Consider the following 105,417-nt stretch of genomic DNA (forward strand, 5'->3'; position numbering starts at 1 on the left):
CCGGTCGCGGGTGAACAGGCCGCCGCTGCGGGCTTTGTGGACGACGTGGGTGTCGGTCAGTTCGACGATCGCGCTCATGCCACGGCCTCCGTTGTCCTGGGCGCGGCTGCCGGGTGGGTGGATGTAGCGCCCATCACGCCGACCGTCTCCCCGGGGGCCACGGCGAGGTCGGTGCCGGTCAGGGCGTAGACCCGGTCGCGGGTGAACAGGCCGCCGCTGCGGGCTTTGTGGACGACGTGGGTGTCGGTCAGTTCGACGATCGCGCTCAATTGACGACCTCCGTGGTCACCAGCTCGACCGCCGGATGGTGGCAGGCGGCCGTATGGGTGGGGGTGCCCAGCAGGTCGGGCGGGGTTCTCCGGCACAGGTCCGTCGCCCGGGGGCAGCGGTCGGCGAAGCGGCAGCCCTCGGGGAAGTCCGCGGGGGACGGGACGACGCCCTTGATCTGCGTCATCCGTTCGGCGGCCCCTTCCAGCGAGAGCACGCTGCCGAGCAGCCCACGCGTGTAGTGGTGGGCCGGTGCCTCCACCAGGTCGGCGGTCACCCCGGTCTCGACGACCTGTCCGCCGTACATCACCACCACCCGGTCGGTGACGTCCGCGATCAGGGCCAGGTCGTGCGAGACCAGGATCAGCGCGAAGCCCAGCTCCTCGCGCAGCCGCAGCAGCAGCGCCATGATCTGCGCCTGCACGGTGACGTCCAGGGCGGTCGTCGGCTCGTCGGCGACGATCAGCTTCGGCTCGCGGGACAGCGCCATGGCGATCAGCACGCGCTGACGCTGGCCGCCGGAGAGCTCGTGCGGGTAGCTGCGCAGGGTGCGTTCCGGGTCGAGGCCGACCAGGGTGAGCAGTTCGCCGGGGCTACGGCGGCCTCCGCGTCGTACGACCTGCTTGAGCTGGGCGCGGATGGTCATCGCCGGGTTCAGGGAGGACAGGGCGTCCTGGTACACCATCGCCATCTCGTGCCCGAGCAGCTTCCGCCGGGCCCGCATCGGCTCGGCCAGCAGATCCCGCTGGTGGAAGCGGACCTGGCCGCTCACCCGGGCGCCCTTGGGCTGCAGGCCCATGACGGTCAGCGCGGTGAGCGACTTGCCGCAGCCCGACTCGCCGACCAGGCCCAGCACCTCGCCGGGCTGCACCTCGAAGCTGATGCCGTCGACGATGTCCACGCCCCGGTGCCGGCCCTCGAAGCCGATGGCGAGGTTCTCCACGGCCAGCACCGGCTGGGCCCCCGCGGGCAGGGGCCGGGCCCTGGAGCGCAGCCGCCGGGCGGCCTCGGCAAGTCCGGGCAGCTGGACCACCTCGCCGCTGCCGGGCTCCGGCGCCTCGATCCGGTCCGGCTCCTCGTGGACCTCCACATCCCGGGCCGCCGGTGCCGCCCACGCGTCCGACACGCCCTCGGAGAGGATGTTCAGCGAGAGCACGGTGAACAGGATCACCAGGCCCGGGAAGACCGTCGCCCACCAGCCCCCGGTCAGCACCATGTTCTTGCCGTCCGCGATGACACTGCCCCAGGACGGGTCGGGCGGCCGCACCCCCGCGCCGATGAAGGACAGCGACGCCTCGAAGACGATGGCCTCGGCCACCTGCACCGTGCAGAAGACCAGCACGGGAGCGGCGCAGTTGATGGCCACGTGCCGCCACACGATGTGCGGGGTGCGGGCGCCGATCACCCGTTCCGCGGTCACATAGTCCTCGCCGTACTGGTCGAGGACGTTGGCGCGGACCACGCGGGCCACCGGCGGAGTGAACAGGAAGGCGATGGCGCAGATCAGCACGGTGATGCCGCCGCCGAACACCGCGACCAGGACGGCCGCGAGGGCGATGCCGGGGAAGGCCATCACCACATCCAGACAGCGCATCAGCGTCTCGTCGACGGCCTTGCGGGAGGTCGCCGCGACCGCCCCGATCAACGCGCCCGCCACCAGGGCCAGCGTGGTGGCGCCGAGGCCGATGGCGAGGGACCAGCGGGCGCCGTACATCAGCCGGCTGAGGATGTCCCGGCCCAGGCTGTCCTGGCCCATCCAGTGCTCGGACGAGGGGTGTCCGGTGCCGTCGACCGGCGGCTGCTGGTCCAGCGGATCGTCCGGGGCCAGCAGCGGCGCGAACACGGCGACGAAGACCACCAGGGCCAGGAAGCAGACCGCCAGCTTCGACATCAGCGGCAGCCGCCGCCAGCCGCGCAGCCGGACGCCGGGACGGGAGAGGGCCTCGGTGAGGCTCTTGCGCGTCATGATCATGCGGCCGCGTCCCTCAGTCGCGGGTTGACCAGCAGGTAGAGGACGTCGATCACGAGGTTGACGATCACGAAGCCGAACGCCGTGGTCAGCACGACGCCCTGGACGACCGCCGGGTCGCCGTTCTTCACGGCGTCGATCATCAGCTTGCCCATGCCGGGCAGCGAGAAGATCGTCTCGATGACGACCGCGCCGCCCAGCAGATAGCCGACCCTGAGACCGAGCACGGTCAGCGGATTGACCAGGGCGTTCCTGAGCACGTTCCGGCCCACGACCACCCGCGGCGGCAGGCCGCTGCCGATCGCCGTACGGACGTAGTCCTTGTCCAGCTCCTCCACCACCGACGTCCGCACAATGCGGGTGAGCTGGGCCGCCACCGGCAGTGAGAGCGCGAGCGCGGGCAGCGTCATCGTCTTGAGCCAGCCGGTGAAGGAGTCCGCCGGGTTGATGTAGCCGCCGGTCGGGAACCAGCCCAGGTCCACCGCCAGGTACTGGATCATCAGCAGCGCCAGCCAGAAGCCGGGCGCGGCCACGCCGGTCAGCGAGACCACCCGGATGGTCTGGTCCGGCAGCCGGTCGCGGTAGATGGCCGCCGTGACCCCGCCGAACAGCGCCAGCACCATCGCGATGCCGAGCCCGAGGAAGGTGAGCTGCAGGGTGAGCGGCAGCGCGGTCATCACCTGGTCGATCACCTCGCCGCGGGTGAGCGCGCTGGTGCCCATGTCGCCCTGGAGCAGATCGCCCACGAAGGCGACGTAGCGCACGGGCAGCGGATCCAGCAGGCCGTTCTCCTCACGGAACTGGTGGAGTTGCTCAGGGGTGGGGTTCGCCCCCTGGAAGAAGGCGGACGCCGGGTCGACGTCCGAGAAGCGCATCACCAGGAACACGAACAGCACGATGCCGAGCATCAGCGGGACGAGCAGGAAGACGCGACGGAGCAGGATCCGTACGACCGCGGTCATGCCGCTAGGCCCACTTCGCCTGGAGCAGGTTGATCCCGGGATACGGCTGTGCCCTTATCCCGGAGAGCAGGCGCGCGTCCCAGGCCGTGATCAGCTCGTTGTGGACGACCGGGTAGAGCACGGCCTGCTCGGCGACGACATCGATGTAGTCCTGGATCATCGTCTTCTTCCGGTCCGGATCCGGTTCCCGGGTCGCCCGGTCCATGTCCTTGAAGAGCCGCCTCGCGACCGGGTCGGTGGCCCAACGGGTGTATCCCATCCACAGGTTGGTGGGGCCGTAGTTGTAATGCATGATCAGATCGGCGTCGAGGCCGAACTGGTTGGGGTTCGAGGCGGCGGCGACGACCTGGTAGTCCTGCTTCTGGTCCATCTTGGTGAACACGGCCGTCGTCTCCTGCGGGGAGAGGGTCGTCTTCACGCCGATCGCGTCCCAGGAGGACTTGATGGTCGGAAGACAGTCCACGATCCAGCTGACGTTCACCGCCAGGATGTCGATCTCCAGCCCGCTGACCCCGGCCTCCTTCAGCAGCGCCTTGGCCCGGTCGGGGTCGTGGTCGTAGACGGTCTTGGCGCGTCGGTAGGTGGGGTTGGCCTCGTTCAGGAACGAACTCGACGGCTTGCCGCGCCCCTTGAGGGCGACCTCGACCATCTTCTCGGTGTCGATGGCGTAGTGCAGGGCCTGCCGTACGCGGACGTCGTCGAAGGGCTTGTGCCGGGTGTTGAACATCAGGAAGAGGTTGTTCATCCCGGCCCCGCCCGCGACCGTGAGCCCGCCGCTCTCCAGCTGCCCGATGTTGGCGTAGGGGATGTTGTCGGAGATCTGCGCCCCGGCGCTGGAGCCCGAGATCCGGGCCACGCGCGGGGCCGCGTCCACGATCGTCAGCCAGTTCATCTTCTTGAAGGCCGGCCGTCGCGGGCCGTTGTAGGCGGCGAACGCCTCGAAGGTGGTGTTGGACTTCGGGTGGTGCGCGGTCTGCCGGTACGGCCCCGAGCCGATCGCCTTGCCCCTGATGGCGTCCTCCCAGCCCCCCGGCTGCGAGAACACGTGCTTCGGCATGACCTTGGCGAGGGTGAGCCGTGAAAGCCCGTCCGGGAAGGGAAACTTCAGCACCAGCTCGACGTTCCGGGCGTCGACCTTGCGGACCTCCTTCAGCCAGCTCGCGAAGAAGCCCTTGGCGAGGGTCTGGGTCTTCGGGTCGAGGATCCGGTCGAAGACGAACACCACGTCGTCGGCGGTGACCGGCTTGCCGTCGTGGAAGGTCGCGCCCTCGCGCAGGGTGAACCGCCAGGTGGTGGCGTTGGGATCGGCCGGCACCTGGGTGGCGAGGGCCGCGTACGGCTCGCGGGAGATCGGGTCGGTGTCCAGCAGGCCCTCGTAGATGTGGTTGTTGGCGGCCATGCAGAACGCCGACGCCGTCTGTGTGGGATCCCAGCTGCCGTCGTTGCCGTAACCGATCACCGCGGTCAGCGTCCGGTTCGCGCCGTCCGCCCCGCCGCCGGTGTCGTTGGTGGACTCGGGCCCGGCCGAACAGGCCGACAAGGACGCGGAGACGGCGGCGGCCGCGCCCAGCGCGCCGGTGTGCTTCAGGAAGGTCCGGCGGCCGGGCGCCGGCACGTCGTGGGTCACGTCGCGCACGGTTCCTCCAGAAGGAAGGGGGTGGGGGGAGGGGAGATACGACGTCCTACGTCCTGCCAGTCAGCCGCGACCATAGGAGCGGTGATGGGGGTGGTCAAGGCATCACACACGAATGGCCTATTCCGCCACAGGTCGGACCAATGGCGGCGCGAAATGCCGGGAGTTGGCCCGCTTGTCGCCGGAGGTGGGACGTGGGACGTCCCTGGCGCGTACGATGCCGCGCATGGCCGGGGAGACCGGGAACAGTCGCATACGGGGCGCGGTGGTCCAGCTGATCCTCGACCGCCGCCTGGCGCCCGGCGCGCCGCTGCCCACCGAGGCGGAGCTGATGGCGGACCTCGGCGTGAGCCGCAACTCCGTGCGCGAGGCGCTCAAGGCACTCCAGGCGCTGGACATCGTGGAGATCCGGCACGGCTACGGCACCTATGTCGGGCATGCCTCCATGACCCCGCTGGTCGACGGGCTGACCTTCCGCGCGCTCGCCCGGCACGACCATGACACCGGGGCGCTCGCCGAGATCCTCCAGGTCCGTGAGGTGCTGGAGGAGGGTCTGATCCGCCGGGTGGCGAGGACGCTCACCGAGGCGGAGCTGGACCGTCTCGAAAGCGTGGTGGACCGGATGGACGCGGCGGGACGCGCCGGACTGCCCTTCGACGAACTCGACCGCGAATTCCACGAGTTGCTCTACGCCTCACTCGGCAACGCCCTCGTGCCGCAACTGCTGGGCGCCTTCTGGACCGTCTTCCGGCGCGTCTCCGGCGAACTCGGCCGCCCCGACCAGCCGGCGCCCGGGGTCACCGTCCGCCGGCACCGCGACATAGTCGACGCGCTGCGCGCCCGGGACGTCGAGGGCGCGCAGCGCGCGATGGCGGTCCACTTCCACGGCATCGAGGCACGGACCGCGCCGGACGCCCGAGGGAACGCCTGAGGGAACGCCTGGGGGGTGCCGACCCCTGTACGGCACCCCCCGAAGCGCGGTTACGGCAGCGTCTTCTCGTACGACTGGTCCTGGTCGGAGTCGTAGACGAGCTTGCCGTCGGCGTCGTAGCCCTTGACCCGGGGGGCGATGGTGACCTGCTCGGTCAGGACGCCGGAGGCCACGAACCAGCCGTGGTCCAGGGCCGCCTGGCTGGTCGCGCCGCCGTAGGAGACGGTGACCTTCGCGACCGAGGGCTCGAAGGTGCCGATCACGCCCCAGCGGAAGGGGAGTGTCCAGTTGCCAAGCTGACCAGCATCCGCCGGACGTACGCCTCCGGGTCGTCGCTGCGCGTCACGCGCCGCCATGACCGGTACGCCTTCGCCAGCGCCGTCTGCGTCAGATCCTCGGCGTGGTGCGGGTCGCCGGTGAGCAGATAGGCGGTCCGCACGAGATGGGACCACCGGGCTCTGACGAACTCCTGGAACCGGTCTTCTAGTTCGACCTGCATCAAGCACCCTCCCTCGCCCTCCAGACCACCACCCGGACGGATTCGGTTGCCCGGTCCCCGGGACCGGGTTCGAATGACGTCCATGACAGACCAGGAACAGTGGGACGAGCGGGCCCCTGGCGTACTCCGGCTCCCTTCGGGACGACTGGTCCGGGGCCGCGCCCTGCGCCACCCGCTCGCCCCGGACGCGCCGGTCCCCTCGTACGGCCTCTACCTCCTGGGCCGGCGACCGCCCGGAGTCCCCTGGGGGTCCGACTGGATCCGCTGGCCCGACTTCCGCCTCCCGGCCGACCGCGACGCGGCTCGCGCGCTGCTGGCCGAGGCCTGGCGGCGGGCCGCAGGCGAGCGGGTCGAACTCGCCTGCGGCGGCGGCCGCGGCCGTACGGGAACGGCGCTGGCCTGTCTGGCCGTCCTGGACGGCGTACCGGCCGGGGAGGCCGTCGCGTACGTCCGCCGCCACTACGATCCGCGGGCGGTGGAGGCGCCGTGGCAGCGGCGGTATGTACGGCGGTTCAGCTGAGGGTCTCGGCCAGCACCGAGGCCGTCTTCGCGATGAGCGTGTTGTCCCAGGGGGCGTTCTGGTCGGGCTTGGTGGTCAGGACGGCGAGGGTGATCGGGGTGCCCTGCACTCCGCCCACCCCAACCCGTCGGGCCACGTACGGGAGTTGATGAGCTACTGCGCTGGGACAAGCCCCTCGCCATCACCGAGTTCGGCACCTGCGCCTACGCCGGCGCGCCCGAGGCGGGCGGTATGGGCTGGAACCTCATCACAGCAGCGTGACGGGTCTTGACGGTACGTCACATCCGGGTAACGGCCCTGTGTTCCAGGGGGATCACCCCCATTCCCGCCCTCAGGGTGACCCCTCCGGGTCACAGGCTCAGCCTCATCACCAGCCGGTCCTCGCCGGGCCCGAAGTAGTTCTTGGCCACACCCTCCTCCGAGGAGAAGCCGATCGACCGGTACAGCATGATCGCGGCGGCATTGGCCGGTTCGACCGTCAGACCGACCTCGCGCACACCCTCGGTGCGCAGCCGGCGCAGCACCTCCAGCATCAGACGCCGGCCGAGGCCCCGGCCCCGCTGGTCCCGGGTGACGCCCAGGCTCATGATCCAGCCCTGGTAGCCGTCCGAGGTGGTCGGGAAGAGGACATAGCCGTGCAGCCGCTCGCCGTCGTCCAGGACCAGCAGGCGGTCGCCGTGGACGTCGTACAACTGGCGCAGTACGAAGTAGGGATAGGGCTCCTCGGGGAAGGCCTCGCGGTCGACGCGGACGAGTTCGGGCAGGTCGGCCTCGGTGACGCCTCTCATCGTCAGGGGCCGGTCGATGAACGCCCGGTCGCGGAAGAGCGCATGGCCGGTGCGGCCGGCGCGGGAAGGGAAACGTTCCTCTGGAAGAGCCGCCATACCGCCCCCTGCGGGTCCTGGTCAATTGCGCGTTGCACCCGTACGGGTGGTACGAGTGAGACGCGAGGTGTCTGCCTTTCGGGTGTGTTCGGCAGAGTTCCGACCATCTTGAGCGGGACAATCCGGCCGTTCAAGGGCGGATCAGGTCGTGGGAATCCATTCGCCCCCATGCGCCCCCGGTGCGCCCCACCGGGGTCATTCTTTTTGTCAGATTGGCGCAGGGGGGTCCGTCGTGCCCCCGCCGTTGGTACCGTTGATGAATGACCTTGAGATCCTCGGGGGATGCCCAGCTGAATGCGGACGTCAGTTGGGCAGCATTCGACCCGATCGCCTACGTTGATCACAACTACCGCGACTTACAGGCAGAGGACGCGGAGATCCTTTCCATCATCCGGGATCATTTCGGCGATCATTTCCCGAAGCGAGGCGTCCGGCCTGTTTCGGGCATCGATGTCGGCGCCGGCGCGAATCTCTACCCCGCGCTCGCCATGCTGCCCTGGTGCGACGAGATCACGCTCTTCGAGCGCTCGTCCGCCAACGTCCGCTACCTGAGGTCCCAGGTGGCCTCCTACGACGGCAACTGGGACCAGTTCTGGCGCGTGCTGTGCAAGAACGACGCCTACGGCGCCCTGGACATGGACCCGCGGGCCCGTTTCCGTGACGTCGTCGGGGTGGCGGAGGGCAACCTCTTCGACCTCGTGCGGCACGAGGGCCGGTGGTCGATGGGCACCATGTTCTTCGTCGCCGAGTCGATGACCTCCTCGCGCGAGGAGTTCGACCGGGGCGTCGAGTGCTTCCTGCGCGCCCTGGCCCCCGGCGCGCCGTTCGCCGCGGCCTTCATGGAGCATTCCAAGGGCTATCACGCCGGTGAGCATTTCTTCCCCGCCTGCGATGTGGGGGAGGCGGAGGTGTACGCGAGCCTGGAGCGATTCGCGGACGATTTCACGACCGTACGCCTGAAATCCTCGGCCGCCGTGCGCGACGGGTATTCCGGAATGATCGTCGCCTACGGCCGACGGAATTCGGATTCCCGTATTCCGCCTCTGGGTGGCTGAAAACAGAAGAGGGATTTTCCTCCATTGATGGCAGTGCGGCCTGTGTGAGGGGCATGGATGCAGATCAAGCCACGCCAGCATCTGCTGGACATCTGGCAGGCGCTCGGTCGCCATTCGTTCGAGGCCGGGGAGTGGAACTGGGGCGAGTACGGCGGAGAGAGCAGCGTCGCCGACGCGGAGCGGCTGCTCTGCCTCTTCTATCCGGCCACCGAGATTCCGGCGTTCCGGCTGGACGATCCGGACACCACCCAGGACGACGTCCAGCAGGTGCTGAAGAAGGCCGGCGGGCGGCTGGACATTCCGGCCAACCTCGTCACCGCCGCGGCCGAGTTCATGCGCACCCACACCGGCGAGGACAAGAGGCCCACCTTCGCCGGGGGTTACTACTTCGGCTCCCGCGACAAGAACAAGGAACTCACCGAGGAACAGCGTCAGCTCGGCGTGGTCGACTCCTTCTCGATGTCCATCACCCTGTGCCTGGCCACCCTCGGCTTCCTCAAGATCTACGAGAACAAGACCCGGCGCACCGACACCAAGGAGACCATCGCCGAGCTGCGCTCCGCCACCAGCAGCCGGCTCACCGCGGCCATGGTCAGCCTGCTGCGCTCCTTCACCGTCAACGTCTTCGACACCGAGACCTCCCAGGGCCAGACCCTGTGTGAACTCCTCGGCCAGGGACGGCTGTCGCAGCGCCAGGTGCTGAAGCAGTTCCAGGACCGCTTCCGCCCGCTGCGGGCCGCGATCGTCGAGAGCCTCCAGCTCGGTATCGACGTCCAGGAGGGCCTCAAGGACGAGAGCCAGCTCTTCGAGTGCGGCTGGGCGTGGACCCTGGTGAAGGACGCCCCCGAGGTCGAGACCGACGAACCCATCGGTCCGCAGCCCGAGGGCGCCGCCAACGCCGTGCCGTACCTGTACTTCACCGTCGTCGCCCTCGACGGCATCCAGGACCTGTTCTCCGACCGCACCCTCACCCTGGGCCTGCTCAACACCGAGCAGCAAAGGCTCGCCGAGGCGCTGCGACTGCGCTGGGAACTGACCCAGCAGTACTGGTCCCGCATCGCCCGCTTCGACGCCGACCGCTGGCCCCTGGAGGACATTCCCTGGCGTACGACGGGACAGAAGCTGGAGTCCGAGTACTTCTCCCTCTCCGTCGCCGCCATCCTGGTGCACGACCTCATGCGGCGCCGGGCCACCGACGACGACCTCAACCGCACCGTCACCATCATGGAGCGCCTCGCCGAACGCGGCCGTATCACCAGCCGTATGACGATGGACGACCCCATGGTCCACGCCCTGCACAACGTCGGCGTCGCCCTGCCCCTGCAGGGCAGCGAGCGGCTCGGCCCGCAAATGACCTGGTCCATGAGCGACTTCTCGGCGCAGCTGCTGAAGCGGACCGTCCAACTGTGCACGCTCTCGCGGAACCTGGCCTCGCACGACCGGCTGCTCGGACTCGCCGAGAGCATCTTCGACCACATGTGGCGCCGCCGGATCCGCGAGGGCGAGGGCGCGGGCCTGTGGGACAACGTGCACGCCGCCTACCCCGAGGCCGATATCCAGAAGCGGCGGGTGCCGGTGTCCTGGAGCATCACCGAGCGGGTCGCCGAGGTGATGGTGCAGGCCCACCAGATGTACCAGCAGCCGCCGATCCGCAGCCTCGAACTGATCGAGCTGGCCAAGGCGTTGCTCTCCGAGGCCGCCCATCTGCTCGGCAATGAGCAGATGGAGCCCGCCCCCAAGGACGACGGCCGGCACGGCATGCAGCTGCGCAACATCGAGGTCAAGCTGCGCCGCGCCCGTGTCCTCGTCGAGGAACAGCCGGGCACCGCCTACTCGTTGGCCCTCGACGTCCTCGGACAGCTCGACGCCCTCGGCCGGGCGCGCGAAGCCGCGGCCCAGGGAGTGTGACCTGGTGCTGATCTTCGCGGCCTCCGACAAGGGAGGCACCGGCCGCTCGGTGACCAGCGCCAACCTGGCCTATCACCGGGCGCTGGCCGGGGACGACGTCTGCTACCTGGACTTCGACTTCGGCTCGCCCACCGCCTCCGCCGTCTTCGACTGCCCCGACGCCCGCCAGGCCGCCGAGGACCGCGGACTGCACTCCTATCTGGTGGGCGAGGTCGGCGAACCCGTCCGCGTCGACGTCTGGGCGGACACCGAGCACCGCGTGCTGCGCAACCGGCCGCCCGGCTCCGGCCGACTGGTACTGATGCCCGGCGACCTCAGCGGCGGCGAGTTCGCCACCGACGACGACAACCTCCGCCGCTGCGTGGATCTGCTGCTGCGGCTCAACTCCGAGTTCGACCTGATCGTGGTCGACCTCAGCGCGGGCCGCTCGTACGCCGTCGACATGGTCCTGGAGGCCACCTCGCTGCCCGAGATGCGCGGGGTCGACGCGCGCTGGCTGATCTTCCACCGCTGGACCCGCCAGCATGTGGCGGCCGCCGCCGGCCTGGTCTTCGGAAAGCGCGGGATCGTCGCCGGCGGGGTCGCCCGCGGGCACGACGAGGACGCCCTGCGCGGCGCCATCCGCTTCGTACGGGCCGCCGTACCCGATCCCAAGTCAGCGCTGTGGTCGCAGGTCTCCGCCACCCAGTCCGCGTGGATGCGCGAGTGCGACCGCGACCTCAAGCAGCTCGCCTCCTCCCACGGCATCGGCTACAGCCAGGTCCTGGGCGCCGTACCCCTGGAACCGGTGCTCCAGTGGCGCGAGCAGCTGATCACCGACGAGGACGTGCTCGACAGCCAGATCGCCAACATGGAGACCTGGCAGGCGCTCAGCGACCTGGCCGGCCGGCTCACCGACGACAAGTACTGGGAGCAGGCATGAGTGATGTCGTCTTCCGGGAGACCAGCGCCGAGCCGCGCACCCAGGCCGTACCGCTGTCCCATCTCTCCCTGGAGCTCGGCCACCTCTACATGGAGGACTTCGAGGCGGGGCCCAAGCGTCTGGGCGAGCACTTCGCCGAGGTGCGGATCTGGGTGGAGGCCGCCCGCGCCTCCGCCGCCCGCCGCGCCGGTGCGGGCCGCCCCCGGATCAGCACCTGCTTCCTCGTCGACGACTACTTCAGCCGCTTCTCCACCCCGGCCGAACTCGTCCCGCTGATCCTCAAGGAGGCCGAGGAGGCCGGGCTCACCATCGACTACCTGGCCCGCGAGTCCGGCTGCGCGGTCGCCGACCGGATCGAGCTCGCCGAGTCCGTCATGCACCGCCTCGTCGAGTCGCCGGCGCCCGGCTCGTCCGGCTCCCGCCCGCCCGTCAGCCGCACCGGCTGGCTCGCCAACGGCCAGCGCAGCCCCGGCCGGGGCGCCGCCCTCGCCGAGATCACCGCCTGGCAGCCGCCCCATGAGACGGCGGCCCGCAACCACTCCGTCTTCATGGACGTCGAGCTGTGGTCCGACAAGGACGGCCGCAGGCTGTGGTCCTGCCCCTTCCTGGCCGCCGTATGGCAGCTCGCCCGCCTCGGCCTCCTGCGCCACCTCGGCGAACCGGTGCTGACCCCGAAGCCGTGGGACGGCGGTGACTTCCCGCACGACTGGGACCGGCTGCCGCCGCTGCTCCAGCTCAACCCGGACGCCGATCCGTTCAGCGCCTACCGCACCTGCACTTTGATGCCCAACCGCTTCCTCGCCGTCGAGGACGCGGTCCGGGTGATCCTGGACCAGATAGACGTCGACGCCCGGGCTCTGGAGCAGATCGACAAGCGCTCCCGCGGCGAGCAGGCCGAGGTACCGGCCGCGGTCGCCCAGCGCGCCTCCTACGTCTTCTACGAGGAGCCCGCCGAGTCCTCCACCGAAGGGGCCTGAGATGGCAGCCCCCGGACAGTCGGCGCCTGCGGTCCTCGTCTGCGGCGAGGTGCGCACCTGTCTGCTGCCGTCCTTCCAGGCGCTGGACGGCCGGGCCGCCGCCGGGCTGCTCAGGCTGCGCGCCGACGAACACGTCCGGGTCTCCGAGCGGCCCAATCTGTACGTCCTCTCGCCCGAGGTGCTGACCGGCGTCGACTGCCGGCTGCCGACCGCCAACGGCGCCCGCGTCCGGGCCGTCGGCACGGTGGCCGCCCGCGCCGCGCTCACCGAGGGCCGCGTCCTCCAGGCCACCGCGTACTTCAGCGCCCCGGCCACCGGTCCCGATCTGCGGCGGCCCTGGGGGCAGTACCTGGTCCGGCCCGGGCTCGTCGAGCCGTTCGGCAAGCTGCCCGCGCAGGCCACCGCTCAGGGTGTGCTGCGCGGCGCCGGACGCGGGGAGCTGGACCTCGGGATGATCGCGGAAGGGCTGCTCGCCGGGCTGCAGCGCCATCCCCTCCTCGACCACAAGGCGCCCTTCAAGTCCCGCCGTACACACCTGCGGTGGACCGCGCACCGGGCCCCGGCCGGCGAGGGCCCGGCGCTGACCCGTTTCACGCTGGCCGAGGACGGCCTGCGGACCATGGAACTGCGCCTGCCGGAGGACACCCCGGCAGCCGCGGCGGCCGGACTGTGCGAGGACCTCGCGCTGCACGACTGGCTGCTCACGACCGTCGTGCACATGCTGGACAACAGCCGGCTCGGCGCGGCGGACGGGCCCTCGGCCGTGCTCGCACTGCGCCCTGCCGTCGATCATCTGCTGCATCTGTGGATGCCGCGCGCCCATGTGGACCGCACGCTGGGACATCTCTGGGACGAGCTGGAACGAGAACCGGGCTTCACCCGCCAGTGGCAGAGCCTCGTCCAGCGGATCCGCGACCAACTGGCCGTCCAGACCATTCCGTTGCTGCACCAGGCGCTGAGTACGCGCTGAGGGGCGGCCCGAACGAGACACCCGACGGGGGAAAGACATGAACGGAGCGACGACAGGAGAAGTAAGGACAGCACCGCCGCCGCAGGAAGAACGCCGGTCGAAACTGTTCCGCAAGACGCTGGTCACCGCCTTATTGGCGACAGGAACGTTCTTCCTGACCAACGTCCTGAGCCCGGACGCGAGCGAGCAGTGGCAGTGGACGATGCCCGTGGTCGTCGGCAGCGCCGTGCTGATCATGCAGTACCTGGTGGACTTCGGTGAGCGCCTTGAGGCCGTCGAGGAGGCCCAGAAGCGCCGGATCCGCGGGATGCGGGACTCTCTCGCCGACCATCACCGGGAGATGCGTTCGGCGGTCGACGAGAGCTTCGCCAAGATCAACGCGGCGACCGAGCTGTTCAGCCAGGTCGACCGGTCCGTGCTGCGCTCCGACGGGGTGACCCGGCTGGCCCGCAAGTACACCCAGGTCGGGGAGCACGGCTCGGAGATCGTGAAGCGGTTCGCGCAGGAGGAGATCGCGAGTCTCGCGCTGCTGATGGAGAGCCTCAGCAACGGCACCGCGGACTGCCCCGGCGAGAACCACGAGTGGCTGATCGACCTCACCGCCTGCACCAAGAAGACGCTCTACGCCACCAGCACCTCCGTCGACCGGGACTTCTGGTCCAGTGGCCCCGGCAAGCGGTATCTGGTCGCGCAGGGCGATGCCATCCGCAAGCGGGGTGTGGAGATACGGCGGCTCTTCCTCGTCGACTCGCCGGAGGAGATCACCGAGGACCTGCGCAAACTCTGCGAGAGACAGCGCAGATACGGCATCGACGCGCGGATCGTCGACCAGTCCGAGCTGGACAGCGCGCCGGTCACCTCGGTGAACGACTTCATCATCTTCGACGGCGAGCTCTGCTACGAGATCGAGCCCGATGTCCGGGCCACGCCCACCAAGACCACGCTGAAGATGACGCCGGACCATGTCTCGGAACGCATCGAGCGCTTCGAGGACCTGTGGGAGGCCAGCAGCGCCGACTGATCCTCCGGAGTGTAGGCGCGGAGCGTCGCCGGAGGGATGCGAAGAGTGAAACCAGGGAGGTGGGGGGAACCAACGGGACGGAAAGCAGCACGGGCAGCGGGGAAGGAAATGACTGCGGTGAAGCCACCCGTCGGTTCATACGTCGTGGACACCCGGTCCGGAAGGATCGGCATCGTCATGGGCCATGAGGGCCCGTACGTCCAGCTCAGACCGTATGGCGGCGGGCTGGAGTGGGACGCGGCACCGGAGGCGGTACGGAAGGCCACGCCCGCCGAACGCACCCGTGCGGCCACCGCGCATACCTGGCGAGAGGTGCCTTGACGCCGGGCGTCAGGGTGCGTCGACATCTCGCGCCGGGGGTTCGGCTGCGGGCTGCTCGACGAGGCGGACGCCTGGACCGCGCTGAAGAACATCGTGCCGTCGGTGGTGGGGAAGTACGGCTCGTGGCGGGAGTACGCCGACCACTATCTGCTGGGCCGCAAGGTGTGGCAGGACGGCCTGCGCGGCACCCCCGACGCCGGCTTCCCCGCCCCGCAGGCGCAGGCGGACGCCCACCTGCGCGCCCTCCTGGACCCGGCGAACCGCGCCAGCCCCTGGAGCCGGGCCCCCTGGAACACGATCAGCCATCCCGACCGCGCCCGCTGACCCGCGCCGTACGCGAGAATGGCCGCATGAGTCTGTTCCGCGACGACGGCATCGTCCTGCGCACCCAGAAGCTGGGCGAGGCGGACCGGATCATGCTGTGCTGTCCCGGCGGGCAGCCCTCGGGCCCCCGGCCGGGAGCCTGCGGGGGCGTGCGATGAGTCTGTTCCGCGACGACGGCATCGTCCTGCGCACCCAGAAGCTGGGCGAGGCGGACCGGATCATTACCTTGCTCACGCGCGGGCATGGAAGGGTGCGGGCCGTCGCCCGTGGGGTGCGGCGGACCAAGTCCAAGTTCGGGGCCCGGCTTGAGCCGTTCTCGCATGTGGATGTGCAGTTCTTCGCTCGGGGCAGTGAGCTGATCGGGCGCGGGCTGCCGCTGTGCACGCAGAGCGAGACCATCGCGCCGTACGGCGGTGGCATCGTCACCGACTACGCTCGGTACACCGCCGGGACGGCCATGCTGGAGACCGCCGAGCGGTTCACCGACCACGAGGGCGAGCCGGCCGTGCAGCAGTATCTGCTGCTCGTCGGGGCGCTGCGGACGCTCGCCCGCGGTGAGCACGCCCCGCACCTTGTACTGGACGCCTTCCTGCTGCGGTCGCTCGCCGTCAACGGCTACGCCCCGAGCTTCAGCGACTGTGCGAAGTGCGGGATGCCGGGACCGAATCGCTTCTTCTCGGTGGCCGCGGGAGGCTCCGTATGCGTCGACTGCCGGGTCCCCGGTAGCGTCGTACCCTCGCCGCAGACCCTGGAACTGCTCGGTGCGCTGCTTACGGGAGACTGGGACACTGCGGACGCCTGCGAGCCACGGCACGTCCGGGAGGGCAGCGGTCTGGTCTCCGCCTACCTGCACTGGCACCTGGAGCGCGGGCTGCGTTCGCTTCGGTACGTGGAAAAGTAAGGGAGTCGAGGGGCACATGGTCGTACGCGGGATCCTGGGGCGGCAGCGTCGGGAGTACAGGGCGCCGGAGCCGCATCCGTCCGGGGCCCGTGCGCCGAAGCTCCCCGGGGAGCTCGTCCCGAAGCATGTGGCGATCGTCATGGACGGGAACGGGCGCTGGGCCAAGGAGCGCGGGCTGCCGCGGACCGAGGGGCACAAGGTCGGCGCGGAGCGGGTGCTGGACGTGCTCCAGGGCGCCATCGAGATGGGCGTCGGGGCGATCTCGCTGTACGCCTTCTCCACCGAGAACTGGAAGCGCTCGCCCGACGAGGTGCGCTTCCTGATGAACTTCAACCGCGACTTCATCCGCAAGACCCGGGACCAGCTCGACGAGCTCGGGGTGCGGGTGCGCTGGGTCGGGCGGATGCCCAAGCTGTGGAAGTCGGTCGCCAGGGAGCTGGAGATCTCCCAGGAGCAGACCAAGGGCAACGACAAGCTGACCCTGTACTTCTGCATGAACTACGGCGGGCGGGCCGAGATCGCGGACGCGGCGCAGGCGCTGGCGGAGGACGTGCGGGCGGGACGGCTCGACCCGTCCAAGGTCAACGAGAAGACCTTCGCCAAGTACCTCTACTACCCGGACATGCCGGACGTGGACCTGTTCCTGCGTCCCAGCGGCGAGCAGCGCACCTCCAACTACCTGCTCTGGCAGAGCGCCTACGCCGAGATGGTCTTCCAGGACGTCCTGTGGCCGGACTTCGACCGCCGCGACCTGTGGCGGGCCTGCGTGGAATTCGCGTCCCGGGACCGGCGCTTCGGCGGGGCGATCCCGAACGAGGAGCTGCTGGCCATGGAGGGCCGGACCGAGGGCTGAGCCGGAGGCTGCGCGGCGGGGTTGGATGTCGCCCCCGCCGCCCCTACCCGTCCCTCCCCCAGAGGGGGCCCCAGAAGGGGCTGCCGCCCCTTCTGGGGCCCCCTCTGGGGGCATTGCCCCCTCGACCCCCGCTCCTCAATCGCCGGAGGGGCTGGTTTTCAGCCCGTCCGGCGTTCGAGGACATGGCCGTTCAGGCCGAAGGGGGGTCTGGGGGCGCAGCCCCCAGGGCGCGCGCCCCCGACCACCCGCACTGCATCCGGCTCAACCCGCGGCGCACTCCGCACACGTGCCGAAGATCTCCACCGTGTGTGCCACGTTCACGTACCCGTGCTCGGCGGCGATCGCGTCTGCCCACTTCTCCACCGCGGGGCCCTCGACCTCGACCGCCTTGCCGCAGACGCGGCAGACCAGGTGGTGGTGGTGTTCGCCGGTGGAGCAGCGGCGGTAGACGGACTCGCCGTCGGAGGTGCGCAGGACGTCCACCTCGCCGGCCTCGGCGAGGGACTGGAGGGTGCGGTAGACCGTGGTCAGCCCGACCGAGTCGCCCTTGTGCTTGAGCATGTCGTGCAGTTCCTGCGCGCTGCGGAACTCGTCGACCTCGTCCAGGGCCGCCGCCACGGCGGCCCGCTGCCGGGTGGAACGGCCCTTCACGGGCGGTCCAGCGGTCGTCACGGGGTGCCTCCTCAGGTCTGCCTGCCGGGCCATTGTGCCAGCCCGGGCTGTCGGCGCTGTCAGACGCCGACCTTTCGGCCGCCGCCCCGGCTCGACGGAATGACGCACTCCGCCGGGTACCCGGTCCCCCGCGCCGCCGTCAGAGCCCGCGCGCGGCGCCGCTCGAGCGGTGCGGCCAGCACGGTCAGCAGGATGAACGCCCCGATGGTCAGCAGCACGATCGTCGCGCCGGGCGGCACGTCCTGGTAGTACGAGGTGACCGTGCCGCTGATCGTCACGGTCACGCCGATGGCCACCGCGATGGCGAAGGTGGCGGCGAAGCTGCGGCTGAGCTGCTGGGCGGCGGCCACCGGGACCACCATCAGCGCCGACACCAGCAGCAGGCCGACCACCCGCATCGCGACGGTCACCGTCACGGCCGCCGTGACCGCCGTCAGCAGGTTCAGGGCGCGCACCGGCAGGCCGGTGACCCGCGCGAACTCCTCGTCCTGGCTCACCGCGAACAGCTGGCGGCGCAGACCCAGGGTCACCAGCACCACGAAGGCCGCGAGCATGCAGATCGCGGTGACGTCCGACTCGCTCACCGTGGACAGGGAGCCGAAGAGGTACGACGTCAGGTTCGCGTTGGAGCCCGTCGGGGCGAGGTTGATGAACATCACGCCGCCGGCCATACCGCCGTAGAAGAGCATGGCGAGGGCGATGTCGCCGCGGGTCCTGCCGTACCAGCGGATCAGCTCCATGAGGACCGCGCCGACGACGGAGACGAGGGTCGCCATCCAGACCGGGGACCAGGAGAGCAGGAAGCCGAGGCCGACTCCGGTCATCGCGACATGGCCGATGCCGTCGCCCATCAGGGCCTGGCGGCGCTGGACCAGGTAGATGCCGACCGCGGGGGCCGTGACGCCGACCAGGACGGCGGCGAGCAGGGCCCGCTGCATGAAGGCGTAGTCGAGGATCTCCATCAGCTCAGCAGTCCCGTGCGCATCGGTTCGGCACCCGCGGGAGCGTGCGGGTGGACGTGGTCGTGGCCGGGCAGCGCGTGCTGGCCGACGGCCTTCGGAGGCGGGCCGTCGTGCAGCACACAGCCGTCGCGCAGGACGACCGCGCGGTCGATCAGGGGCTCCAGGGGGCCCAGTTCGTGCAGGACGAGCAGGACCGTCGTACCGGCCGCGACCTGCTCGCGCAGGGTCTGCGCCAGCACCTCCTGGCTGTCCAGGTCGACGCCCGCCATCGGCTCGTCCATGATCAGCAGGTCGGGGTCCGAGGCCAGGGCGCGGGCGATCAGCACCCGCTGGTGCTGGCCGCCGGAGAGCGCGTCCACCGAGTCCTTCGCACGGTCCTGCATGCCGACCAGCTCCAGGACCCGGCGCACCGCCTCGCGGTCCGCCTTGCGCAGCAGGCCGAAGCGGGCGCGGGAGAGACGGCCGGAGGAGACGACCTCGGTCACCGTGGCCGGGACGCCGCCCGCGGCGGCCGTGCGCTGGGGGACGTAGCCGATGCGGTGCCAGTCGCGGAAGCGCCGACGCGGGGTGCCGAACAGCTCGATCTCGCCGGCGCCGACCTGCACCTGGCCGATGATGCTGCGTACGGCGGTGGACTTGCCGGAGCCGTTGGCGCCGAGCAGCGTGACGACCTCACCGCGTGCCACGGTGAGGTCGATGCCGCGCAGGACGGGCCGCGAGCCCAGGTCGGCGCGGATGCCGCGCAGGGATATGACGGGCTCGCTCACGAGGTCCTCCGATACTGCGTGCTGGTCACTTGGCGCCGAGCGCGGTCTGGAGTGCCTTGAGGTTGGCCTCCATGACCTGCAGGTAGTCGTCGCCCCTGGACTTGTCGGTGATGCCCTCGATCGGGTCGAGGACATCCGTCTTGAACTTCGCGTCACTGGCGAGCGTCCTGGCGGTCTTGTGGCCGGCGAGCGTCTCGTGGAACACGGTGGTGACGCCGTCGGCCTTGGCCGTCTTCTCAAGCTCCTTCACCCGGGCCGCGCTCGGCTCGGACTCCGGGTCCAGGCCGCTGATGGCCTCCTCGGTCAGGCCGTAGCGCTCGGCGAGGTAGCCGAAGGCGGCGTGGGTGGTGATGAAGACCTTGGCGTCGGTGTTCTTCAGCCCGTCCTCGAACTTCGTGTCGAGGTCGTCGAGCTTCTCGACCAGGGCCGCGGTGTTCTTCTTGTAGTCGGCGGCGTGGTCCGGGTCGGCCTTCTCGAAGGCCTTGCCGACGCCCTCGGCGACCTCGGCGTACTTCACCGGGTCGAGCCAGATGTGGGGGTCCTTGCCGCCCTCTTCGTGCTCATGCTCCTCCAGGGAGGTGAGCGTGGCGGCGTCGATCTTGGTCCTGACCTCGGACTGGGAGATCGCCTCGTCGACGGAGGGCTGGAGCCCCTTGAGATAGAGGGCCGCGTCGGACTCCTGGAGCTGCGCGGTCTGCTTGGCGCTGATCTCCAGGTCGTGCGGCTCCTGGCCGGGCTCGGTGAGACCGGTGACGTTCACATGGTCCCCGCCGATCTCCTCGGCGAGGTAGGCCATCGGGTAGAACGACGCCACGACGTCGAACTTCTCCGTGTTACCCGCTGCGGCGCTGTCGGAGCAGGCGGAGAGGGTGGCGAGACCGAGGGCGGTGACGGCCGCCACGGCCACCCCGGATATGTGCTGCCGCCGTACGTTCATGACACTCATTTTCAACAAAGATGGAAACCATTGTCAACAAGCTGGGGGTGGGGATCCGATTTGATGCGGGGGGTGGCAGCGCCGGTAACCTGAGGCATTCGCTGCCGTCCATTCGTAATGAAGAGAGCACCGTGGCCGCCGACAAGATCGACACCATCGTCAGCCTGAGCAAGCGCCGTGGCTTCGTATTCCCCTGCAGTGAGATCTACGGCGGTCAGCGCGCCGCCTGGGACTACGGACCGCTGGGTGTCGAGCTCAAGGAGAACCTCAAGCGTCAGTGGTGGCGCTACATGGTGACGTCGCGCGAGGACGTCGTCGGTATCGACTCGTCCGTGATCCTGGCCCCCGAGGTCTGGGTCGCCTCCGGCCATGTCGCCACCTTCACGGACCCGCTGACGGAGTGCACCTCCTGTCACAAGCGCTTCCGCGCGGACCACCTGGAGGAGGCCTACGAGGCCAAGCACAAGCGCCTCCCCGAGAACGGCCTCGCGGACGTCAACTGCCCCAACTGCGGCAACAAGGGCCAGTTCACCGAGCCCAAGCAGTTCTCGGGTCTGCTCTCCACCCACCTCGGCCCGACCCAGGACAGCGGCTCCATCGCGTACCTCCGCCCGGAGACCGCCCAGGGCATCTTCACCAACTTCGCCCAGGTGCAGACCACTTCGCGCCGCAAGCCGCCGTTCGGTATCGCCCAGATGGGCAAGTCCTTCCGCAACGAGATCACGCCCGGCAACTTCATCTTCCGCACCCGCGAGTTCGAGCAGATGGAGATGGAGTTCTTCGTCAAGCCGGGCGAGGACGAGAAGTGGCAGGAGTACTGGATGGAGCAGCGCTGGAACTGGTACACCGGCCTGGGCCTGCGCGAGGAGAACATGCGGTGGTACGAGCACCCGAAGGAGAAGCTCTCCCACTACTCCAAGCGCACGGCGGACATCGAGTACCGCTTCCAGTTCGGCGGCAACGAGTGGGGCGAGCTTGAGGGTGTCGCCAACCGCACCGACTACGACCTCGGCGCCCACTCCAAGGCCTCCGGCCAGGACCTCTCCTACTTCGACCAGGAGGCCGGGGAGCGCTGGACGCCGTACGTCATCGAGCCCGCCGCCGGTGTCGGCCGCGCGATGCTGGCGTTCCTGCTGGACGCCTACATCGAGGACGAGGCGCCCAACGCCAAGGGCAAGATGGAGAAGCGCACGGTGCTGCGCCTGGACCACCGTCTCGCCCCGGTGAAGGTCGCGGTGCTCCCGCTCTCCCGCAACCCGGAGCTCTCCCCGAAGGCCAAGGGCCTCGCCCAGGCCCTGCGGCAGAACTGGAACATCGAGTTCGACGACGCCGGCGCCATCGGCCGCCGCTACCGCCGCCAGGACGAGATCGGCACGCCGTACTGCGTGACGGTCGACTTCGACACCCTGGACGACAACGCGGTCACCGTCCGCGAGCGCGACTCGATGAAGCAGGAGCGCGTCTCCCTGGACCAGATCGAGGGCTACCTGGCTTCGCGTCTGATCGGCGCCTAGTCACCAAGGGCACACGAAGGCCCCGGTTCCGTAACCGACGTAACGGAACCGGGGTTTCGCCCATCCCGGGCGCATCCGGCTCCGAAGGGGAGGTTGTGCGCGGCCCACAGGGGGCCACGCGTCCTTTACGGGGGCACCATGCGCAAGCAAGCAGTCATCGGCGCGGCCGTCCTGGCCCTGGCCGTCGGTTCCATCGGGTATGTCGCGGCGAGTGACGGCGGGGAGCGGGCCGGGTCGGGTCTGTCCACCCAGGCCGGTTCCGCCGCCGGGATCTCCGGCGCGGCGGGCGAGCGGCTCCGCGCGGTGGGTCTCACCGCCGACCAGCGCCTCGTCAGCTTCCGCCCCGACCGGCCCGGCAGCGTCCTTCCGCTCGGCAGGGTCGGCGGGCTCAAGGGCGACACCGAGCTCGTCGGTATCGACTACCGCGTCCAGAACGGCAAGCTGTACGGCGTCGGCGACCGGGGCGGGATCTACACGATCCGTGAGACCGGCGCCAAGGCGACCAAGGTCTCGCAGCTCGGTGTCGCCCTCCAGGGCCGTTCCTTCGGCGTCGACTTCAACCCGGCCGCCAACCGGCTCCGCGTGATCAGCGACACCGGCCAGAACCTCCGGCACAACATCGACGACCCCGCGGGCGCGCCCGCCGCCGGCGGCACCGCCGTCGACGGCACGCTCACCAACCCGCCGGTGCCGCCCGCGACGGCCGGCACGACGGCGACGGGCGTGACGGCGGCGGCGTACACGAACAACGACCTCAGCGCAGCAACGGCCACCACCCTCTTCGACCTCGACACCGCCCTGGACCGGGTCTCCGTCCAGTCCCCGGCCAACGCGGGCAGCCTCGCGCCGACCGGGCAGCTGGGTGTCGACCTGCCGTCCGACTCCGGGTTCGACATCAGCGCCGCGAACACCGGTTACGCGGTGACGGGTTCACGCGCCTTCCGGATCGACCTGCTCACCGGCGCGGCGACTGCCACCGGTTCCTTCCCGCAGCGGTACCAAGTGGTGGATCTGGCGGCAGTGGTCCGGTAACCGGCCTCTGGATTGGTCCTGTAACCGGTCCGGCGGCCGGGCCAGGGTGGCGGCATGAGCATCGCGTTTGTGCTGACCACCCTGGTCGTGGTCGCCACTCCCGGTACCGGCGTCGTCTACACCCTCGCGGCGGGGCTCTCGCACGGGCGGCGGGCCAGTGTCGTGGCCGCCTTCGCCTGTGCCCTCGGGATCGTGCCGCACATGGTGGCCACGATCACCGGGGTCGCCGCCCTGCTGCACGCCAGCGCCACGGCCTTCCAGATCCTGAAGTACGCCGGTGTCGCCTATCTCCTCTACATGGCGTGGGCGACGCTGCGGGACAAGGAGACGATCACCGTGGACCGTACGGCGGCGCCCCTCTCCGTGGGCCGGACGATCGTCCGGGGCGGGCTGATCAACCTCCTCAATCCGAAGCTGACGATGTTCTTCTTCGCCTTCCTGCCCCAGTTCGTGGACCCGGACGGGCCGCGTGCCGTCCCGCGGATGCTGGCGCTCAGCGGCGTCTTCATGCTGGCGACCTTCGTCGTCTTCGCGCTCTACGGCGTCCTCGCCGCCTCCGTCCGCGACCAGCTCATCGCCCGGCCCGGAGTGATGACCTGGCTGCGGCGGAGCTTCGCGGGGTCCTTCGTGGCGCTGGGCGCGAAGCTGGCCTTCACCGCCCGCTGACAAATGACAGCTGACAGATATTGAAATCTGTCAGCTGTCATGCCATCCTGAATCCATGACCACACAGACACGCACCCTCGGAACCACCGGCCCGCAGGTCTCCGCCCTCGGCCTCGGCTGCATGGGCATGTCCGCGCTGTACGGCGAAGCCGACCGGGCCGAGTCCATCGCGACCATCCACGCCGCGCTGGAGGCCGGCGTGACCCTGCTCGACACCGGCGACTTCTACGCCATGGGGCACAACGAAACGCTCATCGGCGAGGCCCTGCGCGCAGCCCCCGCCGAGCGGCGCGAACAGGCGCTGGTCAGCGTGAAGTTCGGCGCGCTGCGCGACCCGGACGGCGGCTGGAGCGGCTACGACGGCCGGCCCGAGGCCGTGAGGAACTTCGCCGCGTACTCCCTCCAGCGCCTCGGCGTCGACCACATCGACGTCTACCGCATCGCCCGGCTCGACCCGTCCGTACCGATCGAGGAGACCGTCGGCGCCATCGCCGAGCTCGTCGAGAAGGGGTACGTCCGCCACATCGGCCTGAGCGAGGTCGGCGCCGAGACCATCCGTCGCGCCGCCGCCACCGCCGCGATCTCCGACCTCCAGATCGAGTACTCGCTGATCTCCCGGGGCATCGAGGACGAGATCCTGCCGACCACCCGCGAACTGGGCATCGGCATCACGGCGTACGGCGTCCTGTCCCGCGGTCTGATCTCCGGCCACTTCACCAGCGACCGGCGGCTCGCCGCGAACGACTTCCGGGCCATGTCACCCCGCTTCCAGGGCGAGAACCTCCAGCACAACCTGAACCTGGTCGAGGCCCTGCGCAAGATCGCCGAGCAGAAGGGCGTGACCGTCGCGCAGACCGCCATCGCCTGGGTGCTCTCCCGGGGCGAGGACATCGTGCCGCTGATCGGCGCGCGGACCCGGGAGCGGCTCACGGAGTCCCTCGGCGCCCTGGACGTCACGCTGGACGCGGCCGACCTCGCCGCGATCGAGCGCGCGGTGCCGGCCGACGCGGCCGCGGGCGACCGGTATCCGGCCGCGCAGATGTCCCACCTCGGTACGAAGTAACGCCAGGTACGGTCTCCTCCATGGCACCGACCTCCGAAACCCTGACCGCCGAGCGCATCCTTGAGGCCACCGAGGAGGTGCTGCGCCGCCACGGCCCCGCCAAGGCCACCGTGGTGGACGTGGCCCGCGCGCTCGGCGTCAGCCACGGCAGCGTCTACCGGCACTTCCGGACCAAGGCGGCGCTGCGCGAGGCGGTGACCAAACGCTGGCTGGACCGTACGTCCGAGGCGCTGGCCGGGATCGTCGCCGGGGCCGAGCGGGACCCGGAGGCACGGCTGCGGGCCTGGCTGCTGGCCCTGTTCGACGCCAAGCGGCACAAGGCCGGGGACGACCCCGAGCTGTTCGCCACGTACACCGTGCTGACGGCGGAGAACAGCGAGGCGGTGGACGAGCACCTCGACGACCTCACCGGCCAGCTCGCCGAGATCGTCCGCGCCGGGGTCGTCGACGGTCTCTTCACCGCCGCCGACCCGCTCACCACGGCCCGCGCGGTCTTCCAGGCCACGGCCTGCTTCCACGACCCCGGCTATCACGAGGAGTGGGAACGGCCCGGTATTCAGGGCGAGTTCGAGGCCGTGGTCGATCTGCTGGTGCGCGGGCTGCGGGCCTGAGAGCTCAGCTCTCCCGCGTCGTACGGCCCAGGAAGGTGGCCGAGCCGGGCTCGGGGACGGCGATCTCGTGGAAGCCCATACGGTCGTAGAAGACCCGGGCCCGGGTGTTGGCGGTCGCCATGACCAGGTGGACCGCCGGGACCCCGCCGGTGTGCAGGGCCTGGAGGAACGTCCGCATCAGAGCCCGGCCATGACCCTTGCCCTGCCACTCGGGGAGCAGATCGATGTGGAGGTGGGCCGGGTAGACGAGCAGCTCGGGCAGGACCATCCGCTCCGGGTGGTGGAGCAGTGCGGCGATCGTCTCGTCGGGGGTCGTGGGCGGGCCCTCGGGGGCCGGGTAGCGGTCGGCGACCGTCGGGAGCCACTTCCTGCGGAAGTCTGCGGCGAAGCGGGGGGTGTCGGCGGTGCCGAGGATGTACCCCACGGCCTGCCCCTGTCCGTCGTCGAGCACAAAGGCGAGCTCCGGCTCCGACGCGACGTACGGGGTGGCGAAGGTGGCCGGAAAGACACCGGGGTCCGTGTAGAAGGGACGGCTGTCGCCGCCCAGGTGGGCGGTGCGCACGCAGATGTCGTCGACGGCGGGGTGGTCCGCGGGGCGAAAGGGGCGTACGGCGGGCAGTCGGGTCACCGCTGCATCCTGCCGCGCCTGGGAGCGCTCCCACAAGGGGCGGGGCCCCTCAGGCGACGGACGGGTCCACCGTCGCCTGGTGCGCCTGCGCCAGATGCTCCTCCGCCTTCAGCCACGGCAGGAACTGCGCCGAGATGCGCCACCCGCAGGTGTCGCATCTGACCGTGCGCTGCACTCCGTTCCGCCGCACCTGTACGACGTGCTCGCGCCCGTGCTGGTCCCAGCGGGTGACCTTGCTCGTGTTGATCTGCGGCATGACGCCTCCAGAGTCCGGAAAGTCAAGGAGGAGTGTGCAGCAAGACCAACATCAACAGGGACTCCTTCACGCCGAGTTGGCCAAGCTGTGCCCTGGACTCCGAGCGGCTCCGGCCCCCGTGGGTGCTGCCGCGGTCACTTGGGTGTGGGGGACGGAGAAGCAGTGAGGGGCGTGTCCCAGTTGATCTGCACCTGATCCGGGTCGCTCCGACTCACTTGGCAGGGGTAATTCTTGGACACCGCGACGATCTGGGCGACCTGGATGGTGTTCAGCACGGGTTCTCGCGAGCCCTCGTAGGCCGGCCGGCCGGGAACGTGCACGCGATAGCGCACGAAGTAACTGTGGTTGTAGCCCCGAATGTCGTCGCCTTGTCTGATGTCGAGCACCGTGACGGTGCAGGGGACCATCTCCGTGGCCTTCTCGGGCTTCTGCTCCCGCCCGTCGTCGGATCCGCAGGCACCGAGCAACAGGCCTATGGCTCCCGTGGTGAGCAGGTACGAGAACTGCCGGATCCGCATGTCTTCTCCCCGTCATGACCTTGAAAGAAGACGAAGGTAACCGCAATCTCGCACTCAGCGGCTGCGCATTTCTCTCAACTCCGCGATCCAGAGGCCAGGGTCGGGTTCTGGCGCAGCTCCGCCGTCTCCAGGCGTTCCGCCGTGCGTTCCGCCGTGCGCCTTGCCCAAGTGCCGGTCGTCAGTGCGCCGAGGAGCAGGACCGCGAGGCCGCATGCCGTGAGGATCCACCAGCCCGGAACCGCCGCCGTCACGAACTTCTCGCGGTACGACGACGCCCCTACGCCCGCCGCCAGCACCGCCCCGACCACCGCCACGCCCAGCGTCTGGCCGAGCTGACGGCTGGTGGAGGCCACCGCCGCCGCGACGCCGGCCTGGGCGCGGGGCATGCCGGAGACCGCCGTATTGGTGATGGGGGCGTTGACGAAGCCGAAGCCGATGCCGAAGAGGGCGTAGCCGAGGAACAGGGTGGTGTCCGAGGTCTCGGCGTCGAAGAGGGCGAACAGCGCGGCGCTCGTCGTCATGGCCACGCCCGCGATCAGGAGGGGGAGGCGCGGGCCCCGGGTGCCCACCAGGCGGCCGGACAGCGGGGCGCACAGGAACGTCGGTACGGCCATCGGGAGCATCCACAGGCCGGCGTGCAGGGCGCTGAGGCCCCGGACGTTCTGCAGGTACAGCGTCGACAGGAACAGGAAGCCGCCCAGCGCCGCGAACGCGCTGATCGCGATCACCGTGGCGCCGCTGAACGGTGCCGAGCGGAAGAAGCGCAGGTCGATGAGGGGTTCGGCGCGGCGGGGTTCGTACCGGAGCAGGCCGGTCAGGGCGAGCACGGCCAGCAGCGCGTAGGGCACGATCGCGGCCGGCGCGTTCGGCGCCTCGATGATCGCGTACGTCAGCGAACCGAACAGCACGATCATCAGCGCCTGCCCGACCACGTCCGCGCGGCGCGGCTTCGGCGCCCTGGACTCGGGCACGTACCGCAGGGTCAGCAGGAGGGCGGCGAGTCCCACCGGGAGGTTGACCCAGAAGATCGCGCGCCAGCCGACCGAGTCCACCAGCAGCCCGCCCACCAGCGGCCCCGCGGCCATCGAGATACCGACCACCGCGCCCCACACCCCGATCGCCCGGGCCCGCTCCCGCGAGTCGGTGAAGGTGTTGGTGATGATCGACATGGCGACCGGGTTGAGCATCGAACCGCCCACGGCCTGCACCATGCGGAAGGCGATCAGCGCGTCCAGGTTCGGGGCGACGGAGCACAGGGCCGAGCCGAGGGTGAAGACGACCAGGCCGGCCATGAAGACACGCTTGCGGCCGATGCGGTCGGCCGTGGAGCCCGCGAGCATCAGCAGCGAGGCGAGGACCAGCGTGTACGCGTCGATCGTCCACTGCAGGCCCGCCGTACTCGCGTGCAGGTCCTGCTGCATCGCGGGCAGGGCCACGTTGAGGACGGTGTTGTCGAGGCTCACGATCAGCAGGCTCATACAGCAGATCGCGAGCACCAGCATGCGTCGGCGGTGGCTGAGCTCGGGCATACGGTTCACGGTACACCGATATAGATAGTGCGTCTAACTAATGAACCGGGACCGCTTGTCGCACGGCACAATGGGGGGATGTCCACGACCGCCTCGCCCCTGCAGATCGGCCCGCACACCGTTCAGCCGCCCGTCGTCCTCGCCCCCATGGCCGGGATCACCAACGCGCCCTTCCGCACGCTGTGCCGGGAGTTCAGCGGCGGCAAGGGGCTGTTCGTCAGCGAGATGATCACCACTCGGGCGCTGGTCGAGCGCAATGAGAAGACCATGCAGCTCATTCACTTCGACGAGAGTGAGAAGCCCCGGTCGATCCAGCTGTACGGGGTGGACCCCGCGACCGTCGGCAAGGCCGTCCGCATGATCGCGGAGGAGGGCCTCGCCGACCACATCGACTTGAACTTCGGGTGCCCGGTGCCGAAGGTGACGCGGAAGGGCGGCGGGTCCGCGCTGCCGTACAAGCGGAACCTGCTGCGGGCGATCCTGCGCGAGGCGGTCTCCGGGGCCGGGGATCTGCCGGTGACGATGAAGATGCGCAAGGGCATCGACGACGATCACATCACCTTCCTCGACGCCGGGCGGATCGCCGTCGAGGAGGGCGTCACCGCCATCGCGCTGCACGGCCGTACCGCCGCCCAGCACTACGGCGGCACCGCCGACTGGGACGCCATCGCGCGGCTCAAGGAGCATGTGCCGGAGATCCCGGTGCTGGGCAACGGCGACATCTGGTCGGCCGAGGACGCGGTGCGGATGGTGCGGGAGACCGGGTGCGACGGGGTCGTGGTCGGGCGGGGGTGCCTCGGTCGGCCGTGGTTGTTCGCGGATCTGGTGGCGGCCTTCGAAGGGCGCGATCAGGGCATCGCGCGGCCCGCTCTGCGTGAGGTCGCCGACGTCATGGTCCGGCACGCCACGCTCCTCGGTGAGTGGATCGGTGACGAGTCGCGCGGGGTCATCGACTTCCGGAAGCATGTCGCCTGGTATCTGAAGGGCTTCGCCGTCGGCTCCGAGATGCGCAAGCGGCTCGCCATTACGTCGTCGCTGGCGGAACTCCGCTCGGGGCTCGACGAGTTGGACCTGGACCAGGCGTGGCCGGCCGGGGCGGACGGGCCGCGGGGGCGTACGTCCGGCAACAACCGGGTCGTTCTTCCGGACGGTTGGCTGAAGGACCCCTACGACTGCGCGGGCATCAGCGAGGACGCGGAGCTGGACACCTCAGGGGGTTAGTCCTTCCTGGGGTGCGGTGTGGAGCCGTAGGCCTTCAGGAAGCGGTCCCGGAAGGTGTCCATTTTCCAGACGGGGGCCCCGGGGGACGGCTGGAGGCCGTCCGTCCAGTTCCAGGCGGTGATCTTGTCCAGGACCTTCGGGTCCTTGGCCACGATGGAGATCGGTACGTCCCTGCCGGCGTTGTTGCCGCTGACCCGGGCGATCGGCTGGTGGTCGCCGAGGAAGACCAGGACCGTGTCCTCGGTGCCGTAGCGTTCCAGCCACTCGGTCAGGGACGTCACCGAGTACTCGATCGACTTGCCGTACTCCTCACGGGACTTGGTGGTGTCCGTGATGATGTCCTGCGGCTTCTTGCCGTCCTTCTGGACGGCGTCGAAGAGCGAGCCGTCGCCCAGGTCGTCCCAGTCGGCCATCTTCGGGATGGGCGCCCACGGCTGGTGGCTCGAGGTCAGGATGATCTCCGACATCAGGGGCTTGTCGCGCTTCTTGCCGTGGACCATGCGCTGGAAGGCCTCCAGCGTGTACTGGTCCGGCATCGTCGACCAGCTGAACTTCGGGCCCCGGTAGCCGAGGTGGAAGGCGTCGTAGACCTTGTCCAGGCCGTAGAAGTCCCCCTCCGGCCAGCCCTTCTGGATGCCCGGCATGATGCCCACCGTGTCCCAGGCGCCGGTCTTCTGGAACGCTTTGGTGAGGGTCAGGTGGCCGCCCGAGGTGACCGTGCGGTAGCGCTGCTGGTTGTCGATCCACAGTCCGGACAGGAACGTCGAGTGGCCCAGCCAGCTGCTGCCGCCGTAGGTGGCTGATGTCAGCCAGCCGCTCTTCGCCTTGTAGCCCGCCGCTTCCAGTGACTTGGTGCGTGCGTCGAGCGTGCTCGTCACGCCCGGGGCCATGACCGGGTCCTCGATCGCGCTTCTGCCGTAGCTCTCGATGAACGTGAAGATCACGTCCTTGCCGCGCAGGTCGGGGAGCAGTTGGCCGGGCGGTGTCGCTCCGAAGGCGTCTGCCTTTGCTTCCTTCGCGAACGCCGCCTCGTCCCTGAGGGTGTCCTGGACCCGCCTTGCCTGGATCGCGAGTGCGGAGGCCGCTCGGTCGGAGGCTATGGGCAGGCCCGCGAGTTGGAGACCGAGGGCGGAGCAGGTGATCCAGACCGTGCCGGCAATGAGGGTGGCCTTGGTGGCCTGCTGTTTGTGGGCGGCCAGGTTGTTGCTGAGTCTGACTGCCGCCAGGGCGGTGAGTACGAGGAGGAGTACGGCGAGCAGCACGGTGCCGATGGTCGCGGTGAGGGTGGTGGCGGCGCCCATCGAGTCCTTCATGTACGCCTGGGCGTCGTCGAGGAGGGACCAGTCGAGGACGAGGTTGAAGCCCCGGCCCAGGTACTCGCGGAAGCCCATGTCCAGGACGTTGAGGATGGTCAGGGCGCCCAGGGCCGCGCCGAACAGGGCCGCGGTGATTGTCCTTGGGCGGCGGGGGAGCGCGAGGAGGATTGCGGCGCCGACTATGGCTTCCGCGGGGATTCGGGTGAAGCGGTCGGGGCGCAGGGCGGCGAGGCTGTTGGGGAGGAGGAGGGCGGTGAGGATCAGGGCGGCGGAGAGGGTGGTGAGTGTCCAGCGGAGGAGGGGGGGCTTCTCGGCCTCGGCTTCGCCTTCGGCCTCGTTCTGTTTCCCACCGGCACCGCCCGTACCACTACTTTCGTCGTCGGGTGCGGGTGGCCCGTGTGGGGGTTCCTCGCCGTCGGCGGCCGCGGGTGTGTTCTCGTCGTCCAACGGCGCGGGTGCGTTCCCGGCTTCCGTCAGCTCATCGACCGTCGGCTCCGCCAACGGCGTGTCCCGCTGCTGGCGTAGGCGCGTGAAGACAGGCACCCGGTTGGTCCTTCCGTGGCGGCGTGGGGTGGGGGCGTTGGGCCCGCCGTAGGTTCGTACGGGCCCGTTCCCGCCACTGTTCAGCCAACCGGGCCCACCACTCGGCAAACACCCGGCAAACGCCCGCCCAACTACTCCTTCACGCCCCGCCCACCGCCGTCAGCAGCGCCAGTGGTGCCGTCGCCGAGCGGGACTCGCGTACGCAGGCGTGGGGGTAGGGGACCGGTTCCGGGTGGGTGTCCCGGCCGTAACCCGCCAGAACCTCCGGCAGGCGGTGGCCTGTTGTCGTTGCCGCGTCCACCAGGGCGTGGGCCACCGTTCGGGCCTCGTCGTGGAGGCCGTAGCGGGACAGGCCCAGGGTGATCAGGGCGTTGTCGTGCGGCCAGACCGAGCCCCGGTGGTAGGAGAGGGGGTGGTACGCGGGCTGGCCCGCGGCCACCGTGCGTACGCCCCAGCCCGAGAAGAAGTCCGGCTCCAGCAGACGGCGGCCCACCAGTTCGCCGTACTCCTTGTCCAGCAGGCCCGACCAGAGCAGATGCCCGGCGTCCGAGGCCAGCGCGTCCACCTGGCGGCCCTCGCCGTCCAGCGCCAGCGCGGGGAAGGAGCGCTCCGGCATCCAGAAGTCCCGTTGGAAGCGGTCCCGGAGGTCTCCGGCTGCCTGCTCCAGGAGCGCCGCGTACGTCTCGTCCCCCCATACCGTGCGCGACAGCCCCGCCGTGCGGCGCAGCGCGTCGTACGCGTAGCCCTGCGCGCCCGCCGCCATCACCGGGCCGCTCGCCTTGGCGCCGTCGGACCAGCAGATCGCGCCGGGGGAGTCCTTCCAGTTCTGGTTGGCGAGGCCGCCCCGGTCGGCTCGGTAGACCAGATAGCCGCGGGAGGTCAGGCCGCCGTGGTCCAGCATCCAGGCGACGGCGGCCCGGGCGTGCCGCTCCAGGCGGCGGGCCAGGGAGACGTCCCCGGTCTGTTCCACATACGCGCCCAGAAGGACCAGGAACAACGGCGTCGCGTCCACCGAGCCGTAGTAGCGGCCGTACGGCACCTGGCCGAAGTGGGCCAGCTCGCCGTGCCGGACCTCGTGCACGATCTTGCCGGGCTGGGCCACCGAGGCCGTGCCCGTCTCCTTGGCCTGTGTCGCGGCCAGCGCGGGGAGTGTGGCCGCCGCCAGGCTCGGGCGGTAGGGGAGGGCGAAGAGGGAGGTGAGCAGGGCGTCCCTGCCCAGGAGGGTCAGGAACCAGGGGGCTCCCGCCGCGGGTACCCGGACCTCCTCGCCGTCCAGGCCGGTTGCCGGGATCTGGAGCGCGGCCAGGTCCGCCAGGCCCCGGGCGCAGGCCGCCGCCAGTTCCGGCCAGCCCGTCGGGAAGGACACGCCCTCCACGAACTCGCCTTCCAGGGCGAGCAGTTGTTCGTTGAGGGTGGCCGGGGAGCGCGGTACTCGCAGCGCCCGCCTGTCTCCGTGCGGGCGGGCCATGACCCGTAGGGCCAGCTCCGCCGTGCCGTGCGGCTCCAGGTCCAGGGTCCAGACCAGGCGCCTCGCGCCCGTTCCGGTTTCCTCCACCGCCTCCGGCGCCGGCTCGGCCGTCACCGTCGTGCACGAGCGCCATTCGCCTCGCTGGTAGGTGAACTCCACGCCGTGTTCGAGGACTTGGCGGGAGCGGGTGGCGCCGGTCTTGGTGTAGGTGCGGTGGTCGGAGCGCAGCTCGAACTGGTCGGTGAAGTCGGCGTCCGCGGTGATCGCGAGGCGGACCGTGGTGGGCGTCGGGAGGTTGCTGGTGACGCGTAAGGCCTCGACGAAGGAGCCCGCCCCCACGGCCTGTTCGCGGAAGAGCGTGTACGCGGGGGGCTCCTGGCGGCCCCCTCGGGGGACCAGGACGCAGCGGGCCGTGTCGCCGTCGGCCACCGGGGTCAGGGCCTCCGGTACCGCGCCGTCCAGCGTCAGTTGCCAGCGGCTGAGGTGGCGGGCGTCCCGGACGAACAGTCCGTCCGGCGAGCCGACGCCCCGGACACCGCTGATGTCCCCGCCGTCCCCCACGGCGGCGAACGTCTCCCCGAGTACGAGCAGATGATGCCGGTCCGTCATCCCCGGTCCCCTCCCTTGACTTCCTTGGCGCCGAAGGCGCTGAGAGCAGCGCCGTAGGTGACGCCGTATGTGTCCCATGCGGGCTCGTCGTGCAGCAGGTCCAGCGCGAGCGCGGCCGTCCAGCCGAAGTCGGCGGTGCCGCAGGCCTCGCCGGTGTACGGGTCGACGTACTCCGCGAATCCGGAGCTGTCGGCCAGCTTCAGTACCGATTGCCGTAGCGCGTCGGCGAGTTGGCGCTCGCCGTGGGTGCGCAGTCCGCGCTCCATCAGCCAGGCGGTGTTGAACCAGGCCGGGCCCCGCCAGTAGCGGTGCGGGTCGAAGGCCTCGCCGAGCAGGTCGTAGCTCGGGAGGAGGCGGGTCGTGTCGCCGAGCGAGAAGTGCGGTCCGCGGGCGGTGCGGACGAGGGTCTCGGCGATCTCCCTCGGGAGCGTGGGGAGCAGGAGCGGGACGAGGCCGGAGACCGATCGCTCCGGGATCAGGTTTCCGCCGCGCACATCCCGGCAGAGGAACATCCCGCGCTCCGGGTCCCACAGGCGGTCCAGCAGGGCGGTCGTCAGGCGCTCCGCGCGCGCGTGGCGGGCGGTGCCGGTCGCTCCCAGCTCGCGGGCGATACGGGCCAGGGCGTGTTCGGAGGCGATGAGCAAGGCGTTGAACGCCGGGTCCTCGACGGCGAAGCTGCCCTGTCCGTCGGCGTAACCGCCGTCCCGGTAGTCCGTCGCCAGCCGCACATACCGCCCGTAGTCCAGATCGGTCGGCCGGTCCTCAGGGGCGCCGTGGTCGAGGTCGGCGCGGCGGAAGGAGCGGGCCGGGGCGGGGACGACGCGGGCCAGCGGGGCGTCCCAGCAGGGGCTGTTGTCCATACCCTGTTCCCACGGGTGGACGACGGACGCGAGGCCGCCGCCGCCCAGGTCCCGCCGGTGCAGGAGATAGCGGTGCCAGGCCGCCAGCTTCGGGTAGACCCGGGCCAGGAAGCCCCGCCCGCGGGACAGGCCGGGGTCGGCGCGGTGCACCAGCCAGGCGGCCAGGGCGTGCACCGGTGGCTGCACGATCCCGGACGTCTGTACGGTGCGCGGGGCGCCCGCAGCGCGCCCCGCGGTCGAGGAGCGCCAGAAGTCGGGGCTCGGGAAGTAGGCGTCGAGCGGAACGGAGGGGTTGAAGACGATGTGCGGGATCCGCCCGTCGCTCCACTGGGCGTCCAGCAGCGTCTCCAGCTCCGTCTGGGCCCGTAACGGCGACAGGTGCCTCAGACCGATCGCGATGAACGCCGAGTCCCAGGACCACTGGTGCGGATACAGCCCGCGCGAGGGGACCGTGGACGCGCCTGTCCAGTTGGCCTCCAGCACCCGGGCGGCCCTGGCATGCAGGGCGGACGCCCGGACGGCCGGATCGTATGCAATGGTCCGCTCCGCGGGGCGGGCGACGAGCTCGGCGGTGCGATCCACTCGGGACTCCCCGGAGACAACTCGGCTGATCGGTTCGGCAGTAGCTACCGTAGGGTTACGTCTATTTAACACGCAAAACTCAATATGTAATGCAAGCTTGGGAAACACAAGGGGGTGCGCATGACTGGTCGGGTTCAGGTCAGCGCCGGCGATCTGCTCGAACTGGTCCGCACCGGCCGGGCCACGACGCGCGGCGCCCTGCAACAGGTCACCGGGCTCTCCCGGGCCACCGTGGGGCAGCGCCTGGACCGGCTGTTCCGCGCGGGCTGGCTGCGTGAGGGCGCCGGCGGCCCGGTCGACTCCCCGCTGGGCGGACGCCCCTCGATCACCCTGGAGTTCGACGACGCCCACGCCGTCGTCCTCGCCGCCGACCTCGACACCCGGCACGCCCGCGCCGCCGTCCTGTCGCTGACCGGCGAGATCCTCGCCGAACACGGCGGCACGCTCGTCGTCGAGGACGGCCCGGAGAAGGTCCTCGGCGAACTGGGCCGCTGGTTCGCCGAACTGCTGGTCAAGGCCGGACACGAGGCCGACGAGGTCTGCGGCATCGGGCTCGCCGTACCCGGCCCCGTCGACCGCGAGAGCGGCCGGGTCGTCCAGCCGCCGATCATGCCGGGCTGGGACGGCTACGACACAAGGGGCCGCCTCGCCCGGTCCTTCACCGAGCACACCGGAGCGCCCCGGGTGCCGGTCCTGGTGGACAACGACGCCAACCTCATGGCGTACGGCGAACAGCGCACCGGATACCCGGGCTGCTCGGCGTTCGTGCTGGTCAAGGTGTCGACCGGCATTGGCGCGGGCGTCGTCGTGGACGGCTCGCTCTTCCGGGGCGTCGACGGCGGCGCGGGGGACCTCGGACATATCCGGGTGGGCGCGGACGCCCTGTGCCGGTGCGGGTCCTACGGCTGTCTCGCCGCCGTCGCGAGCGGCGGTGCCGTGGCCCGGCGGCTGGCCGAGGCGGGGGTGCGGGCGGCCTCGGGATCGGATGTGCGGGAGCTGCTGGCGGCCGGGCATCCGGAGGCGGTCGGCCTTGCCCGGGAGGCCGGGCGGCAGGTCGGGGACGTCCTCGCGACCGTGGTGACACTCCTCAACCCGGGCGTGCTGATGATCGCGGGCGATCTGGCGGGGACGCCGTTCCTGACCGGCGTTCGAGAGCTGCTCTACCAGCGGGCGCTACCGCGCTCCACCGCTCATCTGGAGGTCGTCACCTCGCGGCTGGGGGAGCGGGCCGGTCTGGTGGGGGCGGGGGCGCTGGTCGTGGAGCATCTGTACGCCCCGGAGCGGGTCGAGGAGCGCCTGCTGGCGCTCGGTGTGTAAGCAGCGCGTTTCCGTCCCAAGACGCGTCCGCATGGTGAAATTCCGGCGCCTGTGGCAGCGTGATTCTCGCCACCCTTGATAAGGGTTGCGCTCAGATGAGCGAATCATGGGCTGCTGCACTTCTCCAAGGGGTGGCACTCGGTGCCACCCCTTGATCGTTCATCGATCGAAATCAGGCGTGCCGATGGCTGCTCGTTTGAGCGCTTTATCGGGTCTACGGGAGTGGATTCGTTCAAGAAGTGAACACATGGCGGCGTGCTTTCTTGCCAAGCTTTGACTTTCGATCCGGTGGCGGACGACTGGTTACAGGCGCATGACGCACAAGTGGACGTACCCAGGCGCCTTCGATCTGGGTATGTTCCTCGCCGTCAGGGCAGCCACCGAGTCCTTGAGGAGTTGGGACCCGTGTCGGAAAACAAAAAGTTCGTTTACGACTTCACCGAGGGCAACAAGGAGCTCAAGGACCTTCTGGGCGGTAAAGGTGCGAACCTCGCCGAGATGACCAATCTGGGCCTTCCAGTCCCGCCCGGCTTCACCATCACCACGGAGGCCTGCAAGGTCTACCTGGACAGTGGCGAGGAGCCGACGGCACTGCGTGACGAGGTGAGTGCGCACCTCGACGCCCTTGAGGCCAAGATGGGCAAGAAGCTCGGCCAGGCCGACAACCCCCTCCTTGTGTCGGTCCGCTCCGGTGCCAAGTTCTCCATGCCCGGCATGATGGACACGGTTCTGAACATCGGCCTCTCCGACAAGTCGGTGCAGGGCCTCGCCAAGCAGGCCGGCGACGACCGCTTCGCCTGGGACTCCTACCGGCGCCTCATCCAGATGTTCGGCAAGACCGTCCTCGGCGTCGACGGCGAGCTCTTCGAGGACGCGCTGGACGCGGCGAAGGCGGCCAAGAAGGTCACCGTCGACACCGAGCTGGAGGCGGCCGACCTCAAGAAGCTCGTCACCAAGTTCAAGAAGATCGTCAAGGCCGAGGCGGGCCGGGACTTCCCGCAGGACCCGCGCGAGCAGATGGACCTCGCCATCAAGGCGGTCTTCGACTCCTGGAACGGCGACCGCGCCAAGCTGTACCGCCGTCAGGAGCGGATCCCCGGGGACCTGGGTACGGCCGTCAACATCTGTTCGATGGTGTTCGGCAACCTCGGACCGGACTCCGGTACCGGTGTCGCCTTCACGCGCGACCCGGCCTCCGGCCACCAGGGCGTCTACGGCGACTACCTGCAGAACGCCCAGGGCGAGGACGTGGTGGCGGGTATCCGCAACACGGTCCCGCTGGCGGAGCTGGAGACGATCGACAAGAAGTCGTACGACCAGCTGATGCAGATCATGGAGACCCTGGAGAACCACTACAAGGATCTCTGCGACATCGAGTTCACCATCGAGCGCGGCCAGCTCTGGATGCTCCAGACGCGCGTCGGCAAGCGGACGGCGGGCGCTGCCTTCCGTATCGCCACGCAGCTGGTGGACCAGGGCCTCATCGACGAGACCGAGGCGCTGCAGCGCGTCAACGGCGCCCAGCTCGCGCAGCTGATGTTCCCGAAGTTCGACGAGGACGCGAAGACCGAGCAGGTCGGCCGGGGCATCGCGGCCTCGCCGGGTGCGGCGGTCGGCAAGGCGGTCTTCGACTCGTACACCGCGGTGAAGTGGTCGCGTTCGGGCGAGAAGGTCATCCTGGTCCGCCGGGAGACCAACCCCGACGACCTGGACGGCATGATCGCGGCCGAGGGCATCCTGACCTCGCGCGGCGGCAAGACCTCGCACGCGGCCGTGGTCGCCCGCGGCATGGGCAAGACCTGTGTCTGCGGCGCCGAGGAGCTGGAGGTCGACACCAAGCGGCGCCGGATGACGGTGCCGGGCGGGCATGTCGTCGAGGAAGGCGACCTGATCTCCATCGACGGCTCCAGCGGCAAGGTCTACCTGGGCGAGGTCCCGGTCGTGCCGTCGCCGGTCGTGGAGTACTTCGAGGGCCGGATGCACGCCGGTGCCGACGACGCCGACGAGCTGGTCGAGGCCGTGCACCGCATCATGGCGTTCGCGGACCGCAAGCGCCGGCTGCGGGTGCGGGCCAACGCCGACAACGCCGAGGACGCGCTGCGCGCCCGTCGCTTCGGCGCGCAGGGCATCGGTCTGTGCCGTACGGAGCACATGTTCCTCGGCGACCGGCGTGAGCTGGTGGAGCGGCTGATCCTGGCGGACACCGAGGCCGAGCGCGAGGACTCCCTGAAGGAGCTGCTGCCGCTCCAGAAGAAGGACTTCGTCGAGCTGTTCGAGGCGATGGACGGGCTGCCGGTGACGATCCGGCTGCTCGACCCGCCGCTGCACGAGTTCCTGCCCGACATCACCGAGCTGTCGGTCCGGGTCGCCCTCGCGGAGTCCCGTCAGGAGCCGCACGAGAACGAGCTGCGCCTGCTGCAGGCGGTGCACCGGCTGCACGAGCAGAACCCGATGCTGGGCCTGCGCGGCGTACGCCTGGGCCTGGTCATCCCCGGCCTGTTCACGATGCAGGTACGCGCCATCGCCGAGGCCGCGGCCGAGCGCAAGAACGCCAAGGGCGACCCGCGCGCCGAGATCATGATCCCGCTCGTGGGCACGGTCCAGGAGCTGGAGATCGTCCGTGAGGAGGCCGACCAGGTCGTCGCGGAGGTCGAGTCGGCCACGGGTACCTCGCTCAAGCTGGCCATCGGCACGATGATCGAGCTGCCGCGCGCCGCGCTGACCGCCGGTCAGATCGCGGAGGCGGCGGAGTTCTTCTCCTTCGGCACGAACGACCTCACCCAGACGGTGTGGGGCTTCAGCCGGGACGACGTGGAGGCCTCGTTCTTCACGGCCTACCTGGAGAAGGGCATCTTCGGCGTCAGCCCCTTCGAGACGATCGACAAGGACGGCGTGGGCTCCCTGGTGGCCGCCGCCGCGAAGGCCGGCCGCGAGACGCGTCCCGACCTGAAGCTCGGCGTCTGCGGTGAGCACGGCGGTGACCCGGAGTCGGTCCACTTCTTCCACGAGGTGGGTCTGGACTACGTCTCCTGCTCCCCGTTCCGCATCCCGGTCGCCCGCCTCGAAGCGGGCCGCGCGGCCACCCAGTCGGAGGGCAGCGACCACCGCTGACCTCCACAGACTCCGGAGCCGTCGTGGGTCCCCGACCCTCAGTACCGATCCACGGCGGCTCCGGAACGCGAGAGAGGGGCGGCACCCGTGCGGGGGTGCCGCCCCTTCGGGTTGTCTATTCCTGAGTCGTACGCCGCCGCCGTACGGCTATCAACAGGCCGCCCCCGGCGAGCAGTACGACCGCGCCGCCTCCGGCGAGGTACGGGGTGGTGCTGTTGCCGCCCGTGGCGGCGAGGTCGGTGTCGTCGGTGGTGTCGTCGGTGGCGTCGTCCGCCGTGTCCTCGGCCGGTTCGAAGTCCGCGGGTGGCTGGTCGCAGCCGATGCCGTCCTTGTCGCGGTCCAGGTGGCCGCCGTAGTGCTCGTCGCCCTCGGCGATGTTGGCGTAGCCGTTGTCGTACGCCTCGGTGCAGTTCGCGAACGGGTGGTCGCCCTCGTGGGCCTGGGCGGTGCCCGGTACGACGGCCAGGGAGAGTGCGGCTAAGGCCAGGGCGGTGGAGGTGCGGAACAGGTTCATGGAACCCCCCTCGGTTCGTGCGGAAGGGCGTTGACGGTATTGAGGGGCGCGTGGGGACGCGGCGGTTCGACGGACCCGTGATGCAAGCGTGACGTGACCGGACGGTAGCTCTCCGCTACCACCCGGCCCCGGAGGCTAGGCCCGGAACGGCCCCGTCACCTCGTAGGTGATGCCGCCCGACGAGCTGCCCGCCGTCCCGCGCCGGCTGGAGAAGTACAGGCGCCGGCCGTCGGGGGAGAAGGCCGGTCCGGTGATCTCCGAGCCGGACTGGCCGTCGATGCGGAGGAAGGGGGCGATGACGTCGTCCGGGGTGATGACGCAGATCTCCTCCTCCGGCGACCTGTTCGTGGCCGTCGACCGGGCCGGGGGTGGCCGCGTCCTCCTCAAGACGCGCCATCGCCAGCAGTCCCTCGACCATCCGGGCCAGCCGGTCGGTCTCGGTCACGGCGGCGGCGAGGCTGCCCCGGCCGCGCGCGGACACGCTCGGCTCCAGGTTCTCCAGCCGTAGCCGCAGCGCCGTCGGCGGGGTCTTGAGCTGGTGCGAGGCCTCGCCCGCGAACGCGTGCCGGGAGGCCAGGAGGTGCGCGAGGCGGGCCGCGGTGCGGTTGAACGCCTCGGCCGGCCGGCGCACTGCCCGACAGCCGGCGGGCGGACGCGCGCCGGGGCGTGGCCGGAAACCCTGTGCGACGGGAACGCCGAGGGCCCGGCCGGAGTGCTCCGGCCGGCCCTGTGCCGTAGTCAGGCCGCGCGGACCGCGTACGTCGCCACCCGCACCGACTCGTCGTCCAGGCACTGCCCGGAGGCGAGGTCGAAGCGCTGCTTCAGCAGCGGGGAGGCCACGAACGGGCGGCCCTGGTGGCTGCCGGTCAGACCGCGGGAGAGGACGGCGGCCCCGCTGAAGGGGTCACGGTTGTCGATGGCGTAGAGCGTGCCGGAGCGGTCGCGGAAGAGGGCCACCTGGCTGCCGTCCGGCAGCAGGGCCGCCACTCCGCGGCCGGGGAGCAGCCGGCTCAGGTCGCAGACCGTGAACCACTCGCCCTCTTGGGAGTCCAGCTGGAGCTGGACCTTGAGGTCCGTCGTCTCGGGTGCCAGGGTCATCGCTGGGCGCTTCCTTCCAGGGGGCGGCGGCCGATGGACAGCAGCGGCAGGTCGGGCTTGATCTGGTCGCGCTCCGGGACGAAGCCGACGACCGGGTCGGGGGTGTCCGGGGCGTTCACGAAGGACACGAACCGGGCCAGCTTCTCGGGGTCGTTGATGGTCTCGGCCCACTCGTCGCGGTAGTGGTCGACATGGGCCGCCATCAGGGACTCCAGCTCCTCGCAGATGCCGAGTGAGTCCTCCACCACCACGTCCCGCACATGGTCGAGGCCGCCCGGGATCCGCTCCAGCCAGGTCGCGGTGCGCTCCAGGCGGTCGGCGGTGCGGATGTAGAACATCAGGAACCGGTCGATCAGGCTGATCAGTTCGGCGTCGGAGAGGTCCTGGGCGAGCAGGTCCGCGTGGCGCGGGGTGGCGCCGCCGTTGCCGCCGACGTAGAGGTTCCAGCCGTTGGCGGTGGCGATCACGCCGAAGTCCTTGGACTGGGCCTCGGCGCACTCGCGCTGGCAGCCGGAGACCGCCGACTTGAGCTTGTGGGGCGACCTGAGCCCTCGGTAGCGCAGCTCCAGGTCGATCGCCATCTTGACGGAGTCCTGGACGCCGTAGCGGCACCAGGTCTGGCCGACGCAGGACTTCACCGTGCGCAGCGACTTGCCGTAGGCGTGGCCGGACTCGAAGCCCGCGTCCACCAACCGCGTCCAGATCAGCGGGAGTTGCTCGACCCGCGCGCCGAACATGTCGATGCGCTGGCCGCCGGTGATCTTTGTGTACAGCCCGAAGTCGCGGGCGATCTCGCCGATCACGATCAGCTTCTCCGGGGTGATCTCACCGCCGGGGATGCGAGGGACGACCGAGTACGAGCCGTTCTTCTGGAGGTTGGCGAGGAAGTGGTCGTTGGTGTCCTGGAGCGCCGCCTGCTCGCCGTCGAGGACATAGCCCTCGGCGCCGATGGTCGGGGCGAGGGAGGCGATGATCGAGGCCACCGCGGGCTTGCAGATCTCGCAGCCGTCGCCGCCCCGGGCGCCGTCGCGGCCGTAACGGTCCAGCAGGTCCTGGTACTTGTTGATGCGCAGGGCGAGGACGATCTCGTAGAGCTCCTCACGCGTCTGCGAGAAGCAGCCGCACAGGCCCTTGTCGACCTCGACGCCGGACGCCTCCAGCTCGGCCGTGACAAGTTGGCCGAGCACCTTGACGCAACTGCCGCAGCCGGTACCGGCCTTGGTGCACTTCTTCACCTCGGGCACGGTCGTGCACTGGTGGTCGGTGACCGCGCCGCGGATGGTGCCCTTGGAGACGTTGTGGCAGGAGCAGATGATCGCGTCGTCGGGGAGGGCGGAGGGGCCGAGCTGAGCCGGGGCGCCCGCGCCGGCCGGCAGCACCAGCGACTCGGGGGAGACCGGCGGGACCGAGCCGGTGAAGGCGCGCAGGGTGCCGTACGCCTCCGCGTCGCCGACCAGGATGCCGCCGAGGAGGGTGCCGTCACGGCCGATGACCAGCTTCTTGTACAGGCCCGCGCGGGAGTCGGAGTAGACGACGTCCAGGCAGTCCTCGGTGGCGCCGTGCGCGTCGCCGAAGGAGGCGACGTCCACGCCGAGCAGCTTCAGCTTGGTGGACAGGTCGGCGCCGGTGAACGCGGCTTCGTCGGCGGCGATCGTGGCGGCGGCCGTCTCGGCCTGCTCGTAGCCGGGCGCGACCAGGCCGTACACCCGGCCGTCGGCGGCCAGCGCGCACTCGCCGATCGCGAACACGTGCGGGTCGTTCACCGTGCGGCACTGCTCGTCGACCGCGATGCCACCGCGCTCGCCGACCGCCAGACCGCAGTCGCGGGCCAGCTGGTCGCGGGGACGGACACCGGCGCTGAACACGACCAGGTCGGTGGCGAGTTCGGAGCCGTCGGAGAGCTTCATACCGGTGACGGCGCCCTCTTCGTCGACGACGATCTCCTGGGTGCCGACGCCCGTGTGGACGCTCAGGCCCATGTCCTCGATGGTCCGCAGCAGCGCCGCGCCGCCGCCCTCGTCGACCTGCACCGGCATCAGCCGGGGCGCGAACTCGACGATGTGGGAGGTCAGTCCGAGGCCCTTGAGCGCACCGGCCGCCTCAAGTCCGAGCAGACCGCCGCCGACCACGGCACCGGTCGCACGGGTCTTGGCGTACTCCTCGATGGCGAGCAGGTCCTCGATGGTGCGGTAGACGAAGCAGCCCTTGGCGTCCTTGTTGGGCACCGGCGGCACGAACGGGAAGGAGCCGGTGGCCAGGACGAGGATGTCGTAGTCGAAGACCTGGCCCGACCTGGCCGTGACCTTCCTCGCCTCGCGGTCGACGGTGACCGCGGGGTCGCCGACGTACAGCTCGATCGAGTGCTTCTCGATGAACTCCATGTCCGTCATGGACAGTTCCTCGGGCGTCTTGCCCGAGAAGTACGAGGTGAGCGCGACGCGGTCGTACGCGGGACGCGGCTCCTCGCACAGCACGACCACGCGGTGGGCGGCGGTCATGCCGCGCTCGGCGAGGGCTTCGAGGAAGCGCTGGCCGACCATGCCGTGGCCGACGAGCACGATCGTGGGGGTGGCCCCCGGGGTGGCGGTCATCAGGAGCCTCCGTCGTTGGTGAGCAGGTGGAGCAGGGGGGCGCCGTCCGTGGGGAGCGGCTCTGCTCCCTCCCAGGCGCGGGCGAGCGCGCCGACGGTGCCGAGTTCACCGACGAGCACCCCGCCGACCACGCGGTCGTCGCGGACGACGACCTTGCGGTAGGTGCCTCGGGTGGCGTCGGTGAGCTGGACGACGTCGTCGCCCGGGAGCGCCTCGGTCTCGCCGAACGCGGCGAGGTCGAAGGCGGTGTTGCCGTGCAGCGTCAGCCGGGTCAGGGCCCGGGTGCCGGTGTAGCGGGCGGTGGTGTCCCCGGCGAGCAGCTCGGCGAGCGCGTCGGCCTGTTCGAGCGCAGGGGTGGCGAGGCCGTAGAGCGTGCCGTCGTGCTGGGCGCAGTCGCCGATGGCCCGGATGTGCGGGTCGGAGGTGCGCAGTTCGTCGTCGACGAGGATGCCCTTGTGGACGGCGAGCCCGGCCTCCTTGGCGAGACCGGCGCGCGGGTGGACCCCGCAGGCCAGCACCACGAGGTCGGCGTCGAGGGCGTAGCCGTCGGCCATCTCCACCGAGCGGACCGCGCCGCCGACGCAGCGCACGTCGCGCACCCGGCACTCGGTGTGCACCTCGACGCCGAGGTCCTTCAGATGCCGCAGCACCAGCTTGGAGGCGCCCGGGTCGAGCTGGCGCTCCATGAGCCGCTCGGACTGCTGGGCGAGCATCACCTGGGCGCCGCGCACGGCGAGCGCACGGGCCGCGGAGACGCCGAGCAGGCCGCCGCCGATGACGACCGCGCGCACCCCCGGCCGTACCGCCTTGGACAGGCCCAGGCAGTCGTCCATGGTCCGGAACGCGTGCACGCCCTCGGGCAGCACATGGTCCGCGGTGAACAGGCCACGCAGCGGCGGCAGCACCGGGTTGGATCCGGTGGCCAGGACCAGCGTGTCGTATGAGATCTCGGAGCCGTCCGCGCACTCGACGGTGCGTCCCTCCCGGTCGATGCCGGTGACCCGGGTCCGCAGCAGTCCGGCCGGGGTGGGCAGCGCGATCACCTCGGGGGCGTACCGCCCGGCCAGCACCTCGGCGAGCAGGACCCGGTTGTAGGGCCGGTGCTCCTCCTCGCCGATCAGCAGCGCGGGCGTGCCGAGCTCACCGAGCCGCCGGGCGAGCCGTACGCCCGCGAGGCCGGCGCCGATCACCACCACACGCGTATTCGAGGTCATGCCATTGAGCGTGCGGTGCGGGTGTTACCCGGCAGCATCACGTCTGTTTCCCACGAGGAACGCTGCCCTCAGCGGGGCCGGGGGAGGGGTGTGAGGGTTCCCCGAGCCCGGTGGGGGTGGGCTGTGAGGACGGGGCGCGGCCCGCGCGGAACCTCAGAAACCCCTCAGGTACATGGACGTGGCATGTATCCCGTCCCCAAGGTCCCGATCATGCCCGACATATCGCTGACCATGATCGTCGTCCTCTGCCTCGCGGCCCTCGCGGCCGGCTGGATCGACGCCGTGGTCGGCGGCGGCGGGCTCCTGCTGCTCCCGGCGCTCCTGCTGGGCCTCCCGTCGAACACCCCCGCCGCCTGCGCTCTCGGCACCAACAAGGCGGTCGCGATCGTCGGCACGTCGGGCGCGGCGGTGACGTATGCCCGCAAGGCCCCGGTCGACGTCCGCACGGCTGTCCGCATCGGGCTCGCGGCACTCGCCGGATCGGCCGGCGGGGCGTTTCTCGCGGCCGGGATGAGCACCGAGGTCCTCAAGCCGGTGATCATGGTGGTGCTGCTCGCGGTCGCCGCCTTCGTGATCCTGCGCCCCGCCTTCGGCACCGCCCCGGCGCCAGGACCGGCGACCCGCCGCCAGATCCTCACCGCGATCGGCCTCGCGGGCATCGGCATCGGCTTCTACGACAGGCAGGCGATCACGAGGCGGTTGGCGGCCACGGCTTGCGCGGCGCCGGCGGCGATCGTGGCTCCCTCGGCGGCGAGGGCCCCGGCGCGGGCGGAGGTGCGGTTCCAGACGGTCACCGGATGTCCGGCGGTGAGCCAGGCACGGGCCAGGGCGGTGCCCATGGCGCCGGTGCCGAGCAGGGTGAGGGGGGTGCGCGGGGCCGGGGAAGAGGCGTTGTCAGTCGTGGGGTTTAGCCTCGTAGAGGGTGAACGGCCTGCTCAAGTACGTACTTTGGAGTGGGCGCCTACCTCCGGGAAAGCATCGAGGCAGGGGGAGCGACATGGCGACGGGGCGACGGCCGGGCTCGTACGTCTGCGGGGTCGACGCGGCGACGGATGTGATCGGCGGCAAGTGGAAGGTGCTGATCCTGTGGGCGCTCGCGGTGCGGCCGCACCGGTTCGGGGAGCTGCGCCGCGAGCTGCCCGGGGTGACGGAGAAGGTGCTCGCCGGGCATCTGCGGGAGCTGGAGGCGGGCGGGATCGTGCACCGCGAGGAGTACGACGAGGTGCCGCCGCGCGTGGCGTACTCGCTGACTTTGAAGGGCGTGAGTCTCAACACCGCCCTGGAGCCGCTGGGCGCATGGGGGAAGCGGAGCGTCCTGGGGGCGTCAGCGGCTGCCGGTGAGGTGCGCGAAGACGACGACGTTGCCCTGATAGCCCGTGGCGCGTGAGTAGCCGCCACCGCAGGTGATCACCCGCAGCTCGGGGCGGCGGGCCGCTCCGTAGACCTTCTCGTCGGGGAAGTCCCGGGCGTCGTAGACCTCGACGGAGTCGACCGTGAAGACGGCCGTGGAGCCGTCGCGCCGGTCCACCTCGACCGTGCTGCCCTTCTTCAGGGCGCCGAGACGGTAGAAGACGGCGGGGCCCTCGGCGTTGTCGACATGGCCCGCGACGATCGCGGTGCCCTGCCCACCGGGTGTCGTCCCGGCCTCGTACCAGCCGGCGAGGTTCTCGCGCTCGGGGGGCGGGACGTCGAGGCTGCCGGACGGGGTGAGACCGAGGCCCATCAAGGGGGCGTTCACCCGGATCGACGGGATGCGCACGCGGTCGGGCGGTGACGGCGGCAGCGCGGGCGCGGCGGCCGGCTGCCGGTCGGCGGGGTCGGCGTGCGCCTGGGCGGCGGACGGCTGCGGCGGGGCGTCCCCTTCGGCGCCACTGCCCAGCAGCCAGGCCCCGCAGCACAGGGCGACCACGGTGACCGCCGCTATCGCGGTGTTGCCGTACCTGCGCGCGGCATTGCTGGAACTGCGCATCCGAGCCTCCTGGACGGACCGTGTTCCCCCTCGGAGCTGTTGAGGGGCGTCGGGCCTGCGACGGACCCTGGTCCCCCTCCGGGCCGCGAGGGGCGTCGGACCCGGAGGGGGAGGGGACATGCGGTACCGGCGGGACGGACAGCGGAGGGTGTCCGTCAGATCCCGTCGCCTCTCGCCCGGCGATGCAGGAGCCAGGTACCGCCCGCGGCGGCGACGGCGAGAGCCGCCACGCCGGCCGCGGTCTGCACGGGGTCGGGGCCGAGTGCGCCGCCGACCCCCGTCTTCACACTTCCTCGCGGGTGCACCTGCTGCCGCTGCGAGGTCAGCGTCACCACCAGGTCGCCGGTCACCTTCCGCCCGCCCTCGGTGCAGGTCGCGGTGATCTCGTACGTCCCCGGCTGCGCGCTCGGCGGCACCCGGAACTCGCCGATCGCGTCCTGCTCAGGGGTGCTCGGCGCCAGCGTGAACGCGCCGGCGCCCACCGCGCTGGAGTCGCCCGTCGCCGGACCGCCGTCCGCGCAGGCCGTCGTGGTCACCGTGACCTGCTCGCCCGGCACGACCGAGGAGGGGAACAGCTCCAGGCTCCCGGCGGCCGCGGCGTGCGCCGGTGCGGCGACCGGCCCGGCGGCCGCGACAGCGAGCGCGCTCCCGATCAGCAGACGGGCGGTACGGCGCATCGATGCTCCCTGGGGATCGGCGGTGGGTCACTGCCCTTCCGAGGTAAGGGGCAGCGGGCCGGGAGCGCTTCCTGAGGGAGCGTCAGAATTGGGGTGAATGGGTGTCAGGTGGGCCGGTCGCGCGGTGTGTTTCGGCAGGTCAATGCCGTAGCCCAAAGGTGTCGGGGAAGTGCGTGCGCGGCGCGTGTGAACGGGTGACCCGATGCGGCGCTTGACCTCAACAATGGTTGAGGTATCACGCTGTGGGCATGACTTCCGCCACGGAACCCCTGAATGTCGCCGTCGTGATCGGCAGCAACCGCCACGGCCGCTTCGGCCCCGTCGTCGCCGACTGGATCCTCGACCACCTCCGCCGCCACGAGGACCTGACACCCGAGGTCGTGGACGTGGCCGGGATCCCCCTGCCCACGTCCTTCGCCCGCACCCCCGAGGCGGTCGAGGCCCTCACCGGCGTCACCCCGAAGCTGGCCCGCGCCGACGCCTTCGTCGTCCTCACCCCCGAGTACAACCACTCCTACCCGGCGGGCCTGAAGAACCTCATCGACTGGCACTACGGCGAGTGGCGCGCCAAGCCCGTCGCCCTCGTCTCCTACGGCGGCCTCGCGGGCGGCCTGCGCGCCACGGAACACCTCCGCCAGGTCTTCGCCGAACTCCACGCCGTGACCGTCCGCGACACCGTCTCCTTCCACAACGCCGGCGCCTCCTTCGACGACTCCGGCCGGCTCAAGGACCCGACGGGCCCGGACGCTGCGGCCAAGACGATGCTCGACCAGCTGGTGTGGTGGGGGACCGCCCTGCGCGAAGCGAAGGAGCGGCGGCCGTACGCGGGCTGAGCGGTTAGGTTCAGCGCAGGCCGAGCAGCATCACGTCATGGAGGTCCGCGCCTTCCCCAGGCCGGGCCTCGCCGGCCTTCCGGTACCCCAGGCGTCCCACCACCGGGCGTCGGGGCCGAGCGCATGTGCAGGGCGGCGACGAAGCGTCCCAACTCCACGGCCACGTCGGCGAGTTCGACCAGCCCATTGGAGCCGTCCAGCCACCGATACACCCCCCGCGGCCGCGCGAACCCCGCGCCGGGCTCACCCACTGCCAACGGCACCGGCACCGGCAGCGGCAGATGCGGGGCCGGTCGAGGCAGCCAGCGGTGCTCCCGGATGATCTGCCCCTGCCCTCCGGGCAGCCGGGGCAGCCGTGCGACCAGGTCGTCGCCGAGGCGGTACATGGCGTTGTCGGTACCGGCGGAGCGGACCGGCCGGACCGGACGCCCGGCCCACTGCGGGAACTGCTCCGCGATCAGCCGGCGGACCGGCTCCGCGTCGATGTCGAGTTCGTCGGGGCGCATCTTCGGCCCAGGGCTCCAGAAGGTGGGGCCGGGGCGGCAGGGGAGCCTAACCGCGCCCCTGCCGCCCCGGCCACCGCATTTCCCGTGCGCTCAGCCCACGTTGACCGCGCTCCAGGCCGCCGCGACCGCCGCGTACTCCGTGCTGCCCGCGCCGTAAAGGTCCTTCGCGGCGCTCAGGGTCGCCGTACGCGCGCCCGCGTAGTTCGTCGACGACGTCATGTAGACCGTCAGCGCCCGGTACCAGATCGCGCCCAGCTTGGCCCGGCCGATGCCGGTCACCGAAGAGCCGTTGCAGGTGGGCGAGTTGTGGGCGACCCCGTTGATCGTCTTCGCGCCGCTGCCCTCCGCGAGGAGGTACGCGAAGTGGTTGCCGACGCCGGAGGAGTAGTGGACTTCGAGGTTGGCCGTGGTGGAGCTCCAGCAGTCGACCGACTTGCCGTCCTTGGAGGGCTTGTCCATGTAGCGCAGCGCGTCCTGCCCGAACCCGTCCCGGACGATCTTCTCGCCGATCCGATAGTCCCCGGTGTCCGAGGAGTTGGCCGCGTTGAACTCCACCAGCGTGCCGAAGATGTCCGAGGTGGCCTCGTTCAGGCCGCCGGACTCGCCGGAGTAGGTCAGCGCGGCCGTCTTGGACGTCACCCCGTGCGACATCTCGTGTCCCGCCACGTCCAGCGACACCAGCGGACCGAGGTTCGTCCCGTCACCGTCGCCGTAGGTCATGCAGAAGCAACTGTCGTCCCAGAAGGCGTTGTTGTACCGCGTCCCGTAGTGCACCCGGTTGTACGAGCCCTTGCCGTCGCCCGCGATGCCGTTGCGGCCGTGGACGTTCTTGAAGTAGTCCCAGGTCATGTCCGTGCCGTACTGCGCGTCCACCGCCGCGGAAGCGCGGTCGGTGCTCGCGCCCGTGCCCCACTGGTTGTCGGCGTCGGTGAACACCGTCGACGGCGCCCGGCTGATGCAGATGGTGCCGAGCAGACACAGGTCGGTCTTGTTGGCCGCGTCGCCGGTGTACGTGCCCCCGCGCGAGGCGTCCTTGAGCTGGTACGTCGATCCCGACAGCGTCGTGTCGAGCGGCACCGTCCCGCTGTACAGCGACTTCCCGTCGCCGCCCACCGTCTCCAGGGTGTCCCAGGCGTCGATCTGCGCGCCGGTGCGGGCGTCGGTCAGCACGGTCCGTCCGACCGGGTTGCCGAGGGAGTCCTTGGCGAGCACATCCGTCTGCCAGGCCAGCTTGGGCGCGCCGTGCAGGGCGTCCACGACCAGCCGCGGCTTGGCGGTGAGCTGCCGGAGCGCCTCACCGAGATTGGCGGCGCGCAGGGCGTTGACGGCGAGGTCGGCGGCGCGGGTGGCGGGCAGGGCGGGGGTGACCCCGGTGGCCGGGGCGACGGAACCCTTCACGGCCCGGGAGGCGCTGCGGTAGGTACCGTCCTTGGCGAGGTGGACGACGAAGTCGCCACCCAGCACCGGCAGTTGACGATACGTCCGGTCGTACCGGACATGCTGCGTGCCGTCCGCGTCGACGATCACATCCCGGACCTTCGTGTCCTCCGCGGAGGTCAGGCCCAGGCGGGGGAGGGCGTTGGCCGCGTTCTCGACGGCGTCGGCCCGCGTCGGCCCGGCCGTGGCGCCGGCTGACGGGGTGAGTGTCGCGGCGAGCAGGGCGGCCGCGGTGACGGCCACACCGGCGGTGGCGAGACGGGAACCTCGGGCGTGCGGCCGTATCCGGCTCATGGATCTCCTCGGGAACGCGCCTGGCGACCGGCGCAGGGGGGACGGGAGCGATCTTGTCCTGCGATTTAAGGGGCCATGACAGGTCGGTGGCCAGGCCCGTCCCGTGGAGATGTGTGAGGAGACAGAATCGTTTCTGTGAGCCCTGTGACTTTGCCGTTCTTCGTGTACGGCACCTTGCGCCCCGGAGAGCCCAACCACGAGGTCTTCCTCCGCGGCCGCACACTCAAGGAGGAACCGGCGACCCTGGTAGGCGCCCTGCTCTACGACGGTCCCGGATATCCGTACGTCGTGGAGGAGCCCGGCGCACAGGTCCGCGGCGAGCTGATCACGGCCCGCCCGGAGGAGTACGCGGAGCTTCTGAGAACCCTGGACAGGCTGGAGGACTACGCCCCGGGAGACCCACGCAACCTCTACGAACGCGTCGAGCGAGAGGTGCTCACCGGCTCACGTCCGGTACGCGCCTGGGTGTACGTCGCCGCCCCCGCGGTCGCCGCCCGCCTGAGGACGCGCGGCAATCTCATCGAGAGCGGCGACTGGGCCCTGCGCCTATGAGTTCACCGCCTCCACCCGCACCGCGCACACCTTGAACTCCGGCATGCGGGAGGTCGGGTCGAGGGCCGGGTTGGTGAGGGTGTTGGCGCGGCCCTCGCCCGGCCAGTGGAAGGGCATGAAGACCGTGTCGGGGCGGATGGCGTGGGTGATGCGGGCCGGGGCCACCGCACGTCCGCGGCGGGAGACGACCGCCACGGGGTCGCCCTCGGCCGCGCCGAGCCGCGCCGCGAGGCGCGGGTGCAGTTCCACGAAGGGCCCGGGCGCGGCGGCGTTGAGCTCGTCGACCCGGCGGGTCTGGGCGCCCGACTGGTACTGGGACACCACCCGTCCCGTCGTCAGCAGCACCGGGTACTCGTCGTCCGGCTCCTCGGCCGCGGCCCGGTGCGCGACCGGTACGAAGCGCGCCCGGCCGTCCTCCGTGGCGAACCGGTCGTGGAAGAGGCGGGGCGTGCCGGGGTGGGCCGGCTCCGGGGCGTCTCCGTCCGTCGGGCACGGCCAGAACACGCCGTTCTCCTCGACGAGCCTGCGGTAGGTGATGCCGGAGTAGTCGGCGGGGCCGCCCGCGCTGGCCCGGCGCAGCTCCTCGAAGACCTCCTCGGGGTCGGTCGGGAAGCCCTTCTCCACACCGAGGCGGTCGGCCAGCTCGTGCATGACCTCCAGGTCGCTGCGGATGCCGTCGGGGGGCGTGATCGCCTGCCGGCGCAGCAGCACCCGGCCCTCCAGGCTGGTCGTCGTCCCCGTCTCCTCCGCCCACTGCGTCACCGGCAGGACGACATCCGCCAGCGCCGCCGTCTCCGACAGCACGACGTCACAGACGGCAAGGAAGTCAAGGGACTTGATGCGCTCTTCGATGTGTGCGGCGCGCGGCGCCGAGACCACCGGGTTGGAGCCCATCAGCAGCAGCGCGCGAATGTCCGTACCCAGCGCGTCCAGCAGCTCGTACGCGCTGCGTCCCGGGCCCGGCAGCGAGTCGGGGTCCACGCCCCACACCTCGGCGACGTGCCGCCGCGCCTCCGGGTCCGTCAGCTTGCGGTAGCCGGGCAACTGGTCGGCCTTCTGGCCGTGCTCGCGTCCGCCCTGGCCGTTGCCCTGGCCGGTGAGACAGCCGTAGCCGGACAGCGGGCGGCCCGCGCGGCCGGTCGCCAGGCAGAGGTTGATCCAGGCGCCCACCGTGTCGGTGCCCTTGGACTGCTGTTCCGGGCCGCGGGCGGTGAGCACCATCGCGGACTCCGGCGCGCAGAACATCCGTACCGCCTCGCGGAGTTCGGGCACGGACACGCCCGTGATCCGCTCGACGTACTCGGGCCAGTGGGCGAGCGCCTCCGCGCGGGCCTCCTCCCAGCCGGTCGTCCGCTCGCGGATGTACTCCTCGTCCGTGCGCCCCTCGGCGACGACCAGGTGCAGCATCCCGAGCGCGAGGGCCAGGTCGGTTCCCGGGCGGGGCGCGAGGTGCAGGTCGGCCTGTTCGGCGGTCTTGGTGCGGCGCGGGTCGACGACGATCAGGGTGCCGCCGTTCTCGCGCAGCTCGTTGAAGAAGCGCAGCGACGGCGGCATGGTCTCCGCGAGGTTGGACCCGACGAGGATCACACAGCCGGTCCTGGGGATGTCCTCCAGCGGGAACGGCAGCCCGCGGTCGAGCCCGAAGGCCTTCATGCCGGCGGCCGCCGCCGAGGACATGCAGAAGCGGCCGTTGTAGTCGATCTGCGAGGTGCCGAGCACCACCCGCGCGAACTTGCCGAGCGTGTACGCCTTCTCGTTGGTCAGACCGCCACCGCCGAAGACCCCGCACGCGTCCGGGCCATGTTCCGTCCGCGTGCGGCTCAGCCCCTCGGCGATCCGGTCCAGCGCCTCCTCCCAGGAGGCGGGCACCAGCGTGCCCTCGGAGCGCACCAACGGGGAGGTCAGCCGCACCCGGGAGGAGAGCACTGCCGGCGCCGTACGGCCCTTGCCGCACAGCGCGCCCCGGTTCACCGGGAAGTCCGCCCGCTCACTCAGCTCGACCGTCCCGTCCGGGGCGGCCGTCAGATTCATCCCGCACTGCAGGGCGCAGTACGGACAGTGCGTGGGCGTGGCGGTGTTCTGCATGCCCTCCAGCGTGCTTCGGCCGTGTTACGTGCCGTGACGGCGGATTGTTACGCCGCCGGGACGGCGACCTCCCCGCGGCGGCCCGACCGGCGTGAGGGCGCACCGGCCCGCCCTTGAGTTGCCGCCGGGAGGGGCGGAAGTTGCCACGGATGTGAAAGACGTCACATGTGACGCATTTCGTTCCTTACCTGGCCGATCACGCCTAGTTGAGAGTTGAAAAACCGAAGCTGCAGTCGTGCCACGTGCAGCCAGGCGCCGCTGCACGGCTTCCGCACGGCGTACGCCTCCCCACTCGAAACAGCCAGGAGGTTCTCTCCGTCATGCCCCTGCGCCATCTCACCGCTCGCGACCGGCACCTCTTCCGGCGGTACGGTCACGGCCCCACCGTCCGCGTCCCGGTTACGGCTGTTGTCGCCGGTGACGAGCACGACCTTCACCTTCCCGGCGCGGTACAGCTCGGCCGCCGCGTCCAGGCGATGGGCGAGATACGGCGACGGCTCCCCCTGCCACAGGCCCGCGCCGAAGACGACGGCCACGTCGGTGCGGGGCGCGTCGGCGACGGTGCGCAGCCGGTCGCCCGTGGAGACGTACATCCAGGTCATCGGCAGCAGCGCCAGCACGCACGCCGCCATCAGCGCCTGCACCAGCCGCCGTCGGCCGGTACGGGTGCGCGGCAGACGTGGCCGGCGGACCTCATGCAGCAAAGGACGTCGAACGTCCTGCCCAGGTTGCGTGACCAAGCTCACTCCGACCGCCGAAACCGCAGGTCCCGCCGCCTCACACGCCCCGGGTGCCGGACGGTGAACCTGCGGAAAAGACCCGTGACCCCCGTGCAACGGCGCGGCAACCTCCGGCCACCACCATCGGTTCATGACGGCGTCGAAATCACTTCACGACGAGTCCACGTCCCTCGACAGTACGGCGCACCTCATGAACCGGATCAGCAGCCAGCTCGCCAGCCAGCTCAGCCTCGTCTCGCTCGACGGCCGGCGCCGCCCCACCCCGCCCGCGCTGGTGGTGGTGGCCCACGGCAGCCGTGACCCGCGAGCCCTGAGCACCGTCCACACCCTCCTGGACCGAGTCCGCGAACTCCGCCCCGGCCTCCCCGTACGTCTGGGCCACATAGAACTGAACGAGCCCCTGCTCCCCGACACGCTCGCCGCCCTGGACACGGACGCGGCCATCCTGGTCCCCCTCCTTCTCAGCCGCGGCTACCACGTGAAGCGGGACATCCCCGAGATGGCGGCGGAGTCCGGCGTACGCACGAGCGTGGCGAAGGCGCTCGGCCCCCATCCCCTTGTGGTGGAGGCCCTGTACGACCGCCTGATGGAGGCGGGCTGGCAGAACACGCCCGGAACGGCAGTGGTCCTGGCCGCGGCGGGCTCCCGGGACCCGGAGTCGAAGGTGGACACCAACCACACGGCGGCCCTCCTCTCGGAACGCCTCGGCGCCCCGGTCCTCCCGGCCTACGCCACCACGGCCGGCCCCACGGTCCCGGCCGCCATCCAGACCCTGACGGCTCAGGGCCATCACCGCATAGCGGTCGCCTCCTACTTCACGGCCCCGGGCCGCTTCGCGACGGAATGCGCGGCCCGGGCCCCCTGGATCGCCTCGGCCCCGCTGGGCCCCCACCCGGCGATGGCGAGACTCCTCCTGCACCGCTACGACCAGAGCTCGGCGACCGAGGCCACGAGCACCCATCTCAGGGGCGCGACCAGCCACCGACAACCCGTACTCGCCACGTAAGAGTCCTGGGCGGACGCGATGGCGCTTACTGTCGACACATGGCGGACGAGAACCACATCCCACCCCCCGGCTACGACCCGACGTCAGTCGAGCGCTGGTCCAAGGAGCCGGACAAGCGCCCCGGCCGCACCGCCTTCCAACGGGACCGAGCCCGGGTCCTCCACTCATCGGCCCTGAGAAGACTCGCCGGCAAAACCCAAGTGGTGACCCCCGGCACCTACAGCCAGGCCTGGGACGCCAGCCCCCGCACCCGCCTGACGCACTCCCTCGAATGCGCCCAGGTAGGCCGAGAGCTGGGCGCGGCCCTGGGGTGCGACCCCGACCTCGTGGAAGCCGCCTGTCTCTCCCACGACCTCGGCCACCCCCCGTTCGGCCACAACGGCGAACAGGCCCTGAACGAGTTCGCCGAGGACTGCGGAGGCTTCGAGGGCAACGCCCAGTCCCTCAGGCTCCTCACCCGCATCGAGCCCAAACGGTTCACCCCGGAGGGCTCGGTCGGCCTCAACCTCACCCGCGCCACCCTCGACGCCGCCACCAAGTACCCCTGGCCCCGCGGCGCCCACCCCACCGACCCGAAGTCCCCGAAGTTCGGCGCCTACGAGGACGACCGGCCGGTGTTCGACTGGGTCCGCGAGGGCGCCCCCGGCACCCGCGCCACCTTCGAGGCTCAGGTGATGGACTGGTCCGACGACGTGGCGTACTCCGTGCACGACGTCGAGGACGGCCTGCACGCGGGCCATGTCGACCCCAACTGCCTGCACGCCGAACCGGAACGCCAGGCCGTCTTCGCGGTCGCCATCGGACGGTACGTCCCCGAGGACACCGACCCGGCCGAACTCGCCGCAGCCCTCGACCGACTCCAGGAAGAGCCCTGGTGGCCGCACGGCTACGACGGCACCGCCGTCGCCCAGGCCCGGCTGAAGGACGCCACCAGCCAGCTCATCGGCCGCTTCTGCCTCGCCGCGGAGGCCGCCACCCGCGCCGCGTACGGCACCGGGCGGCTCACGAGATACGGCGCCGAACTCGTCGTACCGCACGAGACACGGCTGGAGTGCGCGGTGCTGAAGGCCGTCGCCGACCGGTACGTCATGCAGCGGGCCGAGCAGGAGCGGCTGCGGGCCGATCAGCGGATCGTGGTGGCCGAACTGGCCGAGGCACTGACCGCGCGGGCACCCGAGGGGCTCGACCCTCAGTTCCGGGCGCTGTTCGACCGGGCCCCCGACGACCGGGCGCGCAAGCGGGTGATCGTGGACCAGATCGCGTCCCTCACCGATGCCTCGGCCCGTTCGCTTCACGTGCGTCTGACGGGGCATCCGTGAGAGTGACGGTCATGAGTGAAGTGAAACGCGCCCGAATGTGACCCTCCGTGGCCTGATCGGGCCACCCCCTCTTCCCCCATCACGCTCCGTGCGGGACGCTCCCATGTGGCGGCACCCTTACGAGGAGGCATCAAGTGGTCGACGCGGATCAGACATTCGTCATCGTCGGAGGAGGACTCGCCGGCGCGAAGGCGGCCGAGACGCTGCGGGCGGAGGGCTTCACGGGCCGCGTGATACTGATCAGCGACGAGCGCGACCACCCCTACGAGCGGCCGCCGCTGTCCAAGGGCTATCTGCTCGGCAAGGAGGAACGCGACAGCGTCTTCGTGCACGAGCCCGCCTGGTACGCGCAGAACGACATCGAGCTGCATCTCGGCCAGACCGTCGACGCGATCGACCGGACGGCGAAGACGGTCCGCTTCGGCGAGGACGGCACGGTCGTCCACTACGACAAGCTGCTGCTCACGACCGGCGCCGAGCCCCGTCGCCTCGACATCCCGGGCACCGACCTGGCCGGCGTCCACCATCTGCGCCGGCTCGCGCACGCCGAGCGGCTCAAGGGCGTGCTGGCCGCACTCGGCCGGGACAACGGCCACATCGTGATCGCCGGGGCCGGCTGGATCGGCCTGGAGGTCGCGGCGGCGGCCCGGGAGTACGGCGCCGAGGTCACCGTCGTCGAGCCGGAGCCGACCCCGCTGCACGGCGTCCTCGGCCCGGAGCTCGGCCAGCTCTTCGCCGAGCTGCACCGCGAGCACGGGGTGCGCTTCCACTTCGGGGCGCGGCTCACCGAGATCACCGGGCAGGACGGCGTGGTGCTGTCCGCGCGCACGGACGACGGCGAGGAGCACCCGGCGCACGACGTGCTGGCCGCGATCGGGGCGGCGCCGCGTACCGGGCTCGCGGAGGCGGCCGGGCTCGATCTGGCCGACCGCGCCCACGGCGGCGGCGTCGTGGTCGACGAACGGCTGCGCACCTCCGACCCCGACATCTACGCCGCCGGTGACGTCGCCTCCTTCCCGCACGCCCTCTTCGGCACCAGCCTGCGCGTCGAACACTGGGCCAACGCCCTCAACGGCGGCCCGGTGGCAGCACGCGCGATGCTCGGCCGGGACGTCGTCTACGACCGCGTGCCCTATTTCTTCTCCGACCAGTACGACTTGGGGATGGAGTACTCCGGCTGGGCGCCCCCCGGCTCCTACGACGAAGTGGTGATCCGAGGGGACGCGGGGAAGCGGGAGTTCATCGCCTTCTGGCTGAAGGAGGGCAGGGTGCTGGCCGGGATGAATGTGAATGTGTGGGACGTCACAGACCCCATCCAGCGGCTGATCCGCTCCAGGGCACAGGTGAACGAGGAGGCACTGGCGGACCCGCACGTAGCGCTGGAAAGCCTCATCCCGTAGGCGTCAGGACTGTCGGTCCACCACCGTAGAATCGCTGCGTGGCAGGACGGATCAACGACGAGGACGTGAAGGCGGTACGGGACGCGGTCCCGATCGACGCCGTGGTGTCCGAGTACCTCCAGCTGCGCAACGCGGGCGGCGGGAACCTCAAGGGGCTGTGCCCCTTCCATGACGAGAAGTCGCCGTCCTTCCAGGTCAGCCCGAGCAAGGGGCTCTTCCACTGCTTCGGCTGCCAGGAGGGCGGCGACACCATCACGTTCGTGATGAAGGTCGACCACCTCTCCTTCTCCGAGGCGGTCGAGCGGCTCGCCGGCCAGGCCGGCATCACCCTGCGCTACGAGGAGGGCGGGTACAACCCCGCTCACCAGCGCGGCGAGCGGATCCGCCTGGTCGAGGCCCACAAGATCGCCGCCGAGTGGTACTCCGAGCAGCTCGCCATCAGCCCCGAGGCCGAGACCGGCCGCCTCTTCCTCGCCGAGCGCGGCTTCGACCAGGCCGCCGCCGTCCACTTCGGCGTCGGCTACAGCCCGCAGGGGTGGGACCACCTCACCCGCTATCTGCGCGGCAAGGGCTTCACCGACAAGGAACTGCTCCTCTCCGGCCTCGCCCAGGAGGGCCGCCGCGGCCCCATCGACCGCTTCCGGGGCCGCCTGATGTGGCCGATCCGCGACATCGGCGGCGAGGTCGTCGGCTTCGGCGCCCGCAAGCTGTACGAGGCGGACAACGGCCCGAAGTACCTCAACACGCCTGACACGGCGATCTACCGAAAGAGCCAGGTCCTCTACGGCATCGACCTGGCGAAGAAGGACATCGCGAAGTCCTCCCGCGCCGTCGTCGTCGAGGGCTACACCGACGTCATGGCCTGCCATCTCGCCGGGGTCACCACCGCCATCGCCACCTGCGGCACCGCCTTCGGCGGCGACCACATCAAGATCCTTCGCCGGCTGCTGATGGACAACGGCTCGGCCCGCGTGATCTTCACCTTCGACGGCGACGCGGCAGGCCAGAAGGCGGCCCTGCGCGCGTTCGAGGACGACCAGAAGTTCGCCGCCGAGACCTACATCGCCATCGCGCCGGACGGCATGGACCCCTGCGAGCTGCGCCTCGCCAAGGGCGACGAGGCCGTCGCCGACCTGGTCGAACCCCGCACCCCGCTCTTCGAGTTCGCGCTCCGCCAGATCGTCGTCCGCTACGACCTGGACACCCCGGCGGGCCGCGCCGCCGCCCTGGACGAGGCCGCGCCGATCGTCGCCCGCATCAAGAACAGCGGCGCCCAGCACGAGGTCGCCGTCCAGCTCGCCGGCATGCTCGGCATCCTCGACACCCAGTTCGTGGTCAAGCGAGTGGCCCAGCTGGCCCGTTGGGCCCGCGACCGCGGCGGCAAGGGCCCGGCCCCGGCGCGCGGCCCCCAGCAGCCGTACGACGCCGCCCCGCGGCCCATGGCCGGGGGCCCGGCGCTCAACCTCCGCAACCCCGTCTACGCCACCGAGCGCGAGCTGCTCAAGCTCGCCCTCCAGCGCCCGGAGCTGGTCTCCCCGGCCTTCGACGCCTACGGCATGGACGAGTTCACGGCCGCCCCCTACGCCGCCGTACGCCAGGCGGTCATGGAGGCGGGCGGCGCCGAGTACGGCGTACAGGATCCGCAGGACTATCTGGTCCGGGTGCGGGACGCGGCACCCGACGACTCGGTCCGCGCGATGGTCACCGAGCTCGCCGTCGAGGCGATCATGCGCCGCACCGTCGACGAGAACTACGCGGGCGAACAGCTCGTCACGGTCCGCCGTCGAGCCGTCGAGCGTCGCATTCGTGACATCCAGTCCCAGATGACCCGGCTCTCCGCGGGCGGGGACCCGGCCCAACTCGCCGCGGTGCAGAACGAACTGTGGGTGCTCCAGCAGTACGACCAGGCCCTGCGGGAGCACGGAGCCGCAGCTCTCTAGGCCTTCCGGGCCCGGCGCGATAACCACCCGGTCACGGACCGGACGCAAAAAGTCACCGCACGCCCCTCGTGGCGGCGATGTGTCGTACTCCACACTGGGTTCCGGTGCCTGAGTCCTCGGAGCGCGGCCGATCCGTCCCCCACGGGTCCCACACCCCCGCGGTTCCGCTCATCGCGTACGGGACGGACAGCGGCAAGGCCGCCGACTCCGCCCTCGAAGCCGCGCTGCCGCACTTTCCAGCAGCGATCATCCTGGAGGTCGCCCCCGTGCAGACCCAGACCCTGACCCAGACCGACGGCAGGACTGCCGGCGGCACAGACACAGAACCGGACGCAGAGTCCGACGTTCTCGTCGCGGTGCCCCCACAGAACCGTGCCGTCCACCACCCCGAGACCGAGCCGGAGAGCCCGGCCGTACTCGAAGAACCGCCCGCCGAGCCGGTGGAGACCGAGGCGCCCGAGCCGGTGGAGCCGGTGCGCGCCGCCCGCGCCGACACCAGCGGTCCTTCCTCGGACCTGTTCCGCCAGTATCTGCGGGAGATCGGCCGCATCCCCCTGCTCACGGCAGCGGAGGAGGTCGAACTCGCCCGCCGCGTCGAGGCCGGCCTGTTCGCCGAGGAGAAGCTCAGCAGCACCCCCGACCTGGACAGCCAGTTGGCGCTGGACCTGGACCGCCTGGTGGTGATGGGCCGGATGGCCAAACGCCGCCTGATCGAGGCGAACCTGCGGCTGGTGGTCTCCGTGGCCAAGCGGTACGTGGGCCGCGGACTGACCATGCTGGACCTGGTCCAGGAGGGAAACCTGGGTCTGATCCGCGCCGTCGAGAAGTTCGACTACGCCCGCGGCTACAAGTTCTCCACGTACGCCACCTGGTGGATCCGCCAGGCCATGTCCCGGGCCCTGGCCGACCAGGCCCGTACGATCCGCGTCCCGGTCCATGTCGTGGAGCTGATCAACCGGGTCGTCCGGGTCCAGCGGCGCATGCTCCAGGAACGCGGCTACGAGCCCACCCCGGAGGAGGTGGCCGCCCATCTGGACCTCGCCCCGGAGCGAGTGAGCGAGGTGCTGCGCCTGGCCCAGGAACCGGTCTCCCTGCACGCCCCGGTGGGCGAGGAGGACGATGTGGCGCTGGGCGACCTGATAGAGGACGGCGACGCGGCGAGCCCGGTGGAATCGGCGGCGTTCCTGCTGCTCAGGGAGCATCTGGAGGCGGTTCTGTCGACCCTGGGCGAACGCGAACGCAAGGTCGTCCAGCTCCGCTACGGCCTGGCCGACGGCCGCCCCCGCACGCTGGAGGAGATAGGCCGCATCTTCGGCGTGACGCGGGAACGCATCCGCCAGATCGAGTCGAAGACCCTGAACAAGCTCCGCGACCACGCCTTCGCGGACCAGCTGAGGGGCTACCTGGACTGAGGAAGGGGGGCCGCCCGGTGGCGGCCCCCGCGCTGCCTAGTCGACCTCGGCCACCGCCTCCGCGAACTGCGCCTTGTACAGCCGCGCATACGCCCCGTCGGCCGCCAACAGCTCGCCGTGCGCGCCCTGTTCCACGATGGAGCCGTTCTCCATCACCAGGATCGTGTCCGCGTCCCGGATCGTCGACAGACGATGCGCGATGACGAACGACGTACGCCCGTGCGCGAGCTTCGCCATCGCCTTCTGGATCAGGACCTCCGTGCGGGTGTCGACGGAGGACGTCGCCTCGTCCAGCACCAGGATCACCGGGTCCGACAGGAACGCCCGGGCGATGGTGATCAGCTGCTTCTCACCGGCGCTCACCCCGGAACCCTCGTCGTCGATCACCGTGTCGTAGCCGTCGGGGAGGGTACGGATGAACCGGTCCGCGTGGGCCGCCCGCGCCGCCTCCTCGATCTCGCCCCGAGTGACCTCGCGAGCAGCGCCGTACGCGATGTTCTCCGCGATGGTCCCGCCGAACAGCCAGGTGTCCTGCAGCACCATGCCGATCCCGGCGCGCAGTTCGTCCCGGGACATCGTCGCGACGTCCACCCCGTCCAGCGTGATCCGCCCGCCGGAGACCTCGTAGAACCGCATGAGCAGGTTGACCAGCGTGGTCTTCCCCGCGCCGGTCGGGCCGACGATCGCGACCGTCTGCCCGGGCTCCACCGTCAGCGAGAGGTCCTCGATGAGCGGCTTCTCGGGGTCGTACCGGAAGGACACGCCCTCCAGCGCCACCCGCCCGCGCAGTTCCTCCGGCCGCACCCCGGGCACGGGGTCCGCCGACTGCTCCTCCGCGTCGAGGAGTTCGAAGATCCGCTCGGCGGAGGCGACCCCGGACTGCACCAGGTTCGCCATCGACGCGACCTGCGTCAGCGGCATCGAGAACTGCCGCGAGTACTGGATGAAGGCCTGGACGTCACCGATGGACAGGGAGCCCGACGCGACCCGCAGACCACCGACCACCGCCACCAGCACATAGTTGAGGTTCGACACGAACATCATCAGCGGCTGCATGATCCCGCTGTTGAACTGCGCCTTGAACCCGGCCTCGTACAGCGCGTCGTTCTGCTCGGCGAACTGCTCGGCCGACTCGTCCTGCCGCCCGAACACCTTCACCAGGGTGTGCCCGGTGTACATCTCCTCGACGTGCGCGTTGAGCTTGCCGGTCGAGCGCCACTGCTGCACGAAGTGCGGCTGCGACCGCTTGCCCACGCGGGTGGCGATGTAGAAGGAGAGCGGCACGGTCACCAGCGCGACCAGCGCCAGGATCCACGACACCCAGAACATCATCGCGAGCACGCCGATGATGGTGAGCACCGAGTTGATGAGCTGGCCCATCGACTGCTGGAGCGTCTGCCCGATGTTGTCGATGTCGTTCGTCGCGCGGGAGAGGACCTCACCGCGCTGCCGCTTGTCGAAGTACGACAGCGGCAGCCGGGACAGCTTGGTCTGGACGTCCTCGCGCATCCGGTACATGGTCCGGTTCACGGCCCGGTTCACCAGCCGCGTCGCCACCGCCATCAGCAGCCCGGCGACGGTGAACACGGCGAGCGCGAGCAGCAGCACATTCCCGACGGCGGTGAAGTCGATGCCCTCGCCCGGTGTGAAGTCGGTGCTGCGGAGCATGTCGGCCATGTTGCCGTCGCCCCGGTCCCGCATGCCCTGGAGGACCTGCTCCTTCGTCTCGCCGGGCGCCATCTCCCGTCCGACGATGCCCGCGAAGACCAGGTCGGTGGCCTTGCCGAGGATCTTCGGCCCGACGACCGACAGACCCACGCTGACCACGACACAGAGCAGCAGTACGTAGATGGTGAGCCGCTCCGGCTTGAACTGGGCGACCAGTCGCCGGCCCGACACCTTGAAGTCCAGCGAGCGGTGGTCCGGTCCTGTGCCGGCCATCATCCGCCCCATCGGCCCGGCCATCAGGCGGCCTCCGCTTCCGTCAGCTGGGAGAGCACGATCTCCCGGTACGTCTCGTTGTCCGCCATCAGCTCATGGTGCCGACCGGTGCCGACGACCCGGCCCTCGTCGAGCACCACGATCCGGTCGGCGTCCCGGATGGTCGCCACCCGCTGGGCGACGATCACCACGGTCGCCTCGGCGGTCTCCCGGGACAGCGCGGCACGCAGGGCCGCGTCGGTGGCGTAGTCGAGCGCGGAGAAGGAGTCGTCGAAAAGATAGATCTCGGGGCGCTGCACGAGTGTCCGGGCGATGGCGAGCCGCTGCCGCTGCCCCCCGGAGACGTTCGTCCCGCCCTGGGCGATCGGCGCGTCGAGCCCGCCTTCGAGCCGCTCCACGAACTCCCTGGCCTGCGCCACCGCCAGCGCGTGCCACAACTCCTCGTCGGTGGCGTCCGGATTGCCGTAGCGAAGGTTCGTCGCCACGGTCCCCGCGAACAGATACGGCTTCTGCGGGACCAGGCTGACGGTCTTGGCCAGCACCCTCGGGTCGATCGTCGCCACGTCCTCCCCGTCCACGAGCACCCGCCCGTCGGTGGCGTCGAACAGCCGGGGGACCAGGCCCAGCAGGGTGGACTTGCCGCTGCCGGTCGATCCGATGACGGCGGTGGTCTCGCCGGGCAGGGCGATCAGGTCGATGCCCTTGAGCACCGGCTCCTCGGCACCCGGGTAGCGGAAGCCCGCACCCCGGATCTCCAGGTGCCCGTGCCGGCGCAGCTCCCGCACCGGCGCCACCGGCGGCACCACGCTGGAGTCGGTGTCCAGGACCTCCTGGATCCGCTCGGCACACACCTCCGCGCGCGGCACCATCATGAACATGAAGGTGGCCATCATCACGGACATCACGATCTGCATGAGATAGGCGAGGAACGCCGTCAGGTCACCGATCTGCATGCCGCCGCTGTCGATGCGGTGCGCGCCGAACCACACCACCGCGATCGACGACAGGTTCACCACCGTCATCACGATCGGGAACATCAGCGCGAGCAGGTTTCCGGTGCCCAGCGACATGTCGGTGAGCTCGGTGTTCGCCTTGCGGAAGCGCTGCTGTTCGTACTCGTCGCGGACGAAGGCGCGGATCACGCGGTTGCCGGTGATCTGCTCGCGCAGCACCCGGTTCACCGTGTCCAGACGCTCCTGCATGGCCCGGAACAGCGGCCGCAGCCGCCGTACGATCAAGGTCACGCAGATGCCCAGCACCGGCACCACGGCGACCAGCACCGCGGACAGCGGCACGTCCAGGCCGAGGGCCAGCACGATCCCGCCGACGCACATGATCGGCGCGGAGACCATGAGCGTGAACGTCATCAGGGCCAGCATCTGGATCTGCTGCACGTCATTGGTGGTGCGGGTGATCAGCGAGGGCGCGCCGAAGTGGCCCACCTCCCGCGCGGAGAACGACTGCACCCGGTCGAAGACGGCGGCGCGCACGTCCCGGCCGAGCGCCGCGGCGGTCCGGGCGCCGTAGTACACGGCCCCGATGTTGCACACGACCTGCGCCAGCGAGATGCCGGTCATCAGGGCGCCGTAACTGAGGATGTAGCCGGTGTCACCGTTGACGACACCGTTGTCGATGATGTCCGCGTTGAGGGTGGGCAGGTAGAGCGTGGCGCAGGTCTGCAGGAACTGGAGCAGCACCAGCAGGGCGATGGGTTTTCGATAGGGCCTGAGGTAGGTCCGCAGGAGTCGTATGAGCACGCTGTGTCTCTCGGAGTCGGCGGCGGGGCGGCTGGTTGCCCTTGGCCCCTATCGTCGAACACTCCCGTGGTGTTACCTCAACTGATTAACCCAACAAGGGTGTGCTACGAGCGAAACGCCCCCGGATGGGTCTGCTCCCGCACCGACACGAACTGCTGCCGCACCGCCTGCCCCACCGCCAGCTCCTCACCGGGCTCCAGCACCTGCGCCGCCGCGCCCTGCCAGGCCGGCGGGGTACGCGGGTCGAGGGTGCCCTGCGAAGCGCCGAGCGCCCAGGCGGCCTGCCGGGCGGCACCGATCGCCGCGTAGTCCGCGGGCTGCGGTACGACGACCTGCGCGCCGAACAGCGAGGGCGCCGAGGCCTGCACCGCGGGCAGTTCGGCGGCCGCGCCCAGCAGGAAGACCCGCCGCACCTCGACCCCCCGGCCGCGCAGTACGTCGAGGGCGTCCGCGAGTCCGCACAGCATGCCCTCGAACGCGGCCCGCGCCAGATGCTCCGGCCGCATCGCCTCCCGCCTGAGCCCGGCCAGGGTCCCGGCGGTGTGCGGCAGATTCGGCGTCCGCTCACCTTCCAGATAGGGCAGCAGCACCAGACCGTGCGCCCCCGGCGTCGACTTCATCGCCAGCTCGGACAGGCTCTCCAGATCCGGCAGCCCGAGCAGCTCGGCGGTGCCGCGCAGGGTCCGTACGGCATTCAGGGTGGTGACGACCGGGAGGTGCATGCCGGTCGCGTCGGCCAGCGCGGTGATCATCCCGCTCGGGTCGTGCAGGGCCTCGGGGTGGACGGCCATCACGGACCCGGAGGCGCCGAGCGACACGACGGCGTCCCCGAGCCCGATGCCGAGCCCGAAGGCGGCGGCCATCGTCTCGCCGGTCCCGGCGGAGATCAGCAGTCCCTCCGGCGTCGTACCGGCCGCCTCGGCGGGGCCGATCACCTCGGGCAACATGGCCTGGTGACCGAGCGCCAGCTCGACGAGATCGGTGCGGTAGGCGCCGCCGGCGGCGGACCAGTAGCCGGTGCCGGAGGCGCCGCCGCGGTCGGTGGTCCTGCGGACCGGGCGCCCGAGCAGCTGCCACACCAGCCAGTCGTGGGCCTGCAGGAGAACGGCGGTGCGGGCGGCGGCGTCGGGCTCGTTCTTGCTGAGCCAGCGGAGCTTGGTCACCGGGTGGGGGGCCTGCGGTACGCATCCGACGGCCTGTGCCCATGCCTCGCGCCCGCCGAGCGCGTCGACGAGATCGGCTGCGGCGACCTGGGCCCGCTTGTCGCCGCCGACCATCGCGGGGCGGGTGGTGTTGCCCTGGGAGTCGAGGGGCACGACGGCGTTCTGCTGCGAGGAGACGCCGATGGCCTGGACCCCCTCCAGGAGACCGCCGCCGGCGGCTTCACCGAGGGAGAGGAGCCAGGCCTGTGGATCGACGTCCGAGGGGCGCCCGCCCTCCGGGGACTCAACCGGATGCGGGGCATACCCCTGCCTGAGCACGGCTCCCGTGTCCGCGTCACAGACGACGATGCGTGTGAAATCGGGCGAACTGTCCAACCCGGCGACTATCCCCATGGCGCAATTTTGCCGCACGGTGAGGGGTGACCGTGCCTACCTCGTCCCGCTCAGGTGTTGCTGGTGCCCCAGTCGTCCTCCGCCTGGCCGTTGGGGTGGCGGTCGCGGAGGCGGTGGACTCGCTGGGTCACGGACTCCGGGACCCGGTCGCCGACCTTGTCGCTGACCGCGTGGTAGGCCTTGCCGGCGTACACCCGACCCTGCTGGGCCGCGGTCTCCGCGGTGTTGCGGACCGCCGGGTTCTGCGCCACCTGGCGCGCCGACTTCTTCAGCTGTTCGTAGCGTTCGCGTCCGGCACGGGTGCCGAGGACGTAACCCAGAGCCAGCCCGACGACGAACGTGAGCTTGTAGCGCATGGCGGCCAGCCTTCCCTCGTGGGAGTACCGATTGGCGGAGCACCCCCCTGCTTGCGCTAATGTATGTGTCGCAGCGAGCGCCCGCCCCCTGGCGAATACCCAGGTAGGTACGTTCGATGCAACGAGGCATTCCTCCGTAGCTCAATTGGCAGAGCAGCCGGCTGTTAACCGGCAGGTTACTGGTTCGAGTCCAGTCGGGGGAGCTCGGTCCTCCGTAGCTCAATTGGCAGAGCAGCCGGCTGTTAACCGGCAGGTTACTGGTTCGAGTCCAGTCGGGGGAGCAGAACGAACGAGGACCCTTCCGGGGTCCTTTTTCATGTCTGGTTCAGGTGCCCGGGAACCGCGCGCGGCGCGCCGAAGTCCTTCAGGGCATGCGTAGTCGACCATCCGAAGCAGGAGATCGTATGAGCGGCTATGCTGCGGCAGACGGCGCGTACAAATGTGCGCGACACGCCGCTATGGGGCGGTAGCTCAGCCGGTTAGAGCAGCGGACTCATAATCCGTCGGCCGTGGGTTCGAGTCCCACCCGCCCCACCTGTAACCTGCCTGACCTGCGGAAACGTCTCTTCAGTGCCGCTGAGTAACCTACTCGGTCCCAACGGAGAGAATCCGCTGCTCACGAGCTGTTTGAGGTGTCGCAGCGGGCGTGCGAGCGCACTTGCCAAGGCTCTGATCTGCGGCGATTCACAGCAAGCTCGGCTGCTGGAAGTTACACAGCGAAGCCGAAAAGCAAGATCCAGGGGACGCTCAGGGGACACGAGGAACGGGAACGGGGCTCTCCCGCCCTCGCCGCCACGCTCCTGGCCACCGGGCTGGCGGCCTGTGGCAGCAGCCGGAACAGGAGCAGACGGCGGTGAGTCACGTCCACGGACTCGGCGTCGACCCATCCGACGGCCGGTTCTACGCAGCCACCCCCGATGGCCTGGCCGGGGCCAGCTACCTGACGTCAACCACCGCCATGGAACTGGGCCACCTGCCCGCCTCGCTGATCGTCGTCGGCGGCAACGCCGTCGGCCTGGAGCAGGCCCAGCTCTTCGCCCGCCGCGGGACGCAGGTCACCGTGGTGGAGGCCCTGGACAGACTCGCCCCGTTCGAGGAGCCCGAAGTCTCCGCCGTCATCGAGGACGTCTTCGGCGCGGAGGGGATCGCCGTGCACACCGGCGTCCACCGTCACCATGGTGCGCCGCGACGCGGGCGGCTACACGCTCACCGCCGTACGCGCGGGCGAGGCCACCGAACTCCGGGCGGAGCAACTGCTGGTGGCCACCGCGGTCGTCTCGCTGGTCACGCCCGCAGCCCCGGCCTCCGTACGCGCCTCCTTCTGCAACCGGATCCACTTCTTCGTCAGCGCCGAGGCCGCACAGGACTGGCTCGCCGAACACCCGGACGCGCGCATCCTGCCCGTCGCCGGGGCATACGAGACCGGACGGCCGCTGATCGAGCAGGCCCTGGCCGGCACCCCGGCGGCCGACTGCTGCTGACCCCCGCTGGTTTGCCGCGCCGTCGTCACGGGCCCACGGGCAGCCCGGACGTCGTGCGCGGTGCCCGGCGACGGTCAGGCTCTCGGCGTGCCGATCCGAAGCCTGATGCCGTCCATGTCCCGCAGTTCGATCTCGCGGGCCCAGGGAGCGTCGTGGACGGACATGCCGAGCACCGTGGCGAGTTCCCCCGGCGTATGCCGTACAAGAATCGGTGAGCTCAGAAGCCGGGGCCAGGAGGGCCGGGCCGGCGGCGGCCGGCTGTGGTCCGGCGTCCCGAGGGCCGACTCGTATGCCCCGCTCTCACGTCCCTCGCCGCCGGGTCGAGGAGCAGGCTCTCGCCCTTGCGGCGAGGGCCTCGTCAGCGGGGTGCCGAGCCGCGGTCCTTCAGCATGTCCGCCATGAGCTTCATCTCCGACTGCTGGGCTTCGACCATGCCCTGGGCGAGTTGGCGTTCCTGGGGGACTTCGCACTGCTGGGCGCAGGCGCGGGCCATGGTGACGCCGCCCATGTGGTGGTCGGTCAGCAGCTGGAGGTAGAGGATCTCGGCTCTCTTTCCGTCGGCCTGACGGAGTTCGTCCAGTTCGGTGTTGGTGGCCATGCCGGGCATGAGGGAGCCGTCCTTCGGCTCGTGGCCCATGTGGCCGCCTCCCTTCATCCACGTCATGTAGTCGGAGGACGTCTTCGGCAGGCCCCACAGGTCGAGCCAGCCGAGCAGCATGCCGCGCTGGTTGGCCTGCGTCTGGGCGATGTCGTAGGCGAGGCGGCGTACGTCCTCGTTGTCGGTGCGGTCGCGGATGATGAAGGACATCTCGACGGCCTGCTGGTGGTGGACGGCCATGTCGCGGGCGAAGCCCGCGTCGGCGGAGGCGGCGGTGGGCACGTCGGAGGTGTCGTCGTCGCCGGGAGCGGCCACCAACCAGAGGAGAAGGCCGAGGGCGACCAGGACCGCCGCCGCGGCGACGGCCCACGGGCCGCGGGATGACGGCTTGCGGGTGGGCGCGTCGTCGGAATCAGTCATGTCGGGTGTCGTCGTCACGGTCGTATCCCTCATCAGGCGGTCAGCCCCCCTGCGCAGGTGGCGCCCGGCTCGGGGGTCTGCGAGCCCTGGACGTACTTGGTCAGGAACTGCTCGACCCTGGGGTCGGACGCCCTGTCCACGCTGAGCTGGTGGCCCCAGGCCGACAGCATGACGGTGCCGGACTGGCTCTGGTTCGAACTCATCAGGGTGTAGGGCGTCTGGGAGACCTTGTCGCTCAGCGTCTTGATGTCGGCGTCGGTGGCCTTGTCGTTGTACGTCACCCAGACCGCGCCGTGCTCCAGGGAGTGCACGGCGTTCTCGTTGCCGATGGCCTTGGTGTAGACGGTGCCCTCGCAGGTCATCCACGCCGGGTTGTGGTCGCCGCCGACGGGCGGCTTCATCGGGTAGTCGACGGTGTTCTGGACATGGTTCCGGGTGAGTTTCTTCGCGTCCCAGGTCTTCTCGCCGCTCACGGGCTCCTTGGCGGCGGCGGCCTGCCGCTGCTCCTTCTCGTTGGCGCTGTTGATGGCGTACCCGCCCCAGCCGATCAGCCCGGCGACGATCACCGTGCTGATCGAGATGAAGATGATCCGGTTGCGGCGCTCGCGGGCCCGTTCGGCGCGGCGCATCTCCTCTATCTTGGCCCGCCGCGCCTCGGCGGCGGCCTTCTTGCTCGTCTTGCTCATGGCTGTTGTTCCTCGTCCTCGCCGCGCGGTGTCGCCGGGCGGCGATGGGCGCAGATGTGGGGATGGATGGCGGGAGTCGGCCGACCGTACGCGCGGGGGCACGGTGGCGTGATGCCCGTCTAGGCCCGTACTTCGCAGGTCGCCGAAAAGGTTCTCCGCATCGGCCTCACGGCGTCCGATCTCGACCGGGCCGGACCGAGACGGCCATCGCTGCTGCGGTTCCGACCGGCGAGCGATCAGCTACGACCGCTTGGTCTTCACGATCGGGTGACCTGCGAAGTACGGGTCTAGGTCCGTTGCACCTGGAGGACGTGGAGATCGGGAGCGAGGCAGACCGGCGCGGGCCCGGTGGACTGTGCGGGGGTGTCCGGTTGTCTGGGGAGGTCCGCCACACGGGGCAGGATCGCCGTGAGGGGTTGGGCGGGAGCGGCGAGGAGGGCTCGTACGCCGTCGGCGGCCGGGCGGCAGCACACATCGTCGCCGCTGGGGCAGTCGGACGGGGGCGCGGCTGTCGTCGTGTGGTGTTCGGCAGGGATGTCCGTGGGGGCCGCGGCGGCGGACATGGTGGCCATGGAGGCGGTGGCCTGGGCGCTCTGGCCGTGGGCCACGGGTCCCAGGCAGATCACCAGTGCGGCGAGCAGCGCGGCCAGGGCAGCGCAGAGCCCCGCGATCCGCGTGGTCCACCGCGCTTCGCGGGCCGTGTGCTGTGTCCGGCGCCCCACACAGCCGATATTAGGCGGTGCCTGTGGGTGGGCGTCGGCTTCGCCCGACGCTCAGTGGTCATGGCCGTCCTCGTCCGTTTCGGCGTAGCCGAAGGTGCGGGCGATGAGCTGGCCGAGTGCGGTCGGAGTCTCGTGGACGATGCGGCCGGTCTCGTCGAGGGTGAGGGCGAGCTGGGTGTGCTCGGCAGGGTAGGCGACGGCGAGGCGACGTGGGCCGTTCTCGTTCTCGTTCCGGCAGGCGGGTGATCACGGGGGCGGTGCCGCTGCCGTACGGCTCGGAGGCAAGGAACTGCGTGCGACGACGAGTGGGTCGTCGTCCTGGACGACTGGGTCGACGGCATCAGCGGCACCCCCGACGAGGTCCTGGCCGAGCTGCGGCAGGGCATGGGCGGCATGGACATGGGCGGTGACTCCGGCTCCGGCGGCATGGAGGGCCACGACATGGGTGCCATGGGCAGCATGGATATGGGGGAGGGCTCCCAGGCCCCGTCCGGCTCGCCCTCCTCCGGCGGGATGCCGATGAAGTTCATGCTCATGGGCGCCGAGAGCGAGCTGCTCGGCGGCGACGCCGGCGACGTGAAGTACCCCTACCACCTGGTGAACGGCCGGGTCCTGCTCGGCGGCGACGTGAAGTACCCCTAGCACCTGGTGAACGGCCGGGTCCCCGCCGACCCGGCCACCTACCAGGGCAAGCCCGGCAAGCGGGTCCGGCTGCGCATCATCAACGCGGGCGGCGACACGGCCTGGCGCGGCTGCTGCTGGGTGCCCGTGACTGCCATCGTGCGCTGGGGTCGCAGGAGGCGTTCACCGACTGTCTCGCCGAGCTGCGGACAGAACTGAAACGCCGGCGCAAGCTGATGAGCATCCTCGACCGGTACGGGCTGTGCAGGGGGTGCGGGCCCGGTGCCCGCTCGCTGGATGCCGGACGGCGCTTCTCAGTCCCTGAGGTCGATCATGCGTACGGGCTGTCCGGTCGTACGGGCGATCGTCTCGAAGTCGCGGTCGCAGTGCAGCAGTGTCAGCCCCGCCTCTTCCGCGGCAGCGGCGACCAGCAGGTCGACAGGGCCCGCGGCGCGGTGCTCACCCTTGGCGGTGAGTAGTCGAGAGCGACCTGTCACCGGTCTCCCGCGTGACTGCCCATCCCATCGCTGTGACCGTGTCGCCCATGACCTCGGACGGCGTGCCCTGCACCCCGGCGCGTGGCCCTGGCCGGTGAGACGGTCGCCCTCCCCGCATGTCGTCATGTCGGCCCCTTGCCCGGCGGCTGTTCTCAGGGCCGTTCCAGCCACGGATACCCGGCTCCGTGTGCTCGGCTCGCTCAGCGGATGCGTGATCTGCTCAGACCTGCTCGAAGTGGCTGGGTCTGCCGTCGTGGTGCACCAGACGGCCCAGCTCTTCGGCGCGGGCCCGGGGCATGAGGGTCCAGGTGCCGTCGGTGCGGAGCAGGGCGGCGGAGTGCCAGGGGGTGGTCCAGGCGTCGGGGGCGTCGAGGAGGCGGATGCCGAACTTGGGGGCGCCGGCCGGCTGGGGGTGGATGGACAGGCGTACGGCGCGCGGGTGGTGGTCGGCGATCAGGTTGCCCCAGGCGCGGCTGCGCTGGATGACGCCGTACGCCCGTTTGCGGCACTCGCGTTGGAGGGCGGAGCGGGTGCCGGTGAAGTCGGCGGTGTCGTCGACGAGGAAGCGGGTGATCCCCCGGTAGAGGGCGAGGGTGTGGTCGTCGGCGCGGACCTCCGCGTGCAGCGCCGCCAGGGTGGGGGCGTACCGCTCGTGCACCTGGGCGCGTTTGGTGTCGTGAGGCAGGTCACCGAGGACGTCGCGCAGGTCGAAGACGGAGAGGCGGGGCAGGTCCGACTCCCGTATGAGGCGTCTGAGTTCGTCCGCGTAGGCGTCTATGTGGCCGTCGGCAACGCGGATCAGGTCGCCGAAGACATGGCCGTCGGAGCAGATGATCACGCGGGCTCCCGGTGCGTGGATCCGCTCGATCTCGGTGCACAGGCTGTGGAGGAAGCTGAGGGAGAGGCGTTCGCCCTGGTCCGGGAGGTGGCCGAGGACCTTGGCACGGTTGGGCGACTTGCAGGGGAAGCCGGGGAGGGTGAAGACGACGGGTTCTGCGGCGCGTACGAAGTCGGCGATCTGGCGCAGTTGGTGCGGGAACGCCTCCACTGGGGCGGGAGAAGCGTCGGTCGTGCGGTGGTGCGGCAGCAGCAGGTTCAGGACGGCGGCGCTGATGCTGCTGATGGAGCGGGTGTCAGGTGCGGTCGTCAGCGGCATGGGGTGGGGCCTCCGGGAGGGCGTACGGAACGCGGGGGCGTGCGGGCATGGCCGTACGGCGCCTCGGCGTGGTGTGCCGGGCGCCGGCGGATGGCAACGGGTGATCAGCCGGGGCGGTCCGTGCGCGGGGGACGCGCGCGATCAGCGCCGTGGGCCGGGGAGAGGGCCTGGGTCAGAGGCGTCGGTCGTAGCCGACGGGCAGGTGGTTGGTGCCGCGGCCGAGGACGGCCGGGATCCACTCGATGTCCTCGTCTCTCATCGCCAGGTGCAGGCCGGGCAGACGGGCCAGGAGAGTGCCGAGGGCGATCCGGAGTTCGGCGCGGGCCAGGGCCGCGCCCGGGCAGAAGTGGATGCCGTGGCCGAAGGCCAGGTGGGGGTTGGGTGAACGGTCGAGGTCGAGGGTGTCCGGGTCGGGGAAGCGGCGCGGGTCGCGGTTGGCGGCGCACAGCGAGACGATCACCGAGTCGCCGGCCGGGACCTTCGTGCCGTGCAGGTCGCTGTCCTGGTCGAAGAAGCGCCAGGTGGTGAGCTCGAAGGCGCTGTCGTAGCGAAGGAGTTCGTCGACCGCGCGGGGCAACAGGTCCGGGGTGTCGCGCAGGCGGGCGAGTTCGGCCGGGTGGCGGAAGAGGGCGATCAGCGCGGTGGTGATCTGGTTGGTGACCGGTTCCTGGCCCGCGACGAGGAGCTGGAAGATCATCGAGTCCAGCTCCTCCTGCGACAGCTCGCGGCGGTCACGGGCCACGACCAGGCGGCTGAGCAGGTCATTGTCTGCGTGGTCGCGCTTGTGGGCGACGACCTCGGCAATGTAGCTCTGCAGGCCGTGCAGGCGGGCCTCGTACAGCGGGCGCCCGGGGTCGGTGGGGCCGACCGGCTGGACGACCTTGCCCCAGTCGCGGTCGAAGCGGGCCGCCAGTTCGGCCGGCAGGCCGATGACTTCGGCGAGGACCTGGAAGGGGAAGTGGGCGGCGAAGCCGGTGACGAGGTCTGTGGGGCCGGTTTCCGGGAGGGCGTCGACGAGGGCGTCGGCCAGCTCCTGGAAGCGGGGCCCGAGTTGCTCGATGCGGCGCGGGGTGAAGGCGTCCGTCACGAAGCGCCGCATGCGGGTGTGCTTGGGCGGGTCCTGGTGGAGGAGGTGGACCTGGAGCTGGGAGTGCTGCGGCTCGGGCATGATCGAGGCGCGGGCGCGCCAGCGGTCGTTGCCCCGGTCGTGGTTCTTGCCGAGGCGGTCGTCGTTCAGTGCGGAGTGGGCGCCCTCGTAGCCGGTGACGAGCCACGCCTGGACTCCGCTGGGGAAAAGGACCCGGTGGACCGGGCCGGTCTCGCGCATCCGCTCGTACAGCGGATACGGGTCGGCCTTGTAGGGGCAGCCCATCAACGGGACCGGATCGGGCAGGGTGTCGGCCTCGCCGGCCTCGGTGGCGGGCATCGGTTCCTGGACGGTCATGTCAAGGCGCTCCTCTACAGGGCGAGTTCGGGCTGGTATTGGTCCAGCCACAGGGCGAGGTCGACGACACGTTCGAGACGGAGGCGGTGGCCCCACTGGAGTTGGTCGGGCGGGGTGTCGAGGCAGGGCTTGACGCGGGTCTCGTCGGCGAGTGAGCGGACCGTGTCGTCGGTGAGTGCGTCGCGGGCCATGGCCTGCAGGCCGCGGTTGTAGTCGGGGTGGTGGGTGGCCGGGTAGTGGTTCTTCGGGCGGAGCAGGACCGAGTCGGGAGCCAGCCCCGTTCCCGCCGCGCGCAGCAGGCTCTTCTCACGGCCGTCGAAGCTCTTCAGCGCCCAGGGGGTGGTGAAGGCGTACTCGACGAGCCGGTGGTCGCAGTAGGGGACGCGGACCTCCAGGCCCTGCGCCATGCTCAACCGGTCCTTGCGGTGGAGGAGTTGGCGCAGCCAGCGGGTCAGGGACAGGTGCTGCATCTCGCGCTGCCGGTGTTCGGTGGCGGTCTCGCCGTCGCGGTGGGGTACGGCGGCCAGGGCGCTGCGGTAGGTGTCGTCGCGGAACTCGCCGATGCGCAGGTCGAGTTCGGGGTTGAGCGGCATCGCGGCCTCGTCGCCGGTCACCAGCAGCCACGGGAAGGTGGCGGCGGCGAGCGCCTTGGGGTTGTGGAACCAGGGGTAGCCGCCGAAGACCTCGTCGGCGGCCTCCCCGGACAGGGCGACGGTGGAGTGCTTCCGTATCTCCCCGAAGAGGAGGTAGAGGGAGGTGTCCATGTCGCCGACGCCGATGGGCGAGTCTCGGGCGACGACCACGGCCTTGCGGTGCTCGGGGTCGAGCAGGGCGAGGGGGTCGAGGACGACCGTCGAGTGGTCGGTGCCGATGAACGCGCCCGCTTCCGTCGCGTACGGGGTGTCGTGGCCGGTGCGCAGTACGTCGCCGGTGAACCGCTCGGCCTGGTCGCTGTAGTCGACGGCGTACGAGCGGATGCGGGCGTCCGGGCCCTCGCGCAGGCGGAGTTCGTCGGCGAGCAGGGCGGTCAGGACAGTGGAGTCGATGCCACCGGACAGGAGCGAGCACAGGGGGACGTCGGCCTCCAGCCGGCCGCGGGCGGCCGCGCTCACCAGGTCGTGGACGCGGGCGACGGTCGCCTCCCGGTCGTCGGCGTGGGTACCGGCCTCCAGCTGCCAGTAACGGCGTTCACGGATGCCGTCCCGGTCCAGGACGAGCAGGCCGCCCGGCTCGACCTCCCGCACGCCGGACCACACCGTCGGGCCGGTGTTGAACAGCAGGCTGTACGCCTCGCGCAGCCCGTCGGCGTCCACCCGGGGCCGTATCTCCGGGTGCTCGAAGAGCGCCTTGGGCTCGGAGGCGAAGGCGAGGCCGCCGTCGACGGCCGCCCAGAACAGGGGCTTGACGCCGAGCCGGTCACGGACCAGGAGCAGGCGCTGGGCGCGCTCGTCCCAGACGGCGAAGGCGAACATGCCGTCCAGATGGCCGGCCATCGCCTCGCCCCACTCCGCGTAGGCCCGCAGCACCACCTCGGTATCGCTGCGGGTGCGGAACTCGTGTCCCAGCCTCCGCAGCCGAGCCCGGAGTTCGTGGTGGTTGTAGATCTCGCCGCTGTAGGTGAGCACGGTCGTCGGGGCATCGGGCCGGTCGGTCATCGGCTGGACGCCACCGGCGATGTCGATGACGGCCAGGCGGCGGTGGCCGATCGCGGCACGCTCGCCGAGCCAGACTCCGCCCGCGTCGGGGCCACGCGGGGCGAGAGTGGCGGTCATGGCCTCGATGACCGGGGCCTGGGTGCGGGCGTCCTGGTGGAAGGACACCCAGCCGGTGATTCCGCACATGGGTACGACTCCTCGGTCGGGGAACGGGGAAGCGGTGCTCAGCGGGGTGCGACGGGCGCCGATTCAGCAAGGCCCGCAGGTGCGCGGGCGGGCAGGGCCAGCAGGGGTACGGCGAGGCAGGCCGCGGTGGCGGCCAGCACCAGGCCCGCCCGTACACCGCTGTCCGGGCCGGTCAGGCCCCAAGCCGCCGTGGCCAGGGCCGGGCCGAGCGTGAAGCCGAGGCTGCGGGCGAGCTGGACGGCCGAGCCGACCGTGGCGGCACGGTCCGGCGGGGCGGCGCCCATGACCAGGGCCTGGGTGGGACCGCCGTTCAGGCCCATGCCGAGGCCGGCCACGGCGAGCCGCCAGGCCACGTCGGGCGGGGACCAGCCGTCGCCCAGCGGTACGAGCAGCAGCAGGCCGACGGCGGTCAGCGCGGCGCCGGCCACAGCGACGGGCCGGGCACCGTACCGGTCGGCGAGCCGTCCGCCGAGGGGTCCCGCCAGCCCCATGGCGAGCGGGAAGGCGAGCACTGTCAGGCCGGTCGCGGTCGCGCTGACGCCCTCGTCGCGCTGGAGGTGCAGGGCGACCACGTAGTGCATGGCGGCGAAGCCCACCGCCAGCGCCAGCACCGCTCCGTGCGCCCGCAGCAGCCCCGCCGCCCGCAGTACACCGGCCACCGGACGGCCGCCCGGCCCCCGCAGCCACCACCACAGCGGCGGTACGGCCACCAAGGCGAGCGCCGGCCAGGCGGAAGAGCCGGAGGCCAGGGTCAGGGACAGCAGCAGGACCGTGACTCCGCCGGCCACCAGCGCCGCGTCGGCCACGGAACGCCGGTCAGGACCGCGCAGACGGCCGTCCCGCGGCATCGCCCTCCATGCCACGGCCAGCGCCAGCAGACAGAACGGGATCTTCACCAGGAAGATCCAGCGCCAGCCCAGGTGGTCGAGGAGCAGCCCGCCGACCGCCGGTCCGGTGACGGCGCCCAGGGGACCGAGGGTCGCGGGCACACTCATCGCCCGCCCGCGCAGCTCCGGCCGCACGGAGCGGATCGCCAGCACCGGCATCAGCACGAACAGCACCGCGCCGCACGCGCCCTGCCCGATCCGGGCGGCGATCAGCCAGGACACCGACGGGGAGAAGGCGGCCAGCGCGCTGCACAGCGCGAAACCACTGGTGGCGGCCAGCAGGGCGGGGCGGGTACCCACGCTGTCGAGCCAACGGCCGACGGGCAGCAGAAGGGCGACGACGGGGAGTTGGTAGCCCAGTACCGCCCACTGGGCCGTCGCGGCCGGCACCCGCAGACCCGCGGAGATGCCGGCGAGCGCCACGTTGACAATGTTCATGTCGAGCATCGCCACGAACGACAGCGCGCCCGCCACGGCCACCAGCAGCCAGCGGTCGTGGACCTCGGATATGTCGGCGGGCTGTTCCGAACCGGAACCCTGGTCCGTCACTGATGCGCCCCTCCCCCTCGCCGGTCGGCTGCCGAGCGGCAGCCTCGTCCCACAAGTCGGAGGAACCGCGGGGTGAGTTCCCGGAGTGGGCCGGAATCGTGGGTGGCGCCTGTGACGGGACGCTCGACGTTCACATGGTTGGTCTGCGCGAGGACCGGGGCAGCTACGGCAGCCCGCTCAGCGCGAGCCCGGCACGGGGATCAGCCCCGGGACACCTCCCGAGGCTGTTGCGGTGATACCCCTGCGCGCCGTTCGCCCGCCACGCAGCGCACCTGCCCGGCCGCTCGGCTCACGCCTCCAGCACCGCGGGCGTGTCCTTTGCCGACCCTCGTTCCGCCGGTTCCCGGTGGTCGAAGGCGATCAGCGGGTCGCCGGTCAGCGGATGCTCCACCACGGCCGCGCGCACGCCGAACACCTCGGCCAGCAGGGCGGGAGTCAGTACCGCGCGCGGCGGGCCGGAGGCGACCACGCGGCCGTCGTGCAGGACGTGCAGCCGGTCGCACACGGAGGCGGCGGCGTTGAGGTCGTGCAGCGACACCAGGGTCGTACGGCGCCGGCCGCGCAGCAGGGCGAGGAGCTCGACCTGGTGGCGGATGTCGAGGTGGTTCGTCGGCTCGTCCAGTACCAGGACGTCCGCCTGCTGAGCGAACGCCCGGGCCAGCAGCACGCGTTGGCGCTCCCCGCCGGACAGCTCCGTGAAGCGGCGGCCGGAGTGGCCGGCCATGCCGACGTCGGCGAGGGCCTGGGCGACGATGTCCCGGTCGGTGGCGTCCTCCCCGGCGAAGGCCCGTTTGTAGGGCGTACGGCCCATGGCGACGACCTCACGTACCGTCAGCTCGAAGTCGCCGCCGCGCTCCTGGGGGAGGGCGGCGATGTGCCGGGCCGACCGTGCGGGGCTCAGCTCGCGCAGGTCGGTGCCGTCGAGCAGGACGCGCCCGGCTGCGGGCCTGAGGTGCCGGTACACGGTCCGCAGGAGGGTGGACTTGCCGCTGCCGTTGGGGCCGACCAGGCCGGTGATCTCGCCGGGCGCCGCGATGAGGTGGGCGCCGGCCACGACCGTACGGCCGGTGTACGAGACGTGCAGGTCCTCGATGTCGATCCTCAACCGGCGCTCCCTGGTCCGCTCCCCTGGTCCGTCCCCGGTTCCCGCTTCCCCACCCAGGTCCCCTTCACCGTTGCCCTTGTCATCCTCAACTCCAGCCTCCCGGCCGCCGGTCCAGCAGATACAGCAGCGCCGGGGCGCCGATCAGCGAGGTGACGACCCCGACGGGCAGCTCCTGTGTGTCCATGGCCGTGCGGCACACGATGTCGACCACCACCAGCAGCAGCGCGCCGAAGAGCGCCGACACGGGCAGGAGGCGGCGGTGGTCGCCGCCGACGACGAGCCGGCAGGCGTGCGGGACCATGAGCGCGACGAAGGCGATGGCCCCGGAGACCGCGACGAGGACGCCGGTGAGGAGGCTGGTGACCGCGAACAGCTCCCGGCGCAGCCGCAGGACGTCGATGCCGAGCCCGGCCGCCGTCTCGTCGCCCATCAGCAGCGCGTTGAGCCCCCGGGCCCGGGCCTGGAGCAGCAGCAGAACCACCGGGACAGCCACCGCGGGGGCCGCCAGCAGGGGCCAGTTCGCGCCGCTCAGGCTGCCCATGAGCCAGAACAGCACGCTGCGGGTCTGCTGCTCGTCCCCGGCCTGCAGGACGAGGTAGCTGGTGAATCCGGACAGGAACTGGCCCGTAGCCACCCCCGCCAGCACCAGCCTGAGCGGTGCGAAGCCCCCGCCACGCCGGGCGATCGCCCACACGAGCGCGAAGGTGGCCAGGGCTCCCGCGAAGGCGGCGCCGGACAGACCGAGGCCCAGCGAGCCCCCGGCACCGAGGCCGAGCACGATGGCGGCGACGGCACCGAGGGAGGCTCCGTTGGAGATGCCCAGGAAGTACGGGTCGGCCAGCGGGTTGCGTACCAGGGCCTGCATCGCCGTACCGACGAGACCGAGCCCGGCACCCACCAGAGCGGCCAACAAGGCGCGGGGAACGCGCAGTTGCCAGACGATCAGGTCGTTCGTGCCGGGTCTGGGGGTCTCGCCGGTCAGTCTGCGCCAGACCACGCTCCACACCTCGCCCGGCGGGATCGACGTGGAGCCCCAGGCGACCGCCGCCGTCAGGGCCGCGAGCAGCGCGACACCGAGGAGCAGCGCCAACGGCCCGACGGGCACGGACCGCCGGGCCTGTGCGTGGGTGGTGTCCGTGCCCTTCCTGCTCACCGGGACGTCGAGCACGGTCAGCCGACCTTGCCCGGGTAGAGGGTCTTCGCGATCCGCTCGACCGTGTCGGCGTTCTCCACGCCGGCGATGGTGGTCTGTTCGGAGCCGATGCGCAGGAAGTGTCCCTCCTTGACGGCCTTCAGGCCCTTGGTGGCGGAGTTCGACTCCAGCCACTTCTGCGCCTCGTCGAACGCCTTCCTGTTCGCGGCCTCGCTGCCCCGGTTGCGCACGCCGAGCTGGATCCAGTCCGGGTTCTCGGCGATCACGTCCTCCCAGCCGACCTGCTTGTAGTCGCCGTCGCAGTCGGCGAAGACGTTGCGGGCGCCGGCCTGGCTGATCACCGCGTTGGCGATCTGCCGGTTGCAGACGGCCATGGGCTGCTTGGTGCCGGCGTCGAAGTCGAAGAAGAAGTAGGTGGGCCGCTTGCTCTCCGGGGTGCCGCCGACCGCGTTCCGGACGGCGTCCACCTTCTTCTTCATGCCCTCGACGAGTTGTTCCGCCTTCGCGCTCGTGGCGGTGATCTCACCGAGGGAGGTGATGTCGGCCTCCACGGCGGACAGATCGGTCACCGCGCTCTTGGCCATCGACGCGCAGGCGGTGGACTTCAGGTAGATGTGCTTGATCCCGGCCGCCTTGAACTCCTCCTCGGTCGGCGCGTCGCCCATGCCGCCGCCCATGCTCATGTTGGCGAAGGTGTCGATGTACAGGTCGGCGCCGGAGCCGAGGAGCTTCTCCTTGGGGATCACGGTCTGGCTGAGCACCTTCACCTGCTGCGCCTGCGCGTCCAGGTCACCGGGCAGGGTGCCCTTGCCGGGCGGGAAGCCGGTTCCGATCACCTTGTCCCCGGCGCCGAGCCGGAGCAGCAGCTCCAGGCTGGAGGCGTTGCTGGTGACGATCTTCTCCGGGGCGGCGGAGAAGGTGGTCCTGGCGCCCGTGCAGTCCGTGACAGTGACGGGTCGGTCGTCGGCGGCGGCCTTCCCCGCGGCCGGGCTCGCCTTGTCGCCGTCCCCGCTGCCGTCGCCGCAGCCCGCCACGAGGAGGCCGCCCAGCACCACGGCCGTCGTACCCCACCACACGCGAGAACGCATCGAAAACTCTCCCGGATCCACTCGGTGCACGGGTGGACCGTCGCCACCCCCTGTCCACTAGTCGCGGCGGATACGGCCTGAGTTCCCGCCCGTTGGGCATCACAGGAGGGAATCGCGCCGCCGGGCCGAGGGAGGCGGGCGTCAGGAGAACTCCTCGCGGTGGTCGAGCGGGGAGAGCCGCGGCACGCGCAGAAATGCGGTGGGGCATACCCCCTCGGTGCCGAACCCGGCTTCCCGTGCGGCAGCCTCCGCGCTGCGGGCCGTGCCGGCCGGCAGACGGGCAGCGGCGGACACGCGGGCCCGTTCGGCGTACTCCCGCGCCGACATGCCGGCCCGGCCCCGGAACAGGCGGGTGAAGTGCCGCTCCGACAAGCCCGCGCGGGCGGCCAGGGACCGGATCGGCAGGTCGCCGGTCGTCCCGGGGGGACGGTTCATCGCGACCTCGCTCGTGCGCTCGCCGGCCCGTGGCGACTGCGCTGCGGGCAGGAGTGGTCGGGAGCTGTCGGAGGGGAAGGGCGCCGGTGACCCGCGCGTCCGGCGGACACCGGTGCCCTTCCCCTTCGGGTCAGGCCGCCAGCGCGGCCGGCTCGGCCTTCGCCTCCGTCTCGGCCTCGGCCAGTTGCTCGATGAGGGTGGCCCGGGCGCGGGCCACCCGTGAGCGGACCGTGCCGACGGGGCAGCCGCTGACCTTGGCCGCCTCCGCGTACGGCAGTCCCAGCAGTTGGGTGAGGACGAAGGCCTCGCGGCGGTCGCCGGGCAGCGCGTCCAGCAGGCCGGACAGCGCGACGCCGTCGTCGAAGCCGGGCAGACCGTTCGGCTGGGCGCGTTCGATCATCGTTCTCCAGTCATCGACGTCACACAGGCGGGGCCGGGAGGCGGCGTACCGGTAGCTGTCGATCACCGCGCGCCGCGCGATGGAGAGCAGCCACGCACGCGCCGAGGAGCGGCCCTCGAACCGGTGCAGGCTGCCGAACGCCCGCAGGAACGTGTCCTGCGCCAGGTCGTCGGCCGCCTCGGGGTCGGACGAGAGATGCGCGACGAAACGGACGACGTCCTGGTGCAGGGCTCGCACGAAACGGTCCGCCGCGTCCGGGTCGCCGCCGCGGGCGGCGAGCGCCCAGGCGGTGGCCGAATCGTCGGACGGGACCGCCGTGCCGGCCGTCGCACGCTCGCCGCGTTTCTCACGCGGGACGGACGCCGACGGCAGTACAGGAGTGATCACCTGATGTCCTTCTCGGGTCTTCCGGGCCCGGGCACAGCGGCGGGTACGACCGTGCTGTGGCAGGACGGCCGTCGCACACGTGTGCCGGGAAGGCCCGGGGATGAGGGGTGCGGCCGTACGGCGGGTACGGCCGATGCCCGAGGCGGGGGTGTCGCATGGCACGACACCCGCGTACGGCCCCGGGGAACCGGCTGTCTCAGATGACAGCGGTCCCGGCCGGAGGCCCCCGAGAAGTGACCGAGTGAACGAGAAGGAGCAGCCGCGGCCCCCGGTCCGAGCGCCGGCGCCGCGGCCGAAGGCGCGGACGGGGCAGCGGTGCGGGCAGGAAGAGCGGCAGCCGCAGCGGCGCGGCCAGCCACCCGGCGACGGCCCGCAGCACGCGGAACGCGGCGCGCTCGCCGTGGGCCAGCCACAGGCCGCACAGCAGCGCGGCGAGGGTGTGGGCGGCCCACATGCCGAACGATGACCCGCCGCTCATGTCGTGCCCCATGGCACCCATGTCCATGTGAGTCATGGGCGGGGAGTCCCCGGACGGGAAGCCCATGGACATGCCGCCCATGTCGTGCCCCATGGAGCCCATGGCAGGCCCGGCGGAGTGCCCGGCGCTCCCGAGGCCGGCCGACGCGGCATCCGCCCCCGTCGGCGACGCCGGAACCCGTGTCTGCGCGAACTCGAAGGCGGAGTGGAGCGCTGCCTGAACGGCCACCACCAGCGACACGACGAGGGGGAGTCCGCGCTCACGCCCGGCCAGACACCAGGCCACGCCCGCCGTGACCGCGAAGCCGGCCCCCACGGCCCACCATGGGGCGGCGAAGCCCGACATCAGGACGTGGCCGAGGGCTGCGAGCAGCACGCAGACGGCCGCGAACACCGCGGCCCGAATCGTGCGCGTACACCACCCAGCAGTCATGACGGCCCTCATCCTTGCATCCGGGGCCCGTTCGCCATGGAGGGGTACGGGCGACACCCTGTGCACGACTCAGCTTCAGCAGTGTGCTCCAGGCCACATCGAGTGGTGGGACCGTCCCGAATCGTCGGACCGACACCCAAGAATGCGGCTGCCCACGACCGGCCCCCGCGGCAGCGAGGTACCCCCCCGTGCGGCCCGCGTGCTCTCCGAGTCCCGGGAGGCCGTCACCGCGTACGCGGTCGGCATGCGCCTGTCGGCTCGGCCACGACCTGTGCGCACGGCACCGCGGAGCACCGCGCGCACCGCCGCATCTGCGCCACGTCCACCGGACAGGCGGTGGTCGTGTACCGGGAGCCGCTGAGGCCGTGCGGTCGGAACGCCGTCCAGGAATCCGGCCCTACGGTCGCAACGGCGGCCGGGCGCCGGGTCCACGGCCCGGCGCCGTGCCGTACCGTCACGAGCCGACCGTGCCCGGCCGCTGCACGACAGCCAGCACATCGATCCGTCCCTCGCGCTGGAAGTGCAGCGTGAACGGCACGAGGTCGCCCACCCGCCAGCCCTTGTCCGCACGCAGCGTCACGTTGTAGGTGCCCGGAGACATGGCGACCGTCTTCCCGGCCGGAGCGGCTATCGAGTCGATCTCCTGATCCGTCGCGGTGTTGTCGGTGAGCATGCGGTGACCGTAGAGGGCGGGGGTGCCGACGACGGCGCTGGACGTCACCTTCAGCAGCCGGTCGTCCGCGCCTCCGGAATTGGTGATGCGGAAGTACGCCGAGGTGTCCGGGGTGTCGCCGAGGGACGTCCAGACCCGGCCGTCGGTGACCGAGACGCGTGGCGGGCTGCCCGCGTTGCCCGTGTTGACCCAGGTGGTCAGCGCGCCTAGCGCCACGCTGAACGCGGCGACGGGCGCCAGCGCGGCGGTCAGGCTGTCGGTGAGGCGGCGCCGGGTGGGCCGCCAGGGGTGCTGTCCGGTCACCGGGCACTCCTACGGGTGTTCCTGCGGCCGGGCGACGGCTGCCAGGCGCGCAGCCGCAGGCTGTTGCCGACCACGAGCAGCGAGCTGACCGACATGGCCGCGGCGGCCACCATCGGGTTGAGCAGGCCGACCATGGCGAGGGGCACGGTCACGGCGTTGTAGCCGAAGGCCCACAGGAGGTTGGTGCGGATGGTGCCCAGGGTGCGCCGTGCGAGCCGGACCGCGTCCGCCAGGGCCTCGATGTCGCCGCGTACGAGGGTCACGTCGGCGGCGCCGATGGCCGCGTCCGTGCCGCCGCCCATGGCGATGCCCAGGTCTGCTCCGGCCAGCGCGGCGGCGTCGTTGACGCCGTCACCGACGACGGCGACCCGAAAGCCCTGTTCCCGCAACTCCCGTACGAGGTCGGCCTTGTCCTCGGGTGTGCAGCCCGCGTGCACGTCCTCGATGCCGAGCTCGGACGCGACAGCCTGTGCCGGGGCCTCACGGTCCCCGGTGGCGAGCACCGGGCGCACGCCCAGGCGCCGCAGCCGGTCCACGGCCCGGTAGCTGCCGGGCCGGACGACGTCCCCGACCTCGACCAGGGCCTCGGCCGTGCCGTCCACCAGGACCAGGACCGGCGTGTGCGCGGCGGACTCCGCCGCCACCAGCGCGTCGGCCAGCGCCGCGGGCAACTCGCCTTCCGGGGCCACGACTTCCACGAGCCGCCCCTCGACTCGCCCGTGGACACCCCGGCCCGCAGTCGCCGCGAAGTCACTCACGTCGGGCAGCCGCCCCACGGACAGGGACCGGCTCGCGTACGAGACGATCGCGCGGCCCAGGGGATGCTCCGAGCCCCGCTCCACCGCCCCGGCCAGCCGCAGTACCTCGTCACGGCCCAGGCCGCCGGGCACGGCGGTGATCCGGGCGACGCTCATGTGCCCGGAGGTGAGGGTGCCGGTCTTGTCGAGGACGACGGTGTCGAGGTGCTGCAGCCCCTCCAGTGCCTGCGGGCCCTTGACCAGGACGCCGAGCTGGGCGCCGCGTCCGGTGGCGGCCATGAGCGCGGTCGGCGTCGCGAGGCCAAGCGCGCACGGGCAGGCCACGACCAGTACCGCCACGCACGCGGTGACAGCGGCCTGCGGGTCGGCCCCGGCACCGAGCCAGAAGCCCAGCACGGTCACGGCCAGGGACAGCACCACCGGCACGAACACGCCGGCGACCGCGTCCGCCAGCCGCTGCGCCTTCGCCTTCCCCGCCTGCGCCTCGGTCACCAGCCGCGCGATGCGGGCCAGTTGCGTGTCGGCACCGACAGCCGTGGCCCGTACCAGGAGCAGTCCGCCCGCGTTGACGGCTCCGCCGACCACCGCCGCGCCGGGCTGTACCTCGACCGGCTCGCTCTCCCCCGTGACCAGCGACAGATCCACGGCGGAGGAGCCCTCGACCACCTGCCCGTCGGTGGCGACCCGCTCTCCGGGCCGTGCGACGAAGACCTGCCCGACGCCCAACTCCTCGATGGGAACGAGCCGTTCGGACCCGTCGTCCTCCCGTACGGCCACTTCCTTGGCGGCCAGCCGGGCGAGCGACCGCAGCGCCGCCCCGGTGCCGTGCCGGCCCCGAGTCTCCAGGAACCTCCCGGCCAGCACGAACAGCGGTACGCCGACGGCGGCTTCGAGGTAGACGTGCGCCGTGCCGTCCGAGGCTTCGGGCAGCAGGCTGAACGGCATCGTCATGCCCGGCTCGCCCGCACCCCCGAGGAACAGCGCGTACGCCGACCAGCCGAAGGAGGCCACCACGCCCAGCGAGACGAGGGTGTCCATGGTCGCCGTCGAGTGCCGCAGCCCGCGCACCGCCCGGATGTGGAACGGCCACGCGCTCCACACCGCGACCGGCGCGGCGAGCACGAAGCACAGCCACTGCCAGTTGCGGAACTGCCAGGCGGGCACCATCGACAGCACGAGCACCGGCACGGCCAGCAGCGCGGTGATCAGCAGCCGCTCCCGCTCCTGACGGGCGTCCTCGGGCTCGTCCTCCCGGTCCCGGCGCTCCTGTTCCTTCTTCGGCGGGTCGGGCAGCGCGGCCGTGTACCCGGCCTGTTCGACCGCCGTGACCAGTTCCTCCGGGCGGACGTGCGCCGGATGACTGACGCGGGCCCGCCCGGTGGCCAGGTTGACCGTCGCGGTCACGCCCTGCAGCTTGCCGAGCTTCTTCTCGACCCGCCGCACGCAGGCCGCGCAGGTCATCCCGCCCACAGTCAGGTCCGTGGTGACGAGTACGGGTGCGTCGCCCATGGGCGCGGATGCCTCTTCCGTGTCCATCAGCCGCCCCCGTGGTCCATGTTCATGTCGCCCTTGTCCATACCGCCGCCACTGCCCCCGCTGTTCCCGTCACCGCTCGTCCCCGAGCGCTGTATTCCGGGCGCGACCGGTCCGGCGGCTGATCCGACCGCGTACGACACCGTGAAGACCAGCGCGAGCAGCAGCAGGAAGCCGCAGAGGGCGGGCGGCGGAACCAGTCTGCGCGGAGCCGCCGCGCCTGCCCCCGGGGGCGACGACTGCTCGGGTTCTTCCATCGCCGGATCTCCTGATACCTGTCCGACGGGCCGGACGAGGAGTTCGCCTCAGGCCCGGGTCGGCCGTTACGGTTCAGGAGTCGGGCGGGGCGGAACGCGAGTTCCCGCGCCAGTTCGTGGCGTGCGTCACATTCCTTCCGTCAGGCAGCCACTGCCGGCATGCGCCCGCCACCTCGTAGCCGGCCTCCACGATCGCGGCCCGCACGGTCCCGTCGTCCACCGACCCGCCTCGAACGGTCACGCGGCCGGTCGGGACGTCGACATCAACCTCGCGCAGGGGCACGCCGAACCCCCGGCTGCGACGGGTTTCACTGCGCCGGTTGCCAGGCGATCTCGCCCCGGGCGGTGATCACCGCGGCCGCACCGGGGGCGTCGAGCGGCAGCGGCATCGGGTACCGGGTGCGGATCCTGGTCAGTTCCCGGTGCGCGCGGACAAGGCCGGCGAAGTCACGGGGGTACGCGGTGGCGTTCACGCCGGTCAGGACACCGATCTTGCGGGCGCGGGCCGCGGTGCGCCGCCAGTCCTGCGCGCCGGCCAGGCCGATGGAGGCGGTGCCGTGGTCGAACAGCAGGACCCGGATCTCGTCGTACGGTCCCCAACCAGGACCGTCTCATGATCGCCGGAAGGACCCACCGAGGAGCACCACCCGGTCCAGGTCGACCGCGGTCTGCCACTCGGCGACCGCGTCGGCCGGCGCCCGCAACCCCAGCGGACGCGGAGGTCCGCTGCTGGCACCGGACCCGGGCAGATCGACACTCCACGCGTCGTGACGACGGCCGAGCACCTTGATGAACGGCTGGAACTCCCGGCTGGAGACTCCGGCGCCGTGAACGCACACCACCGACGGTCTCGCCCCCGAAGCCCGCCAGGCCACCATCGGCCGGCCGCTCACCACGGTCGTGATCCGTTGCATGGTCCCTCCCTGCCCGGATTCCCACGCCTGCTGATCAGCTACTCGTGTCAAACAGGGGAAGTCCCTCGTCACGGGCTCGCGACGGGCTCGGAGTCCCTTTCGCCTGCTTCTTCCCAGGCTTCGCGGCCGGACCAGGCGGCGAGCGCGGCAACCACCAGGGCCACCGCCGGATCGGCCCACCACCAGCCCAGTGCGGCGTTGAGGCCCAGCCCGGCGAGTACGGTGATCGACAGAGCGTTGGACATCCACGTCTCGGTCGACTGCGCCACGAGGACAGGGTTGTCCAGGGCGCGTCCGATGCGGCGCTGGGATACCGCGATGGGCGTCATCACGATCAGCGCGACCACGTTGAGCACGATGCCGATCAGGGACTCGCCCGCCTTGTCCTGCGTGATCAGGTCGCGGATCGATTCGAAGGCCACATAGGCGGCCAGGGCGTAGAAGGTGAGCGCGATCAGCCGCAGCGCCCGTCCTTGCCGAGCGCGTGGTCCGGCGCGGAGCTGCCAGATCACCACGGAGGCGGCGAAGACCTCGATGGCCGAGTCGATGCCGAATCCGACGAGGGCGATCGAGTCGGCCACCAGCCCGGCAGTGACCGCGACGACGCCTTCGATCACGTCCCAGACCACGATGAACCACGCGAGGGCCAGCCCGCGCCGAACGAGGGTATGGTCACGGCCTTCGGTCATGTCCGGTCCTCCGCAGGGGTGTCCAGGTCCCTTGCGGTGTGCTCGGCGTCGCCGGTCCGCGGCGGACCGGCCGCGCTCCCGTCGGTCGCGGGCTGTGCCTTCAGGGTGGGGCTGGCGCGCCAACAGCGGTACATCTCCTCGGCGTAGGGCAGGGCGCCGAAGATGACGAAGGCGCCCAGCAGCCCGGCGCGTGTGCGCGGGGGCAGTTGGTCGCGGCTCTTGAGGCGGAGCCTGAAGTCGGGGCGCTGCTGACCGCCGGTCAGCGCGCGGGCCTGGTCCCAGTGCAGCACCGCCAGCAGGCTGGTGGCCATCAACGGTACGACCTCCAGCAGGCTGTGGATGTGCTGCTCGACCGGGGCGATACGGCGCCGCTTGTCGGCGTAGCGGACGTCCCAGGCCGCCGTGGCGCTGTGCGCGCCGAGCGCGCCGGCGCTGGTGGCCAGGACGCCGGCGTTGACCTCGCACAGGAGTCCGAGGGTGACCGGTACTCCGGCCTCGGCCAGCATCAGCGAGTGCATCAGCGATTCGCGGGGGCCTGCGGTGGTCTCGATGCGGGTGCGCTTGTGCTGGTACCAGTCGGCGACCCCGGCGCCCAGCCACAGCGGCATCACCGCACCGAGCAGCCAGCGGCGCGCGGCGGTCTCCGCACCCAGCGAGCGCCGCAGGTCGCGGGGCCGGAGGGGTCCCCGGTGGGCGAGGCGGAGCAACGTGGCGCGGTCGGGGGCGCGTAGTTTCGTCGTCGTCATGCGTCCCCCAGTGCCCTCGCTGTCATCGGCAAAACGCGATGACAGCGGGGATTGCCGGGATGGCGCAAAGGGCCCTGTGCACCCCCTTGCGCTGTGCGGGCTGGTGTCACCTCATCGCGACAGCGGGCTGGTCTCAGCCGCGCTCGGCCACGCCGAGCAGGTAGTCGCCGCCGATGCGGGTGCGCCACTGCTCGCCGAATTCCAGCCCGTGGCGGGACAGTTCGGCCAGGAACTCGCCCGCCAGGAACCGGTCCTTGGCGGGGTGGTCGAACAGGGCCCGGTAGGTGGGGCGGGCCAGCGCGGTCGCGGTGACCTCCTCGAAGTAGAACCGGCCGCCGGGCTTGAGGACCCGGGCGACCTCGGCGACGGCGTCCCGCCAGTTGGGGATGTGGTGGATGATGCCGAAGTCGAAGACCGCGTCGTAGGTGCCGTCGTCGGCGTCGAAGGCGGCGCGCAGGTCGGTGGCGTCGCCGACCGCCAACCGGACCCGGCCGTCGTAACGGGCCAGACGGCGGCGGGCCCGTTCGATCATGGCGGGGTCCAGGTCGACGGCGTCGACGGTGGCGGCGCCGAAGACATCCAGGATCAGCCGTGTGCCGTACCCGGAGCCGCAGCCGATCTCCGCGACGTGGGCGCCCGGCGTCCGCCCGCCGAGCCGGGCCAGCAGCGGCGCCTCGTACACGCGCTGCAGCCACCGGCGCGGCGGGCTGTTCACCAGCAGGGTCTCGGCTCGGTTCATCAGCATGTGCGCTTCTCCAGTTCTTGTGGGTCAGGGCTGTGAGGCCGGTGCCGCGCCCGTGGTTCAGACCGCGGTGCGTTCCACGGCGGCATCGGCGCGCGCAGTGGGGCGGCCGCGCAGGAACGCCGCGGTCAGTGCGGCGCTGAGCAGCGCGATGGCGGCGGTGGCGAGCAGGACGAGGGTCATGCCGTGGACGTAGGCGTTCCGCGCCGAGTCGGCCAGCGCGGGCAGGTTCAGGCGCTCGGCGACGGCCAGGGCCCCGGCGACGGAGTCACGGGCGGCGTCGGCGGCCGGCACGGGCAGTTGGGAGGGGGCGGCCAGCTTGTCGGTGTAGCCCTGGGCGAGCAGGCTGCCGAGCACCGCCACCCCGAGGGCGCCGCCCGCCTGGCGCAGGGTCATGGTGATGGCGGTGCCGGATCCGGACCGCTCGGGCGGCAGCGCCCCCAGGACCGCTTCCATCGCAGGCGACAGCGCCATGCCGATGCCCAGGCCCACCACGGCCAGCCAGCCCGCCACGAAGCCGTATCCGGTGTCCACGTCGGTGGCCGCGCCGACGGCCAGGCCCCCGGCCAGCACCAGCAGCCCGACGGCGACCGGGACCCGGTATCCGGTCCGGGCGGCCAGTTTCTCTCCCGCCGGGGCGCCCACCACCAGGCCGCCGATGAGGGGCAGCAGCCGCAGGCCGGTCCCGAGCGCGTCGTAGCCCTGGACCAGTTGCAGGTACTGGGGCACCACGAAGAGCAGGCCGAGCATGCCGAAGGTGACCAGGACGCCGGCCAGGCTGCCCCACAGGAACTGGGCCCGTCGGAACAGCCGCAGGTCGATCATCGGCTGGGGGGTGCGCAGTTCCCACCGCACGAAGAGGGCGAGCAGCACGAGGCCCACCGCGAGCGTGCCCAGTACCAGGGGCTCGCCCCAGCCGCGGCCGGGGGCCTCGATCAGCCCGTAGACCAGGGCCACCAGTCCGGCCGTGGAGAGCAGTCCGCCGGGCACGTCCGGCCGGGGCGGAGCCGGGTCGCGGGACTCGGGCAGCAGCAGGGCGATCGCGACCATGGCGATGGCGACCACCGGCACGTTGATCAGGAAGATCGAACCCCACCAGTAGTGCTGCAGCAGGTACCCGCCGATGATCGGGCCGAGCGGGATGCCCACCCCCAGGCCCATGACCAGTACCGAGACCGCCCGGCCGCGCTCGTGGGGCGCGAACAGCACCGCGAGCACGGCGAACGCGATCGGCAGCAGGACCGCTCCGCCGACGCCCATGAGCGCGCGGGCCGCGATGACTGCCCCGGCGGAGTCCGCCCAGGCCGCGAGGGCCGACGCGAGCGCGAACACCAGCAGGCCGATCAGGATGAGCCGTTTGCGGCCGTAGCGGTCGCCGAGCGCGCCGCAGGCCAGCATCAGACCGGCCAGCGCCAGCACATAGGCGTTGACCATCCACTGCAGCGCGTCGGTGCCCACCGACAGCTCGGTGGCGATCGTGGGCAGCGCCACGTTCATGATCGTGATGTCGAAGCCAAGGGTCAGTACGCCCACCCCCAGCGCGGCGAGCGCCCACCAGCGTCGTGTGTCGTTCGGTTGCGGCATGGCAACCTCCTCGGAATGAAAACGGTGATCGCCGTTGTCATCGAACTTGACCGATCAATAAGCGATTACGCTATCATCGGCGCATGACGATGAATAGTGCGGGCGCGGCCACCGAACCGCGCGCCGAACTGGGGGCCGCAGCGGCACTGTTCCGCGGTCTGGCGGATCCCACGAGGCTGGCGATCATGCGGCGGCTGGCGGCCGGCGAGGCGCGCGTGGTGGACTTGTGCGGCGAGCTGGGGTTGGCGCAGTCGACGGTCTCCTCGCACCTGGCGTGTCTGCGGGACTGCGGTCTGATCGACTCCCGGCCCGAGGGCCGCGCCTCGTGGTACTTCCTGGCGCGCCCCGAGTTGCTGGAGCTGCTGGCCGCCGCCGAGGGGCTGCTGGCCGCCACCGGTGAGGCCGTCGAGCTGTGCCCGAACTACGGCCGCGGCGCGGCCGGTACCGAGAACGAAGGGATCGCGTAATGGGTGACGCGTGCGGATGCAGCGGTGACGAGCCGCGTACCGGGGAAGAGGCCGAGGAGGCGGCTCCGGAACGGCTGTGGCAGGTCAGTGAGCTGCAGTGGGCCGCCGTGGCCGGAGTCTTCCTGCTGGCCGGCTTCATCACCTCGCTGGCCGGCGGGCCGGAGTCGGTGGAACTCGGCCTGAACGCCCTCGCGCTGGCCGCCGGAGCCTGGACGTTCGTCCCCGGCACGCTGCGCCGCCTGGCCAAGGGTGAGATCGGCGTCGGCACGCTGATGACGATCGCCGCCGTCGGCGCGGTCGTCCTCGGCGAGGTCGAAGAGGCGGCCATGCTGGCCTTCCTCTACTCGATCAGCGAGGGCCTGGAGGAGTACTCCCTGGCCCGCACCCGCCGCGGCCTGCGCGCCCTGCTGTCGCTGGTGCCCGACACCGCGACCGTGCTGCGCGACGGCGCCCAGGTCACCGTCGACCCGGCCACCCTCAAGATCGGCGACCTGCTCCTCGTCAAGCCGGGCGAGCGCCTGGCCACCGACGGCACGGTCCGCACCGGCCGCTCGGCCCTCGACGTCTCCGCACTGACCGGCGAGTCGGTGCCGGTGGAGGCCGCTGAGGGCGACCAGGTCTACGCCGGTTCGATCAACGGCAACGGCGTCCTCGAGGTCGAGGTAACCGCCACCGCCGCGGACAACTCCCTGGCCCGGATCGTGAAGATCGTGGAGGCGGAGCAGTCCCGCAAGGGCGCCGCCCAGCGCCTCGCCGACAAGATCGCCAAGCCGCTGGTGCCCGGCATCATGATCCTGGCCGCCTTCATCGCCGTCACCGGCAGTGTCTTCGGTGAGCCCCGCACCTGGATCGAACGCGCCCTGGTGGTGCTGGTAGCGGCCTCGCCGTGCGCGCTGGCCATCTCCGTGCCCGTCAGCGTGGTCGCCGCGATCGGCGCGGCCAGCAAGCTCGGCGTCCTGGTCAAGGGCGGCGCCGCCCTGGAGAGCCTGGGCCGGATCCGCGCGGTGGCGCTGGACAAGACCGGCACCCTGACCCGCAACGAGCCCAAGGTCGTCCAGGTCGCCACCACCGACGGCCAGAGCCGCGAGCAGGTGCTGCGCATCGCCGCCGCCCTGGAGGCGCGCAGTGAGCACCCGCTGGCCCGCGCGATCCTGGCCGCCGTACCCGGACACGAGCAGGCCGCCGACGTGGAAGCCGTCACCGGCGCCGGCCTGACCGGCACCCTCGACGGCCGCCCCGCCCGCCTGGGCCGGCCCGGCTGGATCGACGCGGGTCCCCTCGCCGAGGACGTCGCCGCCATGCAGGCCGCCGGAGCCACCGCGGTCCTCGTCGAGCACGACGGGGCCCTGATCGGCGCCGTCGCGGTCCGCGACGAACTGCGCGCCGAGGCCGCCGAGGTCGTCGCCCGGCTCAAGGCCGGCGGCTACCAGGTGGCGATGCTCACCGGCGACAACGAGCGCACCGCCGCCGCCCTGGCCGCCCAGGCCGGCATCACCGAGGTCCACGCCGACCTGCGCCCGGAGGACAAGTCCACCCTGGTGCGCGGCATGCGCGAGCAGCGCCCCACCGCCATGGTCGGCGACGGCGTCAACGACGCCCCCGCGCTGGCCACCGCCGACATCGGCATCGCGATGGGCGCGATGGGCACCGACGTGGCCATCGAGACCGCCGACGTCGCCCTCATGGGCGAGGACCTGCGCCACCTTCCGCAGGCACTGGACCACGCCCGCCGGTCCCGCGCGATCATGCTGCAGAACGTCGGCCTGTCCCTGGCCCTGATCGGCGCCCTCATCCCGCTGGCCGCCTTCGGCGTCATGGGACTGGCCGCGGTCGTGGCCGTCCACGAACTCGCCGAGATCGTCGTCATCGGCAACGGCGTACGCGCCGGCCGCGCCAAGCCGCTGCCGCCCGCCCCCGCCGCACAGCCCGCAGCCAAGCAGGCGCTGCCCGAAACCGCGGGAGTCTAAGAGGTATGGCCAAGACCACCACGGAGCGACGCCCCGCCACGCGGCGGCGCGTGACCTTCCTGGTCACCGCCGCCGCGCTGGCCGGCTTCGACCTGTCCGCGAAAGCCTGGGCGCAGTCCAACCTGGCCGGCAACCCCCTCAAGGGCGGCCTGTTGGACCTGCGCCTGGCCTACAACCCCGGCGTCGCCTTCAGCTTCGCCGCCGAGGCCCCGGCCTGGGTCGTCATCGCGGTCACCGCCGCCATCACGGTCGCGGTGGCCGTCTACGGCTGGCGCACCGCCGCCACCGGCGGCCGCGCCGTGACCCTGGCCCTCGCCGCGATCCTCGGCGGGGCCACCGCCAACGTGATCGACCGCGCCGGCGACAAGGTGGTCACCGACTACCTGCACACCGGCTGGTGGCCCACCTTCAACCTCGCCGACGTCTTCATCGTCTGCGGTGGTCTCGCCGTGGTCCTCCTGTCGTGGCGCCACACGGAACAGGACCGCGACGACCCAGCGGCCACCGCCTGAGCGGTTCAGGCGGCCGGCCCGCCGCCTGAACCACTGGGTCCCGCGCACTCGATCACTCACCCGCGGCGCGCCGTTCGCCCGCCGCGGGTGGCGACGGGCCGACGGACCCGAACTAGCGGACCTTGACGAACACGGGGTTCGAGTAGAACCACAGGTCGTCCCACGGGCTCTCCAGCCCGTCGGCGAGCGGCTCGGCCTCGTCGGTGCTGGTGCCGCGCACGCGGGCGTAGCAGTCGGCGTCCACGTTGCGCAGGGTGTGCCGGATGACGTAGTCCTTGCCCTGCTTGCGCCAGTCGCGCGGGCCGAACCGCGCCACGACCTTCGTGGTCGGGTTGGTGTCGGTGTCCAGGCTGGCGCTCGGGCCGGTGATCTGACCCACGATCAGGTCGACGCGCTGGACCTCAGGACGGTCGCCGTTGCCGTTCTTGCCCTCCAGGGGCCGGAAGCGGATCTCGATCTCGACATCCGTGCGGCCACGGCCGCTCACCGTGAGCGTCTCACTCATGGCGGCCTGCTGGCCGCTGTTCCTCGCCGTGAGGTCGAGGCCGGTGATCAGGTCACCGGTCCCCACCCAGATACGGCCGTTGCGCAGGCCGTCCATGATGTCGGCGTAGTCCTGGCGGGCCAGTACCCACGTCTTGCTGTACTCGCCCGGCCAGAAGTCCGTACCGCCTCGCGTCCAGTGCACGTGCGAGTCCGAGGTCGCGGTGATCCACCACCGCCGGCCCTCGCCGAGCAGCGAGTCCCAGAGCCCGCCGACGCGGGCCGTCATCTGGTCGAAGCCGCCATAGGTCGGGTGGTTCCCGTATCCGCCGCGCGCCTCTCCGACGAGCGGGCCCGCCTGGTGGCCGGGAGCCCCCTCGAAGCCGACGTAGATCTCCGGCGCGGCGTTGTTGCCGTTGCGGAACTCCCGGGGCGTGTCCTGCCCGTAGACGCCGAGGCCGGTCGCCGACCGGGAGGCGTGGTGGGCGATGACCAGCGGTTTGCGGGGCATGTCCTTCGCGGCCTTGAGGAACTCGACCATCTTGGCCTCGGTGTCGCGGCCGGGATCGGTGGGGAAGGCGTCGCGCTTGGCGAAGCGGCTCTCCAGCTCGAACAGCTGCTGCGCCTCGTCGCGGTGGTGAGGGATCATCAGCGTGTGGTGGTCCAGGGCCGGGGCGTCGAACTCCATGCCCCAGAACTGAAGGACCTCGGGCACCAGGACGCGCGAGCGCAGCAGGTCGGGGTATGCCTGCTCCAGGTTCACCTTCGAGTGGGTCGGCCCGCCGTGGTCGGTGCACATCACCCAGCTCAGGCCGAAGTGCTTGGCCATGATGGCGTTCGTGACGATCGGGTAGACCGCGTCGCCGCCCTTGATGAACTTCGGCGGGTTCGTCGACGTGTCGAACGAGCCGCTGTACTCCGAGTGCACGTGGTGATCGCCGGCCCGCCATACCCGGTGACGGGAGTTGCCCGACTGCCCGCTCTTGAGCTCGGCTTCGTCGTCGGCCGCTGCCGGGCCGGCGCCCAGCAACGGGCTCGCCGCCGCCAGCGTCGCCCCCACACCGGCGTACTTGACCAAACGGCGCCGAGAGATAGTCGAGTCCTCAGGACCTTCGCTGCGTCTGTCCGTCATCGTGAAGCCTTTCCTTTAACTGATGTGAGGGGACGCTTGAGTGTCGAGCGAGAAACCGAACACAGCATGAACAAAGAGGAGGATGAGGGGGAACAGCGATTTTCGGCCCTCCTGGCCGATGGTTCGCGTTTCGTGCGCGGTTGATCGGACCCGCCGGGATGAGCGCCGCGCCGGTGAAGCGCCTTGAGGATTCAGCCGGTTCGCAGCTCCTCCGCCCTCCGCCCTCCGCGCGGAGCTCCGGTGCATCCTCACCGCGCGCCTCGACGCGTACCGCATGCCGGGGTCGGACCGGCTGATCGCGGGCCTGATCGGGGCGGCGGCCGAGGCGGGTGCGGTACGGGGTCAGTACGCGGGGTACACCGAGCGGATCACGAGTGAGACCAGGCGCATCCTCGACCGCGCGATCGCCCGCGGTGAGGCGCGGCCCGAGAGGGATGTCCGCGCCGCGGCGACCCTGGTGGCCGCCGCAGACGGGGGTCCGGTGAGCGCGTTGAGGTTTCGCCTGCTCGTGACCTCGTAGGCCGTGTCCGCCTACGGCAACTACCTCAACCTCATCGCCTTCAGCCTCTTCTCGTACGAGGTGACCGGCACCGCCTTCGGCATCGGTGCCGTGATGGCGCTGAGGCTGCTCGCGGCGGGCCTGGGCCGGCGTACCGGCGCTGCTGCTCGGGCTGATCGCCTGCGCGGTACGTGGTGCTGGCCGCGTCCAGCGCGAACCGGACCCGGCGGGACCGGGCGGAGACGGTCGGGCTGATGGGGACCCGGTGCTGGTGCGGGCGAGGATGTCGCGGGGCCGCGGACTTCGGGGAGCCGGTCACGGCGGATCTGAAGGAGGCCCGTGAGGCTGCGGATCGGGAGGACACCGGGGCTGCGGGGCGGGTGGCGCCGGAGTTGGTGGCGGACATTGCGGAGGTGCGGCGCTGAGGGGTGCGGGTGGGTGTTGGTGTCGCTCACCCGCGCTCGCGGAACGTCATAGCGGCGCCTCCCACGTCACGGCGCGTCGGCCGCGCTCTCCCCGCTGAGCAGCGCGGTGGTGACAGCGGCCGCCCCTCGATCCACCGCTCACGCTGCCGGGCCGACTCGTACAGATCGGCACACTGAGCGGATACGGCGGCCGGCGTTCGCCCCCCGGCGTACGACTCCCGGTGAGACCGTCCTGCCCGGGGTCGGCCGTGCCGAGCGCCGGGTACCGCGCCCCGGTCGGCTCGGCGGCACCGTGGGCTCAGGTGCCCAGTGGGTCCAGCTCCAGCGGCGTGATCTTGCCCTCCAGCATGGTGCCGAGGCCCTGTACGGCGCACACGTCCGGCCGCTCGGCGATATGCACCGGCATCCCCGTCGCCTGCCGCAGCATCTGGTCGAACCCGGGCAGCAGCGCGCTGCCGCCGACCATCATGATCCCGCGGTCCGCGAGGTCGGCGACCAGGTCGGGCGGGCAGTCCCGCAGCACCTTGCCGATCCCGTCGAGCACGGCGGTGAGCGGCGTCTGGATGGCGTCCCGTACGGCGGCGGTGTCGACCTGGACGGAGCGGGCGAGGCCGGTGGCGACGTCCCGTCCGTGGATCTCGGTGGAGGCGGGCCCGTGGGGGGTGAGCCCGTTGCCGGACAGGGCGAGCTGCAACGGCCGTACCGACTGGCTCGGCAGCACCAACTCGTGCTGGTGGCGCAGATGCTGCACGATCGCGTGGTCGACGGCCTCGCCGCCCACCGCGATCCGCTCGGCCGTCACGATCGACCCGAGCGAGAGCACGGCGACCTGCGTCGCGGCGGCCCCGCACACCAGGACCATCGTGGCCTCGGGCTGCTCGACCGGCAGCCCGCAGCCCACGGCGGCGGCGATCAGCGTGTCCACCAACTCCACCCGGCGCGCCCCGAGTCCGACCAGCGTCTCGATCGCCGCGCGCTGGGCCAGCGGATCGGCGTCGTGCGGGGTGCAGGCGGCGGCCCGCAGTCGCGGCTTGCGGCGCAGGGTACGGCGGATCTTGTCGCCGAGCAGATGCCGCAGCATGCGCTGCGCCATCTCGATGTCGACGACCGTGCCGCCGGAGACCGGACGGACGACACGGATGTAGTCGGGCGTACGGCCGGTCATCTTCTCCGCGAACTCGCCGACCGCGATCAGCGCGCCGGTCCGGGTGTTCACGGCGGCGGCGGAGGGCTGGTCGACGACGAGCCCGGCCCCCTTCACGTACACCCGCGTCCTCGCCGCACCGAGGTCGACGGCGAAGTGGCAGCGGCGCAGCTGCTCCAGACTGGCGGTCATGGCAGGCCTCCCGAGAGCACAGACCGTGGGCCGCCGGGTGGCGGGCCTCACTGGCATCGTGCGGGGGTGTGGGGAGTCGGCGCGTGTTGTGGTGGGCCGGGTGGGGCGCCGCTGAATGGGGGGTTTTGCAGCTTATGTCCGCTGTAAAGGTGACGTTAGGTCAGCGGGAACGGGCGGCTTCGAGGAGGGGGAGAGGGTGCGGACGAGTAGCACGTCGGGGTCCGCCGCGCGCAGTCGACGCCGGACCGTGGTCGATCAGCGGATGCTGCCGCGGATACCAGGCGGCCGCGCCCGCGGACCGGCCGGTCACCACGGCCGGCCGGGTCCTGCCGGCGTGCAGCGCCTGGAGCAGATCGCCGGCGAGCGGGGTGGGCCGCGCGGTACGGGGCCGCCCGGCCGTCGTGCGAGCCCGATGCCCTCGACGACCGCCACGGCGCCGTCCTCGGTCTTGGACTCCATCAGCCCGTCCATGGCGCCGCTCGCTCCCCCGTGTCGCCGGTTCCGTGGGAAGAGGGCATGCTCAGGTCGGGGCGATCCCCCGGATCACCCCCAGCTCCACCAAGTCCTGCGGCCGGATCCGGAGTTGGTCCGCCGTCGCCTCCACCTCGTCGGGCGGCCGCTTCAGGATGGCCGCCGCCTGCTCCGGTGCGATCACCGAGAAGTAGCTGTCCGGTGTGGCCCAGGTGTTGCCCGGTGCGGCGAGGGCCAGCGCGCCGCCGGAGCCGCCCTCGCCGATCACCAGCGTGGTGACCGGCGTCCGTGCCGCGGCCACCGCCGAGAACAGGTCCGCGATCGCCGCCCCCGCGCCCTGCCGCTCCGCCTCCGCCTCATTGGCCGCGCCTGGAGTGTCCACCAGGGTCAGCGCCGGGATGCCGAGCCGGTCCGCGAGCCGGATCAGCCGGGCGGCCGTGCGGTAACCGGCGGGCCGGGTCGCCGTCCCGGTCTGCGCCGCGTAGGCGACCGTACGGCCCTCGTGCTCACCGAAGCCGCACAGCATGCCGTCCGGGTCGGTGCCGCCCGCGCGGTCACCGCTGATGGCCACACGATCGGTGAAGTAGGCGTCCAAGTAGGCCTCGGCGCGCGGCCGTTGGGGCGAGCGCGCCCGGCGTACCGCGTCCCAGCCGGTCGCCGGAAGCTCCGGGGAGCCGAGGGCAGTCGGTACCGGTGCGGGGGTGTTCGGGGTGGTGCCGGTCTGTCCTGCCGGATCCCGGTCCGTTGCCGGCGGCTTCGGGGAGCCGAGGGCCGTCGGTTCCGGTGTGGGGGTGTTCGGGGTGGTGTGGGGTTGCGGTACTGGATCCCGGTCCGTTGCCGGCGGCTTCGGGGAGCCGAGGGCAGTCGGTACCGGTGCGGGGGTGTTCGAGGTGGTGCCGGTCTGTTCTGCCGGATCCCGGTCCGTTGCCGGCGGCTTCGGGGAGCCGAGGGCCGTCGGTTCCGGTGCGGGGGTGTTCGAGGTGGTGCCGGTCTGTTCTGCCGGATCCTGGCCAGGCGTCGGCGGACCCGAGGAGTCGGGCGCTGTCGGCACCCGCGCCGGTTCCCGTGAGGGTGCCGTCAGGAGGCGTAGCCATCGGCCCAGCGTCGTGCGCAGTTCCTCCGGCGGTACGAGGGCGTCGGCCGCGCCCGCCGCCACCTGCGCCTCCGCGGTGTAGGCCGCCGGGTCGGCGTCCACGGGCCGTACCCGCGACCCCGCGAAACCGACCTGGGCTCCGGGCAGCGCCAGCACCACATCCGCGCCCGCGCCCAGCGTGGCCCAGCCGCCGCCCGTCGTCGGGTCCCGGAGCACGGCGATCTGCGCCAGCCCGGCCTCCCTCGTCAGCACCGACTGCCGGGCCACGCGCTGGAGTTGGGTCAGCGCGCGCATGCCCTCCTGCATCCGGCTGCCGCCCGTGGCGATCAACGGCACGACCGGGAGCCGGTAGGCGCGGGCATGGGCGTACGCCGCCTCCAGCCGGTCCCCGGTGCGTTCACCGAGCGAGCCCCCGAGGTAGCCGAACTCGAACGCGATCAGTACCGCCCGCGTCCCCTCGACGAGCGCGGTGCCGCAGACCACGGACTCCTCCTCGCCGGTGCGCTCGGCGGCCCGCAGCCGGGAGCCGTCGTAGCCCCGCCAGCCGAGCGGACCGTCGGGCGCGGAGTCCCGTTCCGGGTGCGGGAGTTCGACGAAGTCGTTGGTGACGAGGGCGAGGAAGTCCCGTGCGCGGAGCCGGTCAGCCACGGCCCAGCGCCCGCTTCATGATCTTCCCCATGTCGTTGCGGGGCAGGGCGTCCAGATGGTGCACGACCCGGGGCCGCTTGTGCGGGGCGAGCCGCCGGGCCACATGGTCGGCCAACTCCTCGGCGGTGGGCGGCGCTTGCGGGTCGGCCGGGACCACCCACGCCACGATCCGCTCACCCAGATCGGCGTCCGGCTCCCCGGTCACGGCCGCCTCCCGCACCGCCGGATGCTCCAGCAGCGCGTTCTCGATCTCCCCCGCCCCGATCTTGTAACCCCCGCTCTTGATCAGGTCGGTGGCCTTGCGGCCCACGATCCGGACGTACCCGTCGGGATCGCGCACCGCCATGTCCCCGGTACGGAACCAGCCGTCCGCCGTGAACGCGTCCGCCGTGGCCTCGGGCCGGTTCAGATACTCGGTGAACAGATTCGGCCCGCGCACCTGGATCTCGCCCACCGTCTCACCGTCGTACGACGTGATCGGCGCCCCGTCCTCCTCCACCAGCCGCAGCTCCACCCCCGGCAGCGGCACACCGACCGTCCCCGGCCGGGCCTCGCCGTCCGCGCGGATGCTGGTGTTCATGAGCGTCTCGGTCATGCCGTACCGCTCGATGACCCGCCGCCCGGTCGCCACCGCGATCCGCTCGTGGTCGTGCACGGGCAGCGCGGCCGAACCCGACACCAGCAGCCGCGCCTTGCCCAACGCCTGCGCGAGATCCGGGTCCTCGGGGAGCGCCTGGGCGAGGCGGTGGTACATCGTCGGCACGCCGAACAGCATGGTCGCGCCGTCGTTCAGCTCCCGCGCGACTCCCTCCGGGCTGAACCGGCCGAGGTGACGCACGGATCCGCCGCGCCGCAGCGGCCCGAGGATGCCCAGCACAAGACCGTGCACATGGAACAGGGGCAGACCGTGGACGAGGACGTCGTCGCCGGTCCACCGCCAGGCGTCGGCGAGGGCGTCCAGGGTGTGGGCGACGGCCCGACGGGGGAGGACGGCGCCCTTGGGCGGTCCTGTGGTGCCGGAGGTGTAGACGATGAGGGCGGGGTCCTCGTCGGCGGCCGCCCGCGGCTGACGGGCGCCGGTGGCTCGCACATCGACGTCGAGGCGCCCCAAGTCCCGCAGTGCCGCCGGGAGTTCGTCGTCCGGTGCGGCGAGTACGAGGCTCGGTGCGCTGTCGGAGACGATGTGCCCGAGCTCCTTCTCCCCCGACTTCGGGTTGAGCGGCACGGCGGCGATCCCCGCCTCCAGCGCCGCGACCACCGCGACCGCGGTCTCCAGCACCGGGCCGGCCCACACCGCGACCCGGCCGCGCCCCGCGATCCGGTCCGCCAGGGCGCCGGTCGCGGCGGCGAGCTCGGCGTACGTCAGGGACCGCTCGCCGAACCGCAGGGCGATCCGGTCGGGAGGGCCGTCGGCCAGGGCCGGGAAGAGAGTGGACACGCGTCGTATCTCCTTAGCTGTCACCGTCCGTCGTCCACCACGATGCCCCCCTCTTCCCGCCGGAGGCGGCAGATTCCGGCCTGCCGGGTCGGTGCTGTGCCGCTTCTCACCCTTCTCCCGACCGAGCCGTGAACCAGGCCGCCAGCTGACTGCGTCTGCTGAACCCCAGCTTCACCAGGATCCGCTCGACGTGTCCCTCCGCGGTCCGCTGGGAGATGACCAGTGCCTCGGCGATCTGCCGGTTGGTCAGCCCCTGGGCGACGAGCGCCGCCACCTCGGCCTCCCGCCGGGTGAGCGGCCGGGTGTCCGGCGCGGCGGCCGAGCCGGTCGTCGGCCGCCGTAGCTCACCGAGCGCGTAGGCGACGACGTCGTTGCGGGACAGCGCACCACCGCGGCGGTGGGCCCGTTCGTAGAGCTGGTCCCCCAGCGCCCGGCGCGCATGGCGCTCGGCCGCGCACCGCCGCCCCGCCCCCCGCTCCTGCGTCGGGTCGCCGCCGATGTCGTGCCAGATCCGGTCCACCGCCCCCCGCAGCACGGCCGCCCGCTCGGCCCGCCCGGCGAGGGCCTCCGCCGCGGCGAGGAGGCCCAGCGTGCGGGCGAGGCTCTGGCGCCGGCGTTTGGTGTAGGGCAGGCGCAGGCACGCGCGCGCGTGCTCGGCGGCCCGGTCGTACTCGCCCAGCGACCAGTGCGCGAGGCCCAGCGTGCGCAGCGCCCAGGCCCGCGCCCACTGTTCGCCGTGCGCCTCGCAGACGGCGACGGCCTCGGCGCACAGCGGTGTCGCCTCGCGGGCCCGGCCCCGGCTGACGAGGGTGCAGGCGAGTTCGACGCGGGTGAGGACGACGAAGCCGGCCTCCCGGCCGCTTCCGAGGGCGCCGGCCGGTATCGGGGGCGGGGCCGGAACCGGCAGTTCGGCGTCGGCGGGCGGCGCGCTGTGCGGGGGATCGGAGGCCAGGACCGCGGCGGAACGGGTGTGCACGAGGGACATCAGCGCGCCCGCCCACATGGCGCGGGTCAGGGCCGCGTCGGGGCGTGCCCCGGCCCGCAGCGCGCGGTCCAGCCAGTGCCGGCCCTCGCCCCAGGTGCCGCCCGCCACCCAGTGGAACCACAGGGTCGCGGCCAGCCGGAGCCCGTGCTGGGCCCCGCCCGGGGTGGTGAGGCAGAAGTCCAGGGCGGCCCGGAAGTCGTCCTGGTCCAGGCGCAGCCGGTCGGTGACGGCGACCTGGTCGGGCCCGAACCAGGCCTGCTCGTACTCGGCGGCCAGCCGGGCGAAGTAGTCCCGGTGGCGGCGCCGGGTGACGGTAACCTCCCCGATGTCCTCCAGCTTCTCCAGGCCGTAGTGGCGCAGCGAGACCAGCAGCCGGTAGCGGACCTGGCCGCCGCGCTCCTCCCGCACGAGCACCGACTTGTCGACGAGCCCGGCGACGGCGTCCAGCACGGCCGTCGCACCAAGACCCTCCCCACCGCACACCGCCTCGGCCGCGGCCAGGTCGAAGCCGCCGACGAACACCGACAGCCACGCCCACACCAACTGCTCCTGGGGCGTGCACAGGTCATGGCTCCAGTCGACGGCCGAGCGCAGCGTGCGATGCCGGGGCGCCGACGCCGGGCTGCCGCCGGTCAGCAACTGATAGCGGTCGTCGAGCCGTTCGACGAGCTGGTCCACGCCCAGCGCCCGCACCCGGACCGCCGCCAGCTCGATGGCGAGCGGCAGTCCGTCGAGCCGGCGGCACAGCCGGGCGACCGCGTGCTGGTTGCCCTCACCGACCGTGAACCCGGGGACCACGGCCGCCGCCCGGTCCGCGAACAGCCGTAGCGCGGGGAAGTGTTCGGCGGCCGAGGCGCCCAGCTCCTCCGGCGCGGGCGCGGGCAGCGGCGGCACCTCGTAGAGCCGCTCACCGGCGAGTCCCAGCCGGTGGCGGCTGGTCGCCAGAATCCGTACGCCGTCGGTGGCGGCCAGCAGGGTCTGGGAGAGCAGGGCACAACTGCGCAGCACATGCTCGCAGTTGTCGAGGACGAGCAGCAGAGTGCGGCCCCGCAGATGTTCCACGAGGACCTCCAGCGGCGGCCGCCCGGCCTCGTTGCGCACCTCCAGGGCGTCGGCCACGGCATGCGGCACGAACGCCTCGTCGCCCAGCGCGGCCAGCGGCACCAGCCACACTCCGTCGGGGAAGGTACGCGCGGCCTGTTTCGCCACATACGACGCCAGCCGCGTCTTTCCGACCCCGCCCGGGCCGGTCAGCGTCACCAGCCGCCCCTCGGTCAACAGCCGTCTGACGTCCGCCGACTCGTCCCGTCGCCCCACGAAGCTGGTCAGCTCCGCGGGGAAGCCGGAGGTGCGCCGCGCAGGGGATCCGCCCACGATCCGTCACGCCCTCTGCTGTGATCACGCACGCGTCCTCTTTCCCGCAGCGTAGGCAGAAGATCCCGCACGGCACGGCAGCTTCCCGGATTTCCTCCCTCTACGGGTGACCGGCACTTGCGTGCGCCAGCACCGCCTCCACCACCCGCTGCGTCGACCCCGGGTGCAGGAACAGGAAGAGATTCGGCTCGACCAGCTCCAGCTCCATCACCCGCGGCTCCCCGTCCTCCCCCTCCACGAGATCCACGCGCGCGTACAGCAGTCCCTCCGCGTCCGGTACGGCGGCCAGGGCGCGCTCGGCGACGGCGAGTTCGGCCGGGGTCGGCGTCCACGGCTCCAGGCCCGGGTGGGCGACCTTGTCCGCGTCGAAGGCGGTACCGGGCGCGAGCACGGCCTGCTTACGGCTGGCGTGCAGCAGCCGCCCGCCGAAGAACTGCAGTGCCCGCTCACCCCGGGCGTCGATGCTCCGCACATAGGGCTGCACCATCGCGGTGAACCCCTCCTCGTGCATCCGCGCAAGGTGTCGTACGGCCCTCTCCTGCTGGTCGGGCGTGTAACGGGCGGCATAGCGCGCACCGGCCCCGGAGGTGGGCTTGACCACGTACTCGTGGTCGTCGGGGAGGTCGGCGGCGTCCCCCGGGGCGAGGTACCGCGTGGGGACGACGGGCACGCCCGCCCCGGCGAGCTCCCCGAGATACCGCTTGTCCGTGTTCCACCGCACGACCGCGGGCGGATTCGCCAGCCGCGTCACCTTGCCGCACCGCTCGACCCACGCCAGGAACTCGGCGGTACGCCAGCTGTAGTCCCAGGTCGACCGGATCAGCGCGAGGTCGTACGCGGCCCAGTCGACGCCGTCGTCGTCCCAGTGCACGACGTCCGCCTCGGCCCCGGCGCCGGCCAGCGCGTCACGCAGCACGGGCAGGTCGCGGTCGTGGCTGGGCTCGGGCCGGGGATCGTAGGTGACCAGGGCTATTCGGGACACGGCGGGCTCCAGAGTCGTAGGACGGACCGCCCGCAGGCTAACCACAGTCGCCGCGACCGGGACAACCGGATTGACCTTCCCCCTCGGTGAAGCCCCAGCATCGACCCATGGAGGACATGCTGACGATCGGCGCCTTCGCCCGGGCCTGCCGTCTGTCGCCCAAGGCCCTGCGCCTGTACGACGAACTCGATCTGCTGCGCCCCGCACGCGTGGACCCTGAGACGGGCTACCGCTACTACGCGCTCGCCCAGCTGGAACGGGCCCGCCTGGTGGCGTGGCTGCGCCGCCTGGGCATGCCGCTGGCCCGCATCCGGGAGGTGTGCGCGCTGGCCCCGGAGACGGCGGCGGGGGAGGTGCGGGCGTACTGGGCGGGTGTGGAGGCGGAGACGGCCGTACGGCGTGACCTGGCGGAATTCCTGATCGACCAGTTGATGACGACGTCACGAAGGGACACCACGATGCTGGAACTGCGTCACTCGGCCCACTCGGACCGCGGCCGGGTCCGCCCGGCCAACCAGGACACGGCGTACGCGGGCACCCGCCTGCTCGCGGTGGCCGACGGCTACGGCCCCGACGGCGGCCCGGCGAGCAGCGCGGCGGTGGCGGCCCTGCGCCGTCTGGAGACGACGGACCTTCCCGGCGGGAACGTTCTGAACCTCCTGGAGGAGGCGCTCCAGGAGGCCGCGCACGGCATGAGGGAGGACGCCGGTACGACCCTGACGGCCCTGCT

Annotated in this window: 97 protein-coding genes, 3 tRNA genes and 11 pseudogenes; 43 read left to right on the plus strand and 68 right to left on the minus strand. The window is 71.4% G+C overall.

The features are described from left to right. Positions 1–128: 128 nt before the first annotated feature. From RMT89_RS19315 to RMT89_RS19330, 4 genes and pseudogenes are all read right to left on the minus strand, one after another. Positions 129–269 (minus strand): annotated as a pseudogene (locus tag RMT89_RS19315) (peptide ABC transporter ATP-binding protein); the annotation flags it as partial. Next, on the minus strand, positions 266–2,239 hold the full coding sequence (locus RMT89_RS19320; RefSeq protein WP_315884982.1) for a dipeptide/oligopeptide/nickel ABC transporter permease/ATP-binding protein: 1,974 nt from the start codon (positions 2,237–2,239) through the stop codon (positions 266–268). The pseudogene RMT89_RS19315 and the gene RMT89_RS19320, both read right to left, overlap by 4 nt. Beyond that, positions 2,236–3,198, minus strand: a complete 963-nt coding sequence (locus RMT89_RS19325) for an ABC transporter permease (protein WP_315884983.1) — start codon at positions 3,196–3,198, stop codon at positions 2,236–2,238. The genes RMT89_RS19320 and RMT89_RS19325 overlap by 4 nt, the downstream gene beginning before the upstream one ends. Before the next feature lie 4 nt (positions 3,199–3,202). Continuing rightward, a complete protein-coding gene (locus tag RMT89_RS19330; protein WP_315884984.1) occupies positions 3,203–4,834 on the minus strand; it encodes an ABC transporter substrate-binding protein in 1,632 nt (543 codons plus the stop codon). A gap of 214 nt (positions 4,835–5,048) precedes the next feature. Here RMT89_RS19330 and RMT89_RS19335 point away from each other — a divergent pair, with 214 nt between their 5' ends. Then, a complete protein-coding gene (locus tag RMT89_RS19335; protein WP_315884985.1) occupies positions 5,049–5,762 on the plus strand; it encodes a FadR/GntR family transcriptional regulator in 714 nt (237 codons plus the stop codon). A 50-nt stretch (positions 5,763–5,812) separates the two neighbouring features. Here RMT89_RS19335 and RMT89_RS19340 read toward each other — a convergent pair whose 3' ends face one another. Together RMT89_RS19340 and RMT89_RS19345 are read right to left on the minus strand one after the other, a co-directional pair. Further along, entirely contained in the window at positions 5,813–6,025 is a 213-nt protein-coding gene (locus RMT89_RS19340; RefSeq protein ID WP_399498430.1) for a hypothetical protein, read from the minus strand. Positions 6,026–6,057: 32 nt separating this feature from the next. Next, positions 6,058–6,261: pseudogene (locus RMT89_RS19345) on the minus strand (sigma factor); the annotation flags it as partial. Between the two features lie 82 nt (positions 6,262–6,343). Between RMT89_RS19345 and RMT89_RS19350 the strand changes: the two are divergent. Next, complete coding sequence (locus tag RMT89_RS19350; RefSeq protein WP_315884986.1) at positions 6,344–6,781, plus strand: protein phosphatase; 438 nt, start codon at positions 6,344–6,346, stop codon at positions 6,779–6,781. Here RMT89_RS19350 and RMT89_RS19355 read toward each other — a convergent pair. Further along, complete coding sequence (locus tag RMT89_RS19355) at positions 6,774–6,917, minus strand: hypothetical protein (RefSeq protein WP_315884987.1); 144 nt, start codon at positions 6,915–6,917, stop codon at positions 6,774–6,776. The genes RMT89_RS19350 and RMT89_RS19355 overlap by 8 nt on opposite strands. Positions 6,918–7,131: 214 nt before the next feature. Beyond that, the gene (locus RMT89_RS19360; RefSeq protein WP_315884988.1) at positions 7,132–7,665 is read right to left on the minus strand and encodes a GNAT family N-acetyltransferase; all 534 of its coding nucleotides are present in this window, start codon (positions 7,663–7,665) and stop codon (positions 7,132–7,134) included. A 260-nt stretch (positions 7,666–7,925) separates the two neighbouring features. Here RMT89_RS19360 and RMT89_RS19365 point away from each other — a divergent pair, with 260 nt between their 5' ends. The 11 genes from RMT89_RS19365 to RMT89_RS19415 all read left to right on the plus strand — a co-directional run bounded on the left by RMT89_RS19365 (position 7,926) and on the right by RMT89_RS19415 (position 16,917). Beyond that, positions 7,926–8,720, plus strand: coding sequence for an SCO2525 family SAM-dependent methyltransferase (locus RMT89_RS19365; RefSeq protein WP_315884989.1), 795 nt, complete (start codon positions 7,926–7,928; stop codon positions 8,718–8,720). A 57-nt stretch (positions 8,721–8,777) separates the two neighbouring features. Then, entirely contained in the window at positions 8,778–10,628 is a 1,851-nt protein-coding gene (locus RMT89_RS19370; RefSeq protein ID WP_315884990.1) for an SCO2524 family protein, read from the plus strand. 4 nt (positions 10,629–10,632) lie between these two features. After that, complete coding sequence (locus RMT89_RS19375; protein ID WP_315884991.1) at positions 10,633–11,550, plus strand: SCO2523 family variant P-loop protein; 918 nt, start codon at positions 10,633–10,635, stop codon at positions 11,548–11,550. Next, entirely contained in the window at positions 11,547–12,527 is a 981-nt protein-coding gene (locus RMT89_RS19380; RefSeq protein WP_315884992.1) for an SCO2522 family protein, read from the plus strand. The genes RMT89_RS19375 and RMT89_RS19380 overlap by 4 nt, the downstream gene beginning before the upstream one ends. A 1-nt stretch (position 12,528) precedes the next feature. Further along, positions 12,529–13,497 (plus strand): SCO2521 family protein, encoded by a 969-nt coding sequence (locus RMT89_RS19385; RefSeq protein ID WP_315884993.1) that lies wholly within the window; start codon positions 12,529–12,531, stop codon positions 13,495–13,497. A 37-nt stretch (positions 13,498–13,534) separates the two neighbouring features. Continuing rightward, positions 13,535–14,518, plus strand: coding sequence for a DUF6879 family protein (locus RMT89_RS19390; protein WP_315884994.1), 984 nt, complete (start codon positions 13,535–13,537; stop codon positions 14,516–14,518). 117 nt (positions 14,519–14,635) lie between these two features. Next, on the plus strand, positions 14,636–14,839 hold the full coding sequence (locus tag RMT89_RS19395; RefSeq protein ID WP_315884995.1) for a hypothetical protein: 204 nt from the start codon (positions 14,636–14,638) through the stop codon (positions 14,837–14,839). A 24-nt stretch (positions 14,840–14,863) separates the two neighbouring features. Next, entirely contained in the window at positions 14,864–15,163 is a 300-nt protein-coding gene (locus tag RMT89_RS19400) for a DUF1266 domain-containing protein (RefSeq protein WP_315885073.1), read from the plus strand. 26 nt (positions 15,164–15,189) lie between these two features. Continuing rightward, entirely contained in the window at positions 15,190–15,321 is a 132-nt protein-coding gene (locus RMT89_RS19405; protein WP_315884996.1) for a hypothetical protein, read from the plus strand. Continuing rightward, the gene (gene recO / locus RMT89_RS19410) at positions 15,318–16,064 is read left to right on the plus strand and encodes a DNA repair protein RecO (protein ID WP_315884997.1); all 747 of its coding nucleotides are present in this window, start codon (positions 15,318–15,320) and stop codon (positions 16,062–16,064) included. The genes RMT89_RS19405 and recO overlap by 4 nt, the downstream gene beginning before the upstream one ends. A gap of 16 nt (positions 16,065–16,080) precedes the next feature. Beyond that, complete coding sequence (locus RMT89_RS19415) at positions 16,081–16,917, plus strand: isoprenyl transferase (protein ID WP_315884998.1); 837 nt, start codon at positions 16,081–16,083, stop codon at positions 16,915–16,917. Positions 16,918–17,178: 261 nt separating this feature from the next. Here the strand turns inward: RMT89_RS19415 and RMT89_RS19420 are convergent, their stop codons facing one another. Genes RMT89_RS19420 through RMT89_RS19435 form a run of 4 tightly spaced genes read right to left on the minus strand, consistent with a single transcriptional unit; the run spans position 17,179 to position 20,255 of the window. Next, a complete protein-coding gene (locus RMT89_RS19420) occupies positions 17,179–17,589 on the minus strand; it encodes a transcriptional repressor (protein WP_315884999.1) in 411 nt (136 codons plus the stop codon). 59 nt (positions 17,590–17,648) lie between these two features. Further along, a complete protein-coding gene (locus tag RMT89_RS19425; protein WP_315885000.1) occupies positions 17,649–18,551 on the minus strand; it encodes a metal ABC transporter permease in 903 nt (300 codons plus the stop codon). Next, on the minus strand, positions 18,551–19,318 hold the full coding sequence (locus tag RMT89_RS19430; RefSeq protein ID WP_315885001.1) for a metal ABC transporter ATP-binding protein: 768 nt from the start codon (positions 19,316–19,318) through the stop codon (positions 18,551–18,553). The genes RMT89_RS19425 and RMT89_RS19430 overlap by 1 nt, the downstream gene beginning before the upstream one ends. 25 nt (positions 19,319–19,343) lie before the next feature. Beyond that, positions 19,344–20,255 carry a metal ABC transporter substrate-binding protein gene (locus tag RMT89_RS19435; protein ID WP_315885002.1) on the minus strand — a complete coding sequence of 304 codons (912 nt, stop codon included), beginning with the start codon at positions 20,253–20,255 and terminating at the stop codon, positions 19,344–19,346. Between the two features lie 131 nt (positions 20,256–20,386). Here RMT89_RS19435 and RMT89_RS19440 point away from each other — a divergent pair, with 131 nt between their 5' ends. From RMT89_RS19440 to RMT89_RS19460, 5 genes are all read left to right on the plus strand, one after another. Then, entirely contained in the window at positions 20,387–21,769 is a 1,383-nt protein-coding gene (locus RMT89_RS19440) for a glycine--tRNA ligase (protein WP_315885003.1), read from the plus strand. A gap of 138 nt (positions 21,770–21,907) precedes the next feature. Next, positions 21,908–22,801, plus strand: coding sequence for a DUF4394 domain-containing protein (locus RMT89_RS19445; protein ID WP_315885004.1), 894 nt, complete (start codon positions 21,908–21,910; stop codon positions 22,799–22,801). A 54-nt stretch (positions 22,802–22,855) separates the two neighbouring features. After that, positions 22,856–23,467 (plus strand): LysE family translocator, encoded by a 612-nt coding sequence (locus tag RMT89_RS19450; RefSeq protein WP_315885005.1) that lies wholly within the window; start codon positions 22,856–22,858, stop codon positions 23,465–23,467. Positions 23,468–23,522: 55 nt separating this feature from the next. Further along, positions 23,523–24,530, plus strand: a complete 1,008-nt coding sequence (locus RMT89_RS19455) for an aldo/keto reductase (protein ID WP_315885006.1) — start codon at positions 23,523–23,525, stop codon at positions 24,528–24,530. 20 nt (positions 24,531–24,550) lie between these two features. Beyond that, positions 24,551–25,141, plus strand: a complete 591-nt coding sequence (locus RMT89_RS19460) for a TetR family transcriptional regulator (protein WP_315885007.1) — start codon at positions 24,551–24,553, stop codon at positions 25,139–25,141. A 4-nt stretch (positions 25,142–25,145) separates the two neighbouring features. On the opposite strand, the gene RMT89_RS19465 is transcribed toward RMT89_RS19460, so the two are convergent. The 4 genes from RMT89_RS19465 to RMT89_RS19480 form a co-directional block, all read right to left on the minus strand. Continuing rightward, entirely contained in the window at positions 25,146–25,769 is a 624-nt protein-coding gene (locus RMT89_RS19465) for a GNAT family N-acetyltransferase (RefSeq protein ID WP_315885008.1), read from the minus strand. A gap of 49 nt (positions 25,770–25,818) precedes the next feature. Further along, positions 25,819–26,025 carry a hypothetical protein gene (locus tag RMT89_RS19470; RefSeq protein WP_315885009.1) on the minus strand — a complete coding sequence of 69 codons (207 nt, stop codon included), beginning with the start codon at positions 26,023–26,025 and terminating at the stop codon, positions 25,819–25,821. Positions 26,026–26,159: 134 nt separating this feature from the next. After that, positions 26,160–26,543, minus strand: coding sequence for a hypothetical protein (locus tag RMT89_RS19475; RefSeq protein ID WP_315885010.1), 384 nt, complete (start codon positions 26,541–26,543; stop codon positions 26,160–26,162). A gap of 74 nt (positions 26,544–26,617) precedes the next feature. After that, complete coding sequence (locus tag RMT89_RS19480; RefSeq protein ID WP_315885011.1) at positions 26,618–28,072, minus strand: MFS transporter; 1,455 nt, start codon at positions 28,070–28,072, stop codon at positions 26,618–26,620. A 78-nt stretch (positions 28,073–28,150) separates the two neighbouring features. On the opposite strand from RMT89_RS19480, the gene dusB reads away from it, so the two are divergent. After that, positions 28,151–29,293 (plus strand): tRNA dihydrouridine synthase DusB, encoded by a 1,143-nt coding sequence (dusB, locus tag RMT89_RS19485; protein ID WP_315885012.1) that lies wholly within the window; start codon positions 28,151–28,153, stop codon positions 29,291–29,293. On the opposite strand, the gene RMT89_RS19490 is transcribed toward dusB, so the two are convergent. From RMT89_RS19490 to RMT89_RS19500, 3 genes are all read right to left on the minus strand, one after another. Further along, positions 29,290–31,152 (minus strand): CDP-alcohol phosphatidyltransferase, encoded by a 1,863-nt coding sequence (locus RMT89_RS19490; RefSeq protein ID WP_315885013.1) that lies wholly within the window; start codon positions 31,150–31,152, stop codon positions 29,290–29,292. The two genes, dusB and RMT89_RS19490, sit on opposite strands and share 4 nt — an antisense overlap. A gap of 139 nt (positions 31,153–31,291) precedes the next feature. After that, a complete protein-coding gene (locus RMT89_RS19495) occupies positions 31,292–33,229 on the minus strand; it encodes a glycogen debranching N-terminal domain-containing protein (RefSeq protein ID WP_315885014.1) in 1,938 nt (645 codons plus the stop codon). Beyond that, positions 33,226–34,671, minus strand: coding sequence for an MGH1-like glycoside hydrolase domain-containing protein (locus RMT89_RS19500; RefSeq protein WP_315885015.1), 1,446 nt, complete (start codon positions 34,669–34,671; stop codon positions 33,226–33,228). Before RMT89_RS19500 ends, RMT89_RS19495 begins: the two co-directional genes overlap by 4 nt. Before the next feature lie 120 nt (positions 34,672–34,791). Between RMT89_RS19500 and RMT89_RS19505 the strand changes: the two genes are divergently transcribed. Together RMT89_RS19505 and ppdK are read left to right on the plus strand one after the other, a co-directional pair. Beyond that, entirely contained in the window at positions 34,792–35,988 is a 1,197-nt protein-coding gene (locus tag RMT89_RS19505) for an ROK family protein (protein WP_315885016.1), read from the plus strand. Between the two features lie 405 nt (positions 35,989–36,393). Then, positions 36,394–39,099, plus strand: coding sequence for a pyruvate, phosphate dikinase (ppdK, locus tag RMT89_RS19510; protein WP_315885017.1), 2,706 nt, complete (start codon positions 36,394–36,396; stop codon positions 39,097–39,099). Positions 39,100–39,214: 115 nt separating this feature from the next. On the opposite strand, the gene RMT89_RS19515 is transcribed toward ppdK, so the two are convergent. From RMT89_RS19515 to RMT89_RS19540, 6 genes and pseudogenes are all read right to left on the minus strand, one after another. Further along, entirely contained in the window at positions 39,215–39,613 is a 399-nt protein-coding gene (locus tag RMT89_RS19515; RefSeq protein WP_315885018.1) for an excalibur calcium-binding domain-containing protein, read from the minus strand. Positions 39,614–39,748: 135 nt separating this feature from the next. Beyond that, positions 39,749–39,940: pseudogene (locus tag RMT89_RS19520) on the minus strand (translocation protein TolB); the annotation flags it as partial. A 25-nt stretch (positions 39,941–39,965) separates the two neighbouring features. Beyond that, a pseudogene (locus RMT89_RS19525) lies at positions 39,966–40,358 on the minus strand (sensor histidine kinase); the annotation flags it as partial. After that, positions 40,352–40,711 carry a nitrite reductase small subunit NirD gene (gene nirD, locus RMT89_RS19530; protein WP_315885019.1) on the minus strand — a complete coding sequence of 120 codons (360 nt, stop codon included), beginning with the start codon at positions 40,709–40,711 and terminating at the stop codon, positions 40,352–40,354. The pseudogene RMT89_RS19525 and the gene nirD, both read right to left, overlap by 7 nt. Beyond that, positions 40,708–43,302, minus strand: coding sequence for a nitrite reductase large subunit NirB (gene nirB, locus RMT89_RS19535; RefSeq protein WP_315885020.1), 2,595 nt, complete (start codon positions 43,300–43,302; stop codon positions 40,708–40,710). Before nirB ends, nirD begins: the two co-directional genes overlap by 4 nt. Next, a complete protein-coding gene (locus RMT89_RS19540; protein ID WP_315885021.1) occupies positions 43,302–44,516 on the minus strand; it encodes an FAD-dependent oxidoreductase in 1,215 nt (404 codons plus the stop codon). Before RMT89_RS19540 ends, nirB begins: the two co-directional genes overlap by 1 nt. A 210-nt stretch (positions 44,517–44,726) precedes the next feature. Between RMT89_RS19540 and RMT89_RS19545 the strand changes: the two are divergent. Further along, positions 44,727–45,194, plus strand: a pseudogene (locus tag RMT89_RS19545) (TSUP family transporter); the annotation flags it as partial. On the opposite strand, the pseudogene RMT89_RS19550 reads toward RMT89_RS19545, so the two are convergent. Further along, positions 45,194–45,355 (minus strand): annotated as a pseudogene (locus tag RMT89_RS19550) (NAD(P)-binding domain-containing protein); the annotation flags it as partial. The pseudogenes RMT89_RS19545 and RMT89_RS19550 overlap by 1 nt on opposite strands. A gap of 158 nt (positions 45,356–45,513) precedes the next feature. Here RMT89_RS19550 and RMT89_RS19555 point away from each other — a divergent pair. After that, on the plus strand, positions 45,514–45,903 hold the full coding sequence (locus RMT89_RS19555; protein ID WP_315885022.1) for a helix-turn-helix domain-containing protein: 390 nt from the start codon (positions 45,514–45,516) through the stop codon (positions 45,901–45,903). On the opposite strand, the gene RMT89_RS19560 is transcribed toward RMT89_RS19555, so the two are convergent. After that, the gene (locus tag RMT89_RS19560; protein WP_315885023.1) at positions 45,841–46,485 is read right to left on the minus strand and encodes a class F sortase; all 645 of its coding nucleotides are present in this window, start codon (positions 46,483–46,485) and stop codon (positions 45,841–45,843) included. The two genes, RMT89_RS19555 and RMT89_RS19560, sit on opposite strands and share 63 nt — an antisense overlap. Positions 46,486–46,640: 155 nt before the next feature. Then, positions 46,641–47,162 (minus strand): hypothetical protein, encoded by a 522-nt coding sequence (locus RMT89_RS19565; RefSeq protein WP_315885024.1) that lies wholly within the window; start codon positions 47,160–47,162, stop codon positions 46,641–46,643. A gap of 248 nt (positions 47,163–47,410) precedes the next feature. On the opposite strand from RMT89_RS19565, the gene RMT89_RS19570 reads away from it, so the two are divergent. Beyond that, positions 47,411–47,995 carry an NAD(P)H-dependent oxidoreductase gene (locus RMT89_RS19570; protein ID WP_315885025.1) on the plus strand — a complete coding sequence of 195 codons (585 nt, stop codon included), beginning with the start codon at positions 47,411–47,413 and terminating at the stop codon, positions 47,993–47,995. 35 nt (positions 47,996–48,030) lie between these two features. Here the strand turns inward: RMT89_RS19570 and RMT89_RS19575 are convergent, their stop codons facing one another. After that, positions 48,031–48,501, minus strand: a complete 471-nt coding sequence (locus tag RMT89_RS19575) for a phosphotransferase (protein WP_315885026.1) — start codon at positions 48,499–48,501, stop codon at positions 48,031–48,033. A gap of 90 nt (positions 48,502–48,591) precedes the next feature. Continuing rightward, positions 48,592–50,232 (minus strand): M4 family metallopeptidase, encoded by a 1,641-nt coding sequence (locus RMT89_RS19580; RefSeq protein ID WP_315885027.1) that lies wholly within the window; start codon positions 50,230–50,232, stop codon positions 48,592–48,594. A gap of 144 nt (positions 50,233–50,376) precedes the next feature. Between RMT89_RS19580 and RMT89_RS19585 the strand changes: the two genes are divergently transcribed. Next, positions 50,377–50,784 carry a gamma-glutamylcyclotransferase family protein gene (locus RMT89_RS19585; protein ID WP_315885074.1) on the plus strand — a complete coding sequence of 136 codons (408 nt, stop codon included), beginning with the start codon at positions 50,377–50,379 and terminating at the stop codon, positions 50,782–50,784. Here the strand turns inward: RMT89_RS19585 and RMT89_RS19590 are convergent. Then, positions 50,779–52,869, minus strand: coding sequence for a molybdopterin oxidoreductase family protein (locus RMT89_RS19590; RefSeq protein ID WP_315885028.1), 2,091 nt, complete (start codon positions 52,867–52,869; stop codon positions 50,779–50,781). The two genes, RMT89_RS19585 and RMT89_RS19590, sit on opposite strands and share 6 nt — an antisense overlap. Positions 52,870–53,030: 161 nt before the next feature. After that, positions 53,031–53,501, minus strand: a complete 471-nt coding sequence (locus RMT89_RS19595; protein ID WP_315885075.1) for a YdcF family protein — start codon at positions 53,499–53,501, stop codon at positions 53,031–53,033. Between the two features lie 238 nt (positions 53,502–53,739). On the opposite strand from RMT89_RS19595, the gene RMT89_RS19600 reads away from it, so the two are divergent. The 5 genes from RMT89_RS19600 to RMT89_RS19620 all read left to right on the plus strand — a co-directional run bounded on the left by RMT89_RS19600 (position 53,740) and on the right by RMT89_RS19620 (position 60,686). Continuing rightward, complete coding sequence (locus RMT89_RS19600) at positions 53,740–54,615, plus strand: sirohydrochlorin chelatase (RefSeq protein WP_315885029.1); 876 nt, start codon at positions 53,740–53,742, stop codon at positions 54,613–54,615. A gap of 38 nt (positions 54,616–54,653) precedes the next feature. Next, positions 54,654–55,934 (plus strand): deoxyguanosinetriphosphate triphosphohydrolase, encoded by a 1,281-nt coding sequence (locus tag RMT89_RS19605; protein WP_315885030.1) that lies wholly within the window; start codon positions 54,654–54,656, stop codon positions 55,932–55,934. 134 nt (positions 55,935–56,068) lie between these two features. Then, positions 56,069–57,334 carry an FAD-dependent oxidoreductase gene (locus RMT89_RS19610; protein ID WP_315885031.1) on the plus strand — a complete coding sequence of 422 codons (1,266 nt, stop codon included), beginning with the start codon at positions 56,069–56,071 and terminating at the stop codon, positions 57,332–57,334. A 38-nt stretch (positions 57,335–57,372) separates the two neighbouring features. Next, positions 57,373–59,274 carry a DNA primase gene (gene dnaG / locus RMT89_RS19615; protein ID WP_315885032.1) on the plus strand — a complete coding sequence of 634 codons (1,902 nt, stop codon included), beginning with the start codon at positions 57,373–57,375 and terminating at the stop codon, positions 59,272–59,274. A 104-nt stretch (positions 59,275–59,378) separates the two neighbouring features. Then, positions 59,379–60,686 carry an RNA polymerase sigma factor gene (locus RMT89_RS19620; RefSeq protein ID WP_315885033.1) on the plus strand — a complete coding sequence of 436 codons (1,308 nt, stop codon included), beginning with the start codon at positions 59,379–59,381 and terminating at the stop codon, positions 60,684–60,686. 36 nt (positions 60,687–60,722) lie between these two features. On the opposite strand, the gene RMT89_RS19625 is transcribed toward RMT89_RS19620, so the two are convergent. The 4 genes from RMT89_RS19625 to RMT89_RS19640 form a co-directional block, all read right to left on the minus strand. Continuing rightward, the gene (locus tag RMT89_RS19625) at positions 60,723–62,651 is read right to left on the minus strand and encodes an ABC transporter ATP-binding protein (protein ID WP_315885034.1); all 1,929 of its coding nucleotides are present in this window, start codon (positions 62,649–62,651) and stop codon (positions 60,723–60,725) included. Beyond that, positions 62,651–64,384 (minus strand): ABC transporter ATP-binding protein, encoded by a 1,734-nt coding sequence (locus RMT89_RS19630; protein WP_315885035.1) that lies wholly within the window; start codon positions 64,382–64,384, stop codon positions 62,651–62,653. Before RMT89_RS19630 ends, RMT89_RS19625 begins: the two co-directional genes overlap by 1 nt. Before the next feature lie 104 nt (positions 64,385–64,488). Further along, a complete protein-coding gene (locus RMT89_RS19635; RefSeq protein ID WP_315885036.1) occupies positions 64,489–65,940 on the minus strand; it encodes an FGGY family carbohydrate kinase in 1,452 nt (483 codons plus the stop codon). A gap of 50 nt (positions 65,941–65,990) precedes the next feature. Then, positions 65,991–66,296 carry a YtxH domain-containing protein gene (locus tag RMT89_RS19640; RefSeq protein WP_315885037.1) on the minus strand — a complete coding sequence of 102 codons (306 nt, stop codon included), beginning with the start codon at positions 66,294–66,296 and terminating at the stop codon, positions 65,991–65,993. 130 nt (positions 66,297–66,426) lie between these two features. On the opposite strand from RMT89_RS19640, the gene RMT89_RS19645 reads away from it, so the two are divergent. The 5 genes and pseudogenes from RMT89_RS19645 (at position 66,427) to merB (ending at position 67,777) form a co-directional block, all read left to right on the plus strand. Beyond that, a tRNA-Asn gene (locus RMT89_RS19645) sits at positions 66,427–66,499 on the plus strand. Between the two features lie 5 nt (positions 66,500–66,504). Continuing rightward, a tRNA-Asn gene (locus tag RMT89_RS19650) sits at positions 66,505–66,577 on the plus strand. Positions 66,578–66,756: 179 nt separating this feature from the next. Continuing rightward, positions 66,757–66,830 (plus strand) — tRNA-Ile (locus tag RMT89_RS19655). 424 nt (positions 66,831–67,254) lie between these two features. Next, a pseudogene (locus tag RMT89_RS19660) lies at positions 67,255–67,404 on the plus strand (FAD-dependent oxidoreductase); the annotation flags it as partial. 67 nt (positions 67,405–67,471) lie between these two features. Beyond that, positions 67,472–67,777, plus strand: a complete 306-nt coding sequence (gene merB, locus RMT89_RS19665) for an organomercurial lyase (protein ID WP_315885038.1) — start codon at positions 67,472–67,474, stop codon at positions 67,775–67,777. 74 nt (positions 67,778–67,851) lie between these two features. Here the strand turns inward: merB and RMT89_RS45995 are convergent. From RMT89_RS45995 to RMT89_RS19680, 4 genes and pseudogenes are all read right to left on the minus strand, one after another. Continuing rightward, positions 67,852–67,935, minus strand: a pseudogene (locus RMT89_RS45995) (VOC family protein); the annotation flags it as partial. Between the two features lie 200 nt (positions 67,936–68,135). Further along, positions 68,136–68,795 (minus strand): DUF305 domain-containing protein, encoded by a 660-nt coding sequence (locus RMT89_RS19670; protein WP_315885039.1) that lies wholly within the window; start codon positions 68,793–68,795, stop codon positions 68,136–68,138. 32 nt (positions 68,796–68,827) lie between these two features. Further along, positions 68,828–69,481: a DUF3105 domain-containing protein gene (locus RMT89_RS19675; protein WP_315885040.1), complete on the minus strand. Its 654-nt coding sequence runs from the start codon at positions 69,479–69,481 to the stop codon at positions 68,828–68,830. A 287-nt stretch (positions 69,482–69,768) separates the two neighbouring features. After that, positions 69,769–70,203, minus strand: coding sequence for a hypothetical protein (locus RMT89_RS19680; RefSeq protein WP_315885041.1), 435 nt, complete (start codon positions 70,201–70,203; stop codon positions 69,769–69,771). A 60-nt stretch (positions 70,204–70,263) separates the two neighbouring features. Here RMT89_RS19680 and RMT89_RS19685 point away from each other — a divergent pair, with 60 nt between their 5' ends. Together RMT89_RS19685 and RMT89_RS19690 are read left to right on the plus strand one after the other, a co-directional pair. Continuing rightward, positions 70,264–70,449 (plus strand): hypothetical protein, encoded by a 186-nt coding sequence (locus RMT89_RS19685; protein ID WP_315885042.1) that lies wholly within the window; start codon positions 70,264–70,266, stop codon positions 70,447–70,449. Positions 70,450–70,482: 33 nt separating this feature from the next. Then, positions 70,483–70,953: pseudogene (locus tag RMT89_RS19690) on the plus strand (hypothetical protein); the annotation flags it as partial. Positions 70,954–71,138: 185 nt separating this feature from the next. Here RMT89_RS19690 and RMT89_RS19695 read toward each other — a convergent pair. From RMT89_RS19695 to RMT89_RS19795, 21 genes and pseudogenes are all read right to left on the minus strand, one after another. Next, positions 71,139–71,300, minus strand: a pseudogene (locus RMT89_RS19695) (PIN domain-containing protein); the annotation flags it as partial. A 241-nt stretch (positions 71,301–71,541) separates the two neighbouring features. Then, positions 71,542–72,477, minus strand: coding sequence for an isocyanide synthase family protein (locus tag RMT89_RS19700; RefSeq protein ID WP_315885043.1), 936 nt, complete (start codon positions 72,475–72,477; stop codon positions 71,542–71,544). 172 nt (positions 72,478–72,649) lie between these two features. Further along, positions 72,650–73,921 (minus strand): cytochrome P450, encoded by a 1,272-nt coding sequence (locus tag RMT89_RS19705; RefSeq protein ID WP_315885044.1) that lies wholly within the window; start codon positions 73,919–73,921, stop codon positions 72,650–72,652. Positions 73,922–73,935: 14 nt separating this feature from the next. Next, positions 73,936–75,762: an asparagine synthase (glutamine-hydrolyzing) gene (asnB, locus tag RMT89_RS19710; RefSeq protein WP_315885045.1), complete on the minus strand. Its 1,827-nt coding sequence runs from the start codon at positions 75,760–75,762 to the stop codon at positions 73,936–73,938. A gap of 38 nt (positions 75,763–75,800) precedes the next feature. Next, positions 75,801–77,198 (minus strand): MFS transporter, encoded by a 1,398-nt coding sequence (locus tag RMT89_RS19715; protein WP_315885046.1) that lies wholly within the window; start codon positions 77,196–77,198, stop codon positions 75,801–75,803. A 289-nt stretch (positions 77,199–77,487) separates the two neighbouring features. Further along, the gene (locus tag RMT89_RS19720) at positions 77,488–78,303 is read right to left on the minus strand and encodes an ABC transporter ATP-binding protein (protein ID WP_315885047.1); all 816 of its coding nucleotides are present in this window, start codon (positions 78,301–78,303) and stop codon (positions 77,488–77,490) included. An 85-nt stretch (positions 78,304–78,388) separates the two neighbouring features. Further along, positions 78,389–79,456 (minus strand): iron ABC transporter permease, encoded by a 1,068-nt coding sequence (locus tag RMT89_RS19725; protein ID WP_315885076.1) that lies wholly within the window; start codon positions 79,454–79,456, stop codon positions 78,389–78,391. Between the two features lie 17 nt (positions 79,457–79,473). Continuing rightward, positions 79,474–80,544, minus strand: coding sequence for an ABC transporter substrate-binding protein (locus RMT89_RS19730; RefSeq protein WP_315885048.1), 1,071 nt, complete (start codon positions 80,542–80,544; stop codon positions 79,474–79,476). Between the two features lie 141 nt (positions 80,545–80,685). Next, positions 80,686–80,979, minus strand: a complete 294-nt coding sequence (locus RMT89_RS19735) for a helix-turn-helix domain-containing protein (protein WP_315885049.1) — start codon at positions 80,977–80,979, stop codon at positions 80,686–80,688. Positions 80,980–81,109: 130 nt separating this feature from the next. Continuing rightward, positions 81,110–81,766 (minus strand): sigma-70 family RNA polymerase sigma factor, encoded by a 657-nt coding sequence (locus tag RMT89_RS19740; RefSeq protein ID WP_315885050.1) that lies wholly within the window; start codon positions 81,764–81,766, stop codon positions 81,110–81,112. Positions 81,767–81,962: 196 nt separating this feature from the next. Beyond that, positions 81,963–82,676: a hypothetical protein gene (locus tag RMT89_RS19745; RefSeq protein WP_315885051.1), complete on the minus strand. Its 714-nt coding sequence runs from the start codon at positions 82,674–82,676 to the stop codon at positions 81,963–81,965. 454 nt (positions 82,677–83,130) lie between these two features. Beyond that, the gene (locus tag RMT89_RS19750; RefSeq protein WP_315885052.1) at positions 83,131–83,652 is read right to left on the minus strand and encodes a copper chaperone PCu(A)C; all 522 of its coding nucleotides are present in this window, start codon (positions 83,650–83,652) and stop codon (positions 83,131–83,133) included. Then, complete coding sequence (locus RMT89_RS19755; RefSeq protein WP_315885077.1) at positions 83,649–85,919, minus strand: heavy metal translocating P-type ATPase; 2,271 nt, start codon at positions 85,917–85,919, stop codon at positions 83,649–83,651. Before RMT89_RS19755 ends, RMT89_RS19750 begins: the two co-directional genes overlap by 4 nt. A gap of 26 nt (positions 85,920–85,945) precedes the next feature. After that, positions 85,946–86,200 carry a hypothetical protein gene (locus tag RMT89_RS19760; RefSeq protein WP_315885053.1) on the minus strand — a complete coding sequence of 85 codons (255 nt, stop codon included), beginning with the start codon at positions 86,198–86,200 and terminating at the stop codon, positions 85,946–85,948. Between the two features lie 73 nt (positions 86,201–86,273). Then, the gene (locus RMT89_RS19765) at positions 86,274–86,483 is read right to left on the minus strand and encodes a heavy-metal-associated domain-containing protein (RefSeq protein ID WP_315885054.1); all 210 of its coding nucleotides are present in this window, start codon (positions 86,481–86,483) and stop codon (positions 86,274–86,276) included. A gap of 25 nt (positions 86,484–86,508) precedes the next feature. After that, positions 86,509–86,673, minus strand: a complete 165-nt coding sequence (locus tag RMT89_RS19770) for a hypothetical protein (protein ID WP_315885055.1) — start codon at positions 86,671–86,673, stop codon at positions 86,509–86,511. A 138-nt stretch (positions 86,674–86,811) separates the two neighbouring features. After that, entirely contained in the window at positions 86,812–87,114 is a 303-nt protein-coding gene (locus tag RMT89_RS19775) for an alpha/beta fold hydrolase (protein WP_315885056.1), read from the minus strand. 68 nt (positions 87,115–87,182) lie between these two features. After that, positions 87,183–87,803: a cation transporter gene (locus RMT89_RS19780; RefSeq protein WP_315885057.1), complete on the minus strand. Its 621-nt coding sequence runs from the start codon at positions 87,801–87,803 to the stop codon at positions 87,183–87,185. Next, a complete protein-coding gene (locus RMT89_RS19785) occupies positions 87,800–88,549 on the minus strand; it encodes a diguanylate cyclase (protein ID WP_315885058.1) in 750 nt (249 codons plus the stop codon). Before RMT89_RS19785 ends, RMT89_RS19780 begins: the two co-directional genes overlap by 4 nt. A 133-nt stretch (positions 88,550–88,682) precedes the next feature. Continuing rightward, positions 88,683–89,294 carry a class I SAM-dependent methyltransferase gene (locus tag RMT89_RS19790; RefSeq protein ID WP_315885059.1) on the minus strand — a complete coding sequence of 204 codons (612 nt, stop codon included), beginning with the start codon at positions 89,292–89,294 and terminating at the stop codon, positions 88,683–88,685. Between the two features lie 57 nt (positions 89,295–89,351). Beyond that, positions 89,352–90,875, minus strand: a complete 1,524-nt coding sequence (locus RMT89_RS19795) for a DHA2 family efflux MFS transporter permease subunit (protein ID WP_315885060.1) — start codon at positions 90,873–90,875, stop codon at positions 89,352–89,354. A gap of 83 nt (positions 90,876–90,958) precedes the next feature. Between RMT89_RS19795 and RMT89_RS19800 the strand changes: the two genes are divergently transcribed. Genes RMT89_RS19800 through RMT89_RS19810 form a run of 3 tightly spaced genes read left to right on the plus strand, consistent with a single transcriptional unit; the run spans position 90,959 to position 93,821 of the window. Continuing rightward, positions 90,959–91,342 (plus strand): metalloregulator ArsR/SmtB family transcription factor, encoded by a 384-nt coding sequence (locus RMT89_RS19800; protein WP_315885061.1) that lies wholly within the window; start codon positions 90,959–90,961, stop codon positions 91,340–91,342. Then, on the plus strand, positions 91,342–93,309 hold the full coding sequence (locus RMT89_RS19805; RefSeq protein ID WP_315885062.1) for a heavy metal translocating P-type ATPase: 1,968 nt from the start codon (positions 91,342–91,344) through the stop codon (positions 93,307–93,309). Before RMT89_RS19800 ends, RMT89_RS19805 begins: the two co-directional genes overlap by 1 nt. Before the next feature lie 5 nt (positions 93,310–93,314). Next, the gene (locus RMT89_RS19810; RefSeq protein ID WP_315885063.1) at positions 93,315–93,821 is read left to right on the plus strand and encodes a signal peptidase II; all 507 of its coding nucleotides are present in this window, start codon (positions 93,315–93,317) and stop codon (positions 93,819–93,821) included. Between the two features lie 112 nt (positions 93,822–93,933). Here the strand turns inward: RMT89_RS19810 and RMT89_RS19815 are convergent, their stop codons facing one another. Continuing rightward, positions 93,934–95,436 carry a phosphoesterase gene (locus RMT89_RS19815; protein ID WP_315885064.1) on the minus strand — a complete coding sequence of 501 codons (1,503 nt, stop codon included), beginning with the start codon at positions 95,434–95,436 and terminating at the stop codon, positions 93,934–93,936. Positions 95,437–95,671: 235 nt separating this feature from the next. On the opposite strand from RMT89_RS19815, the pseudogene RMT89_RS19820 reads away from it, so the two are divergent. Continuing rightward, a pseudogene (locus tag RMT89_RS19820) lies at positions 95,672–95,956 on the plus strand (TetR/AcrR family transcriptional regulator C-terminal ligand-binding domain-containing protein); the annotation flags it as partial. Positions 95,957–95,959: 3 nt separating this feature from the next. Beyond that, positions 95,960–96,190 (plus strand): hypothetical protein, encoded by a 231-nt coding sequence (locus tag RMT89_RS19825; RefSeq protein ID WP_315885065.1) that lies wholly within the window; start codon positions 95,960–95,962, stop codon positions 96,188–96,190. A 468-nt stretch (positions 96,191–96,658) separates the two neighbouring features. Here the strand turns inward: RMT89_RS19825 and RMT89_RS19830 are convergent, their stop codons facing one another. The 6 genes from RMT89_RS19830 to RMT89_RS19855 form a co-directional block, all read right to left on the minus strand. Continuing rightward, positions 96,659–97,696: a rod shape-determining protein gene (locus RMT89_RS19830; protein ID WP_315885066.1), complete on the minus strand. Its 1,038-nt coding sequence runs from the start codon at positions 97,694–97,696 to the stop codon at positions 96,659–96,661. Between the two features lie 306 nt (positions 97,697–98,002). After that, positions 98,003–98,167 carry a hypothetical protein gene (locus RMT89_RS19835; protein WP_315885067.1) on the minus strand — a complete coding sequence of 55 codons (165 nt, stop codon included), beginning with the start codon at positions 98,165–98,167 and terminating at the stop codon, positions 98,003–98,005. A 49-nt stretch (positions 98,168–98,216) separates the two neighbouring features. After that, on the minus strand, positions 98,217–99,908 hold the full coding sequence (locus RMT89_RS19840; protein WP_315885068.1) for a carboxyl transferase domain-containing protein: 1,692 nt from the start codon (positions 99,906–99,908) through the stop codon (positions 98,217–98,219). Continuing rightward, complete coding sequence (locus tag RMT89_RS19845; protein WP_315885069.1) at positions 99,901–101,346, minus strand: acyl-CoA synthetase; 1,446 nt, start codon at positions 101,344–101,346, stop codon at positions 99,901–99,903. Before RMT89_RS19845 ends, RMT89_RS19840 begins: the two co-directional genes overlap by 8 nt. A gap of 106 nt (positions 101,347–101,452) precedes the next feature. After that, complete coding sequence (locus RMT89_RS19850) at positions 101,453–103,705, minus strand: LuxR C-terminal-related transcriptional regulator (RefSeq protein ID WP_315885070.1); 2,253 nt, start codon at positions 103,703–103,705, stop codon at positions 101,453–101,455. A 100-nt stretch (positions 103,706–103,805) separates the two neighbouring features. Continuing rightward, entirely contained in the window at positions 103,806–104,687 is an 882-nt protein-coding gene (locus tag RMT89_RS19855) for a hypothetical protein (protein ID WP_315885071.1), read from the minus strand. Between the two features lie 107 nt (positions 104,688–104,794). Between RMT89_RS19855 and RMT89_RS19860 the strand changes: the two genes are divergently transcribed. Beyond that, a partial coding sequence (locus RMT89_RS19860; protein ID WP_315885072.1) for a helix-turn-helix domain-containing protein occupies positions 104,795–105,417 on the plus strand: 623 nt, incomplete at its 3' end.

The organism is Streptomyces sp. P17 (assembly GCF_032436805.1).
Taxonomy (GTDB): domain Bacteria; phylum Actinomycetota; class Actinomycetes; order Streptomycetales; family Streptomycetaceae; genus Streptomyces.

Excerpts from the sequence above, each read along its gene's own strand:
- RMT89_RS19555 (WP_315885022.1), top strand. The coding sequence starts at position 45,514 with ATGGCGACGGGGCGACGGCCGGGCTCGTACGTCTGCGGGGTCGACGCG.
- RMT89_RS19325 (WP_315884983.1), bottom strand. The coding sequence starts at position 3,198 with ATGACCGCGGTCGTACGGATCCTGCTCCGTCGCGTCTTCCTGCTCGTC.
- RMT89_RS19335 (WP_315884985.1), top strand. The coding sequence starts at position 5,049 with ATGCCGCGCATGGCCGGGGAGACCGGGAACAGTCGCATACGGGGCGCG.
- RMT89_RS19800 (WP_315885061.1), top strand. The coding sequence starts at position 90,959 with ATGACGATGAATAGTGCGGGCGCGGCCACCGAACCGCGCGCCGAACTG.
- RMT89_RS19580 (WP_315885027.1), bottom strand. The coding sequence starts at position 50,232 with ATGAGCCGGATACGGCCGCACGCCCGAGGTTCCCGTCTCGCCACCGCC.
- merB (WP_315885038.1), top strand. The coding sequence starts at position 67,472 with ATGGTGCGCCGCGACGCGGGCGGCTACACGCTCACCGCCGTACGCGCG.
- recO (WP_315884997.1), top strand. The coding sequence starts at position 15,318 with ATGAGTCTGTTCCGCGACGACGGCATCGTCCTGCGCACCCAGAAGCTG.
- RMT89_RS19575 (WP_315885026.1), bottom strand. The coding sequence starts at position 48,501 with ATGCGCCCCGACGAACTCGACATCGACGCGGAGCCGGTCCGCCGGCTG.
- RMT89_RS19605 (WP_315885030.1), top strand. The coding sequence starts at position 54,654 with ATGGCGGACGAGAACCACATCCCACCCCCCGGCTACGACCCGACGTCA.
- RMT89_RS19685 (WP_315885042.1), top strand. The coding sequence starts at position 70,264 with ATGGCCGTCCTCGTCCGTTTCGGCGTAGCCGAAGGTGCGGGCGATGAG.
- RMT89_RS19600 (WP_315885029.1), top strand. The coding sequence starts at position 53,740 with ATGACGGCGTCGAAATCACTTCACGACGAGTCCACGTCCCTCGACAGT.
- RMT89_RS19810 (WP_315885063.1), top strand. The coding sequence starts at position 93,315 with ATGGCCAAGACCACCACGGAGCGACGCCCCGCCACGCGGCGGCGCGTG.
- asnB (WP_315885045.1), bottom strand. The coding sequence starts at position 75,762 with ATGTGCGGAATCACCGGCTGGGTGTCCTTCCACCAGGACGCCCGCACC.
- RMT89_RS19835 (WP_315885067.1), bottom strand. The coding sequence starts at position 98,167 with ATGGACGGGCTGATGGAGTCCAAGACCGAGGACGGCGCCGTGGCGGTC.
- RMT89_RS19515 (WP_315885018.1), bottom strand. The coding sequence starts at position 39,613 with ATGAACCTGTTCCGCACCTCCACCGCCCTGGCCTTAGCCGCACTCTCC.
- RMT89_RS19480 (WP_315885011.1), bottom strand. The coding sequence starts at position 28,072 with ATGCCCGAGCTCAGCCACCGCCGACGCATGCTGGTGCTCGCGATCTGC.
- RMT89_RS19755 (WP_315885077.1), bottom strand. The coding sequence starts at position 85,919 with ATGGGCGACGCACCCGTACTCGTCACCACGGACCTGACTGTGGGCGGG.
- RMT89_RS19360 (WP_315884988.1), bottom strand. The coding sequence starts at position 7,665 with ATGGCGGCTCTTCCAGAGGAACGTTTCCCTTCCCGCGCCGGCCGCACC.
- RMT89_RS19780 (WP_315885057.1), bottom strand. The coding sequence starts at position 87,803 with ATGACCGAAGGCCGTGACCATACCCTCGTTCGGCGCGGGCTGGCCCTC.
- RMT89_RS19635 (WP_315885036.1), bottom strand. The coding sequence starts at position 65,940 with ATGGGGATAGTCGCCGGGTTGGACAGTTCGCCCGATTTCACACGCATC.
- RMT89_RS19365 (WP_315884989.1), top strand. The coding sequence starts at position 7,926 with ATGACCTTGAGATCCTCGGGGGATGCCCAGCTGAATGCGGACGTCAGT.
- RMT89_RS19730 (WP_315885048.1), bottom strand. The coding sequence starts at position 80,544 with ATGCGTTCTCGCGTGTGGTGGGGTACGACGGCCGTGGTGCTGGGCGGC.
- RMT89_RS19505 (WP_315885016.1), top strand. The coding sequence starts at position 34,792 with ATGACTGGTCGGGTTCAGGTCAGCGCCGGCGATCTGCTCGAACTGGTC.
- RMT89_RS19475 (WP_315885010.1), bottom strand. The coding sequence starts at position 26,543 with ATGCGGATCCGGCAGTTCTCGTACCTGCTCACCACGGGAGCCATAGGC.
- RMT89_RS19445 (WP_315885004.1), top strand. The coding sequence starts at position 21,908 with ATGCGCAAGCAAGCAGTCATCGGCGCGGCCGTCCTGGCCCTGGCCGTC.
- RMT89_RS19350 (WP_315884986.1), top strand. The coding sequence starts at position 6,344 with ATGACAGACCAGGAACAGTGGGACGAGCGGGCCCCTGGCGTACTCCGG.
- RMT89_RS19790 (WP_315885059.1), bottom strand. The coding sequence starts at position 89,294 with ATGCTGATGAACCGAGCCGAGACCCTGCTGGTGAACAGCCCGCCGCGC.
- RMT89_RS19560 (WP_315885023.1), bottom strand. The coding sequence starts at position 46,485 with ATGCGCAGTTCCAGCAATGCCGCGCGCAGGTACGGCAACACCGCGATA.
- RMT89_RS19775 (WP_315885056.1), bottom strand. The coding sequence starts at position 87,114 with ATGCAACGGATCACGACCGTGGTGAGCGGCCGGCCGATGGTGGCCTGG.
- RMT89_RS19320 (WP_315884982.1), bottom strand. The coding sequence starts at position 2,239 with ATGATCATGACGCGCAAGAGCCTCACCGAGGCCCTCTCCCGTCCCGGC.
- RMT89_RS19805 (WP_315885062.1), top strand. The coding sequence starts at position 91,342 with ATGGGTGACGCGTGCGGATGCAGCGGTGACGAGCCGCGTACCGGGGAA.
- RMT89_RS19450 (WP_315885005.1), top strand. The coding sequence starts at position 22,856 with ATGAGCATCGCGTTTGTGCTGACCACCCTGGTCGTGGTCGCCACTCCC.
- RMT89_RS19735 (WP_315885049.1), bottom strand. The coding sequence starts at position 80,979 with ATGAACCGTCCCCCCGGGACGACCGGCGACCTGCCGATCCGGTCCCTG.
- RMT89_RS19760 (WP_315885053.1), bottom strand. The coding sequence starts at position 86,200 with ATGGAAGAACCCGAGCAGTCGTCGCCCCCGGGGGCAGGCGCGGCGGCT.
- RMT89_RS19745 (WP_315885051.1), bottom strand. The coding sequence starts at position 82,676 with ATGACTGCTGGGTGGTGTACGCGCACGATTCGGGCCGCGGTGTTCGCG.
- RMT89_RS19625 (WP_315885034.1), bottom strand. The coding sequence starts at position 62,651 with ATGGCCGGGCCGATGGGGCGGATGATGGCCGGCACAGGACCGGACCAC.
- RMT89_RS19540 (WP_315885021.1), bottom strand. The coding sequence starts at position 44,516 with ATGACCTCGAATACGCGTGTGGTGGTGATCGGCGCCGGCCTCGCGGGC.
- RMT89_RS19370 (WP_315884990.1), top strand. The coding sequence starts at position 8,778 with ATGCAGATCAAGCCACGCCAGCATCTGCTGGACATCTGGCAGGCGCTC.
- RMT89_RS19590 (WP_315885028.1), bottom strand. The coding sequence starts at position 52,869 with ATGCAGAACACCGCCACGCCCACGCACTGTCCGTACTGCGCCCTGCAG.
- RMT89_RS19455 (WP_315885006.1), top strand. The coding sequence starts at position 23,523 with ATGACCACACAGACACGCACCCTCGGAACCACCGGCCCGCAGGTCTCC.
- RMT89_RS19565 (WP_315885024.1), bottom strand. The coding sequence starts at position 47,162 with ATGCGCCGTACCGCCCGTCTGCTGATCGGGAGCGCGCTCGCTGTCGCG.
- RMT89_RS19405 (WP_315884996.1), top strand. The coding sequence starts at position 15,190 with ATGAGTCTGTTCCGCGACGACGGCATCGTCCTGCGCACCCAGAAGCTG.
- nirB (WP_315885020.1), bottom strand. The coding sequence starts at position 43,302 with ATGACCGCCACCCCGGGGGCCACCCCCACGATCGTGCTCGTCGGCCAC.
- RMT89_RS19380 (WP_315884992.1), top strand. The coding sequence starts at position 11,547 with ATGAGTGATGTCGTCTTCCGGGAGACCAGCGCCGAGCCGCGCACCCAG.
- RMT89_RS19795 (WP_315885060.1), bottom strand. The coding sequence starts at position 90,875 with ATGCCGCAACCGAACGACACACGACGCTGGTGGGCGCTCGCCGCGCTG.
- RMT89_RS19385 (WP_315884993.1), top strand. The coding sequence starts at position 12,529 with ATGGCAGCCCCCGGACAGTCGGCGCCTGCGGTCCTCGTCTGCGGCGAG.
- RMT89_RS19815 (WP_315885064.1), bottom strand. The coding sequence starts at position 95,436 with ATGACGGACAGACGCAGCGAAGGTCCTGAGGACTCGACTATCTCTCGG.
- RMT89_RS19675 (WP_315885040.1), bottom strand. The coding sequence starts at position 69,481 with ATGAGCAAGACGAGCAAGAAGGCCGCCGCCGAGGCGCGGCGGGCCAAG.
- RMT89_RS19435 (WP_315885002.1), bottom strand. The coding sequence starts at position 20,255 with ATGAACGTACGGCGGCAGCACATATCCGGGGTGGCCGTGGCGGCCGTC.
- RMT89_RS19640 (WP_315885037.1), bottom strand. The coding sequence starts at position 66,296 with ATGCGCTACAAGCTCACGTTCGTCGTCGGGCTGGCTCTGGGTTACGTC.
- RMT89_RS19785 (WP_315885058.1), bottom strand. The coding sequence starts at position 88,549 with ATGACGACGACGAAACTACGCGCCCCCGACCGCGCCACGTTGCTCCGC.
- RMT89_RS19390 (WP_315884994.1), top strand. The coding sequence starts at position 13,535 with ATGAACGGAGCGACGACAGGAGAAGTAAGGACAGCACCGCCGCCGCAG.
- RMT89_RS19415 (WP_315884998.1), top strand. The coding sequence starts at position 16,081 with ATGGTCGTACGCGGGATCCTGGGGCGGCAGCGTCGGGAGTACAGGGCG.
- RMT89_RS19700 (WP_315885043.1), bottom strand. The coding sequence starts at position 72,477 with ATGCCGCTGACGACCGCACCTGACACCCGCTCCATCAGCAGCATCAGC.
- RMT89_RS19495 (WP_315885014.1), bottom strand. The coding sequence starts at position 33,229 with ATGACGGACCGGCATCATCTGCTCGTACTCGGGGAGACGTTCGCCGCC.
- RMT89_RS19570 (WP_315885025.1), top strand. The coding sequence starts at position 47,411 with ATGACTTCCGCCACGGAACCCCTGAATGTCGCCGTCGTGATCGGCAGC.
- RMT89_RS19830 (WP_315885066.1), bottom strand. The coding sequence starts at position 97,696 with ATGACCGCCAGTCTGGAGCAGCTGCGCCGCTGCCACTTCGCCGTCGAC.
- RMT89_RS19595 (WP_315885075.1), bottom strand. The coding sequence starts at position 53,501 with ATGGCGGCGTGCGTGCTGGCGCTGCTGCCGATGACCTGGATGTACGTC.
- RMT89_RS19470 (WP_315885009.1), bottom strand. The coding sequence starts at position 26,025 with ATGCCGCAGATCAACACGAGCAAGGTCACCCGCTGGGACCAGCACGGG.
- RMT89_RS19670 (WP_315885039.1), bottom strand. The coding sequence starts at position 68,795 with ATGACTGATTCCGACGACGCGCCCACCCGCAAGCCGTCATCCCGCGGC.
- RMT89_RS19460 (WP_315885007.1), top strand. The coding sequence starts at position 24,551 with ATGGCACCGACCTCCGAAACCCTGACCGCCGAGCGCATCCTTGAGGCC.
- dusB (WP_315885012.1), top strand. The coding sequence starts at position 28,151 with ATGTCCACGACCGCCTCGCCCCTGCAGATCGGCCCGCACACCGTTCAG.
- nirD (WP_315885019.1), bottom strand. The coding sequence starts at position 40,711 with ATGACCCTGGCACCCGAGACGACGGACCTCAAGGTCCAGCTCCAGCTG.
- RMT89_RS19705 (WP_315885044.1), bottom strand. The coding sequence starts at position 73,921 with ATGACCGTCCAGGAACCGATGCCCGCCACCGAGGCCGGCGAGGCCGAC.
- RMT89_RS19425 (WP_315885000.1), bottom strand. The coding sequence starts at position 18,551 with ATGGAGATCCTCGACTACGCCTTCATGCAGCGGGCCCTGCTCGCCGCC.